The following is a 112,370-nucleotide window of genomic DNA, read 5'->3' as shown; positions in this document are numbered from 1 at the left end:
GCAGCAGCTTGCTCAGCAGGAAGGGGGCTATGGTGGGGATGCAACCCAGGCGGACGGTGCCGTGCATGACCCCCCCCTGCTGCTGGCCGAGCTCCATCAGATCCCGGGCATCGGAGAGCAGGTTGCGCGCCCGCGCCACTATCTCCATGCCGACCGGCGTCATGATGAAGCTCTTGTGGTCACGCTCCACCAGTTGCAGGTTCATCATGTCCTCCAGGGTCTGGATCCCGGTACTCAGGGTGGACTGGCTGACATGACAGGCCTTGGCGGCGCGATTGAAATTCTTGTGCTCGTCCAGAGCGACCAGATACTGCAGCTGTTTCAGGCTGGGCCAACGTTGCATAGGGGAAACCCGATCGATGCTATCTATTTGATTTGATTAATCTACCATCGAGAGACTGCTTTGTCGCCGAGATTAGGCGCCCTCCTGGCAGGGTCCGTGCTTCGCGGGGCAGGAGAGGGGGGATAGGCCCGCCATCCACCTGCCCGTCGCGGCAACTACTGCCATGGGAGCTTATCCCCTTGTGCCAGCCCGTTGAAGGGGGGTTGCCATGGGATGTGACGGGGATCGGCCTTCCCCGGCGTCTTGCGGGGCCGCCCATGGCCGGCCATAAAAAAACGCGCCTGTTGGCGCGTTTTTGCAGGTGCGAGGCAGGCTATTCGTCGAAGATACCGAAGTGATCCTTGGCGAAGTTGACCCGCTGCTCCACGTTCATCTTGACCTGACCCAGCTTCTCTATGGTCTTGAGGTTGGGCACCAGGCCGCGACCGTTGGCGATCTGGATGGCGAGGCCGGGACGGGCGTTGAGCTCCAGCAGCATGGGGCCGCGGAACTTGTCCAGCACCATGTCGGTCCCGATGTAGCCAAGCCCCGACATCTCGTAGCAGGAGGCCGCCAGGGTCAGCAGGGTATCCCAGTGGGGCACCTTGAGATCGTAGAGATCCAGGCCGGTGTCCGGGTGGTGGCGCAGGGGGTTGCCAAACTGCACCGCCCGCAGGGCGCGACCGGTGCGCAGGCATAGACCCACCCCCACGGCGCCCTGGTGCAGGTTCGCCTTGCCGTCCGAGGCCGAGGTGGAGAGGCGCATCATGGCCATCACGGGGAAGCCCTTGAAGATGATCACCCGGGCATCGGGGACCCCTTCGAAGGAGTAGCCGTCGAACACGTCATCGAAGTTGATGAGGCCTTCCACCAGTGCCACGTCGGGCTTGCCGCCCAGGGAATAGAGGCCCGCCAGTATGTTGGAGACATGGCGCTCCAGATCCTGGCCGTTGCAGGCGCTGCCGTTGGGCTTGTAGAAGCTGCCCTCTTCCTGGCGCAGGATCACCAGGATCCCCTTGCCGCCGGAGCCGCGGGCCGGCTTGATGCAGAAGCCCGGCCAATCCTTCACCAGCTCGGTGATGCGGGTCACGTCGTGCTGCTCGCGGATGGTGCCGATGAGTTCGGGCACCGTCACCCCCGCGTCCAGCGCGATGCGCTTGGTCTTGAGCTTGTCATCCACCAGCGGGTAGAGACGACGCGGGTTGTAGCGGCTGATGTAGGAGTGGTTGCGTTTGTTCATGCCGAGGATGCCTGCTTGCGACAGGCTCCACGGGCTGGTGTATTTCTGCCAGAACCACATCTGTTACTTGTCCTTACCCGGGGTGGCACCGGACTTCATCTCGTCCACCAGCGGCTTGAAGCGCTTGAGCTCGCTCAGCTTGTAGCCGGTGTAGTTGCCCATCACCAGCACGGTGGCCATCAGCACCAGTTGCAGGCCGAGGAAGTTGAAGGTGAGGTGACGAATGAGCTCGTTGTCCATGGCCAGGTAGGCGATGACCGCCACCAGCAGGGAGCCGCCACCCTGGCGTACCACCTCTTTCGGACCCTCTTCTTCCCACAGGATGGACATCCGCTCAATGGTCCAGGAGAGGATGATCATCGGGAAGAAGGTGATCTTCATGCCGTCGGTCAGCCCCAGCTTGAAGGCAAAGGCCGAGAAGATGCCGATCATCGAGATCACCATGATGATGATCGCCGATATTCGCGCCACCAGCAGCAGGTTGAGCCTTGAGAGGTAGGAGCGGATCACCAGGCCGGTACCGACGATCAGCAGGAAGCCGATGAGACCGGTGACCAGCGAGGTCTGGATGAAGGCGACCGCGATCAGCACAGGCATGAAGGTGCCCGAGGTCTTGATACCGACGATGACCCGCAGGAAGACCACCATGAGCACGCCGATGGGGATCAGCAGCAGACCCTTGAACAGGGCCTGCTCTTCCAGGGGCAGGCTGTGGATGGAGAAGTTCATCATCTCGGACTTCTCGAACTTCTGCGCCAGGGCCACGTTGACCGGTTGCTCCTGCTCGATCATCGAGAAGGTGACGCGGGAGTTGTGACCGCCGGTGACGTCCAGGAGGGCGCCGGAGTTGTATTCCCACAGCAGCAGGTTGCCCGGTTGTCCCTGTTCGCCGGTTTGCGGGTTGAACAGCTTGTAGTCGGTCGGGCTGTTGAACACCTGCAGGTAGTCCACCAGCTCCTGACGACGGCGACCATCTTCCAGGCTCAGGGCGTGCACCACCCGAGCAGGGACCTCGGCGTTGTTGAGCAGCTCGGCGATCAGGCTGGCTCGGCTCTTGTGGGATTTGAGCAGCTCGGCGTTCTGTTCCTGTTTCTCGATCTCCTTGATGATCTCGCGGGTCAGGGTGTAGCCGTCGGCGGAACGCTCCTGGGCGCGCTCGAGGATCTGCTTCATCGCGGTGGCGTAGGGCTCACTCTCGATCTGCTTCTCGATGGCAGGCGGCAGGGGGTTGGCGGCGGGCTTGGCATGGGCATCCGCCATCATGTCGACCCGGTAGTAGAGCTCCTGGCGGCCGGAGGCGCTGCGAATGGACCACTCGGCGCGGGCATCCCCGTCTTTTTCCACGAACGACAGGCCGTAGCCCGGGCTCGCGGCATTCTCGTTCATCAGGGTGAAGCCGGGCTGGGTGCCCGGAATGGCCAGGGAGGCGATCACCGGCTCGCCGGTGGCCTCGAACTCGAGCTTGGCTTCGATAGACCAGATCTGACGTTTTTCACCGGGCGTGAGGGGCACGTCCAGGGCGACATGGTGATAAAACGTCATTCCCAGGCCGACAATGAACAGCAGGGCGACCAGCAGATAGAACGGCTTACGGGAAACCATGGATTATTTTACATCCTTGAGCTTGGGTTTTGGTTGGATATACTCGCGGGCCACGTCGACCACGGCGATGTCTTTCAAGAATTCACGGCCCAGCAGCACGGGGAAGGTCATGTCGCTGCGATCCTTGAGGGTAAATTCGGCCTTCTCGGTCATGTCGCCGATGCGCACTGTGAGGCGCACCACGGGACGGCGGTCGAGGTCGTCTGCTGAGGCCTGACGTACCCGCACGTGACGCACCAGGGGCGCCTCGATCTGGATCTTGTCGTCCATCTCCTGGTGGCTCAGGAAGAAGCGCACCCAGTTCTTGCCGTTGCGCTCGAAGATGGTGATCTCCTGGGCGCTGATGGAGGAGGTGGTGGCGCCGGTATCGACCCGTGCCTGGAAGGCATCGTTGGCGGCATCGACCCAGATCCACTCCGCTTCACCCACCAGCAGCTTGCCGTCGACCGTGTGGCCCTGGCTCGGAGCCGGGCACTTCTCGGTGGGAATGGCCATGGGTTTGGGGGGCTCGGGTGGCAGGGTAGCCAGCTTGCTGTCGACTTTCTTCACGGACTCTTTCATGTTGGTGACATCGGTGTTGAGCTGAACCAGCAGGTGCTGTTGCTGCACATACTGCTTCTGTTGCTGTTCCATGGATGTTTGCAGGCGTTGCTCGCTCAACGAGATCTCGTTGCGCAGCTCCGCCAGCGTCAGGGTCGGGACAGGGGGCGCTTTTTCCATACTGACACACCCGCCGAGACTGAGCAGGGAGAGCAGGGTCATTCCTTTTAATTTGCTTTTCATGTCATTCATTTAACTGTGCTTCCTGGAATTGGGTCAGTGTAACTTCCACAGCCGCCATCGGCTAGTCTTTGGCCTTTCTGGCGATCAGTACGGCACGCTTGGGTGCCGGGTATCCTTCGACCGTGAGTGCGGGATCGGTGGGATCCAGATAGTCACTCAGGGACTCGTTAATCATCCAGTCGGTACGACGCTGTTCGTCGGTGCTGGTCATATTCTCGTCCACTATCCGCACGTCCCTGAACCCGCAGCGCTCGACCCACAGCTTGAGGGCCGCGCTCGAGGGGATGAACCAGACGTTGCGCATCTTGCCGTAGCGATCGGTGGGCACCAGCACGTCGTTGACACCGCCGTCGATCACCAGCGTCTCCAGCACCAGCTCCCCATCGTCTTTGAGCTGATTGCGCAGCTGTTCGATGTGCTCGATGGGGGACTTGCGATGATAGAGCACCCCCATGGAGAAGACGGTGTCAAAGGCCCGCAGCTCGGGGAGCTCCTGGATGCCGAGCGGCAGCAGATGGGCGCGCTGATCGTTGCCGGCGAAGTGGCGAATGGCCTCGAACTGGCAGAGGAAGAGCGGGCTTGGGTCTATGCCGACCGCAAGCTTGGCCCCTTCCCCCACCATGCGCCAGAGGTGGTAGCCGCTGCCGCAGCCCACGTCCAGCACGTAACGCCCTGCGAGCGGGCTGATATGGGGCAGCACCCGATCCCACTTCCAGTCGGAGCGCCACTCGGTGTCGATGTGGATGCCGTGCACGGTAAAAGGCCCCTTGCGCCAGGGCATGAACTGGCGCAGCAGGCTCTCGGTCTTCTTGCGCTCCCCCTCGTTCATGCTCTCAAGGCTGCCTACCTCGACCCGGTTTTTCAGCTCGACGTTGCCGGGGGCCACCTGCGGCAGCTTGTTGAGGGCCCGGTTCCAGCGCGGCAGATCCCCATGCAGGTTGTCGTGCTGCCAGGCGTGCAGCTGGGCGGGCAGGGTGTGCAGCCAGTGGCTCAGCCGGTTCTTGGCGATCAGTTGATAAAAGTTGGCGAAATCGATCATGGCTGGGCGTCGCTTGATTTGATGGCAATCATGGAGCCGAAGTTGAAGCACTGGAACCAGAGATCCTGATGGGTGAAACCGGCGTCCCGCAGGCGGGCACGGTGGATTTCCAGGCTGTCGGTGCGCATCACGTTCTCCAGCGCCGTGCGCTTCTGGCTGATCTCCAGCTCGCTGTAGCCGTTGGCCCGCTTGAAATCGAGGTGCAAGTCGATGAGCAGCGCGTTGACCTGCTCGTCCTCGAAGCGGAACTTCTCGCTCAGGATGAGGATGCCGCCGGGGCGCAGACCGTCATGGATGCGCGCGATGAGGGCGGCGCGCTTCTCGGGTTCGACGAACTGCAGGGTGAAGTTGAGCACCACCACGGAGGCGTTCTCGATGGCGATGTCGCAGATGTCCGCCTCCACCAGTTCCACCGGCACCTCGGACTTGAAGCCCGAGAGGTGGGCGCGGGCGCGCTCTATCATGGGGTGGGAGAGATCCACCGCCGTGATCTGGCAGCCCGGCTGGTTGACATGGCGGCGCATCGCCTGGGTCGCGGCGCCGAGGGAGCAGCCGAGATCGTACAGGCGGCTCTGGGGCTGGGCGTAGCGGGCGGCCATCATGCCGATGGCGGAGATGATGTTGCTGTAACCCGGCACAGAGCGCTGGATCATGTCGGGGAAGACATCGACGACCTGTTCGTCAAAGCAAAAATCCCCCAATTGGGCGATGGGGGCGGCAAAAATCTGATCGTGCATGCTGGCGCAACCTGACAGCCGGTGCGCGAACCGACTGTGTGTTCAATGGAGTCGTTGGGTGACGCCCGTCCGGGTCGTCACCGGTTTACGAACGGGGTGGCTGGCCTTGTGATCCTTCGGGCCCGCCCTGTTCGCAATGGACCATCATCCTGGTCCTTTATGGGGATGAGCCGTCTGCGGCAGGTGTTGCCATGGACAGCGGTCAGAGCCCTTTCCCGGGAGCCGGACGGTCGCCTGCAACACTGTGCCATGGCGGGCGTCCGGGTCCTTGCTTGGGGCGGTAGTGTAGAGGAAAGGCGGGCGTTTGTCTTGACGCCGAACCCAGTGGGGCCACAAAAAAACGGCTTTTTTTAGCGGTGAAACAGGGGCGGGGAAGGGAGTGGCTAAAAGGGCAGCACGCCCTGGCGCGCGCGATCGTTTTCCCCCGGCCAGGGGGCCATCTCCTGACCGAGCAGCCGACTGACCTGACGGGCCAGTTCGGGGGCCCGGGCGTTGTCGGCGGTATGGATAAAGAGGTAGAGATCCTTCCCCTCTGCCAGCCATTGTTTCCAACGGGGCAACCAGGATGGCAAAAAGGGGTAATTGTCCTCGATTTGAGGAAGGCCGATGAGGCGCACCACTGGGCTGCTTGCGGTGGCGAGCAGGTGCACCGGGAGCCTGGGCTTCTTGCCCTGGGCATCGATCATGGCGGCCGTGGCGGCGGGCACCGAGAAGAGCGGCCGGCTGTCGAGCATGATGCGGTTGATGCCCCTGTCCATCAGCAGGCGGTTCAGGGCCCGCTCCGCCTCCCCCTTGGCGAAGAAGTCAGGGTGGCGCACCTCGAGGGCATAGGTGAAATCCGGCGGCAGGCTCTCGAAGAAGGCGGCGAGGCGCGGCAGGCCGGCGGGGCCGAAGCGGGCGGGCAGTTGCAGCTTTAGCAGCCCCAGTTGCCCGTGCAGGGGCGCCAGCAGGGCGATGAAGGCCGCCACCTGCTTGCCGGCGCTCACCAGATCGCTCTGGTGGCTGATCTCTTTCGGAAACTTGAAGCTGAAACGAAAGTGGGGCGGCACCGCATCGGCCCAGCGGCGCACCGTGTCCGGGGTGGGGGAGGCGTAGAAGGTGGTGTTGCCCTCCACGGTATTGAACACCCGGGCATAGTGGGCGAGGTGCTCGGCGGGCCTGGCGCCCACCCCCAGCAACTGGCCGGGCCAGGCCGGGTGTGACCACTGGGGCAGACCCAAATAGAGGCTCATGTCGGTTCCTGTCTGCGGATTTATGCTGTTTTGCTCCCCTTTTTGCGCCAGGACAACAAAAAACAGGGCAAAGGAGGCTGCGGGCCATTTTACCCAAATGGGGGTTTTCCTCTATAATGCCAGCCCTTTTGTTTGCCAAATCGTTGTGACTCACGGGGTTGTGCGCCTAAGGTGGCGATGATCTAAGTCACAAGGTTGCCAGACAACGACGCTTGCCGATGTTCTCGCCTCGCGCGTCGCCCCCTCGATGGGGCACTCGGCGCGAGCCGGCATTGGCGGCAAGTATCCGGCTCGGGGAGCCGGATGATATGAGACTGATTTCAAACCGGGTAAGAACCAGGATCTGGCCAGCTGTGAGACAGACGGTGCTTGCCAGTCGTGCCCGGCGACCCAAGGTGAACCGTCTCTCTACCATTTCGAAGGAAGAAGTCCATGCGCTCTATCTATTGCGGACAGGTCAATGAGGCCCATGCCGGGCAGACCATTACATTGTGCGGTTGGGTCCACCGTCGTCGCGATCTCGGCGGCCTCATCTTTATCGACATGCGCGACCGGGAAGGGATCGTGCAAGTCTTCTTCGATCCGGACAAGCCGGACGCCTTCGCCCTGGCCTCCGAGCTGCGCGGCGAGTTCTGCATCCAGGTGACCGGCGTGGTGCGTACCCGTCCGGACTCCCAGCGCAACAGCGACATGGCTACCGGTGCCATCGAAGTGTTCGCCCACGAGCTCACCATCATCAACCGTGCCGAGCCGCTGCCCCTTGACTTCAACCAGGTCAACAGCGAAGAGATCAGCCTCAAGTATCGCTACCTGGACCTGCGTCGCCCCGAGATGGCCAGGTACCTGAAGACCCGTGCCAAGGCCAGCGCCTTCGTGCGCCGCTTCATGGACGAGCAGGGCTTCCTCGACATCGAGACCCCCATGCTGACCAAGGCGACCCCGGAAGGGGCCCGTGACTACCTGGTGCCGAGCCGGGTGCACAAGGGCAAGTTCTACGCCCTGCCGCAGTCTCCGCAGCTGTTCAAGCAGCTGCTGATGATGTCCGGCTTCGATCGCTACTACCAGATCGTCAAGTGCTTCCGCGACGAAGACCTGCGTGCCGACCGCCAGCCGGAATTCACCCAGATCGACGTGGAGACCTCCTTCATGACTGCGCCCCAGGTGCGTGAAATCATGGAAGAGATGATCCGCAAGCTGTGGCTGCATATCCTGAACGTGGATCTGGGCGACTTCCCCATCATGACCTTCGACGAGGCCATGCGCCGCTTTGGCTCCGACAAGCCGGACCTGCGCCTGCCCATGGAGCTGGTGGATGTGGCCGACCTCTTGACCGCGGTGGAGTTCGCCGTGTTCGCCGGCCCCGCCAACGACCCCAAAGGCCGCGTGGCAGCCCTGAAAGTGCCGGGCGGCGCCGAGCTGTCCCGCAAGCAGATCGACGAGTACACCAAGTTCGTCGGCATCTATGGCGCCAAGGGCCTGGCCTGGATGAAGGTCAACGAAGCCGCTAACGGCCTCGAAGGCGTGCAGTCTCCGGTGGCCAAGTTCCTCACCGACGAGATAGTGCGCGAGATCCTGGCCCGTACCGGTGCCGCCGACGGCGACATCCTCTTCTTCGGCGCCGACTCCAAGAAGGTGGTGTGCGACGCCATGGGCGCCCTGCGCCTGAAGGTGGGCCGCGATCTGGGTCTGGTGGAGAACGTCTGGAAGCCGCTCTGGGTCATCGACTTCCCCATGTTCGAGGAAGATGGCGAAGGCGGCTTGGCTGCCATGCACCACCCCTTCACCGCCCCGAGCAACCTGGGCCCGGACGAGCTCAAGGCCAACCCCCTGGGTGCCTATGCCAACGCCTACGACATGGTGATCAACGGCTACGAAGTGGGTGGCGGCTCTGTGCGTATCCACAACAGCGAGATGCAGTCCACCGTGTTCGACATCCTGGGGATCACCCCGGACGAGCAGCGCCTGAAGTTCGGCTTCCTGCTGGATGCCCTGAAGTACGGTACCCCGCCCCACGCCGGTCTGGCCTTCGGTCTGGACCGCCTCAGCATGCTGCTGACCGGTACCGACAACATCCGGGACGTGATCGCCTTCCCGAAAACCACGGCAGCGGCCTGCCTGATGACGGATGCTCCCAGCTTCGCCAACCAGGCCCAGCTGACCGAGCTGGCCATCGCCACCGTTGCCAAGGCCGATGCCAAGGCTGACGCCTGAGAAGATTGAAGAACGGGTCGCCATGCGACCCGTATCCCATTGATTTCACATTATAACGGAGAGTTTTTATGGCAGGTCACAGCAAATGGGCCAACATCAAACACCGCAAGGCGGCGCAAGACGCCAAGCGTGGCAAGATCTTCACCAAGCTGATCCGCGAAATCACCACCTCGGCTCGCCTCGGTGACGCGGATCCCGCCAACAACCCGCGCCTGCGCGCGGCGGTAGCGGCTGCCCTGACCGGCAACATGACCCGTGACACCATCAACCGTGCCATCCAGCGCGGCGCCGGTGGTGGCGATGGCGAGCAGCTGGAAACCATCGTCTACGAAGGTTACGGCCCGGCGGGCTCCGCCGTCATGGTGGAGTGCCTGACCGACAACCGCAACCGTACCGTGGCCGAAGTGCGTCACGCCTTCAGCAAGTGCGGCGGCAATCTGGGCACCGACGGCTCAGTGGCCTACCTGTTCAGCAAGAAGGGTCTGCTGACCTTCGTGGGCGTGGACGAAGATGCCCTGATGGACGCGGCCCTGGAAGCGGGTGCCGATGACGTGGTCACCGAAGAGGATGGCTCCATCGAGGTCTACACCACCCCGAACGACTTCGGCACAGTGCTGGACGGCCTGGAAGCCGCCGGCTTCAAGCCCCAGAGCGCCGAAGTGACCATGATAGCTTCCACCGAAGCCGAGCTGGACGCCGACACCGCCCCCAAGCTGATGCGCCTCATCGACATGCTGGAAGATCTGGACGACGTGCAGGAGGTCTACCACAACGGCTCCATCTCCGACGAAGTGGCTGCGCTGCTCTGATCCCCAGATAGAGAAGGTGTGACAGAGGTGCACCACAAGGGGGTCACCTCCCTCCGACCAGACGGCAGCCTAAGGCTGCCGTTTTTTATATCTTTGACTCTTCTCTGGCCCCATTTCCTTCGCTGTGCCTCCCTTAATGCCCGCTTAAGTTTGCCTTCCTACTCTCTCCTTGCATCCGGGCCGCTGTGCCCATCACCGCATTGTCTGCTCGGGAAGAGAGACGGGTGACAGGGATGCCCACAACGGAGCCCCCATGCAGGGTCTCCAGATCACTGGTTTGTTGGAGTATCGTTATGCGCCTCACTCTGGGAGTGATGAAGGTCAACCTGTTGCTGGTGCTGCTGTTTGCACTGGTGTTCAACTGGCCCATTTTCCTGCACTTTTACCGTATTCTCACCGCCCTCGAGCACGTCAAGGCGGGGTTTGCCCTCTCCATCCCCCTGGTGCTGATTGCCGCCCTCAATGCGGTCTTCCTGCCGTTTACCTTCCGCTATCTGCTCAAGCCCTTCTTCACCTTCCTGATCGTCACCGCCTCCCTGGTCAGCTACGCCATGCTCAAATACGGCATCATCTTCGATGTGGGCATGGTGCAGAACATACTCGAGACCAACAGCGGGGAGGCGAGCTCCTACCTCAATGCTTCCGTGGTGCTCTGGTTCCTGCTGACCGCCGTGCTGCCGGTGCTTGCCCTCTTGTGGCTGAAGATCGAATACCCCACTCCCTGGTACAAGGGGCTGGCCCAGCGTCTGGCGGGTATCGCCCTCTCCCTGCTGTTCCTGGCCGGCGTCGCCGCGCTCTATTACCAGGACTACGCCTCGGTCGGGCGCAACAACCACACCATCGTCAAAGAGATAGTCCCCTCCAATTACGTGCGCGGCCTCTATCGCTACGCCCGGGATATTCTCTTCGCCACCCCTGTCCCTTATCAGCCGATAGGCACAGATGCCAGGGTGGTGGCCAAGAGCGACAAGCCGACCCTGATGTTCCTGGTGGTGGGGGAGACGGCCCGCAGCCAGAACTACTCCCTCAACGGCTACCAGAAGCAGACCAACGGCTTCACCATGAAGGAGCCGGATCTGGTCTCCTTCAGGGACGTGCGCTCCTGTGGCACCGCCACCGCGGTCTCGGTGCCCTGTATGTTCTCCAACCTCACGCGCCGTGGTTATGACGAGACCCTGGCCAAGTCCAGGGACGGACTGCTGGACGTGCTGCAGCACGCCGGTGTCTCCGTGCTGTGGAAGGAGAACGACGGCGGCTGCAAGGGGGTGTGCAAGCACGTGCCCACCCTGGAGATCGAGCCCAAGGCCTTCCCCCAATACTGTGAAGGGGATTCCTGCTATGACGAGGTCTTGCTGCAGGGGCTGGATCAACAGATCGCCGGGATGAAGGGCAGGCAGGGCAGCAAGCTGGTGGCCTTCCACCTGATGGGCAGCCATGGCCCGACCTACTATCGCCGCTACCCGGCAGCCGATCGCGTCTTCCTGCCGGACTGCCCGCGCAGCGACATCGAGAACTGCAGCAACGAGGAGCTGGTCAACACCTATGACAACACCATCCGCTACACCGACAAGGTGCTGTCCCAGCTCATCGCCAAGCTCAAGACTCTGGAGAGCCAGTACAATGTGGGGCTGGTCTATCTGTCGGATCACGGGGAATCTCTCGGCGCGCTGGGGCTCTACCTGCACGGCACCCCCTACAAGTTCGCCCCGGACGACCAGACCCGGGTGCCCCTCTTGACCTGGTTCTCTCCCCAGCTGCAGCGGGATCGCGGGCTCAATCAGGATTGCTTGCGCCAGGAGGCGGGCAGCAAGCGCTTCTCCCACGACAACCTGTTCCACTCAATGCTGGGCATCATGGATGTGCAGACCCAGGTCTATGACGGCGCGCTTGATCTGTTCAAGCCGTGTAGGGCGGGGTAGGTCAGGCAAACCGAGCGGGGCAACCTGTTGCCCCGCACCATGCTCGGTATCATGGACGTGCAGACCCGGGTTTATGACGGTGCGCTTGATCTGTTCAAGCCGTGCCGGGCGGGGTGAACCGGCGAAAGCCGACCATAAAAAACGGCAGCCACTGGCTGCCGTTTTTATTGATGCAAGGCGCGGCCTTACTTCTGCTCCATGATGATCTGCAGCAGATCCCCCTCCAGCAGGGAGCGCTTCACCAGGGCGAAACCCCCTATGGTGGGCTGGTTCTGGAAGCGCGCCTTCACGATGGGCAGGCCACGGTGGAAGCTTGGCAGGGACTGGTGCTCGACGCAGCGGCGGATGGCCGGGATCAGGATCTCCTCGGCGGCGGTGATTTCGCCGGCGATCAGCACCTTCTGGGGGTTGAACAGGTTGACCGTGATGGCGATGGCCCGGCCCAGATGTTCCCCCACGTTCTCGATCACGCTGCGAGCCAGTTCGTCCCCCGCCACGGCGGCCTTGCACACCTCCTGGATGGTGATGTGCTTCTCCTGCAGCGAGCTCAGGTGGCCGCGGCTGATGAGCTCCTTCACCTTGTCGACGATGGCCTCGTTGGAGGCGATGGTCTCGAGGCAGCCGAAGTTGCCGCAGTGGCAGCGCTTGCCGAGGGGCTCGACCTGGATGTGACCTATCTCGCCGACGTTGCGGTTATGACCGAGGAACACCTGCCCCTTGGTGATGATGCCGGAGCCGGTGCCCTGGTGCACGCTCACCAGGATGGAGTCCATGCAGTCGCGGGACTCGCCGAAGAAGTGCTCCGCGAGCGCCAGGGAGCGGGTGTCGTTGCCCACGTAGCAGGGTAGGTTGAAATGGTGCTCCAGCAGCTTGGCGAGCCCCAGGTTGCGGATCTGGTAGGTGGGGGTATAGATGACCATGCCGGATTCCGGATTGACCAGACCCGGCATGGTCAGTGCGATGCTGATGAGGTTGCGGCTGCGCTCGGTATTGGCGTCGATGAAGGCGCCAATCTCCCGCAGCAGCATGTCGACCACGGGCTGTTGCTCGATCTCGGTCACCTGGGTGATGTGCTGATCGAGCTCCTTGCCGTCGAGATCATACAGGGAGAGCTGCAGATAGCCGCGGCCAAGCTTGGCGGAGACAAACTGAAAGCGATGCTTGATGGTGGTCAGGGAGATGGCGCGTCGTCCGCCGGTTGACGCCTGGGGCGACGTCTCCCTGATCAGCCCATGCTCGATCAGTTGCCGGGTTATCTTGGTCACGCTGGCCGGGGCCAGCTGACTCAACTCGGCAATTTTGACCCGCGAGATGGGCCCCTGCAGGTCAATGAGTCGATAGACGACGGCACTGTTCACCTGCTTGATAAGATCTACGTTTGCTATTTGTCCGCCAGTCATAGTGTCACTGTGTTGTGTAGTGTCCGTTAACCACGGTCCCGCAGACCGTGAAGGCCTGATCAAAGACGGTGAGGTTGGCAATTTTTCCGACCTGGATACTACCGAGACGTGAGTCCCATCCAATGGCGCGAGCGGGGTAAAGGGTGGCCATTCTCAGTGCTTCATCGAGCGGTAATCCGACCTGTTTGACCAGATTCTCCACCCCTTCAATCATGGTGAGGGCGGAGCCGCCGAGTGTACCATTCTCATCGACGCACTGACCATCGCGGAAATAGACGGTTGCGCCACAAAAATCAAACTGCTCAAAGCCTTCCGGTGCCCCGGCCGCGGCGGTGGCATCGGTGACCAGCACCAGTTTCTCGCCGAGGATCCTGTGTGCCAGGCGCACGTTGGCCCAGTGCACGTGGTGACCGTCGACTATGATGCCGGCATAGACATCCTTGCGATCGTAGATGGCGCCCACCACGCCCGGCTCGCGACCGTTCAGGGTCGGGGTCATGGCGTTGTAGAGGTGGGTGGCAAAGCGCATGCCGTTGTCAAACCCGGCCATGGCCTGGTCATAGCTGGCAGCGGTGTGACCGGCGGAGACCAGGATGCCGGCCTCCACCAGGCGGCGGATGTGCTCCGGCTTGTTGCGCTCCGGCGCCAGGGTGATCTTGGCGATGGCGTCTGCGTTGGCGCAGAAGAAATCGATCATCTCGTCGACGGGCTGACGGATCTGCTCGGCCGGGTGTATGCCCTTGCGCTTGAGGTTGGTGTAGGGCCCCTCCAGATGGACTCCCAGCACCTCGTTCGGACGGGCGGCCATGTAGTCGCGGGTCACCGCCACCGCCAGCTTCATGTCCGCATCCGGACTGGTGATCAGGGTCGGCAGGAAGCTGGTGGTACCTGACTTGAGGTTGGCCGCCTGCATGGTGGCCAGGGTCTCGGTGGTGATATGACCGTTGAACATGACACCGCCGCAGCCATTGAGCTGCACGTCGATGAAGCCGGCGCTGAGGTTGGCGCCCTTGAGATCAATCTGCTCGATGCCGGCGGGCAGCTCGGTCAGGTGGGAGATGGCGACAATCCTGTCGCCTTCGATCAGTACGCCGTGGCCGGTCAGCACGCAGCTGCCGGTATAGAGGGTGCAATTAGTCAGTGCGTACATGACGGCTCCTTACAGACGGTCGATGTTGGCGGCTTCCAGCTGCTGGAAGTAACGGACCGTCTTGACCTTCAGCTCCATGGTGGAGGGCTCGTCGCACACCATCATGCCCTTGGGATGCAGTTGCAGGGTGGAGATGGTCCACATGTGGTTGACGCAGCCTTCCACCGCGGCCTGCAGGGCCAGGGCCTTGGCGTGACCGGTCACCAGGATCATGATCTCTTCGGCATCCATCAGGGTGCCCACGCCCACGGTCAGCGCCAGCTTGGGCACCTGCTCCATGTCGCCACCGAAGAAGCGGGAGTTGGCGATGCGGGTATCCTCGGTCAGGGTCTTGACCCGGGTACGGGAGGCCAGGGAAGAGGCCGGCTCGTTGAAGGCGATGTGACCGTCGTTGCCGACGCCGCCCATGAAGAGGTTGATCCTGCCGTAGGACTTGATCTTCTCCTCGTAGCGCTTGCACTCGGCCACCAGATCCTCGGCGTTGCCGTTGAGGATGTTGATGTTTTCCGGGCGAATGTCCACGTGGTTGAAGAAGTTGTTGTACATGAAGCTGTGGTAGCTCTCCGGGTGCTCCTTGGGCAGCCCCACGTATTCGTCCATGTTGAAGGTCACCACGTGCTGGAAGCTCACCTCGCCGGCCTTGTGCAGCTCGATCAGGCGCTTGTAGGTCGTCAGCGGCGTGCCACCGGTGGGCAGGCCCAGTACGAAGGGGCGGTCGGCGGTCGGTTTGAACGCATTGATGCGGTCAACGATGTAACGGGCAGACCAGAGACCCACCTGGCTGGCAGACTTCAACGGGATCAGGCGCATTTTCTATACCTCAGTACGGTTGCCGCACAGGATTGACGGCAAGGGACCAAACACGGATTCAAGTTGTTTTATAGCGTAAATAAAGATTGCGAACTAAGCCACATCTATCCGCTACCTTTATCTCTGTTGAGTGATAATGATCACGAAAGCTGGTTTATTAATTTGCGCAGCGAAATAAAACACATAGACTGCCAATCAAGCCTTGATGGCTTATGCGTCGAACGTGATAAGCACTTAATTTCTAGAAAAACATCAACTAAGGAGAGGAACCGTGAACATTCTCGGTTATTTGCAAAAGATCGGCCGTGCCCTGATGGTGCCGGTAGCGGTATTGCCTGCCGCAGCGATCCTGATGGGGATTGGCTATTGGATTGACCCGAACGGCTGGGGTGGCGAAAGCGCGCTGGCGGCCTTCCTGATCAAGGCGGGTGCCGCCATCATCGACAAGATGGCCATTCTGTTTGCCGTGGGTGTCGCCTATGGCATGTCCAAGGATAAAGACGGTTCTGCCGCGCTGGCCGGTCTGGTCGGTTACCTGGTGGTCACCACCCTGCTGAGCCCGGGTGCGGTCTCTCAGATCCAGCAAATCCCGCTGGACCAGGTCCCTGCCGCCTTCGGCAAGATTGAGAACCAGTTCATCGGTATCTTGACCGGTGTCATCGCTGCCGAGCTGTACAACCGCTTCAGTGGCGTCGAGCTGCACAAGGCCCTGGCCTTCTTCTCCGGCCGTCGTCTGGTGCCGATCGTGACCTCCGTTGTCATGATCGTGGTCTCCTTCATCCTGATGGCCGTCTGGCCCATCATCTATGGTGGCCTGGTCTCCTTCGGTGAATCCATCGTCAGCATGGGCTCCACCGGTGCCGGCATCTACGCCTTCTTCAACCGTCTGCTGATCCCGGTCGGTCTGCACCACGCCCTGAACTCGGTGTTCTGGTTCGACGTGGCCGGCATCAACGACATCCCGAACTTCCTGGGTGGCCAATCCTCCATCGACGCCGGCAAGGCTGTCGTAGGCGTGACCGGCATGTACCAGGCTGGCTTCTTCCCCATCATGATGTTCGGTCTGCCGGGTGCGGCACTGGCCATCTACCACAGCGCGAAGAAAGAGAACAAAGAGAAAGTTGCCTCCATCATGATCGCAGCCGCCTTTGCCGCCTTCTTCACCGGGGTGACCGAGCCGCTCGAGTTCTCCTTCATGTTCGTGGCGCCGGTACTGTACGTCATCCACGCCCTGCTGACCGGCCTGTCCGTGTTCATCGCCGCCAGCATGCACTGGATCTCAGGCTTCGGCTTCAGCGCCGGTTTCGTCGATATGTTCATCCAATCGCGCAACCCGCTGGCGACCCAGTGGTACATGCTGCTGGTACAAGGCCTGGTGTTCTTCGGTCTCTACTACGCCATCTTCCGTGCCGTGATCGTCAAGTTCAACCTGAAAACCCCGGGTCGTGAAGATGACGAAGCCGTGCCGGTACAGGCCCAGACCACTGACCGCACCGAGCTGGCTCGCCAGTATCTGGAAGTGCTGGGTGGCCAGGACAACCTGGTGACCATAGATGCCTGCATCACCCGTCTGCGTCTGACCCTGAAAGATCGCAGCATCGTCGACGAGCGCAAGCTCAAAGCCCTGGGCGCGGCCGGTGTGGTCAAGCTCGGTGAGCAGAACCTGCAGGTGATTCTGGGCCCCTTGGCCGAGATCATCGCCGGTGAGATGAAAGCCCTGCGTTAATCGAGCGACCCGCTCACCTCAAGTCTAAGTCCATTGTTGACATAACTAAGGGCCCCGCTTAGGGGCCCCATATAAAAAAAGCCAAGAAAATCCAACCTTTACTTCAAACGAGAGCAGCAGTTATGAACTTGAAACATTCTCTGTTAGCCATTGCCATGTCTACCGTTTGTGCCGCCCAGGTACAGGCAGCCGATGCCGCCAAGCAAGCCGTGGTCGATTCCCTCGCCAGCAACCTGGTCGTCAAGTACGAAGTCGTCACCAACGACGGTGCCGGCGCCGGCCTCGATTGCCAGGCACTGGGCTCCGAGTGGGCGAGCTGCGGCGTTGCCAAGCTGCACCTGACCAATACCGGTGCCGACGTCACCTCCAAGGACTGGAGCATCTATGTCTCCTCCATCCGCCGCATCCAGCGGGTGGACAACGACCAGTTCACCATCACCCACCTGACCGGCGACCTCTATCGTTTGACGCCAACCGATAAGTTCCAGGGCTTTGCCAAGGACGCCACGGTCGAAGTGCCCCTGGTGGTGGAGTACTGGGTATTGTTCGAATCTGACATCATGCCGAACTGGTACGTCGCCAGTGAAGGGGCCGAGCCGAAAGTGCTGGCCAGCATGAGCAACATCGATGATGCCACCACCTACGAGAAGCCGATGCCGGCCGATGGCTGGAAGCGCACCAAGGATGACAACAACATCCTGATGAACAGCGAGACCCGTTTTGCCGCCAACCAGACCAGCACCTTGCTGCCTGCCGGCAAGATTGACGACCAGATCCTGCCGACCCCGATGAAGCAGGTGGTCAAGGCCGGTCCCCAGGTCGACTTCTCCACCATCAAGCTCAATGCCCTGGATCTGCCAAGCGATCGCGCCGAGGCCCTGAAGGCTCAACTGACCAAGCTGGGTGTTACCCTCTCCGACACCGGCTACCCAGTGACCATCAAGCTCGGCAGCAAGCTCAAGCAGGCCGAAGGCTATGACATGACCATAGGCGCCAAAGGCACTGTGGTGCAGGGTCATGACATCGACGGGGCCTTCTGGGGCGCCCAGTCCCTGATCTCCCTGTTGGGGGTCAACGACAAGCTGGTGAGCCAGATGAGCGTCGAGGATGCTCCGCGCTTCGAATACCGCGGCATGCAGACCGACGTGGCCCGCCACTTCAGAAGCCCGGAGACCATGAAGAAGCTGGTTGACCAGATGTCTGCCATGAAGCTCAACGTGCTGCACCTTGGCCTGACCAACGATGAAGGCTGGCGCATCGAGATCCCGGGCCTGCCGGAGCTGACCGAGGTCGGCAGCCAGCGTTGCCACGACGAGTCCGAAACCAAGTGCCTGATGCCGCAGCTCGGCTCAGGCCCCACCAGCGACAACCAGGGCTCCGGCTTCTACAGCAAGGCCGACTACATCGACCTGGTGCGCTATGCCAAGGCCCGCGGCGTGACCGTGATCCCCGAGATCAACATGCCGGCCCACGCCCGTGCTGCCGTGGTCTCCATGGAGGCGCGCTACAAGCGTCTGCTGGCGGAAGGGAAGGAAGCGGAAGCGAACCAGTTCCGTCTGACTGACCCGGATGACACCTCCAACGTCACCTCGGTGCAGTTCTACGACAAGATGTCCTTCATCAACCCCTGCCAGCCGGGTGCCGCCACCTTCGTGGCCAAGGTAATGGATGAAGTGGCCCAGATGCACCAGGCCGCCGGTCAGCCCCTGACCGCCTGGCACTACGGTGGTGACGAGGCGAAGAACATCATGCAGGGCGGCGGTTACCAGGACCCGGCCGTCACCAAGAAAGAGGAGCTGGTGGCCTGGAAGGGCAACGTCGACTCCAGCAAGCAGGACAAGCCGTTCGGCAAGTCCCCCATGTGCCAGAAGATGATCGACGATGGCAAGATCAAGGACGTGGCCGAGCTGCCTGTCCACTTCGCCAAGGAAGTGAGCGAGATGGTCAAGGGCCACGGCTTCTCCACCCTGCAGGCGTGGGAAGATGGTCTGAAGTACGCCACGGACGCCAGCGTGTTCGCCACCGAGAAGACCCGGGTCAACTTCTGGGAAACCCTCTACTGGGGTGGCTTCAACGAGGCGATGAAGTGGGCGCACAAGGGCTATGACGTGGTGCTCTCGAACCCGGACTACCTCTACTTCGACTTCCCGAACGAGGTACACCCGGCCGAGCGCGGCTACTACTGGGCGACCCGCTTCAACGACACCCGCAAGGTGTTCGCCTTCGCCCCGGAAAACCTGCCGCAGAACGCCGAGACCTCGGTTGACCGCGACGGCAACGCCTTCGTGGCCAAGGGTGACCAGGATCCGGTCAAGTTCAAGGGGATCTCCGGTCAGCAGTGGAGCGAGACAGTGCGCACCGACGCCCAGTACGAGTACATGGTCTACCCGCGCATCTTCTCCGTGGCCGAGCGCGCCTGGCACAAGGGTGGCTTCGAGCTCGACTACGTGAAGGGTCGCGAGTTCTCCGGTACCACCAAGCACGTCAACAAGGCCACCCTGAACAAGGAGTGGAACCAGTTCGCCAACCTGCTGGGTCAGCGCGTGCTGCCCAAACTCGATCAGGCCGGTGTGGAATACCGCCTCTCGGTACCGGGCGCCAAGGTGGTGAACGGCAAGCTGGAAGCGAACGTGGATCTGCCGGGTCTGCCCATCCAGTACAGCCTGGACGGCACCACCTGGACCGCCTATGACGCCGCCGCCAAGCCGAGCGTGAATGGCAAGGTCTGGCTGCGTACCACCAGCTTCGATGGCAAGCGCGCCAGCCGCGTCACCGAGCTGAACTGATAGCGTATCGTCTCTGACACAGGGCGGGTCGCAAGACCCGCCTTTCCCAAGGGCGATGGCCATCGGGCTTGGGAAAGGTTGACTGTGCGTGTGAACCTTTGTTGTGTGTGTATTGTCTGTTTTTCATCACTTGTGACCCCGCCTCGTGCGGGGCTTTTTTTTGCCCGGCGATCAGGCATGCCGTGAACGGCATATGGTGGGGCTGTGCAGGGAAAGGCGGCTCAGAGCGGATCCTCTGGCCAGTCGATGTCTTGCACGCAGCCGGGATCGTCAAGGGACAGGGTGCGCAGGCGCTCCCGATGGCGCAGCAGTAAGCCTTGCGCGCCCTGCTCCCCCGCCAGGCCCGCCAGCTCGGGGAGCAGATCGGCGGGGAAGCTGACGGGATGGCCCGGCTGCCCCTGATGGAGGGGGCGCACTATCTCCCTGCCAGTCTGGGCTGCTTGCAGCGCCCGCAGGCTGGCGGGGGAGAGGCGGGGCATGTCGGCCAGGGCGATGAGCAGGCTGTGGATGGGGCGCCCGCTCGCCAAGAGGGTGCGCACCCCGTGGGCCAGGCTGTCCCCCAGGCCGCCGTCCCGTGGCACCTGGGTCAACTCGGCGCCGGAGTCCGCCAGCAGGCGGCGCATTGCCTCGTCTCGCTGTCTGAGCACCACCAGCACGCTGTCATGACAGGGGAGCAGGGTGGCCAGGGTGCGCAGGATCAGGGGCGGGGAGCCCGCGAGGCGCTTGTCGCTGCCGTAGCGGCGGGAGAAGCCGGCCGCCAGCAGCAGGGCGACGCGCTCAGGTTGCATCTGTGGCCTCTCTCAATCGGATGCCCTGGCGCACGGCGATCACCTCGGCCAGCACGGCGATGGCGATCTCGATCGGGGTCTTGCTGCCGATGGGCAGCCCGATGGGGGCGTGGATCCGCGCAAGCTGGGCCTGACTCGCCTCGGCAATTCGCTGCAGCCGCTCCAGCCGACGGGCGCTGGTGCGCACCGAGCCCATGGCACCGAGGTAGAAGGCGTCGGATTCGAGCCCCGCCATCAGCCCGGCATCGTCGATCCTGGGGTCGTGGGCCAGTGCCAGCACGGCGCTCTGGGCCGTGGCATGGCGCTCGACGAAGCGCTCGGGATCGCACCACTCCACCGCTATGCCCCCTTGCTCCGGCCCCCAGTGCCAGTCGCTGCGGTACGGCTCGCGGGTATCGCACAACCGCACCTCGAAGCCGGCGGCCTGACCGAGCCTGGCCACCTGCTCGCTCACCTGGCTGATGCCGAGCAGCAGCAGGCACCAGCGCTGTGCATAGCTCAGGCGTACCCGGCCTGGCACCTCTTGCTCGCAGGGATCCGTCGTCTCCCCGGCCAGATAGCGGCGTGTCCCCTGCTCGAGCAGCACCTCCCGCACGAAGGGGCGGCCCCCTTGCAGCCGGGTGAGCCACTCGTCGAGATCCGCGCTGGCCGCATCCCCTTCGAGGCGCTCCACCAGCAGCCGGATGCGGCCACCGCACGGCAGCTCGAACGCACTGCCATCGGGGGCCAGGTGGGCGCCATAGTCCAGCAGGCTCAGGGGGACGTCATGCTCCCCCCTGGCCAGCATGGCGACGAAGGCATCCTCGATGCAGCCCCCCGAGATGGAGCCGCTGCGGTGGAGGCCATCGGTGGCGAACAGGGCCCCTTTGGGGCGGGGGGCCGAGCCGTAGGTCGCCACTATGCTGCACAGCCAGATGCCTTTCCCCTGGGCCAGCCAGGCGAGGCTCTGACGCAGCACCTCCAGCTGAGGGTCACTCATGGTGCGCCTCGACGATCTCCTTCTTGAGCGTACTGATGTCGTCGGCACTCAGGGTAGAGGCTTGATGGGCCCAGGTCTGGCGCAGGAAGTTCACCAGATCCGCCAGTTGCTGGTCGTTGAGCTCCCTGGCGTAGCTGGGCATGGGGGCGAAGCGCTCGGTCTGGCTGTAACTCTGGGCCGGGATCCCGCGCAGCAGCACCGCCAGGGTGTTGGTCGCGGTCGCCTGATCCAGGGTGGCGTTGGCATACATGGAGGGGGTCACGTTCGGCTTGCCCTGACCCTGCTGGCCGTGACAGCCGGCGCAGTAGTCCCGGTAGAGCCCGTAACCCGGGTGCGATGCGTCCAGAGTGACCGGCCTGGGTGCAGGCTCCGGCAACGGGGTGTCACTGCCGAGCAGGTAGCTGGTGACGGCATGCATGTCCTCGTCGGTCAGGTAGGCGAAGCTCTTCTCGACCACGGGATACATGCCGGCGAAGACGCCCCCCTTGACCGAGTAGCCCTTGCGCAGCAACCGGGTCAGGGAGTCATGGGTCCAGCCCTGGCGCCTGAGCTCGGTGGCGGTGATCTCCGGGGCCATCACCCCCTCTATCATGGCCCCTTTCAGGTAGCGTGAGCCGTCCATTGCCATGAACAGATCCCGCGGCGTGTGGCACTCGCCGCAGTGTCCCAGCCCGTCCACCAGGTAGCGGCCACGGTTCCAGTTGCTACTCTTTGCCGGATCCGGCTGGAAGGCGCTGTCCTCATGGGCCACCAGGTTCCAGGCCATCAGGCCGGTGCGCACGTTGAAGGGGAAGCCGACCTCGTTGTCGCGGTTCACGGTGGCGGCCGGCCTGGTCTGCATGAAGTAGGCGTAGAGTGCCTTCATGTCCTCATCCGTGACCAGGTGATAGGAGGTGTAGGGCATGGCGGGATAGAGGCGTCCCTTGGGGGCGTTGCCGTTGTGCATCACCTCGTAGAAATCCTCATAGCTGTAGCTGCCTATCCCCTGACTCTTGTCGGAGCTGATGTTGGTGGAGTAGATGACGCCAAAAGGCGTCTTGAACCCCAGCCCGCCTGCGTATTTCTGACCCCCCTCGGCGGTGTGGCAGGCGGCGCAGTCACCCACCTTGGCGAGGTATGCCCCCTGTGCCACCAGTGGATCCCGGGTGTCGGCCGCGGAGACGGCGCCAGCGCCCAGCAGGAGCGCGAATGTGAGTCTGGAGAGCATCATGTGCGGACTACCCCCTCCGAGATCAGCATGGCCTTGACCCCCTCGTAGTACTTCTTGTAACCGGTGCAGCGGCAGACGTGATCCTTGAGTGCCTCCTCTATGGTGGATTCGAGATCGGCCATGGCCACCGGCGCTTTGCGCAGCCGCTCCAGCAGCACTGTGGTCTCGTTGACAAAACCCGAGGTACACCAGCCGCACTGGAAGGAGAAGTGATCCAGGAAGGTCTTCTGCACCGGGCTCAGGGCGATGATCTTGCCCAGCTTGTTGCGCGTTGCGTGGCCTTCCACGGTACGGATGCGCTGGCCGTTGAAGCGGCCCACCCCGTTGATGCAGGTGCGCACGCTCTCGCTGCTGCCATCCGCCCCGTCGACCACTATGGTGCAGGCATGGCAGACGCCGACGCCGCAGCCGAACTTGGTGCCGGTCAGGTTCACATACTCGTGCAGGAAGTCGATCATCATGGTGTTGTCATCCACGTCGATCGGGCCAATGAGACGGTCGTTGATGGTCATGTTTACGGTGATCATTGGATGGCCTTCTGAATGTCGGTTGCAGTGACGGGAAGATGATAGAAACGGGTGCCGGTCGCCTGATAGATGGCTTCGACCAGGGCGGCGACCACGGGGATCATCACCACTTCGCCTATGCCCTTGGTGGCATCGGTCGGCGAGAGGGGATCGAGCAGGGTGTGGGTCAGATTCCAGACCGGCAGCTGGTTCGCCAGGGGGACCTGGTAGCGGTTCAGGTTCCAGGTGCCGTTGCCCGGCCCGTCCTGCCCGGCGGGCAGGTATTCATACAGGGCGTGACCGACCCCCATGGCGAGGCCGCCCTGGATCTGCCCTTCCACCAGCTCGGGGACGATGACACGGCCGGCATCCAGCCAGCTGTGGGCAGACAGTATGTGCACCTTGCCCGAGCCCTTCTCCAGGGCTATTTCGACCAGGGTGGCGCAGGGGGCGTAGTAGGTCACCATGGCGTTGTTCAGGCTGGTGCTGGGGTAGTGGGCCTGGGTGCGGTCGAGCAGCTGGTAGCCGTTGCCATCCGCCTGCGCCCGTTTCTCGCTGCTGGCGCCCTCGCCGTAGCGCAGTGCCAGCGCATCTATGGGCAGGCGCTGGCTCTGACCCTCTATGGTGAAGTCGCACTCGGCCCAGGCCCAGCGGTTGAAGCAGTGCACCATGGCGCCTGTGATGAGGCCGTTGGCGTGAGCATGGGCCGCCAGCAGGGCGAGCGGCAGCGGCGGCATGCCACGGGTCGTGAGGCCAGCCGGGGTCCAGCTCGCCTCGCTGGCGGGGCCGAGATCCAGGCCTGCCTGGCCGACGAAGTACTGCTTGCGCCAGATGGCGGTCGCCGCCGGCCAGAGCGTCTGCTCGAACAGGATGCGGGCCGCGGTGACGGTGGCATGACTCTGGAAGTAGGAGGAGATGGAGGCCGAGGAGGCCTGCGGAATGGCCAGGGTCCAGCGCGGGTTCTTCTGCATCTCGTCCTGGCGCGCCTGCGAGATGGTGTAGGGGTTGTCGGTCGAGACCAGCTTGAAGCTATCCCAGAGGGCGATTTCGGCGAGCGCTATGGTGTCGGCCGGTTGGCCCAGGTAGCGGCTGACGATCTCGGCCTGAGAAGTCTGGATCCCGGTGCCCATCTCCATGCCGCTGATTTTGAGCAGTATCTCCCCCTTGCTTGTCAGCTCGACGCAGGCGGAGGGGGCCACGGCGCCGGTGCCATAGTCCTTGGTGGTGATGCCAAAGCCCGTGCCGTGCAGGCGATCAGGGTGCTGCGCCTCGTAAGCCTGCTTCCTGGCCTGACGCTGGGCCCAGATCTCGTGCTGTTCGGTCATGGCGAGGATCTCGGGGTAACGGTTGTTGCCCTCGGGAATGGCCCCCTGGGTATTGGGCTGGCCGGGCTTGATCAGGTTGCGGCGCCGCAGCTCCAGCGGATCCATCTTCAGCAGGGCGGCGGCTTCGTTGACCATCATCTCCATGGCCGCCATGGTTTGCAGGGAACCGTATCCCCGCATGGAGCCGCAATCCGGGTTCTCGGAGGGCAGGGCGACCGCGGTGATGTCGTTCTTGGGGAGGTAGTAGACCCCCTGGATGGCGCTGGCCCCCACGCTGGCCACCGAGCCGGTGAAGTTCAGGCGACCGCCGCCGTCCACTGTCATGGCGCTGATCAGGGCGCGGAACTGGCCGCTCTGCTTGTCGAGCACCAGCCTGTTGTGCATGTTGAACGGATGACGCTTGAGGCCACCCTGGAACTGTTCGAAACGATCGTTGGCCAGGCGCACCGGCCCCTCGCCATAAAGGGTCGCGAGCAGGCCATAGAAGGGGAATATGGTGTGATCCTTGGCCCCGAAGCCGCCCCCGATGAAGGGGGAGTGCACCACCAGCTTGTCGACCTTGCCGGCCAGCGGCCCCCTGGCCAGCATCTCGGCGGCCTCGTAGTAGAAGTCGTGAGGGGACTGGGTGCTCAGCACCAGGTGCATGGTGCGCGCCTTGGCGTCGAACCAGCCGTTGAAGTTTTCCGGCTCCATCATCATGGGCTCGATGAACTGGGTCTGGTAGGTGCGATCCAGCACCAGGGCGTCCTCGGCCTCCAGCTCCTTGTGCACCAGAGCGGCCTGATGCATTCCCTGTTCGCCCGCGTTGCCATCGGCGTTGGCCGTCGGCCAGACCGGCTGGTGGTTGACGATGACCGGGAAGAAGAGGCCGTTCTTCAAGGTGCTGTATTGATCCTCCCTGCCGAGCTTGCCCTCGATCCGGATGATGCGCCAGCAGGCCCAGGGATCCCGGGTGGTGGCGACCAGGGGGGTCACATCTCCGTAGCGCACCACCTTGCCGTTGAACTGCAGGATCTGCTTGGCCCGGTTGAAGGTGGCGAAGTCCGGGAAGATCAGCATGGCGGCCGCATGACCCAGATAGTCCGGGGTGGCCCCTTCGCTCACCATCATGTTGACGCCGTAGAAGGCGGGCAGCTCGACGCCGTCGCGCACCAGGTCGGCGGCCGTGATCACCCGGCGGGGCTGGGCATTGGCGGGCAGCATGGAGAGATCCAGTCCCAGATAGACGCGATCCGCCCTGTCGAGCCGGATCAGCAGCGCATGTTGCTGCTGGGACGGCCAGCCAGCCAGATCCTGGGCGCGATAGTCCCGGCTGTAGATCTTCTGGCCGGTGACCTTGGCCAGTCCATCGCTGCGAAACTTGACCTTGCCCCCCTGCTTCCACTGGCCGAGCAAGGCGGGATCGAAGACCTCGTCTTCCATGCCGGACAGGGAGAGGTTGGCGAGGAGGGGGGCGCTGTAGACGGCGATGCCGGCTATGACGCACTGCTTGATGAAATCACGTCTTGATACGGAGTAGGACATGGCTCAGCTACCTGTGTGAGGATGAGGCGAGTGGCTCGGGGGAAAGGGAGGGGACAGGTGTTGTCGACCATCTTCCCTGATGTCGCAGCAAAATGACAAAGTTGTAAATAGGATACTAGGATGATGCAGTTTGGAAAATGTCTGGTTCTTGTTGGTTCCAGCTCTGTTCAGCTTGGCGGTGTGACGGACCGGATGTTGCTAAATTGTTTCAAAACATTGAAGTGTGATCTCGCCGCAATATCAAGCAGCCATGTGGTTGTGCCCGCAGTAAGCCCTTTATGCCAGCCTCGTTCAGCCCATCTCCGTGGGGAAGTGGCTTGCCCGAGAGCCGATCGCGGCGAAATAAAGGAAGCCTGTGGCCGGGAAGCGACCCTGCCCGGAGGCAAATGGCGTCTGGCGTGACGCCAGCCAGGGCGCGGCGGCAAATTCCTGTTGAGCCTCATGGATGAATAGTGGATCATTGTCGGTTTCTAAGCGGGGGCGCGCGGTTGCCCCATGAGCTGAGACATTCGAGGTGAATTCATGAGCGAGGCGAGCAGCCCAACCAACTTTATCCGTCAGATCATCGATGAAGATCTGGCCAGCGGTAAGCACAAGAGCGTGCATACCCGTTTTCCGCCGGAGCCGAACGGTTATCTCCATATCGGCCACGCCAAGTCCATCTGCCTGAACTTCGGCATCGCCCGTGACTATCAGGGCCAGTGCAACCTGCGCTTCGATGACACCAACCCGGCGAAGGAAGACATCGAGTTCGTGGAGTCCATCAAGCAGGACGTACAGTGGCTCGGCTTCCAGTGGAGCGGCGAGATCTGCTACTCCTCCGACTATTTCGACAAGCTGCACGGCTATGCCATCGAGCTCATCGAGAAGGGTCTGGCCTATGTGGACGAGCTCTCCCCCGAGCAGATGCGCGAATACCGCGGCACCCTGACCGCCCCTGGCAAGAACAGCCCGTTCCGCGATCGCAGCGTGGAAGAGAACCTGGCGCTGTTCGCCAAGATGAAGAGCGGCGAGCTGGCCGAAGGCAGCGCCTGCCTGCGCGCCAAGATCGACATGGCATCCCCCTTCATGGTGATGCGCGATCCCGTCATCTATCGCATCAAGTTTGCCCATCACCACCAGACAGGTGACAAGTGGTGCATCTACCCCATGTACGACTTCACCCACTGCATCTCGGACGCCCTGGAGGGGATCACCCACTCCCTGTGCACCCTGGAGTTCCAGGACAACCGTCGCCTCTATGACTGGGTGCTGGACAACATCAGCATCGACTGCCATCCCCGTCAGTACGAGTTCTCCCGTCTGAACCTCGAATACACCGTCATGTCCAAGCGCAAGCTGAACCTGCTGGTGACCGAGGGGCACGTCAGCGGTTGGGACGATCCGCGCATGCTGACCGTCTCCGGGCTGCGTCGCCGTGGTTACACTCCGGCCTCCATCCGCGAGTTCTGCCAGCGCATCGGCGTGACCAAGCAGGACAACATCGTCGAGATGAGCATGCTGGAAGCCTGCATCCGCGACGATCTCAACGAGAACGCTCCCCGTGCCATGGCGGTGCTGCATCCGGTCAAGGTGGTCATCGAGAACCTGGCCGCCGACGAGGTGCTGACCGCACCGGCGCACCCGAACAAGCCGGAGATGGGCAGCCGTGAGCTGACCTTCACCCGCGAGATCTTCATCGACGAGGCGGACTTCAAAGAAGAGGCGAACAAGCAGTTCAAGCGTCTGGTGCTGGGCAAGGAAGTGCGCCTGCGCAACGCCTACGTCATCAAGGCGGAGCGGGTCGAGAAGGATGCGGACGGCAAGGTCACCTGCATCTACTGCTCCTACGATCCCGAGACCCTGGGCAAGGATCCGGCCGATGGCCGCAAGGTGAAGGGGGTGATCCACTGGGTCAGCGCCACTCACTCCCTGCCGGCCGAGATCCGTCTCTACGATCGTCTGTTCAAGATGCCGAACCCGGGTGCCGAGGACGACTTCGAGGCGGCGCTCAACCCGGATTCCCTGGTGATCATCCAGGGTGCCCGGGTCGAGGCCTCCCTCAAGGACGCCAAGCCGGAGTTTGCCTACCAGTTCGAGCGTGAAGGCTACTTCTGCGCCGACAACAAGCTCTCCAGCGCCGAGCATCTGGTGTTCAACCGCACCGTGGCCCTGCGTGACGTCTGGGGCAAGGCCGAGGCCTGATCGCTGCCGTCTGACAGGCAGAGGGCAGGGGAGACCCTGCCACTCTGGTCCGGATTGCGGACACAAAAAAAGCCAGCGTGATGCTGGCTTTTTCATGGCTGCTCGCGGCCGACGGCGTTATTCGTCGTGCTTGCAGTCACCGTTCACGCAGTGACCATAGAGATAGAGGCTGTGATTGGTCAGGCGGATGTTGTGGTGCTTGGCGATGTCGCGCTGACGCTGCTCGATCACCTCGTCGGAGAACTCGATCACCTTGCCACAATCGAGGCAGACCAGGTGGTCGTGATGTTCCTGGGTGGCCAGCTCGAACACCGACTTGCCCCCTTCGAAGTGATGGCGGGTGACGATACCGGCATCATCAAACTGGTTGAGAACGCGATAGACGGTAGCGAGACCAATCTCCTCACCCTGGTCGATCAGCCGTTTGTACAGATCTTCCGCACTGGTGTGCTGGCAGTCCGGCTGTTGCAGGATTTCCAGGATCTTGACGCGGGGCAAGGTGATCTTGAGCCCGGCCTTTTTTAACGCTTGGTTGTTGTCTGCCATATTCTATTTATTCGCATTCTCGAAGGTGTGGTTATTCTGATTGACTGCCGAAGGAATGGCAACCACGAACTCGTATGGCCTGACATTATAGGTCGTAGCCAAGTCAAAAATAAACCCAGTAATTCAAGGGGTTTAGCACATTTCCCCTCTGTGGAAGATTAATCTGGCCAGCTCGGACCGGGCTTGCTCCGCGAGGGAATGTTGATACTATGTCACTTCTCTATAGTCTGGTCGGATGAGATCCATGGATTGGCTTTTTGGCAACGCGGCCTGGGTGCGCCACGCCCTCAACGCCTGGCCCCCGTTCTGGGGTGCGGGCATCAAGATAGAAACATTGAGCCCCGATTTTCGCTTCTGTCGGGTCACCCTCAAGTCTCGCTGGTGGAACAAGAACGCCAACCGGACCCAGTTCGGCGGCAGCATGTTCGCCATGACGGATCCCATCTATCCGCTGATGCTGATGGGCCATTTCAAGAACCGTTATTACGTCTGGGACAAGGCGGGCAGCATCAATTTCATCAAGCCTGGCAAGGGGATGCTGGTGGCGGAGTTCAATCTGACCGACGCCAAGCTGGCATCCATAGTGGCGGCGACCGAGGGGGGCAACAAGCATTTCCCCGAGTTCGAGGTGCTGGTGCAGGACAAGCGGGGCGAGCTGGTGGCCCAGGTCAGGCGTACCCTGTATGTGAAACCCAAGCCGGAACACAGAACCCAGAGCCTGGCTGCGCCAGCCATGAAGGAGTAGAAACAACAAGGGCCCCGGCGGGGCCCTTGTTGTCAGAGGAGGGAGATCACTCCAGCTCGCTCAGGCACATCTCTTCGTGCAACTGCTTGCACCAGCCCTTGACGCGCTCGGCGGTCAGCTCCGGCTGGCGATCCTCATCGATCCCCAGACCGACGAAGTGCTTGTCATCCACCAGTGCCTTGGAGGCCTCGAACTCGTAGCTCGCGGTTGGCCAGTGGCCGATGATGATGGCACCTTTGGCTTCGACGATGTCACGCAGGGTGCCCATGGCGTCGAGGAAATACTCGGAATAGTCTTCCTGATCGCCGCAGCCGAAGATGGCGACCAGCTTGTTGTTGAAGTCGATCTCTTCGAGCTCGGGGAAGAAGTCATCCCAATCGGCCTGGGCTTCGCCGTAGTACCAAGTCGGGATACCGAACATCAGCAGATCGAAGCTGTCGATGTCGGCCTTGCTGCTCTTGGCAATGTCACGGACTTCAATCAGTTGTTTGCCCAGTTCTTTCTGGATCATCTTGGCGACAGCTTCGGTATTACCGGTATCGCTGCCGAAAAACAGACCTACACTAGCCATAGTGTTTAGTTACCCGTATCTGGTTAATGCTTAACGGTTCAGATTGCGATGCCTGCTGCATGCGCAGACTCAATCTGTTGCTTCAGGATAGATTGGATCAGCTCGGCTCGGCTGACGTTCTGTTGTAGCGCAAGTTGGTTCAGGCGCTCCAGCAATTCGGCCTCCACCTTTAACTCGACCCGCTTCAGGCCGTTCTCCCGATCGCGCTTGAGCTGGTTGCGCTTGTTGATCTTGAGTTGGGTCTCACGGGGGAGTGGATTGGTCTTTGGCCTGCCGGGGCGCTTCTCAGTTGCGAACAGATCCAGTGTTGTTCGATCAGTTTGCTGTTTGGCCATACATCACAGATGAAAAGTAGTTAGCCGATCCCAGAGCCTTCCCAGCCCATTTCGATCAGCCCCTTGGCGACAAAACCCGCGCAACCCAGAAACAGAACCAGCCAGACGATAAAGCGGCCGAAACGGGGCACGTTGCCGCGTTTGAGCACGTCGTGAATGGCCAGACCAATCAGCAGGAAGATGGCCACGAAGAACAGCTTCAGGCCCAGACTCTCGATCAGATCGATATGTTCATACAGCATGGATTGCGCACACTCCTTATGACGGGCGCACTATATCACAAAGGATTTGAAACTGTTAACCGCCTGTCGACAGGAAATCCACAACCAGTTTATTGAACAAAACCGGCTTTTCGGCGTGCAGCCAGTGACCGGTTCCGGCGATGACACGGGCCTTGGCGGCCGGGAATTGTGCCATCACTGTCTCGGTATACTGAGGCTGCACATAGTCGGAATCCCCCCCCTTGATGAACAGGGTCGGCCCCTCGAAGCGGGTCTGGTCGTCGGGCCAGCCCATGATGTTGGCGTAGTTGCGCTCAAGGGCCGGCACATTGAAACGCCAGCCCCAGCCCGCCTCGGTTTTGGCGAAGGACTTGAGCAGGAACTGGCGCACGCCGGCGATCTCGATATGTTCGGCCAGGATGGCTTCCGCCTCGCTGCGGCTTTGGGGGGGGCGCGTGAGCGTGGCGTTGAGACCGGCGAACACATTCTGGTGGCGGGCATGGGGATAGGCGACCGGGGCTATGTCGGCCACCACCAGCCGGTCGACCCGGGCAGGGGCCAGCTTGGCGACCTGCATGGCGACCTTGCCCCCCATGGAGTGACCGACCAGGGCCACCTGCTCAAGCCCGAGCCGATCCAGCAGGGCGATCACATCCGCCCCCTGCTGCGGGTAGCTCATCTCATCGGAGTGAAAGGAGGCGCCGTGGTTGCGCAGATCGACGCTGATGACCCTGTATTGCTCGCTCAGGGGGCGGGCCAGCAGGCCGAGGTTGTCCAGGCTGCCGAACAGGCCGTGGATCAGCACGACGACAGGGCCTTGTCCCTGATCCTTGAAATTCAATAATGAGTTTTGTTGCAAAATGACACCTTGTCGGTCGTGGGCTGTTTCGCCAGATTTTTAACACACTGAAAGAAAAGGATTTCATTCCTTGGGGGGCATTTTTTTGTGGTTTTTTTTCCAAAAAAACGGCCCGGGATCGGTTATCAGTGCGGGGGATCACACACTTGGCTCGCCATTATGCCGTATTCTCACCGAGATTCATGCACATCTGCCAGCCCCTCCCTTGGGCTGCCGGGTCTGCCTATGTATAATCGCCGCATCCGAATTTCGACGAGTCCAGCGCATCCCTATGAAAACCATCGAGCTTGATGACGATCTCTACTTCTTTATCGCCAGCCAGACCCGGCACATCGGCGAGAGTGCTTCCGATATCCTGCGCCGTCTGCTGGAACAGCCCGTCAAGGCGGGGACGACAGTGCCGGCCGCGCCTGTGGTCCAGCCTCAGCCCCTGGCCGATGCCATGGGACTGGAAGCCCTGCTCGATTCCGGCGAGCTGCAAAAAGAAGAGAAGTCCATCAACCGCTTCATGCTGGTGCTCAGCACCCTGTACCGGGACAACCCGGAGAGCTTCACTCAGGCGACCGAGATCAAGGGGCGCAAGCGCGTCTATTTTTCCCGGGATCCCGAGGCGCTGCGTGCCAGTGGCAGCACCACCAAGCCCAAGCAGGTGCCGGATACCCCGTTCTGGGTCATCACCAACACCAACACCAGTCGCAAGCAGAACATGGTGGCCCAGCTGATGACCAGCATGGGTTATGACGAGGCTCTGACGGCTCGGGTGTGCGGCACCGTTTAACGCATCATCGACTCAAGGCCTTGCCGGGCAAGGCTTCTGCTCAAGGAAAACGCCATGGCACAGCATCCCCACGCCGGTCAGCCGGCCCGTTTAAGCGATCTGACCAACATTCCCCGTCTGGTCAGCGCCTACTACCTCAACAAGCCGGACATGAGCCGCCCCGAGCAGCGGGTAGCCTTTGGCACCTCCGGCCACCGCGGCAGCGCCCTGCACAACGCCTTCACCGAATCCCATATCCTGGCGGTGACCCAGGCGCTGGTGGAGTATCGCCAGCAGGCTGGCATCCAGGGCCCGCTGTTTGTGGGCATGGACACGCACGCCCTCTCTGAATCCGCCTTCTCCAGCGCGGTAGAAGTGCTGGCGGCCAATGGCGTCGAGACCCGCATTCAGGCAGGCCTCGGCTTCACGCCGACCCCGGTCATCTCCCACGCCATCCTGCGCCACAACGCAGGCAAGCCGGCGGCCCTGGCGGACGGCGTGGTGATCACCCCGTCCCACAACCCGCCGGAAGACGGTGGCTTCAAGTACAACCCCCCCCACGGCGGCCCTGCCGAAGGGGAGATCACCAAGTGGGTGGAAGAGCGCGCCAACGCCATTCTGGAAGCCGGTCTGGCCGGCGTGAAGCGGATGCCGTTCGCCGAGGCCCTGGCCAGTGAGTTCGTGGTCGAGCACGACTATGTCACCCCCTATGTGGACGATCTCGAGAACGTGCTGGACCTGGCCGCCATCAAGCGCGCCGGCATCAAGATCGGTGTGGATCCGCTGGGGGGCTCAGGCGTCGCCTATTGGGACGTGATCGCCAAGCGCTACGATCTGGACATAGAGGTGGTGAACTACAAGGTCGACCCGACCTTCTCCTTCATGACCCTGGACAAGGACGGCAAGATCCGGATGGACTGCTCCAGCCCCTTCGCCATGGCGGGCCTGATTGCCCTGAAAGACAAGTTCGACATCGCCCTTGGCAACGACCCTGACTACGACCGTCACGGCATCGTCACCAAGGCGGGTCTGATGAACCCGAACCACTATCTGGCGGTGGCCATCCAGTATCTGTTCACCCACAGAACCGGCTGGCCCAAGACGGCGGCCGTCGGCAAGACGCTGGTCTCCTCGTCCATGATCGACCGGGTCGCCGGCGAGATCGGCCGCACCCTGAAAGAGGTGCCGGTCGGCTTCAAGTGGTTCGTGGATGGCCTCTACAGCGGCGAGTTTGGCTTCGGCGGCGAGGAGAGCGCGGGCGCCTCCTTCCTGCGCAAGGACGGCAGCGTCTGGACCACCGACAAGGATGGCTTCATCCTGGCGCTGCTGGCCGCCGAGATCCTGGCCGTGACCGGCAAGGATCCTCAGGCGCATTACGACGCCCTGGAGGCCAAGTTCGGTCGCTCCAGCTACCGCCGCATCGACGCTCCCGCCAACAGCGCCCAGAAGGCGGTGCTCTCCAAGCTGGATCCGGCGCTGGTGGAAGCCTCGACCCTGGCCGGCGAGCCCATCCTTGCCAAGCTGACCAAGGCCCCCGGCAATGACGCCGCCATCGGCGGCCTCAAGGTAGTGACCGAGAATGGCTGGTTCGCGGCGCGCCCCTCGGGCACCGAGTCCATCTACAAGATCTACATGGAGAGCTTCAAGGGCGAGGCGCACCTGGACCTGATTCAGCAGGAGGCCCAGCAGATCGTCTCCGCGGCCCTGGCCAAGGCCGGCGTCTGAGGCTGAGGCAAGTTTTTGAAGCGCATAAAAAGGAGCCATATCGGCTCCTTTTTGCTGTGTGCCTGGTGAGGTTCTGGTGCCCGATCAGCCATTCCCCGGCTGGTCGGGGCAAGCCTTGGCAGCCTGCCCGCCCTTGAAGAGAGGCCGGGTCGGCAGTTTCATCAGGAACAGGGAGAGCAGGATCACCGCGATGCCGAGCCACTGGCGGCCGTCCAGGGTCTCTCCCACCAGCAGCACGCCGAAGGAGACCGCCACCATGGGGTTGGTGAGGGCCAGCATGCCCATCACCTCGGGACCATGGCGTTTGAGCCCCCACAGCCAGGCCCAGTAGGCCAGCGCAGTGTTGAGCAGAATAAGCCAGATGAGCCCAGGGGCACTCGCCGGCTGCGGCAGCGGCATGGGGCCCGCCAGCCACCAGGCGAGCGGGATCAGCATCAGGCCCCCGAGCAGCAGTTGCCAGGCGGTCAGCGCCAGCAGATCGCTCACCGGCCAGCGCTGCATCCAGCGGCTGGACTGGCCGATGAGCAGGGTGGCCAGCAGGGCGCACGCCACGCCGACGGGATCCAGGTTGGCGGAGGGGTTGAGCAGCAGGAGCACACCCGCGAGCCCCATCAGTCCCAGCAGCAGCCACTTCAGGCTGGGTCGCTTGCCGTCCTGCCACCAGGCCAGCCCCATCAGAATGAGGGGCAGGGTGGCGCCCAGGGTGCCCGCCACCGCCCCCGGCAGGCGATAGGCCGCCACGAACAGCAGGGCGAAGAAGGCGGTGATGTTGCAAAACGCCAGCAGGAACTGCCGGTTCCAGGTGAGGGGCGGCCGGCGGGGGTGGAGCAGCAACAGCAGTATGCCGGCCGGCAGCGCCCGCCACACGGCCACCCAGTAGGGGGAGTAGTCGGTCAGATAGAGACTGACGACGGCATAGGTACTGCCCCAGAGCAGGGGGGCGAGCAGGGCAATCAGCAGTGGCATGGTTGTCTCGCAATAAAGTATCTTCAAGTAAAGATAAACTAGCCGCGAGTTAGTTTATTATCAAGTATCTTTTCGAAAAGATAATGGAGCCGGAATGGATAGTGATCATGTAGACCTGCTGCTGGCCCAGTGGGCGCGGCAGCGACCGGATCTCGACTGCTCCCCCATGGGGGTGCTGGGGCGGGTGGCGCGCATGGCGGCCATCGCCGGGCGCGAGGTGAGTGAAGAGCTCAAGGGGTGCGGCCTGCTGGGCTCAGACTTCGACATCCTGGCGACCCTGCGCCGGGCCGGCGAGCCGCTGACCCCGACCGCCCTCTACCAGTCCGCCATGCTGAGCTCGGGGGCCATGACGGCCAGGCTCGACAAGCTGGAGCAACGCGGCCTGATAAGACGTGAAGCCTCCCCCGATGACAGGCGAAGCCTCTTGGTCTGCCTGACGGAGCCGGGGCGGGAGCTGGTCGACCAGGCGGTGGAGCGCCACGTGGCGAACGAGCGACGCCTGCTGGCCCCGCTGACGGACGAGGAGCAGGGGCAACTGGCCGCTCTGCTCAAGCGCTGGCTGCTGGAAAACGAATAGCAAAACGGGCCCGATGGGCCCGTTTTCGTAGGGTGGGGCTGGCTCAGTAGCCGCCTCTGGCATCCCTGACCGCCAGACCCAGCTGCCACACCGCCATGGCGTAGTGGGTGCTGTGGTTGTAGCGGGTGATGGCGTAGAAGTTCGGCAGGCCGTACCAGTACTGATAGCCGGTGCCCACGTCCAGGCGCAGCAGACTCGCCTCCTTGTGGTTGCCGAGCGACGCTGTGGGGGCCAGCCCTGCCCCGCGCAGGGTGGCGACCGGGTAGCGGGTCTGGAAGCCGTGCTCATAGCCGGGCAGCTGGCCCTGACCGCGCACCGCCACCGGTTGCCCCTTCTCCCAGCCATGTGCCTTGAAGTAGTTGGCCACGCTGCCGATGGCATCCACCGGATCCCACAGATTGGTGTGGCCATTGCCGTTGAAGTCCACCGCATAGCTGCGGAAGCTCGACGGCATGAACTGGCCATAGCCCATGGCGCCGGCGTAGGAGCCCTTGGGTTCGGTGGGATCCATGCCCTCATCCCGGGTCATCACCAGGAAGGCCTCCAGCTCGCCGGTGAAGAAGGTCGCCCGGCGCGGATAGTCGAACGCCAGGGTCGCCAGGGCATCCAGGATGCGGGTCTTGCCCATCACCCGGCCCCAGCGGGTCTCCACCCCTATGATGCCGACGATGATCTCGGGGGGCACCCCGTAGATCTGCTGCGCCCGATTGAGCTCGCTCTCGTACTCACGCCAGAAGCTGACGCCGTTTTGCACATTGTCCGGGGTGATGAACTTGGCGCGGTAGCGATTCCAGGCGCCGGTCGGCCCTGTGGGGGGCGTGGTGGTGGGCGCCTGGGCGTCCATCAGCCGGATGATCCAGTCGTAGCGCTCGGCCTGGGCCAGCACCCTGTGCAGCTCGGCGCCGTTGAAGCCGTGCTTGTCGACCATGCGCTGCACGAACTGATCCACGTTGCTGCGGTTGGCGAAGTCTCCCTTGCTGACCCCCTGCTGGTAGAAAGGTTTGCTCGGCGGCGTCTGATTGATGAAGGCGCTCTGGGGCTGCGGCTTGACCACGGGCTTGGGGGCCGGTGTGCTGCTGCAGCCATACAGCAGAGGGAACAGGGAGAGGGTGAGGAGAAGGCGACGCATATGGTTCTCGTGAGCCTGAAAAAGAGTGTCGTCATGGTAAAACATTGGCGTCCATGCGCAAGTGCTCAGTGCAGGGCCTGGGGCCCATATTCATCAGCCGCTGAATTCGCCGACAGGCCCCTCTCCTCTCACCGCAGGGTGTGGTAGCCGCTCCAGAGCCGGGTCAGGGTGGTGATGGCGCAGAGCAGGGCAAAGCCATAGGCGAGCGGGGCGAAGGAGGCGGGCCACAGGCACATCAGCACGAACAGGGCTATGGTCTCGCTCCCCTCGGTGAGGCCGCCCAGGTAGTAGAGGGACTTGTGGTGGTAGACCGGATTCTCGATGCCGCGCTTGCCCGCCATGATGGCAAAGGCGAGAAAGCTCGAGCCCGTGCCCATGAAGGCGAACAGCAGGGTGGCGGCGGGCAGGGCGTTGGCGGGGGCACCGAGGGCAAAGCCCAGCACCACGGCGGCATAGAAGATGAAGTCGAGGCTGATGTCGAGGAAGCCGCCGCAGTCGGTGATCCCCGTCTGGCGCGCCACGGCCCCATCCAGGCCGTCCAGCAGCCGGTTGAACAGGATGGCGGCGAGGGCCCAGCCGTGCCAGCCCAGTGCCAGCAGCGGCAAGGCCAGCATGCCGACGGCAAAGCCGGTGAGGCTTATCTGGTTGGCACTGATCCCGGCCCGGCACAGGGGGGCGGCCAGCAGCTGGAGGGGGCGGCGAATGAGGGGGATCAGGTGGCGATCAAACAAGGTCGGTGTCCTCTTTGGTCAAGCAGGGAGTGGTGAGTGTCAGGATAGCCCCGGGGGCATCCTCCTCGTCGTGGGTGACCAGCAGGGCGGGTATGCCGAGCGCCTTGAGCCGCTCGAACACCAGGGTTCTGAAGGCCGCGCGCAGCGGCTTGTCCAGCCGGGAGAAGGGCTCGTCCAGCAGCAGGGCCTCTGGCTCTGCCAGCAGGGCCCGCAGCAGGCTGACGCGCGCCTTCTGACCGCCGGAGAGCTGGCCCGGCAGCTTGTCCGCCTGCCCCTCCAGCCCCACCTCTGCCAGCGCCTCGAGGGCGCGGGCCCGTCTCGCCCCCATCCCCCCGAGATGAGCCGGCATGCCGAACATCAGGTTCTCTGCCACCGTCAGATGGGCAAACAGCAGATCGTCCTGAAACAGCATGCCGATGCGCCGCGCCTGAGGCGCCAGGGGGGTGAGCAGCCGCTCGCCGAGCCCTATCTCCCCCACCAGCCGGATGGGCCCAGGGGGGAGCACCCCCGCGAGGGCCGCCAGCAGGGAGCTCTTGCCGCAGCCACTCGGACCCATCAGGGTCAGCACCTCGCCGGGGGCCACCGTCAGGGGGGGCAGCGTCAGCAGGGGCTGGTCATCCAGGTAGAGGGTGAGCTCGGTGGTATGCAGCATGATCAATGCCTCAGTGCGGGGTTGATACGGCGGGGCAGCCAGAGCACCAGGCCGTAGATGAAGAGTGGCAACAGCAGTTGCAGCAGGCCATAGAGGCCAGCCAGTCGCCGGTTGAGGCCGCTGCCTATGGCCACCGCCTCTGTGGTGATGGTGATCACGCGGCCCGCGCCAAACAGCAGGGTGGGCAGGTATTGGGCCAGGCTCACCGCCGCCCCTACCCCGAAGGCGAACAGCAGCGGCCGCGCCAGCAGCGGCCCCTTCACCTGCCACCAGGCGCGCCAGGGGCTGGCCCCGAGGGAGAGTGCCGCCCGGGTGAGGCGATCGTCGAACTGGCGATAGGGGCCGTGCAGGCAGAGATAGACGTAAGGGAAGACGAACAGCAGCTGGCTCCACAGCACCCAGCCCGGTCCTATGCCGTCGACGCCGCCGAGCCAGTCGATCTGCAGGCGCAGTCCGAACAGCAGGCTGGCCTGGGGCAGCAGCAGCGGCAGGCAGATGAGCCAGAGCGGCCACTGGCTGTGGTGGGGACGTCGGCCCTGCTGGGCCTCCAGGGCGAGCACCGCCAGCAGCAGCGAGAGGCCGGCGCAGAGCAGGGCCAGCCACAGGCTCTGCCACAGCAGGGGCCACAGGGTGGGCAGCAGCTCCAGCCAGTGGCGGCCGCTCCATTCGCTGGGCCAGAGCGCGGGGAAGGACCAGCGCCGGGCCAGGGACCAGAGCAGCAGGGAGGCCAGCACCAGCAGGTTGATGGCGAGCAGGACCCAGACACCTGCCCGGGTGAGGCGCTCGGGCCAGGGCGAGGGGAGGCTGCGCCTGCCGTCCAGCCACTGGGCCTTGCCAAGCGCCCCGTGGCTCCACTCCAGCAGCCGCAGGGCGGCGAGCAGCAAGAGGTTGAGCGCCAGCAGCAGCAGGGCGCCGCTGGCGCTGGCCCCGCGCCACTGGAGGTCCGGGTCCTGATACCAGAGCCAGAGCCGCACCGCCAGTGGGGCAGGGGCATCTGGTCCCAGCAGCAGGGCGAGATCCACCACCCCCAGGCCATAGGCCGCCACCGCATAGAGGGGCAGGCGCAGGGCGGGCCAGAGCGCGGGCAGCAGCAGACGCCACCAGATCTGCGGCCCGCTGAAGCCCATGGTTTGCCCAAGCCACTGCTGGCGGCTGACTCGGGCGGGGTCGAGGGCCGAGAGCGCCATCAGCAGCAGAAAGGGGGTCTCTTTCAGGATGAGCGCCAGAATGAGGCCGAGCCCCCAGGGATCTCTCAGGGTCTGCCAGTCGGGGGGCAAGTCAAAGCCGGTGAGGGCGGGGGAGATCAGGCGCAGCAACCAGCCGGAGGGGGCGAGCAGGAAGGCCACGCCGATGGCGAAGGCGACGTGGGGCAGGGCCAGCAGGGGGGAGAGCAGGCGGCGCAACCCGCGCATCCAGGGTCGCCCCTCGCCCCGGGCGAGCAGCAGGGCGGTGAAGAGCAGGGCCCCCAGGGTGGAGGCCCCCGCCACCCAGAGGCTCAGACCCAGCGAGTGCCAGAGCCCGGGCTGGGCGAGCAGCAGGCTGACATGGCCTTTGGCCAGGCCTTCAAGCAGCAGGAGCAGCAGACCGCCGGCGACAGGCGCGGCCAGCGACAGGGCGCATAGCAGGAGAAAGAGGAGGCGCCAGGGCCGGATGCTCATGGTCTAGTGGCCGTAGCGTTCGGCCCAGGCCGCTTCCAGCCGGGTCTGCCAGCTGGGATGGGGTTCGGCCACCGCCTTGAAGCGCAGGGCCGGCTGACGGTTCCCCGGCAGGGCATCCTGGCGCAGCACGCTGGGGTCGCCCCAGAACGCGGGATCCGCCTTGCGGGCCTGGGCGGTGGGGCTCAGCAGGAAGTTGGCCACCACCTTGGCACCGGCCCGGGCGCTGGCGTTGAAGGGGATGGCGAGGAAGTGGCTGTTGGTCAGGGCTCCCTTGGCCATGGCAACGGCCCTCACCGCAGGGGGCAGGGTGCCGTTTTGCACCGAACTTTGGGCCTCGCCAGGGTTGAAGCTGATGGCCATGGCCAGCTCGCCGTCATCGAGCAACTGTTTGGTCTCGGCGGCGCTGGTGGGGAACAGCTTGCCCTTGCGCCAGAGCACGGGGTGCAGCTGATCGAGCCAGCCCCAGAGCGGGGCCGTGAGGCGGGCAAAGTCGGCGTCGCTCGCCTCCCGATAGAGGGGCTTTGGGTCCGGCGTCAGCTCCAGCAAGATCTGCTTGAGGAAGCTCGAGCCATGAAACTGGGGCGGCTTGGGGTAGGTGAAGCGGCCAGGATTGGCTTTGGCCCAGGCGAGCAGCTCGGCCGCCGAGGTGGGCGCTGTGGTGACTTCCTCCGTGTCGACCATCAGATTGAGCTGGCCTATGCCCCAGGGGGCCTCTAGCCCGGCGACCGGCAGGGTGAAGTCCTCGTGCACCGGCAGCTTGGTGTCCACCAGTGCCATGTTCGGCAGATCCTGGGTGAATGGGGCCCCCAGCAGCCCCTGCTCCTTGAGGGCCTTGAAGTTCTCCCCGTTGACCCAGAGCAGGTCGATGGGGCCGCCCGACGTCTTGCCCGCCTGCTTGCTGGCCAGCAGCTGGCTGACGCTCTGGGCTATGTCATCCACCTTCACCTGCACCAGGGTGACCCCGTACTGGCGCTCAATCTCCTGACCCGCCCACCCCAGGTAGGCGTTGATCTCCGGGCTGCCGCCCCAGGCATTGAAATAGACGCGCTGGCCCTTCGCCTCTGCGAGGGTCTGTTGCCAGGTGGTCTCGGCGGCGTGGAGCTGGGTCGCCAGCAGCAGGGGGGCGGCGAGCAGGGGACGGAGCAGGGCGCGAACTCGGGTCTTGAACATGGTGAGGGTCTCGTGGGCTCAGGCGCCGCGGCGCCAACTGTGATAACGGGCCAGCAGGGCCAGCAGGCGGGTGGGCTGGTGGGCCCGCTTCCACTCGCCAGCCAGATACTTGTTCCCCTCCATCAGGGTGGGATAGGTGTGGATGGTGCCCAGGATCTTGCCAAGCCCCAGGCGGTGGCGCATGGCGAGCACAAACTCGGCGATCCGCTCGCCGGCGTGAGTGCCCACTATGGTGGCGCCAAGGATTTTATCCTTGCCCGGCACCGTCAGCACCTCGATAAAGCCGTGGCGCTCCCCGTCGGCGATGGCGCGATCCAGCTCGGCCAGCTCGAAGCGGGTCACCTCGAAGGGAATGCCTTGGGCCTCTGCCTCCTTGCGGTTGAGGCCGACCCGGGCAATCTCGGGGCTGGTGTAGGTGGCCGCCGGGATCACGCGATAGTCCGCCTTGATGCGCCTGAACTGGCCAAAGAGGGCGTTGACCGCCGCATACCAGGCCTGATGGGCGGCGAAGTGGGTGAACTGATAAGGGCCTGCTACGTCTCCCACCGCCAGTATGCTGGGGTAGTTGGTGGCGAGGAAGCCGTCGACCTTGACTGTGCCACGGGGGGCCAGCTCCACCCCCAGCTCTTCGAGCCCGAAGCCGCTCACGTTGGCGACCCGGCCCAGGGCCAGCAGCAACTGATCCCCTTCCACCAGTTGCGTTTCCTCCCCCCGACGCAGTTGCAGCCGGACAGGCAGAGTGCCCTCGGCCGCGGGCTCGTAGTCGGCGCGCTCCGCCCGCCAGCCGGTGAGCAGCCGCACGCCGTCGCGGCTCATCTGCTCGGCCAGCGCCTCGGCCACCTCCCGCTCTTCCCGGGGCAGCAGTTGATCGGCGAGCTCCACCAGGGTGACGGGAATGCCGAGCAGGGCCAGGCTCTGAGCCAGCTCGCAGCCGATGGGGCCGCCGCCGAGCACCAGCAGGTGGCGGGGCGGTTCGCGCAGCTGCCAGAGGCTGTCCGAGGTGAGGTAGGGCACCTGCTCGAGACCCGGCAGCCTGGGCACCATAGGCCTGGCGCCGGTGGCGATGACGATGTGGCGGCTGCTCAGGCGTCTGCCGTCCACCTCCAGCTCCCAGGGGGAGACGAGGCGGGCCCGGCCCTGGATGCACTCTACCCCCAGCCCCTGATAGCGTTCAACCGAGTCGTGGGGTTCGACCTCCTTGATCACCGTCGCCACCCGTGCCATCACGGCGGCAAAATCGGCCTGTGATTGACCGGGGCTGAAGCCAAGCTCGCCGGCCTTGCGCTGTTCAGCGGCGAAGCGGGCGCTTCGGATCAGCGCCTTGGAGGGAACGCAGCCGGTGTTGAGACAATCCCCCCCCATCTTGTGCTGCTCTATGAGCGCCACCCTGGCCTTGACCGCGGCGGCTATGTAGCTGGTGACGAGGCCTCCGGCACCGGCGCCTATCACCAGCAGGTTGTAGTCGAAGCGAGCCGGTTTGTGATAGGGGGCGTGCAGGCGGCGCAGGGCGAGCCTGCGTTGCAGCCAGCGCATCAGCCAGGGCATCAGGCCGAGCAGGGTCAGGGCCGCCACCAGGCCGGGGGAGAGGATCTTGCCCGTGCTGGTGAGGGTGGCGAGCTCGCTGCCCGCCAGCACATAGACGAAGGTGCCCGGCAGCATGCCGAGCTGGCTGACCCAGTAGTAGGTACTGACTCTGATGGGGGTGAGCCCCATCAGCAGGTTGACCAGGAAGAAGGGGAAGAGGGGGATGAGGCGCAGGCTCAGCAGGTAGAAGGCTCCATCCTTCGCCATGCCTGCCTCAAAGGTGGCCAGCTTGTCGCCGAAGCGGCGGCTCACCCAGTCGCGCAGCAGGAAGCGGGCGCTGAGAAAGGCCAGCGTGGCCCCCAGGGTGCTGGCAAAGGAGACCAGCAGCAGCCCCCAGCCGACGCCGAACAGGGCGCTGCCTCCCAGGGTCAGCAGGGCGGCGCCGGGCAGGGAGAGGGCAGTGGTTGCCACGTAGAGGAGCGTGAACAGCAGGGCCGCCTGGCCGAAGTGCGCCTGCACCCAGGCCGAGGCTTGCTCCTGGTGGGCCTGCAACCGGGGGAGGCTGAAATAGGCATCGAGATCGAAGGCGAAGAAGGCGCCGATCAGGCATCCCATCACCAGCAACAGCAGCAGGCGGCCCCGGCTCATTGGCCGTCCCTGTCGGAGGGCGCCGGGCGCTCGGGCTGCACCGGCAACTGGCAGAAGCCCTGGGGGGCGATGTCGAGGGCGGCATTGAACTTGGCCGACATGTTCTGGAAGGCGATGAGGCCGGTGAGCTCCACCAGGGCATCGTCATCGAACCAGGGCTTGAGCCGCGCGGCCTGCTGGTCACTCACCCCATCCAGCCCCGTCATGGCCTCGGTGTAGTCGAGCACCGCCCGCTCGCGCTCATCGAAGAGGGGGCTTTGGCGCCACTGGGCCAGCGCCTCCACCTTGTCGCTGGAGCCGGCGCGCTTGATGAGGGTCATGGCGTTGATGTCGACGCAGAAGCGGCACCAGTTGAGCTGGGAGACCCGCACCGTCACCAGAGAGCGCAGCACGGGGTCTATGGGGGAGCGCTTGCGGTTGATGACGCCGTAGAGGGTGGCGACGGCGGCAAACAGGCGCGGCGAGCGGCCCCAGCACTTGCCCGGGATCAGCACCTGACCGTAGTTGCGTTGCTGCAGCCAGAAAAAGGGGCGGATAAACCAGGCATATTCCCGATCAGGCTTGACCTCAACGCGCATGTTATTCCTCTTGTTCCATTTTCTGCATCTTGGGTTTGTAGGCCCCCCCCAGCCGCTCGTTGAGCCGGGTCAGGAAGTTCTGGATCCGTGCCCGGTTGACCCCCAGATCGCTGCGCCCCTGACGGGAGGCGGAGCGCATGTCGACCCGGGTCTCTTTCGGCCCGGCGAAGACCCGCAGCGCCACGTCATCCTCAAAGCCGAACCAGCCGGTGGTGACCACGGCATCGAGGCCGTCCGGGCTCGGGCGCACCCGCCAGCCGAGCTCCGTCATCAGCTCGTCCGCTTCGGCGATCACCTCGGCCGGGGAGGCTCGGGTATAGAGAGGACCGGGGTTGCCGGGAAAAACTTGCAAGGGGGGGGCATTGACGGGGAGATCCTCAGCCGTTCTCAGCTGCTCGGCCCACAGCAGACGGGGCGGATGATGGGGATCCGTGCTGACGTCGTTGGTGAGCGGCGAGCGCAGCGCCTGAACGACAAACAGCAGGGGCAGCAGCAGGGGGGCTATGCCCCAGGCATCGGCCCACAGACAGGGGGAGCTGCGGTAGCGCCAGGGCAGGCGCAGCAGGAGCCAGAGGCTGATCAGGGCGCTCGCGAGGCAGAGGACGAAACCGAGCCACCAGGGCCAGAGATGGGCCCGGCTGCCGAGGGCGCCCCCCAGGGGCAGCAACCAGGCCAGCAGGGGCCACCACAAATAGCTGTGCATATGCAGGATCCACTGGTTATGATGGAGCAATGCCCAGAAGGATAAACTTAATTACCTGATAACGTTAGTAAATTATCTTTATCTTGGCGCTTTTTACCGCCCTGGGCGCAGGGCGGCAGGGCGGTGGCCAGGAGTCGGCCGGGCAGGAAGCCGGCCGAGCCCTTGTCAGGGCTGGGGGCGCGGGGAGGGCCCTCAGTTGCGGTAGAGCACCTTGATGAGGTGGAAGCCGAACTTGGTGCGCACCGGCCCCAGCACGGTCAGGAGTTCCCCCTTGAAGACGGCATCGTCAAAGGCCTTGACCATGTCCCCCTTGGAGAACTCCCCCAGATCGCCGCTGCGCTTGGCGGAGGCGCAGGTGGAGAAGCGCTTGGCCATCTGGCCGAAGTCGGCACCCTTGGCGAGTTTTTCCTTGATCTCGAGACACTCTTTCTCGGTCTTGACCAGGATGTGCTGGGCACAGGCTTTTTTCATCGGAACGCTCCTCGGCGAGGGTAAAGGGGGCGCAAGGGTACTCCAATTCGGCGCGCGCGTCAGCCCCGCCGGCGGCACATCAGCCGCGGGGATGGGTCGCCAGACGTGCCCTGGGGCGAGACTGCCAGAGGATCTCCAGCCCCAGCAGGGCGTAGAGGCTCCAGATGGCCAGGGGATTGAGCCAGTCGCCGCCGAGCTGCAGGGTGAGCAGGGCGCCGCCGACCAGCAGCAGGGCTATCCCGGGCAGGCGCCAGTGGACCGGCAGCGGTGCCAGCATGGCCAGCCCCAGCAGCAGGGCGAGACCGAAGGGCAGGTTGAGGGCGGTGAAGGCCAGGGCCTGCTGACCGTTCATGCCGGTCAACAGAGCCAGCAGGGCACTGCAACAGGCCAGGAAGGTGACGAATTCGAGTCGGTCGGCTATGTAGTCAGCCAGTTGTTCGCTACGTAAGTGCATGGGATCTCTCCTGCGATTTGATGACATCAGTGTGGGGCAGGGAAGGTGGCAGTGGCAGCGGGATAAATCGATTGGATTGAACGAAGCTTTAGTGCCACCTATTCAAGTTGTTGATTTAAACTTATTTTCCTGTTCAATAGCAGGATATGGCAATGGGGGCGCCAGACGGTGATGTCAAGCCTGTCAGGGGATCCTGGGTCTCAAGGTCCGGGGTAGTCCGACAGGGGTTGTCGCGTGGCGAGCGCAGCTGTGCCACGGGCGGCGACGGGAAGGCGCTGCCGGCATCGGGCCTGGGTGCCGTTTTTTTGTACGACCCTTGCCGGGAGAGTGCGCACTTTCCCCGCTGACGGGCCGTTTTCCCTCTCAGTTCCCGGTGAAAGCCGGCCCCGGAAGAGGATGCCAGCCCCGGGGGAGAGGGGGATTTCGCGACTGCGCTTATGCTAGGATGAGCCGCGCTCGCCTGGGGTGGGCCCCATTATCATTCTAAATCGAACAGTTTTTTACTTATGTTATTCGGGGAAATTGACGTTTGACAGGATGCCATCCTATTTTGCCTGCCGGGTTCACCTCACCCGGGCGAACCCGTCGCCCCGGGCTCGGCACCTTGCTGCTCGCCCTCTCTCTGTGGCTGCTGGTGACCCCCGCCATGGCGGCCAAGCTGACCTATCAGATCAAGGGCATCAAGGGGGAGCAGAAGGATAACGTCGAGGCCTATCTCAATGCCCTGCCGGTCTACCAGGAGCGCCAGTATCGTCCCGCCCGCGCCAAGATCACCGAGAGCGTGCAGAAAGCCCTGCAGGTCTATGGCTACTACCAGCCGAAGATCACCCTCGCTCGCGACAAGAAATCCCCCGCCAGGGTGGTGATCGAGATAGCGCGGGGGGAGCCAGTGCTCATCTCGCGCCTCGACATTCTGCTGGAAGGGGAGGCGGGCAGCGACGAGGTCTACAGCGAGCTGCTGGACAAGCTGCCCCTGAAGGAGGGGGATCCCCTCAACCACGGCAAGTACGAGTCCATCAAGGCGGATCTCGGCAGCCTGGGGCTGGCGCGGGGCTATTTTGACGCCAAGATCAGCAAGAGCCAGGTGAAAGTCTTCCCGGATCAGGGCAAGGCCGAGATCTATATCCTGTTCCGCTCCGGCCCCCGCTATCACTTCGGCGAGATCAATTACGATGCGACGCCGGAGGCCCTGCGCCTCATCCGGCCGCTCATCAACATCAAGAGTGGCGACCCCTATCTGGCGATCCGGCTGGCCGAGATGTCCCAGGACGTCTCCTCCACCAAGCTGTTCAAGCAGGTGGACATCAAGCCCATGATAAGCCAGGCCGAGGGCAATCGGGTGCCGGTGCAGGTGACCCTCTCGAACCGGGTCGACCACGAGATCGAAACCGGTATCGGCTATGCCACGGACGTGGGGCCGCGCCTGAGTGCCACCTGGGAGAAGCCCTGGGTCAACCGCTACGGCCACAGCCTCTCCAGCACCGCCAAGATCTCGGCCCCGGAGGCGGAGCTCAGTTTCGACTACCAGATCCCGGTCGGCAACCCGCTGCGGGACTACTACTCCCTGCAGGCCGGCTACCAGTACACCGACAACAACGATACCCGATCCGATCTGGCCACCTTCGGTGTGCACCGCTGGAAGCGGCGGCCGGAGAGCTGGGACAGGGACGTCTTCATCCGGCTGGAGAACGAGCGCTACGTGCAGGGCAACGACGAGGGGAACAGTCTGCTGCTGATCCCCGGGGTCTCCTGGTCACGGTTGCGGGTGCGCGGCGGCCTGGTGCCGGAGTGGGGGGATCGTCAGCAACTGACGACGGAATTCTCCAGCCCCTACTGGGGCTCGGACATCAACTTCATGCGGGTGTGGGGGCGCAGCAAGTGGCTGCGCACCCTGGGGGAGGATCACCGTTTCCTGATGCGGGTCGAGCAGGGGGCCATCATAGGGGATGACTTCTCCCTGGTGCCACCCTCCCTGCGTTTCTTCACCGGCGGCGATCAGACCATACGTGGTTACGGCTATGAGACGGTCTCGCCGAAGGACGAGGATGGCAAGCTCACCGGCGGGCGCTACACCAGCGTGGGCAGCCTGGAGTACAACTACCGCTTCAGCGACAAGTGGCTCGGCGCCCTGTTCGTGGATGGCGGCACGGCCACCGTGGACTACAGCGAGGCCTGGAAGATAGGCACCGGGGTCGGGGTGCGCTGGGTGACGCCCATCGGCCAGGTCAGGCTGGATCTGGCGGTGGCCATCTCCGAGGAGGACAAGCCGTTGCGGCTGCATTTCGCGCTGGGGCCCGAATTATGATCCGGTTTGAACCCACTCATCCTCTCTCTTCTCTCTCCTGGCCGCTGCGGCTGCCTCTTTCTCGGGAGTCTGCGCTGTGATCTGGGTAAAGCGTATTTTCTTGTGGCTCATGGGGCTCGTCTTCCTGCTGCTCATCGGCGTCAGCCTGCTGGGCTTCACCCATCAGGGCAACAAGTGGCTGTGGCAGCAGGCCAAAGGGGCGCTGCCCTCCCTCAAGGGGGAGCTGGTGGCGGGCCAACTCGGCTATGGCTGGACCCTGGAAGGGGTCGGCTGGCAGGACGAGCTGGTGGATGTCACCGTCGAGCGGGCCGTGCTGGACTGGGATCTCGGCAAGCTGCTGCAGGGCAAGCTCTGGATCAAGTCCCTGACGGTCACCCACCCTGTGGTGAAGGTCGCCGACGCTGAGCCTGTGCCGGAAGAGCCCACCGAGCCCTTCGTCTGGCGCCCGTTGCCACTGCGCATCCAGGTGGACAGCCTCAAGGTGACGGATCTGGACCTGGCCGTCCCCGGCGTTGGGGTGACCCTGGCCGCCCTCGACATCGGCGCCACCCTGGATCGCAAGGGGCTCATAGTGCGCGGGCCCGTGCTCGATGGCCTGAACGTGACCCTGGCCGAGGCCCCTGCTGCCGACGAGGCGGCCAAGCCGGCCGCCAGCAAGACGGCCAAGGCGCAGGGCGCGACCAAGGCCGAGCCCAAGGAGACCGCAACCGCCAAGGCGAAGCCAGAGGCGGCCGCCCCCATCCAGCTGCCCGAGATCCGCCTGCCATTCCCCATCCAGCTGGAAGGCCTGGCGGCGACCCGGGTGCGCTATCAGCAGGGGGAGCTCGTCGAGGGGCTCGACAAGCTGCTGCTGTCGGCCAAGGCCCAGGATGCGCGCATCGAGGTGCGTGAGCTCTCCTTGCGCCACGCCATGGCGGATCTGGCGCTCAAGGGCCATGTCAGCCTGACCTCGGATTATCCCCTCGCCCTGACCCTGGATGCCAAGGCCCGCAAGGGGCTCAAGCAGTGGGAGCTCGACACCGAGCAGGCGAACCTGACCCTGGATGGCTCCGTGGGCAAGCTTGGGCTGGCGCTCAAGGCCAAGGGACCGATCGCGGCCAACCTCAAGGGGACGCTGGCGACGCTGGATCCCGACTTGCCCTTCGATCTGGCGCTGGACTGGAAGAGCCTCGGCTGGCCGCTGCACAAACCGGCCAAGGATGAGCCGAGCTATCGGCTGGACAAGGGCAGCCTGAGCGCCAAGGGCAAGCTCTCTGGCTATCAGTTTGCACTCGACACCGCCGGCAAGGGCACGGACGTGCCCCCCTTCAAGCTGGCGCTCTCGGGCAAGGGGGATCTGGAGCAGCTGAGCCAGATAAAGCTGCTGCTGGGCGCCCTGAAGGGGGAGCTCAGGCTCGATGGCAAGCTCGCCTGGCGCAAGGGTGTCCAGTGGCAGGGGACCACCGAATTCAAGGGGATCAACCCGGCCGAGCTGGTGCCCGAGATCAAGGGGACGCTGGCGGGCAAGATAGCGAGCCGCTTCGAGCTTGACGAGGCGGGCCACTGGCAGCTGGCCCTGCCGGAGCTCAAGGTGGACGGCAAGCTCAACCAGTATCCGCTGGCGCTCAAGGGCGCCCTCAGCGGCAACGACAAGATGGAGTGGACCATCCCGGCCCTGGCGCTGCAAAGCGGTCCCAACCAGTTGCAGGCCAAGGGGGCGCTCACCGCCCAGGCCTGGAAGCTGGATGCCCAGATAGATGCCCCCAAGCTCGGCGGCATCTACCCCGGCCTTGGGGGCGACCTCAAGGGACAGGTGCGCGTCACCGGCAGCCAGCAGGCGCCGAGGGTGAATGCGGATCTGGTCTCGAGCCGCCTCTCCTATGCCGGAACCGTGCTGAAAGAGACTGTCATCAAGGGCAACGCCCTGGTGGGGGAGAAACCGGCCGGCGAGCTGGCCCTGACGGTGGCGAGCCTGGTGCAGGGGACGACGGCACTCTCCAAGATAGCCCTGAACCTGAGTGGCGATCTCGACCGCCACGGGCTCACCTTGACCATGAAGGGGGATCCGGTGGCTGCGGATCTGAGTCTGAATGGCAGCCTGCGCGGGGATCGCTGGCGCGGCACCCTCTCCGAGCTCAAGGTGAAGACCCCGCTCAAGCGCTGGTCCCTGACCGCCCCCTGGTCCCTGGATCTGGACTTGCCCAGACAACAACTGACCATGGGGGATCTCTGCCTGGGCTCCCAGAAGGCCAGCCTCTGCGTCAAGGGCAGCCAGATCTCGGCCGCCCAGGGCAGCCTGGAGTTTGCCCTGAGCGAGTTCGATCTCAAGCGGCTGCGCCCCTGGTTGCCGGACAACTTCCGCTGGCAGGCGGTGCTGTCGGCGGACGGCCGCGCCAGCTGGCGCGGCAGCCAGCCGACCCTGCACGCCACAGTGCGCACCACGCCGGGTACATTGGTGGCCGACGAGATCAAGACCGAGTACCAGCGCCTCGAGCTCGGGGTCGATTTCGAACGCCAGCAGGCCGCCATCCGGCTCGATTTCGCCTCCAGACAGATAGGCAACATAGACACGGATCTGCTGATAAAGGAGCCAGCGGGCCGTGGCCAGCTGTCGGGTCAGCTCAAGTTTGACGACCTCAAGCTGGCGACCTTTGCCCCCCTCATCCCCGAGGTGCGCTCCCTGCAAGGCTTCATCTCGGCGGATGCCCGCTTCGATGGCACCCTGGCGGCGCCCCTGCTGTACGGTGAGCTGAACCTGCTGGAGGGGGAGGTGCAGACCCACTCCGACATGGTGACCCTCTCCAGGCTGGTGACCCGCCTCAAGATAGACGGCAACCGGGCCGAACTCGACGGCTCCATGCTGGTGGGCAAGGGGCCGCTCGTGCTGGGGGGCTGGCTGAGCTGGGCCAGGCTGCCGGTGACCGGCAGTCTCACCATCAAGGGCAAGGATCTGGAAGCCCAGTACCCGGGCATGGGTCGGGTCAGGGTGACGCCTGACATCGCCATCTCCCTGGGGGAGGAGACCAGGGTCAGCGGTCAGGTGGACATCCCCTGGTCGCGCATCCTGGTCAAGACCTTGCCGGAGAGTGCGGTGGCGGTCTCGGATGACGTGACCGTCATCTATGACGATCTGCCGCCAGTGCCCAAGGCGGAGCCCCTGCCGATGGAGATCAAGCTCGCCATCCGGCTCGGTGACGATGTCCGGCTGGAGGCCATGGGGCTCAAGACCAAGGTGACGGGGGCGCTCGGCATTCGCCAGGATCCTTCCAAGCCCATGTCGGGCAATGGTCAGCTGGAGCTGAAAGATGGACGCTTCAAGGCCTATGGTCAGAACCTCATCATCAAGGAGGGACGGATCCTCTTCTCCGGCCCCATCGATCAGCCCTATCTCAACATAGAGACCTACCGGGATCCCGACACCATAGAGGACAACGTCACCGTCGGGGTCCGGGTGACGGGGCCGGCGGCCAAGCCGAAGATCACCGTCTATTCCGAGCCGCAGATGGCGCAGTCCGAGCAGCTCTCCTACCTGCTGCGCGGCAAGGGGTTGCAGACCAGTGGCGAGGATGGTGGCTTCAACGGCCTGCTGGTGGCGGGGGCGGTGAGCCAGGCGAGTGGGGTGGTCTCCAGCATCGGGGAGTCGCTGGGCATGAGCGATGTGGCACTCGACACCGCAGGGAGCGGTGATGATACCCAGGTGACCCTGTCTGCCTACCTGCTGCCTGGCTTGCAGTTCCAGTACGGCGTCGGGGTGTTCAGCCCCATCGCCGAGTTCAAGTTGCGCTACGAGCTGATGCCCAGACTCTATCTGCAGGCCATGAGCGGGGTGGCCCAGGCGGTAGACATCTTCTATCGCTTCACCCTGTGAAGGGGATGAGCACGAAAACGGGAGGCCTTGGCCTCCCGTTTTTCATGGTGCATTCTGGCAGGGCAGGGATGCCCTGAAAAGCAAAAACCCGGCGCCAGGCCGGGTCTTAAGAAGAATGGTGGAGGGAGAAGGATTCGAACCTTCGAAGGCAGAGCCGTCAGATTTACAGTCTGATCCCTTTGGCCGCTCGGGAACCCCTCCACAGGGCATGACCTGATTGTGGCACTTGAATGGTGGAGGGAGAAGGATTCGAACCTTCGAAGGCAGAGCCGTCAGATTTACAGTCTGATCCCTTTGGCCGCTCGGGAACCCCTCCCCAAGTGCGAGGCGCATACTAACAGATCTGTCGCGCTTGTGAACCCCTTGGCAGGGATTTTTAATGCTTAAAGGATTGGGTTGACGGCCGATAAGCAATGAAACCCTCATTTCCAAGATTTATCCCATGCTGCCCAGTGCGATTCGTGATCGATTGCTCGTCGATGAAGCCCAGTTGGGCCAGCGGCTCAACCAGGATCTCCGTCAGGGAGACAGGGCCGACTTCAGGCTGCACCTGGCGCTGCTGACCGATGCGGTCGAGGAGCAACCCTGGTTTGGGTCCGCCCCGACGGCGGCACCGCCAGCACAGCCATGGCGCACCCGTTTCGGTTTGATGCCCGAGGCCGCCTTGGCGGGCGAGCCGGGGGAATCCGGCGCCTGGGCACTCAACGAGCGCCTGCAGCAGGGGGGCTGCATGGCCGATGTGCGGCTCTGGCTGGCGTTGCGATCTCCCCCGGTGGTCAACCGGACACCGGCGCTGGATCCCGCCGTGTATGACAATCTGTCTGCTCTCGGGCGGGAACGCTGGCAGGGCAAGCTCGCCTCCGAGCCCAGGGGGGAGGATCCCTTGCTGATGCTGCCGTTGCTGGATGATCTGACGCGGGGGGTGGATGCTCGCTTGCGCTGGCTGGCCTGATACCAGAGGCGCAGAGAGAAGATGCAAAAAGGCGGGATGACCCGCCTTCTTGCGCAATGGATGGGATAACCGGGATTAGGCGTCGGCTTCGTCCACCTCGGGAACGTCCTTGCCAGCGACTGCCGCGCGGCGGGCGAGGGGTTTCTCGATATGGCGATTGAGCTGGCGCTCCAGCTTCTGGCCCAGATCCGTGATGGCGGCATACAGATCCTCGTGCTCTGCCTGCGCAAACAACTTGCCGTTGGGAATGCCGGCGGTGGCTTCGACGATATACATCAAACGCTCTTTGGAGATGATCACATGGGGTGTGATAAGAGGCACCTGAAGACGCTCGAGCTTTTCAAAACGGGATTCAATGCGCTCGCGGATGGCTGGGGTAATGTCGATGATTTTACTGGTCATTTCGATTTTCATATTGGCCCCCTTCGGGTCGTCTTGCTTGTGTCTTCACCCTCAGATTACCCATGTGGCCGAATCAAAATGTGATCTGCATCACAAAATATCCCCTTGGTGATCCGGCAATCCCTAAATTGTGAGCTTTTCCCGTTTCATGCCAAAAACCGCTTGAGCTCAGCGAAACGGGCAGGCAGTATGCGCGAATAGGATCGTTTCTGTCCCCCCTTGGCAGCGCCTTGTGTCGACCCGATGTCTGGTTTTCACCGCTCAGTCTCGCATTTTCTCTACCCACATCGTTTATCGCATCGCAAAAGGATTGCCATGCGCCGGTGGAGATATGCGCACAAACGGATATGCTTTTCTGCATGTGTCGGGGTGGATAACGTGGTTGTAGTGTTGGAGTTGTAAATGAAGCAACAAGCCACCCAGATGATGTGGTTTTATGATCGGCAGCATGAGCAGTGGAGTCTGTCCGATCATCTCTCTTGCCAGCCCTGGCAAGGGGAGGGGGCTCATCCCTGGGCCAGCCAGCTGGCGCCAGAAGATGAATCCGGTTTCGCCGATTTTCTCGCAAGACTCCACCATTCGGGCCAGCCCGGCCAGTTTATCGGTCACCTCAGCGATGAGGCAGGCACAGTGCATCACGTGCTCTGGTACGGCCAGTATGTGCCGGCCCAGCAGCTCTGCTGCGGCTGGCTGGCGCCCCTGGAGATGGCTCACAACGCCGCCAGCCGCGCCGAGCCGCCCGCCAGCCTGGCCCCGCCGCTTCCCCTGCTGCAAGCCCCCTTGCTGGCCCAGCTGGCGCAGGCGCTCTCCGCGAGGACTGGCCTCGATTTCTGCCATACCCTGGTCAACGAGCTGGCCCATATCCTGGGGGCCAACGCGGTCTGGCTGACGGAGCGGGTGGGCCTTGACCGGCTCAGGGTGCTGGCGAGCCACGGCATCGACTTCAAGGAGTACGCCCTGGCGGACATGCCCTGCCAGCAGCTCTATCGGGGCGCCGCCAGTGCGACCCCCATCAGCGAGCCCCTGACCGGCTGCACCTGCCTGCCCCCTGGCCAGCACTACTATGCGCAGCCCCTGCTGGATCGCAGTGGCCAGATCCTGGGCCATCTCGCCCTGCTGTTCCCGAACCAGACCCAGACCGCCGATCTGGGATCCGTGCTGACCATCTTCTCGGTGCGTATGGTGGCCGAGCTGGAGCGTCTGCAGAGCGACGCCCTGATGCGACTCTCTGCGGTGGCGTTCGAAACCCATGAAGGCATCATCATCACGGATCCGGACTTCAAGATCCTGCGGGTCAACTACGCCTTCAGCCAGATCACCGGCTTCGACAGCCAGGGGGTGATAGGCCTGCACCTTGGCAACGACCTCTGGTCCGGGCTCGGGGGGCTCGGCTATGAGCTCAACGCCCTGGATCGCTGGCAGGGAGAGACGCTGCGCCTGCACGCCGACGGCCATGTCTACCCCCAGTGGGAAATCGTCACGCCGGTGCAGGATGACAAGGGAGGCATCAGCCACTACGTCATCTTCTTCGAAGACATCTCCGAGCGTAAGGCGGCGGAGCGCCGCATCCAGGATCTCGCCTATTACGACGAGCTGACCGGTTTGCCCAATCGCCGCCAGCTTCACGAGACCTTGGCCCAGGCGTTCAGCGAGGCGAGCCGCGAGCACCTGATCGGCGCCCTGCTGTTCATCGATCTCGATCACTTCAAGACCATCAACGACTCCCTCGGCCATGCCACCGGCGACTGGCTGCTCAAGGAGGTGGCGAATCGCCTCAAGCGGCTGGTGCGGCAGGGGGATTGTCTGGCCCGGCTCGGCGGCGACGAGTTCGTGTTGCTGCTGCCCGGCCTCTCCATCAGCCCGCCCCAGGCGGAGATGCAGGCCGATCTCATCGCCGAGCGGCTCATCGGCGAGATTGCCGCCCCCTACAGTCACGGGGGCCAGGTGCTGCACATCGGGGCCAGCGTCGGCATCACGCTCTTCCCCGGAAGGGAGCAGGAGGCCGGGGATCTGCTCAAGCAGGCCGACACCGCCATGTACCAGGCCAAGTCGGCGGGTCGCAAGACCCGGCGTTTCTTCGATGCCTCCATGCAGTTGCAGGCGGACAGGCGCCTGCTCATTCACAACGAGCTGCGCAGCGCCCTCAACAATCAGGAGCTGACCCTTCACTATCAGCCTCAGCACATGGTCGAAGGGGGGGACATCATAGGGGTGGAGGCGCTGATCCGCTGGCAGCCGCCTGGCCGTGCCCTGGTCTCTCCCGCCGAGTTCATCCCCATCGCCGAGGAGACGGATCTCATCGTCGACATCGGCAATTGGGTGTTGCATGAGGCCTGTACCCAGTATGTCTCCTGGGAGGAGAACGGGATCCACGTGCCCCAGCTGTCGGTTAACGTCAGTGCCAAGCAGTTCCATGCCCACGATTTCGTCGATCGGATCCACGATGTGCTGGCCGCCACCGGCATGGATCCCTCCTGCCTGAACCTGGAGATCACCGAGTCCGTGGTACTCGGTCATGCGGAGGACACCATCAGCAAGATGGCCGAGCTCAAGACCCTTGGCATCAGCTTCGCCATCGACGATTTCGGCGCCGGCTACTCCTCCCTGAGTTACCTCAAGCGGCTGCCCGCCGATGAGCTCAAGATCGACCGCTCCTTCATCCAGGACATCCCCAAGGATGGCGACAACATGGCCATCGTAGAGGCGGTGATCGCCATGGCCCGTCACATGGGATTCAACGTGACGGCCGAGGGGGTGGAGTCCCGCCAGCAGCTGGAGTTCCTGCAGGCGCAGGGCTGCCATTTCTTCCAGGGCTATCTCGCCTCCAAGCCGCTGCCCGTGCCCTATCTGGAGCGCTACATCAGCCGCCTGAGCCGCCATGATCGCGCCGCCCCTGCCGACAAAAATAGTGTGGCGTAGCGCCCATCTTTAACGGGTAGAATGAAGGTATCTCACCACCGCCAGCGGGCGGTGGTTATGCCTCTTCTTAAGGGAGAATGCCTTTCGTGAAAGCCGTGCAGGGAATCATCTTTTCGGCGTTGTGTGTGCCAGGGCTAGTGGCCCCCGTCTTTGCGCAAACCATGGAGCAGTCCCTCTATCGCGAGGGTTATGACGCCGTGCGTGCCAATGATCAGGAGCGCTTCCAGCAGATCCGCGCCCGCCTCAACCACTATCCGCTGCTGCCCTATCTGGATTACTACCAGCTGGCGTTCCGGCCCGGGGCGGCAGACTACGACGACGTGACCCGCTTCATCCGCCAGCACGGGGATACCCCCCAGTCCAACCGTCTGGAGCGCGCTTACCTCACCTACCTGGCCCAGAGCCAGCAGTGGTCCCAGTTCCTGCGCTTCTACCCGGCCAAGCCGAACTCTACCGATCTGCTCTGCATGCACTACCAGGCCCGCTATTACACCGGCCACAAGAGCGAGGCCCTGCAGGAAGCGGGCAAGCTCTGGCTGAGCGGCCAGTCCAGACCCGATGCCTGCGATCCCCTGTTCCAGCTCTGGCAGCAGGCGGGCCTGCGCACCCAGGAGAAGATCTGGCAGCGGATGAACCTGGCCTTCGAGGCGCAGAACCCCAATCTCATCCGCCACCTCGGCGCCCAGCTGGGGGGCAGTCTGAAACCCTATGGGGATCAGATGATAGCCCTGTTTGATCAACCGGCCAGGGCGATGAACCCGGCCTCCTTCTCGACGGCGCCGCAGTCGAGGCAGCTGCTCTCCCTCGGGCTGGCCCGCTATGCCAACGAGCAACCCGAGCCCGCCCTGCGCCAGCTGGGGGAGATGAAGCGCCGCTTCGGCCTGAACCAGGCCGAGGTTGCCCGGGTGGAGCGCGCCGCCGCCCGCCGCCTGCTGCTCGATCGCTCCCTCGCCCAGCGCAGCTGGCTGGATGCGACCCTGGTGCGGATGAAGGATGCCGAGCTGGTGGAGCTGCGGGCACGGCTCGCCATCTGGGAGCAGGATTGGCGCGGCCTCGAAGGCTGGGTCAAGCGGATGCCCATGGCACTGCAGAAGGAGGATCGCTGGCGCTACTGGCTGGCACGCTCACTGGAGGTGCAGGGGCGGCAGAAACCGGCGCGGGAGCTCTATCTCGAGACCGCCAATCTGCGCGGCTTCTATGGCTTCATGGCGGCGCAGCGCACCGGTGTGCCCTATCGCATCAAGAACCAGAGCGTGGGGCACAAGGTGCCGGACTGGCGCACCGCCAGCAGCCGCTGGCCTTTCCTGGTGCGGGTGCGCGAACTGCTGGCGATGAACGAGATCACGGCGGCACGCTCTGAGTGGATCCATAACATGGATCGCAACCCCGTGGCCCAGCGCCTGGAGTTCGGTCATATCGCCCTCAACCAGGGCTGGCACGAGCTGGCGATCCTCTCCAGCATCCGGGCCGAGGCCTGGGATGCGATCGACTTGCGCTTCCCCTTGCCCCTCAAGCGCACCTTCTCCCAGATGGCGCAGGAGCGCACCATGAACACCAGCCTGCTCTACGCCATCTCCCGTCAGGAGAGCGCCCTCTATCCGCTGGCGCAGTCGCCGGTCGGGGCGCGTGGCCTGATGCAGCTGATGCCGGCCACCGCGAGGGAGACCGCCAGCAAGCTGGGGGTGCCCTATCGCAACGAGCAGCAGCTGTTCGATCCCGCCATGAACATCCGCCTCGGCAGCGCCTACCTCAAGCGGCTGCTGGACGTCTATGACGGCAACCGGATCCTGGCGGCGGCGGCCTACAATGCGGGCCCCGGCAGGGTCAAGCGCTGGCGGGATCAGAGCACCAACAAGCCGATGGATGTCTGGGTTGAGAGCATCCCCTATAAAGAGACGCGCAACTACGTCCAGAACGTGCTCTCCTTCGATCTCATCTACCAGCACAAGCTGCAGCAGCCCCTGCGTTTCATGTCGGAACGCGAGCTCAATCACGCCTATTGAGAACCGAGGCAGTCGCGTCAGCGACTGCCTCCCATTCTTGCCTCAGAATGGTTATTATCCCTTAAGCTTTGTTACAAAAGGAAACCTGTCAGGTGATCGGGCGCCGCGTCTTGGTCTGACTGGTTCGATATAATGCCCGATCAACACAGACAGGCTTCCCCAACAAAGGAATTGAGAGTGGCAACGATCAAAGACGTATCTCAGCTGGCGAATGTGTCCATTTCGACGGTGTCGCGAGTCATCAACAACACGGCGCAGGTTGCACCCGAGAAGCGCGAGGCCGTGCTCGCGGCCATGAAGGAGCTGAGTTTTCGTCCAAACAGCTTCGCCCAGGCCCTGGTAAGCAAGCGTTCCAACTGCATCGGTGTCCTGGTTGGGGATCTCTGTGGTGGCCCCTTCTTCGCCCAGATGATGCGTGGCATCGAGAGCATGGTCGACAAGGCGAACAAGTTCACCATAGTGGTCTCCGGCAACCACGACGCGGCCCGGGAGCGTCACGCCATCCAGGCGCTGCTGCAACGCCAGTGCGACGCCCTGATCCTGCACAGCAAGGCGCTGCCGGACGAAGAGCTGAGCGAGCTGGCGTCGGGGTCCACCCCCATCGTCTTCATCAATCGTCAGGTGCCGGGCTGCGAGGAGCGCTGCGTCTGGCTCGACAACCAGGCGGGCATCACCACGGCCTGTCAGCACCTGCTGGACGCGGGGCACAGCCGGATCGCCTTCATCACCTCGGATGACGAGGAGTTCGTCGATGGCCAGCAGCGGATGGCCGGCTATCGTGTCGCCCTGCAACGGGCCGGCATCGAGCTGGATCCTGCCCTCATCGGTCGCGCCTTCGCCGACGAGAAGGGGGGCTATGTGGCCATGAGCGAGCTGCTGGAGCGCGGCGTTCCCTTCACGGCCGTGCTGGGCTTCAACGATGCCATGGTGGCGGGGGCCATCTCCTGCCTGCTGGAGCGGGGCTACAAGATACCGCAGCAGGTCTCGGTGGTCGGCTTCGACGACATACCCTATGCCCGTTACATCTATCCCAAGCTCACCACGGTGCGCTACCCCATCGAGGAGATGGGAGAGCGGGCCGCCGAGCTGGCCTTGCGCCTGCTGGATCACAAGCCGGTAGAGGGTCTAGCGCTCAAGTTTGAAGCGGAACTGGTGCGTCGGGAGTCCGTGGCCTGAGCCATGAAGTTGGCCCCAAGCGGGCCAGCTTTTTCATCAAACGGTGAAAGCGCTTTCAGAAATCCTTTTCAACTGTGATCCGCTTCAAAGCTTTTTGACCGCGCTGCCACTAGGATAGGCCCACGAATTAGGAGCGTGCGCTCCCGATTTTCCCGCTGTGGGAGGTAACCGGTTCATCCGGCTATTTCCTTCGTTACTTTCGACGGTCATCATGGATGGCCGTTTTTTTTTGTCAGGATTTTGCCAATGACGACCGAACACGAGTATCAGACGGGAATAGTGGGAGCAGGCTGGCTGGGGTTGCCCCTGGCCAGGGCGTTGCAGGCGCAGGGTCAGTCCGTCGCCGTGACGGTCAGTTCCCTCGAGAAGGCGACCCGGTTGCGTGACGGGGGCATCGCGGCCTGGCCGCTGCTGCTGGCCCCGGACATGGCGGGCCCGCTGCCGTTTCGCTGCCGCGATCTGGTGATCTGCGTCCCCCCCAGCAAGACCCAAGACTACCCGGCGTCGGTGGCTCGGCTGTGCCAGCTGGCCAGGGCGGCCGGCGCTGGCAAGGTGCTCTTTATCAGCGCGACCTCGGTGTGGGCGCCAGGGCAGGGGGAGGATGAGACCCCGAGTCCGGCCAGCGCCAGGGGAGAGCGGATGCGGGCGGCAGAACTGGCTGTCCAGGAGGGAGGCTTTGCCTGCGCCATGGTGCTGCGCCCGGCCGGCCTCTACGGTCCGGACAGACACCCCGGGCGCTTCCTCGCGGGCAAGACGCTGGCGGGGGGAGGGCAGGCGGTGAACCTGGTGCATCTGGACGATGTGGTGGCGGCCTGCCAGCTGATGCTGGCGGCGGGGCAGGAGGGGGACGCCTATAACCTGAGCGCCCCGGTCCACCCGCGCCGGGAGCAGCTCTATCCCTTCGCGAGCCGTCTGCTCGGGCTGGCGCCCCCGCAGTTCATCGAGCCGGCGGGGGACTTTTCTCCCATCGAGGGAGATCGCATCTGCCAGCGACTGGGTTTTGTCTACCGCTGGCCGGATCCGGCCCACTGGTTTGCCGCCCAGGCGTCCTTGCAAGGCTGAGTCAGGATGGGTTTCAACCTGGTCTTCTTTGCATGTGGTTGGGCACGGGAGCCCCGCGTGGCGCGGGTCCGCTCGGCAATTGAGGTTTGCCAAGGGCGGGATCGCCCCCTATCATGCCGCCATCCATATAGAGAGAGCGGTAATGATGGAAGAGACAAAGCGTCATCCCGATGGGGAGCTGTTGCTGAGAACCCTGGCGATGCCAGCCGATACCAACCCCAATGGCGATATCTTCGGGGGGTGGATCATGTCCCAGATGGATATAGGTGGGGGCATCATGGCCAAGGAGCTGGCAAAAGGACGCATCTGTACCGTCTCGGTGGAGGGCATGACCTTCCACAGTCCGGTCAAGGTGGGCGACGTGGTGTGTTGCTATGGTCGCTGCCTGAAGGTCGGGCGCAGCTCCATGCGCCTCAAGCTGGAGGTCTGGGTCAAGCCGGTGCTGCGGGAGAATGAGGCCCAGCGTTACTGCGTGACGGAAGGGGTCTTTACCTACGTGGCCATCGACGATCAGGGCAAATCCCGTCCCGTTCCGGTCTGAACCTGCTCAGATGAGCCGGGCGTTGATGATGGATATTTCCTGCTCAAGCCCGGTTTTTTGCCGTATCATGCGTTCCAGCATCTCTTCCGAGCCGACGCACTGATCCGTGTCGAACAGGCAGAGATCGCACTGGGGATCCCGTCTGATCTGATAGACGGTGGAAAGCTCCACTTGATGACAGGTTCCTTGTTGATCATAAAATGTCACGCGGTACTGGTGCTGTCTCGCCATTGCGGGATCCCTCATGGATGAGTCGGGCCGGACACGAATAATGAGACTAGTCGGCGTCCATGACCTCTGTGAGGATCATGGCGCCTTGCAGAGGCAGGTGATTGTTAGCCAATGAAAAATAGTTATCGGATTCTGGGGACTTCCCTGCTGACGCTGGGACTGGTTGGCTGTTTCGAGGTGCCGGATCAGGATCACCTGGTCACGGCGGCGGGCATAGTGCCCGGCGTTGATTGCCAGAAGCCCCCCCTGGTGGCGCTGGCCTCCACCGCCTTGCCCCGCGAGTTTGGCATCACCGTCTGGAATCTCTACAAGGGGCAGCGCAAGAACTGGCGCGAAGGGCTGGATGAATATGCCAAGTCCCAGGATCTGGTGCTGTTGCAGGAGTCGGCGACCCGGCCCGAGATGCTGCAATGGCTGCGTGCCGGCGACTTCCAGTGGCAGCAGTTGCAGGCGTTCACCCAGGGCGGCGTCTCCTTCGGTGTCATGACGGTGGCCAAGACGCCGCAGGCCTTCGTCTGTGGCGTGCGCTCCCCCGAGCCGTTGCTGCGCATCCCCAAGTCCGGTCTGGTGAGCCTCTACCCCTTGCAGGGGGATCCTGACGGCGTGCTGGTGGTCAACCTGCATGCGGTCAACTTCGAGCTGGGGATGGCCACCTTCCGCGAACAGCTCAACGATCTGACCGCCTTGATCCATCGCCATCAGGGCCCTGTCATCCTGGGGGGAGACTTCAACACCTGGAGCGACAAGCGCGAGTTCTGGCTGAACAAGCTGGTCGGCGAGCTCGGCCTGCAGGAGGCCATCCCCGTGCCCGACTTGCGCCGTACCGCCTTCGGCCGTCCGCTGGATCACCTCTACTACCGCAACCTGGACCTGGTGGAGGTGAGCTCGCCGGCCACCGATGCCTCGGATCACAATCCCATCATGGCGCGGTTCGCGGCCCAGGCCATCACTCCCTGAGTCTGACTCCCAACAAGGGGGATTGGCTTCGGCTGGTTTATGCAGACAAAAAAATACCCCGCACTCGCGGGGTATTTTTTTATTCGGTGAGAAGCGATCAGCTGTTGTTCTTCACGAACAGGGTCAGCTCCTGCCCCGGCTTGAGGTAGTCGCTCTTGCCGAGCTGGTTCCAGCGCATCACGTCGTTGACGGCGACCTGGAAGCGGGCGGCGATGGAGGAGAGGGAATCCCCGCGACGCACCTGATAGACCATGGATTTGTTGCTGCCCTTGCCCTGCTTGGGCCAGACCACCAGCTTCATGCCCGGTTTCAGGGCTGACTTGGCGCTCAGACCGTTCCACTTGGCCAGATCGGCGTGGGTCACCCCGTGGGCCTGGCTGATGCTCCACAGATTGTCACCCGAACGCACCTGATACTGGATCTTGCTGCCACTGCGGCTTGCCAGTTGCTGGGGCTTGCTGCGGGTGACCTGGCTAGCGGTGCCGCCGTTGGGGATCACCAGGCTCTGGCCACGGCGCAGATTGTTGCCGCGCAGATTGTTGGCCAGCTTGAGCTGCTGCACGCTCACCCCGTGGTTCTGGGCGATGCGGGAGAGGGTATCGCCGCTGGTGACCTGGTAGGAGCGCACGCCACGGGTACGTTCACGCTGGGGCAGATCGGCCAGAGCCAGCTCCAGGGTGTCGGCGTACTCGATGGGTACCAACAGGTTGTAGGGGCCTCGCGGCGAGGTCATGCCACGCTTGAGTGCCGGATTGAGGGCCTTGAGCTGGGAAGCAGAGACGCCTGCCAGCTGGGCCGCCACGTTCAGATCGATCTGGCCACCTGTGTTGATGGTCCGCAGCTGCGGCTTGTTGGCCAGCACCGGCAGGGTGACATTGTATTTGTCCGCATTGCGGATCATGTCGGCCATGGCCAGGATCTTGGGCACATACATCCGGGTCTCGCGGGGCAGGTCCAGCGACCAGTAATCGGTCGGCCGACCGGCCTTCTGATTGCGGATTATGGCGTTGCGTACCCGGCCTTCGCCGGCATTGTAAGCGGCCAGCGTCTGCAGCCAGTCGCCGTCGAAGAAACGGTTCAGGTACTCCAGGTAGTCCAGTGCGGCATTGGTGGACGCCAATACATCGCGGCGGCCGTCATACCAATTGTCGTGGCGCAGGCCGAAGTTCTTGCCGGTCGCAGGAACGAACTGCCAAAGACCCACCGCATTGCTGCGGGAGCGGGCATTGGGATCGAACATGCTCTCGATCATGGGGATGGTAATAAGCTCCATTGGCAGCTCACGCCGTTCGATTTCCTCTACCATCAGATACAGGTAGGGCTCAGCCCGGCTGGCAATGGTCGCCATATGCTTATCATTACGCAGTAACCAATCACGTTGCTGGCGGACACGAGCATTTTCGTGCGAGTCCAGCTGCATATCATCGCTGATACGCACCCACAGGTTATCCGTGTCATCCAGCTCTTCAATCTGTTCATCGCCGAACAGGAAGCGTGCCGAATGTTTTTTGTATGTTTTCTTGCTGACTTGGGGGGATTTGATCGGCTCGATTGCCGTTACCGCCCGGTCATCCTGATGGCTCAGGTTTTGACAGCCGCTGAGAAACAGCGCCGCCAATAAGGCCGTTCGTAGCTTCATCTCGCTCAGGTCATCTCTTGAAAAACAGCTCGCATCATAAGGGGCAATGGCCCCCTGATCAAGGTTTGTTCAAAAAACGTCCTTCCAGCCCCTCAGCACGGTGAAGGTATCCTCTGGATTTTCCAAGCATTTAAGGGCGTATTTCTCAGCAGAAAATTTCACTGAGTCCTCATTGCAGCGCAGAAAAACATTGAAATGCCGCTCATCCCCCAGGCGTGAGGGGAGACTCGGCAGGCCCTGCTGACGCAGCTTGCTGATCACCCCGATCCGGCGTTGGATCGCCAGGTTGTCCGGCTCGACCGCATGGGCGAAACGCAGGTTGGAGAGGGTGTATTCATGGGCGCAATAGAGGAGGGTGTCATCGGGCAGGGCCGCGAGCCGCTGCAGGGATCCATACATCTGGGCTGGGCTGCCTTCGAACAGGCGGCCGCAGCCGGCACTGAAGAGGGTGTCGCCACAAAACAGCATGCCATGGCCGTGATAGGCGATGTGGCCCAGGGTATGGCCGGGGATGTGGAGGACATCCAGGCTCAGGCCGTGCCAGTTGATCTGATCCCCGTCATCGAGCCACTGGCCGTGGTGATCCGGCATGGGGTCATGCTTGGGGCCATAGAGGCGGGCATGGGGGAAATGGTGGAGCAGATCCGTGACGCCGCCCACATGGTCGCGATGATGGTGGGTCAGCAGGATGGCATCGAGCTCAAGCCCGAGGGTCTCGAGCCGCTCCAGCACGGGGGCCGCCTCGCCCGGATCCACGACCAGGCAGTGATTTTCGTGTCGGATCAACCAGATGTAATTGTCGCTGAAGGCGGGAACTGTGATGACGGTATACATGGGTCGGCTTCTCTTTGTGTTCTCTTTGTGGAAGGGATCTTATATAACAAGATGGCATTCGCACCCCGGATTGGTCCCATTATGCAGCTGGCACGTACCGAACAACAGATCGCGATCCCGACCAGCTGGTCGGCACTGCCCATGGGGGACTGGGTGGCGGCCGAGCTCCAGGAGCGGCTCGACAACTGGTGCCCTCATCTGTTTGGCTACCATCTGCTGAAAATTGGCGCCCTGAGCGCCGAGCTCTCCTGCGGCAGCTCCACCATTCGCCACCAGCTAGGTGTTGCCCCCGGCGGGCGCTTGCTGGATATCAAGGGGGATCCCCTTGCCTTGCCGATCCGCACCGCCAGCGTGGATGCCTGCCTGCTCGCCCACTGCCTCGACTTTTCACCGGATCCCCACCAGGTGCTGCGCGAGGCTGAGCGGGTGCTGACCGATGACGGCTGGCTCATCGTCAGCGGCTACAACCCCACCAGCCTGGTCGGCCTGGGTCATTACCTGCCCTTCATGCGACAACACCTGCCCTGGTCGGCCCGCATGTTCACCCCTGCCCGGGTGACCGACTGGTTGCAACTGCTGGGGTGCGAGGTGATGTTTGACGAGCGCTTCGGTTTCTCCTTCATGGGGAAGCAGAGCCGGATCGGCTGGTGGCGGGAGAGCCTGGGGCGGGATTACTGCAGGGCCTTTGCCTCTGTCTATGTGATAGCCGCCCGCAAGCGGCGTTTCCCCGTCACCCCGGTGCGCCGTCGCTGGCGCCTGCCGGAGTCGATGGCGGCGCCTGGCATGGCGCGCCAGGGCTGGTGACGAGGATGCCACGGCAGACCGCTGGCTGTTCCCTTCATTGATAGAGACGCTTCGGCATCTCAGGGCTGGTAACCCGTGTCTTCGGCGAGCTGCTTGCCGCTGGCGGCATCCCGGGCCAGCACGTCACAGCGTTCGTTCTCCGGGTGACCGGAGTGGCCCTTGACCCAGAGCCATTCGATCTGGTGGCGCGCCACTTCCGCGTCCAGCGCCTGCCAGAGATCGACGTTCTTGACCGGTTGGCGGTTGGATGTCATCCAGCCTTTCTTCTTCCAGCCGATGATCCACTGGGTGATGCCCTGGCGCACATACTGGCTGTCTGTGGTCAGGCGAACCTGGCAGGGTTCGTTCAGGGTGCGCAGCCCCATGATGGCGGCCATCAGCTCCATCCGGTTGTTGGTGGTCAGCCGATAGCCCCCTGCCAACTCCTTGCGGTGCTGGCCATAGACCATGACGGCGCCATAGCCGCCGGGGCCCGGATTGCCGAGGCAGGAACCATCCGTATACAAATCAATCTTTTTTAGCATGTGTCTTGGGGTAAACTAGCGAATAAAACCGAAGTTTGACATGGATTCGATCATGAGCACACCCCAACTGAATCGCCAGATCATTCTGGATACTGAAACCACAGGCATGAACACGGCAGGCGGCCCCGTCTACCTCGGGCACCGCATCGTCGAGATCGGCTGTGTGGAGGTGATCAACCGCAAACTGACCGGCAACCATTTCCATGTCTACATCAAGCCGGATCGGCTGGTGGACCCCGAGGCCATCGCCGTGCACGGCATCACCGATGCCTTCCTGGCGGACAAGCCCTCCTTCAGCCAGATAGCCGACGACTTCATCGCCTTCATCCGCGGTGCCGAGCTCATCGCCCACAACGCGCCCTTTGACGTGAGCTTCATGGACTATGAGTTCAGCAAGCTCGGCCTCGACTTCAAGACGGCGGACATCTGCGGCATCACGGATACCCTGGCGATGGCGCGGGACCTTTTCCCCGGCAAGCGCAACAACCTGGATGTGCTGTGCGATCGCTACGGCATCGACAACTCCCACCGTACCCTGCACGGGGCCTTGCTCGATGCGGAGATCCTGGCGGACGTCTACCTGCTGATGACGGGTGGCCAGACCAAGCTCAATCTGGCCAGCGAGAGCAACGAGAATGACAGCAACCAGGACACCGGGATCCGCCGGCTGGAGAGCAACCGCGCGCCCCTCAAGGTGGTGCGCGCCAGCGACGAGGTGGTCGCCGCCCATGAGGCCAGGCTGGATCTGGTACAGAAGAAAGGGGGAGCCTGCCTGTGGCGGTAATGAGTTCGCTCTGGGGTGGCGTGCTGCTGCTGACCTCCCTCTCCGGCATGGCCAACGAGGTGTTTGCCCCCTCCGACATTCCGCTGCTCGACAACCGCTTTCGCATCGATTACGGGGTCAAGGAGATCACCTTCATCATCAAGCGCAAGCCGGGCACGCCGTCGGTGATCCTGGTGCGGCCGGATGGCAGCAAGCTCTATGTGGGCAAGGTCACGCCGCCGGATGTGGGCTGGCTGACGCAGCAGGATCAGGATCTCATCACGGTGCGCAACCCCATGCCGGGCCCCTGGCAGGCCATCGGCGAGGTGGACCCTGACAACAGGGTGCGCCTGCTCACCGATATCCGGCTCGAGAGCGAGCCGTTGCCGACCCGCCTCTATCAGGGGGAGCGGGTCAAGCTGCAATCCAGGCTGCTGATCGACGGGGCGGCGCCGGGGGCGGACTACTACCTCTCCGATCTCGGCATGACGGTGAAGCTGCAGCAGTTCAACGATGCGGCCCAGAGCGGGGAGCCCATCGTCGAGGAGACCCTCGGGCACTATCTGGATGATGGCAAGGGGCTCGACGAGGTGCCCGGGGATGGCGTGCTGACCGCCGAGGCGGTGCTGGACGTACCGGCAGGCAAGTATCGCGCCCTCTACAGTACCGGCAACCAGGTGTTCTCTCGTGCCGAGTCCCAGCAGGTGCTGCTCTTCCCCTGGCCGCTGAGCTACACCCTGGATGCCCCTTCCGGCGATACCGGGGCCAGGCTCTCCTTGCTCATCGATGCCGACGAGCTGGATCCGGCCTCAGTGGTGATCCAGGGCAAGGCCATCGACAGCGCAGGGGTCAGCATGGCCTTCAATGCGGTGGCAACCGAGCCCCGCCTTGGCGTCGATCTCTCCGCCCTCAAGGCGGCAGGCCAGTACAGGGTGGAAGCGACCCTGTTTGGCACCACCCGGCTCGGCCGCGAGGTGCAACTGCAACTGCCGGTCAAGTCGTTCACCATCATGCCGCCACCGGCGCCCACTCCTTCAGCGGCGTCTCCCACCTCGGCGGCGGTACTGGCCCAGGCCAGGTTTGAGGAGCGGGAGAGCCCGGTCTGGTTGCCCTGGGCCCTGGGAGGTGGCGGCCTGTTGCTGCTCCTGCTGGGGGCGGGTGGCTTCATCCTGCTGCAAAAGCGCCGCACCCTGCACAAGGCGATGGCGGCCCAGAAGGCACAAAGCGAGGCCGCGACCCCGGCGGCGGAGCCCAAGCTGGATCTCAATCTGCCGGAGCAGTAGCACGCGCTCAATGCAAAGCAAAGAAGCCGCCCCTGTGGGCGGCTTCTGCATGATGGCGAGGTGGCAGCTCGCAGGACCCCCGTCTCAGTGGGCGCCGATATAGACGTCCTTGTACTGTTCTCGGATCTCGAGGAACCTCTCGAGGTTGGTCAGCATCAGGTCCACCAGCAGGGGATCGAAGTGCTCTCCCTTCTCTGCCCTGATCAGCGCCAGCACCTCATCAAGTGGCCAGGCCTGCTTGTAGCAGCGATCCGACCCCAGGGCATCGAACACGTCCGCCAGCGCGACTATGCGCCCCTCCAGCGGGATGGCCTCTCCCTTTAGCCCGCGGGGGTAGCCGCTGCCGTTCCACTTCTCGTGATGGTTCCCGGCTATGGTGGCCCCTATCTGGAACAGCGCGAGATCGCTGCCGGAGAGCATGTCCTGTCCCAGCTGGGCGTGGGTCTTCATGATCTCCCACTCATCCGGGGTGAGTTTGCCCGGTTTGTGCAGGATGGCATCCGGGATCCCCACCTTGCCGATGTCGTGCAGGGGAGAGGCGCGCTTGATGAGCTCGCACCTGTCTTCGTTCATGCCCAGCAGCTGGCAGAACAGCTCGGTGTAGAGCGCCACCCGCTTGACGTGCAGGCCGGACTCCTTGGAGCGGCTCTCCACCAGCTCGCCGATGCGGTAGATGATCTCGCGCTGGTTGTCGCCGATGACCTCGTTGAGCCGGATGTTCTCCAGCGCCACTATGATGTTCTCGGTGAACAGGCTCAGCAGGCCGGTATCCATCTGGCTGAGGGGACGGGTGGTCTCGATGTGGAACAGCAGGTGATGACGGGGGTTCTGGCAGTAGAGCACCAGCTGGTTGCCGTCGTAGACGTTGGCGCCCTTGTCCATGGCGCAGCGCAGTATGGCCGGCGCTTCACTGAGGCGCAGGGCCGGGCCGTCGCTGAGCAGGGGCTCCAGCACCTGATCCCGCACCTCGTAGGCCAGATGCTTCACATCATAGATCTGGGACTCTTCCAGGTTGAGCAGGGCGCTGAGCTGGGTCTGGGCCCCTTCGACGAACTGCCGCAGTGCCCGCTGCTCGAAGATCCCCTTGGAGGCCTCGATGACCTTCTCCAGCCCCTGGCGATTGCTCTCCAGGGTGCGAATGTCCCGGTAGGATCGCAGGCTGGCGCGCAGCAGGGTGCGCAGCTTCTGGGAGGTGAGTTCCGTCTTGTCCTTGTAGTCGTTGATGTCGTAGTTGGTGACGACGTCATCTTCCGGCGCCTGACCGGGTTGGCCGGTGCGCAGCACTATGCGCACCATCTTGTTTTGCAGCTCGTCGCGCACGAACTTGACCACCTCCAGACCGGCGTGATCCGCTTCCATGACCACATCGAGCAGCAGCAGGGCGACATCCGGGGTGGTGGCGAGCAGGGACTTGGCCTCGGCGGCCGAATAGGCGTGCAGAAAATCGATGGGCTTGCCGTCGAACTCAAACTTGCTCAGGGTAATCTTGGTGATGCGATGCACCTCGGGCTCATCGTCCACTATCATCACCTTCCAGCCGGCGGGTCGCGGTGCTGTCTGGGGCAGCTCTTCATCGTCAATAATCAGGATTTGATCATCCATTACGCAATCCTGTTTGTGATCCTGTGCTTACCTTAACCGCTTCATTCAAGATAGGAAACGGATTGATATCCAAAATATGATCCAGCCGATCGCTCTTTCTGCCTCCGGGGTTGCCGGGCAGATGCCAGCATGAAAAACGCCTCCATTAAGGAGGCGTTTTGGCATTCATGGCATCAGGCTGCCCTGTGATAGGCCGACGCTTCAAACAGCGCCTTGTTGGCCACCAGATCGATGGGGTCGAAGTCATCGACGTTGATGGTGCGCAGGCGGCTCTCTTCGGCACGACGCAGCAGGTCGGCCTCGGTCTGGTTGATGACCCCCAGGGCCAGGCCGGCGTCCGCCACCTTGTCCAGCTGGGTGAAGGGACGCTTGCGACCCTCTGCCTTGCACACCTTGTCAAACAGCGGCTCGGCGGTCAGCACGTCATCGAGGGCCTGTTCCAGCAACCCGAAGGGGTTGCCCTCCTCGCGGGTGAGGTACTGCCCTTCGGCCAGACGGTCGCGGGTGGCACTCGGGGTCTGCAGCAGACGGGCCACCTGGCTGTCCAGCTTGTCGGAGGGACGCTTCATGTCGCGACCCAGCGGCAACACGATGACGCGCAGGGCCAGGCCAATCCAGCGATTCGGGAAGTTGCGCAGCAACTCGTCGATGGCTTCCTGGGCCTTGAACATGGCGTCTTGCAGCGCCCAGTGCAGCAGCGGCAGGTCGGCCTGCTGGCGCCCCTCGTCCTGATAGCGCTTGAGGGCGCTGGAGGCGAGATAGAGCTGGCTCAGCACGTCGCCGAGGCGGGCGGAGACCCGCTCCTTGCGCTTGAGCTCGCCACCCAGGGTGCCCATGGCCATGTCGGACAGGAAGGCCAGGTTGGCACTGAGGCGGGAGAGCTGCTGGTAGTAGCCCTTGGTCTGATCCTTGTAAGGAGCAGCAGCGAAGCGGGCGCCGGTCAGACCCAGCCAGAAGCTGCGCACCAGGTTGCTGATGGCAAAGCCCACGTGGCTGAACACCGCCTTGTCGAATTCCTTCAGCGCCTGCTCCTTGTCCGGGTGGCTGGCCGCCAGCATCTCCGGCAGCACGTAGGGGTGGCAGCGGATGGCACCCTGACCGTAGATGATCATGCTGCGGGTCAGGATGTTGGCACCCTCAACGGTCACCGCGATGGGAGCACCCTGATAGCCGCGGGCCAGGTAGTTGTTCGGGCCCATGCAGATGGCCTTGCCGCCGTGGATGTCCATGGCATCTATGATGCACTTCTGGGCACGGTCGGTGAGGTGGTACTTGACGATGGCGGAGATGACGGACGGCTTCTCGCCGAGATCGATGCCGGTCACCGTCAGCTTGGCGGCGGCGCCCATGATGTAGGCGTTGCCCCCCAGGCGTGCCAGCGGCTCTTCGATGCCTTCCATCTTGCCGATGGGCAGCTTGAACTGGCGACGGATGCGGCTGTAGGCGCCGGTGGCCAGGGCCAGCATCTTGACGCCCCCTGTGCTGTTGGAGGGCAGGGTGATGCCGCGACCGACGGAGAGGCACTCCACCAGCATGCGCCAGCCCTGACCGGCCATGGCCGGGCCGCCGATGATGAAGTCCAGCGGCACGAACACATCGTTGCCCCTGGTCGGCCCGTTCTGGAACGGCACGTTGAGGGGGAAGTGACGGCGGCCTATCTCGACCCCCTTGATGTCGGTGGGGATCAGGGCACAGGTGATGCCAAGCTCCTCTTCCTCACCCAGCAGGTGATCCGGGTCGCGCAGCTTGAAGGCCAGCCCCAGCACGGTGGCGATGGGGGCGAGCGTGATGTAGCGCTTGTTCCAGGTCAGGCGCATGCCGAGCACCTCTTCCCCTTCCCATTCGCCCTTGCAGACGACGCCGAAGTCGGGAATGGAGCCCGCATCCGAGCCCGCTTCCGGGCTGGTCAGGGCGAAGCAGGGGATCTCCTTGCCGACGGCCAGGCGCGGCAGGTAGTGGTCTTTCTGCTCTTCGGTGCCGTAGTGTTGCAGCAGCTCGCCCGGGCCCAGGGAGTTGGGCACGCCGACGGTGGAGGCGAGCACGGCGCTGGCGCCGCACAGTTTTTGCAGCACGCAGGACTGGGCGTAGGCGGAGAACTCCAGGCCACCGTACTTCTTCTTGATGATCATGGCGAAGAACTTGTGGTCCTTCAGGTACTGCCACACCTCGGGGGAGAGATCGGCCCGCTCGTGGGTCACTTCCCAGTCGTTGACCATGCGGCACACGTCTTCAACCGGGCCGTCCATGAAGGCCTGCTCTTCGGCGGAGAGAGTGCTGACCGGGATGGCGTGCAGTTTCTTCCAGTTCGGGTTGCCGGCAAAGAGATCCGCTTCCCACCAGGTGGTGCCCGCCTCTATGGCTTCCTTCTCGGTGCGGGACATCTCCGGCATGATGGATTTGTAGATCTTGAACAGGGGTTTGGTCAGCTGGTTGCGACGAAACTCCACCAGGTTGAGCGGGATGGCGATCACCGCGAACAGCACCCACACCAGCAGGGGCACATGGCCATAGAGGGCGCCGGCGACCAGGGCGGCGGCCGTGGCAAGCGTGGAGGTGAACAGTGACGCCCGGCGGTAAGCCATGGCGCCGATCACCAGGATCACCCCGAACAGAGTGAGGGTCGTCGTCATTTTTCGCTCCTTGCATGAGTTGCCGAAGTTGGGAAACGTGGGTTAACTGATCCAGAGGTCTGACCTGTTGGACATGGCCCCTGTTGTAATTCATGTGCACAAAATTATCAAGATGTTTACAAGCTCGTTACCTTGACACCGTGATCGGCCTAACGTGGCGGGGCCGCATCTTGGCGGGCGGGGGGCGACGATTGGATTGGCTTGTGCGACAATGCGAAACCCTATGTTGGACGATACAAAGAGACATCAGACGCCATGTACCAAGAACTTATCCGCAATGAATTGACCGAAGCTGCCGGCGTGCTCCAGGCCTTTCTGGCCGATGAGCAAAATCTGAAGAACATAGAGGCGGCCGCCAAACTGCTGGCTGACTCTTTCAAGGAAGAGGGCAAGGTGCTCTCCTGCGGCAACGGCGGCTCCCACTGCGACGCCATGCACTTTGCCGAGGAGCTGACCGGCCGCTATCGCGAGAACCGCCCTGGCTATGCCGGCATCGCCATTTCCGATCCCAGCCACCTCTCCTGCGTCTCCAACGACTTCGGCTATGACTATGTCTTCTCCCGTTACGTGGAAGCAGTCGGCCGTCGTGGCGACGTGCTGCTCGGCATCTCCACCAGCGGCAATTCCGGCAATATCCTCAAAGCCATCGAGGCTGCCCGCGCCAAAGGCATGAAAGTGATCGCCCTGACCGGCAAGGACGGTGGCAAGATGGCGGGCCTGGCCGATGTCGAGATCCGGGTGCCGCACTTCGGCTATGCCGACCGCATCCAGGAAGTGCACATCAAGGTCATTCACATCCTGATCCAGCTGGTCGAAAAAGAGATGGCCAAGTAATCAGAGCAGGCGGGTGAGGCAGCCGGGGGGGCAGATGACCGATCCTGGCGCCTCGCATCCAGCTTGAGTTCGCTGATTGACGCAGAGATGATCAATTAATTCAGGGAGTGGACTGGACATGTGCGAACTGCTCGGCATGAGCGCCAATGTGCCGACCGACATCTGCTTCAGCTTTACCGGGCTGATGCTGCGGGGCGGCAAGACGGGCCCCCACAAGGATGGCTGGGGGATCACCTTCTACGAGGGGCGGGGTTTTCGCACCTTCAAGGATCCCGAACCCAGTGCCCAGTCACCCATCGCCAAGCTGGTGCAGGCGCTGCCCATCAAGAGCCGCGCCGTGGTCAGTCATATCCGGCAGGCCAACCGGGGGTGCGTGTCGCTGGAGAACACCCACCCCTTCACCCGCGAGCTGTGGGGACGCTACTGGACCTTTGCCCACAACGGCCAGCTGACCGGCTACAAGGGGTTGCGGACCGGGCGCCACCGTCCTGTGGGGGACACCGACAGCGAGCACGCCTTCTGCTGGCTGCTCGACAGGCTGGAGCAGAAATACCCCAAGCGCCCGGCGAACTTCCCCGCCATGTTCCGCTATCTCGCGACCCTGTGCGACGAGCTGCGCGAACTCGGGGTGTTCAACATGTTGCTGTCGGACGGGGAGTTCGTGATGACCTATTGCAGCAACAACCTCTACTGGCTGACCCGCAGGGCCCCCTTTGGCGAAGCTCGTCTGCTGGATGAAGACGTGGCCATCGACTTCCAGAGCGAGACCACCCCGAATGACGTGGTGACGCTGATAGCCACCCGCCCGCTCACCGGCAATGAGAGCTGGGTGAAGATGGCGCCCGGGGAGTTCTGCCTGTTCAGGCTGGGTGAGCTGGAATATGGCAATGCAGCCAGGCTGCTGACCCGCCAATAAAAAAATACCAGGGTAGAATCCTACCCTGGTTCTTCGCAGCAGCCATACAGGCAAAAAGGGATGAGAGAGGTGTTGCTGAGCCGCATCATTCTCATGGCCTGCATTGTTATGTCATTGTTAATTTTGTGACAACATTTATCTCTTTCCTGCCTGGGGCTGCGTGTTGATAACTTGAGCTGGCTCACATTCTGATGGAGGCAAGCAGCTTCAACCGACTCTCGTCGCAGCGCGGGTGACAGCCGGTGTGCGGGTCGGCTATATTGTGGTCTGTTTGAATACCATCATAGGGAAGAGAAGATGGAGTGGCTGGATCAGAAAGTGCTGCGACAACTGGCGGATGACATAGGTCATGACATGATGCCGGTCGTCATTTCTGTGTTCGTCGAAGAGGTGGGCGGGCAGCTCGCCCAGCTCAGGCCGCTCTTTGATCAGCGGGACTGGACCGCCCTGGCCCGCCTAGCCCACAGCATGAAGTCCTCCTGTGGCAGTTACGGTGCCGAGCCCAGCTATCAGCAGGTGATGGCGCTGGAGCTTGCCTGTCGCCGGGAGGATGTGGAGGAGGCCGCTCGCCTGCTCGAACAGCTCGAGCACTCCCTGCCGCAGGTCTTCTCCCACCTGGCCCAGTATCACTAGGTCGCATTGGCGGATTAGCCCGCCTTGTCACGCTCTGCGTACCAGCTCAGTATCACCGCATCCAGCGCCTGTCGAAGCTTGAGGCGATCGTGGCGATGGGGCAGGGCCGCCTCACCCAGACTGGCCTGAACCAGGCAATGCTGCAGCTCGGGAGCCCCATGGCCTTCGGGGGCCAGGATGGCATCGATTCGGCCCTGACCGATCCGCTCTTCCAGCCAGCGATGCTGGTGGGACAGCGTCAGCTTGCCAGCCGGCCCGTTTTCGGCCACCAGATTGCTGATGAAGACGACGATGGCGCCGCTGCCGCGGATCGCCTCGGCGACCTCGCTCAGCAACAGGGGCGGCATGATGGAGGTGAGGAAGCTGCCTGGCCCCAGAATGATCATGTCGGCCTGGCTCAGGGCGTCGATCGCCTCGCGGGTGGCGGGTACGACCGGGTTCAGGCTCAGGGCCCGTGGCGGTGTGGTGAGCTGATCGATGGAGACTTCCCCCAGGATCTGATCGCCACAGACGGTGTGGGCACACAGATCCGTGGGGTGCTCGGACATGGGCAGCAGGCTGGGCGCTATGTGCAACATGTCGCTGATGAGCCGGATGGCATCCAGGGGACGGACACAGAGGTTGTCGAGGGCCAGCAGCATCAGGTTGCCGAGGTTGTGACCCGCCAGCTCGCCGCGACCCGTGAAGCGGTATTCGAACAGCTGGCTGCCGATGCTGGGCTCGGTCACCAGCTGATTGAGGCAGTTGCGCAGATCTCCCCAGGCGATGCACTCCTGGCTCTTGCGCAGGCGCCCGGTGGAGCCGCCGTCATCCGTCGTGGTGACGATGCCGGTCAGCCGAGTGCCTAAAAACGAGAGGGAAGAGAGCACCCGACCCATGCCGTGACCACCGCCGATGGCGACGACCCGGTCAAAGTCATTGATATTTTTCTGCCACATGCAGTCATCCTGTGGGAGGCCAGTGCGCATCAGTTTAGTCCGCCTGGCCAGGTAATTGTTTGATAAAGGTATGATTTTTGCTTGATGACCCGGCATCACATACCACTAGGAGATGGTGTTGAACTTCCTGACGGCTCACTCTCTTGCCGAGACGACCCCGCTGGCCGCCCAACAGATAGCTGAACGGTTGCTCGCTCAATCACCTCATTCCCCGTCGTTGTTGCTGGTCTATTTTACCCAAGCACACGATGCCGCGGTACTGCGCCGTGCGCTCAAGGCCCGTTTTCCCCAAACCCGGCTCATCGGGTGCAGCTCCTGTGGCGGTATCCTGACCCAGGCTGGCCATCATGGCCGGCTGGGCTGGAGTCTGGCAGTGGCGGCCCTCTATGACGACAAGGGAGCCTACGGCGTGGCCGGTCAGGCAGGGGACGAGCTGGATGTGCGCCAGTTGCTGCGCCGCGCCATCGCCGATGGCGGGCGTCCCGGCGAGTTGCCGCAACTCATCCTGCTGCACACCAGCCCCGGGCAGGAAGAGGCTGTGCTGGCGGGCATAGATGCCGAGTTCGGGGCGACGGTTCCCGTCGTCGGCGGGTCGGCGGCGGACGACGGTGTCACCGGCGAGTGGCAGCTGTGCTGGGATGAGGGGGAGGGGCGCCAGGGCTGCGTGGTGGCTGTGCTCTATCCCGATTGCCAGCTGGCCTTCCAGTTCCACTCGGGTTATGTGCCCACCGAGCGCCATGGCACCATTACCGCGCTGGAGGGCCGCGAGGTGCTGACCATAGACAATGAACCTGCGGCCCGGGTCTATGCCCGCTGGACAGAGCGCAAGCGCCCCTGGGCTGTGGGCCCCATTCTGCGGGAGACGACCCTCTCCCCGCTGGCCCGCCAGGTCGGAACCCTGGATGAGATGCCTTATTACAAACTCTCCCACCCCGAGGCGGTGACGGAGCGGGAAGGGTTGCGCCTCTTTACCGAAACCCGGTTGGGGGAGCGCCTGCAACTCATGTACAGCAGTCAGGGGGGCCTGCTTCAGCGCAGCCTGAATGCGGTACGCATCGAACCCGAATATGGCATGGCGGGGAACCTGCAGCCCATCGGCGCCCTGGTGGTGTTCTGCGCGGGCTGCCGTCTGGCGCTGGGGGACGCGCTCAGCGATGTCGTCGGCCATTTCAGCCAACGGCTGGGGGAGATCCCCTTTATCACGCCATTTACCTTCGGCGAGCAGGGGCGATTGCCCCACGGTGAGCTGGCGCATGGCAACCTCATGGTATCGAGCGTAATCTTCCTCGAGAGCTGACAAGGTGCTGGACACAAGATGATAGGCAATAGCGAACTCGAAACCCTGGGCGACAAGCTGCAAACCACGCTGGTGGAGCTGATGCGTTGCCGGGAGCGGGAGGCCAGATACCGTCAGGAGTCACAGGCCCTGCTGTGCGGGGTGGCGACGCTGGCACAGGCCAAGAGCCTGGAGCAGGTGCTGGACAGCCTCATTCTGGCGCTCAAGCCCTTCATCGGCTTCGAACAGGCTGATGTGGTTGCCTGGGATGGGGGGCGGGGCAGCACCCATCTGAGCACCCAACCCGGGGAGGTCGGTCGCACCTGGCCGCTGACGCCGCTCTTCTCCCGCGCCATCGCAGGTGACACCCTGGTCATCTATGATCCGGCCCAGTTGCCCGAGCTGGCCTCCCTGGCGGGGGCGGCGGGCTGGGCCAGCGTCATGATGACGGGGTTGCAGGCGCCGGGCTTCTCCGGGGTGCTCATCTGCCGGCACAGTGCCGCGGGCACCTTCGATCTCCAGAGCAAGGCGGCGATGCAGCGTTGTCGCCCGCTCATCTCCCAGGCGCTGGTCAACATCGCCTATCGGGCGCGCCTGCAGGAGCAGGTCGACCTCAAGACCCTGGCGCTGCAAGCGAGCGAGCAACGCTTTCGCAGCTTTGCCGCCATGGCGTCCGACTGGTTCTGGGAGACGGATCCCGAGCACAGGCTGAGCTATGTCTCTGCCCCCGGCTACCAGGGGGAGGCGCTGGTTCGCCAGGCGGGGCGCAGCCTATATGACTTTGCCCACGACAAGGAGGATCCCGCCTGGTGCAAGTATCAGCACCAGATAGCGCGCCATCTGCCGGTGCGGGCGATGCGCGCCCAGGTGACGCTGGCGAGCGGCCCCTGCTGGATGGAGATCAATGCCGAGCCTTGCCATGACGCCAGCGGCACCTTCATCGGCTATCGGGGCACGGCGCGGGAGATAGGCAGCCAGATCCGCCGCGAGCAGGAGCTGGCGCGGGCGAGGGATGAGGCCGAGAGTGCCAACCGCGCCAAGTCCCAGTTCCTGGCCATGATGACCCACGAGATCCGCTCACCCATGAATGCGGTGCTGGGGATGCTGGATCTGCTGCAACATGGCCGGCTCGAGACCCCGCAACAGACCCTGCTCAGTCACGCCACCCACTCTGCCCATCTGCTGCAGACCATCATCGACGATGTGCTCGACTTCTCGAAGATTGAATCCCATACCCTGGCCCTGCACTGCGAGCCCTTCCAGCCCGCCGAGCTGTGCCGGGCCCTGGTGGAGCCGCTGCAGGCGCAGGCCTGCGCCAAGGGCATAGCGCTGCATTGGCAGCTGGATGAGCAAGTGCCGTCTCATCTGCAGGGGGACGCGGTCCGCCTGTCCCAGGTGATCGGCAACCTGCTCGGCAATGCGGTGAAATTTACCGCCGCCGGTAGCGTGCGGCTCGCGCTGGAATGGCAGGATGAACGGCTGAGGGTGTCGGTCAGCGACACCGGGATCGGTATATCCCCCGAGGATCAGGCGCTGCTGTTCGAGCCGTTCTATCAGGTCGACAGCTCGGCCACCCGTCGCTTCTCCGGATCCGGGCTTGGGCTCGCCATCTGCCGGCGGCTGGTGCAACTCATGGGGGGGGAGATCCGCCTGCAGAGCACCCCCGGGCAGGGCAGCTGCTTCTGGTTCGAGTTGCCCGGGATGGCCTCACCCTGCATCGCGTCGACCAGCCCCGCCATCGAGGGGCTCACCATGCTGGATCTGGATGTGCTGGTGGTGGAGGACAGCCCGGTCAATCAGCTGGTGGTGTCACTCATGCTGCAAAAGCTGGTGTGCCGGGTGAGGCTTGCAAGCAATGGCCTGGAGGCGCTGGCCCAGGTCGGCGAGCGGCGACCGGATCTCATCCTGATGGATATGCGGATGCCGCAGATGGATGGGCTGGAGGCCACCCGCCGTTTGCGTGCCATGGGGTGCGAGGTTCCCATAGTGGCGCTGACGGCCAATGCCATGACGGAGGACAGGGCGCGTTGTCTGGCCCAGGGGATGAACGATTTTCTGGCCAAGCCCATCAGCCTGGCCCGGCTGCGCAGCTGTTTGCTGCGCCATTGCCGGCTCCCGTAGCCCGATTTTGGGTAAAAAAAATGGTCAACCTGGTGGTTGACCAATTCTTCAGCAAATACTGAAGAGAGCACGGGATAAATCGGGTTGTACGGTCTTATATGAAAAAGTCGTGCCAACTTTTCATGACCTGTTATATGCGGCTGGTAGCGGAGTTATCTGTTGTTATCGCTACCGGCGATTGCAAATTGCGAATTCCGCCTTTTCATTGTAAGAATTTCCGGTCAGGATATTCGCGTTTTGCAAACCACTTCTTGACTCACTCTCTGACTCACTGTGCGATCAGTCGGCGCAGGAACTGGCGCGCCGCTTCACTGTTTTGTTTGGCAATCAACATCTGTTTCTCATAGATCGGCATGGGCAGGATTTCGAGCCAGCGCTGACAGAGCCAGGCCGCGTCGTCGAACTGCTTGTCCGGGTAGAGCTCATCCAGTTCCGGATATTGTTCAAATACCTCCTGCAATCTGCTGACCAGCTGCTTGTCGCTGAAGTCCGAGTGGGCGCTCGGCCAGTTGGGCAGGGTTTCCACCTGAGCGTGGCGCAATCCGGATTCATCCGTTTCCAGCTCATGAATGCAGAATCGTTCCAGACCGAGCACGGTGACCCCGAGCAGGCCATCGTTGAGGGTATAGAAATCAGTCACCTTGACGCGAGTGCCGACCGGCAGTATGCGTCCGCAGGTGCCCGTGCTGGTGGTCTCTTCCATCACGATGCCAAAGCCGCGATCTTCGATGAAGGACTCCTTGAGCATCTGCAGGTGGCGAGGCTCAAACAGACGCAAGGGGAGTTTCCCGCCCGGCAGTATGTGTGAGGGCAAGGGGAACAGTGCCAGGTGTTGAAGTTTCATGTTCCATCCTCCGATAAGTTGCATCTGGATATGACAATGCAGTGACTGTGCCAGAGCTCGGGGAAAAGCAGGAAAATGATGCTGATAATTTAAATATCCGTTAGTAATCAATCTATTAAAATTTGATTCAAGGGCAGGGAGAGGATAGATCAGGAAGGGATTCAGGTGGCTTTGCAGGGGCTCGTACATGCCCCATCTGCAGAATGGGGCTGCGTTCGCATAATGCAAATGATTCCCCTGCAAAATGGGTATCTGCCGACCATCTTAAGCGGCAGTCTCTCTCGGGCGTGATGGCTGAGGGGGCTAGGCGACGGATTCGGTAGGCTGACTGAGCCCTTCCAGCATCAGGGCGGCTACCTCGTCGTACATCTGTGACCAGGCATCGGAGAGCGCTGGCGTGAAGTGCTCCCCCAGTCGCCGTGCCAGCACCAGGGTCAATGCCTGTTTCAACAGGGCGAACTGGTGTGACTGCACCTTGAATTTCTGATGCCGCCTGCCGAGATCCCGGATGATGAAGCTCAAGGCATCCAGCTGCTCCAGGCTGGTGATCACGGTGTTCAGGGTATCCGATACCTTGGCGACCGGCATGCCCGCAGGATCGGGAAAGAGGTCGATCAATTCAGGCGAGAGCCGGAACAGCTCCGCATATACCTCCTGGACATAGGTGTTGTTCAGGGCGGTGACCCTGCCCCAGGCCCTCTGTACCAGCTCGATCTGTTCGGATGTCATGCCCTGTGCCCTCCATGTGCCGTCTCCTGAACATAATAATTCATTTGCTCAATAAGATGCGAGGTCTGTGATGCCTTGTGAGGCGAGGGAGGCAGCCAGCAAAAGGCCCCGGGATGACGGGGCCCTGGCTGACATGGGAAGGGGCAGGCAACGGGAGCCTAGTTGCGCTGCTCCAGGTACATGACGGCGGCTTCCACCCGGCTCTGGGCCTCGAGCTTTTTCAGCAGGCTCTTGACGTGCACCTTGACGGTGCCTTCCGAGATGTGGAGCACGGAGGCGACCTGCTTGTTGGAGAGACCCTTGGCAATCTCGCGCATGATCTGCATCTCGCGGCGGGTCAAGCTTTCCAGCTTCTGCTGCAGGTGATCCAGCTCGTAGATGTTCTCGAGGTAGGGGCGCAGCGGCTCGCTCAGGATCTGCTTGCCGGTCATGACATCGGCCAGCTGGCCCAGCAGCATGTCGGGCTCGGTGTCCTTGAGCAGGTAACCATCGGCGCCGGCCTTGAGCAGGGCGACCACGTCCTGGCGGGCATCGGAGACGGTCAGGATCACCACCCGGGAGGTGACCTCTTCGGCGCGCAGGGCCTTGAGGGTATCGAGGCCGGACAAGCCCTTCATGTTGAGGTCGAGCAGGATCAGATCCGGCTCCGACTCCTTGGCCATGGCCACGGCGTCAGTGCCGTTAGAAGCCTCGCCTATCACTTCGATGTTATCTTCCAGCTCCAGCAGTTGCACAATGCCTTTGCGCATCAGGGGATGGTCATCTACGACCAGAACACTATATTTCATCTCGTCCATCAGGCGTCTCTTGTTAGGCTGGTGGGAAAGGTCAGGTGTACACGGGTGCCCCCGGAGGGCGGCTCGCTGATGGTCAACTGACCGTGCAACTTGCTGGCACGCTCGTTCATGATGCTGAGACCGTAGTGATTCACCGCCGAGCTTGCGCCCCCTATTCCGACACCATCATCTGCAATCTGAACCTGGATGTTACCATCAGCCAGGGTCTCACAGCTAACGTCAATGCGCTGGGCGCAGGCATGTTTGATGGCATTGAGCACTGCCTCACGGATCAGTTGCAGGATGTGAATGTGCTGCCCCGCCTCGAGATCCGTATCGGTCAGTCCGTATTGGAGCCTGATCTCGGCCCGGGTCTGGGGCTTGAGCTGCTCCAGCATGACGCCGATGGCTTCGCCGAGGTTGGCGTCGCCGATGCTGAGGCGGAAGGTGCCGAGCAGCTCGCGCAACTGGGTGTAGGCATTGCTGAGCCCTTCGTCTATCTGCTCCATGGCGGCCTTGGCCTTGCCATTATCCCCCTTGGCGACGGAGCGCTTGAGCAGGGTGGACTGGATCTTGAGGTAGGAGAGCGCCTGCGCCAGCGAGTCGTGCAGCTCGCGGGCGATGACGGCCCGCTCCTCCATCAAGAGCAGACGCTGGTGTTGCAGCAGGGTCTGATCCTTGTGCAACACCTGGGCCAGCAACATGGAGAAGTTCTTCATCAGCCGCTCGTCGATGGGGTGCGCGCTTATCATGTCGAGCCGGCCGTACTCCTCCTCATCCATCTGCAGATAGAAGCTCACCACGGCCTCCAGATCGCCCGGCCAGCCGGTGCGTCCGGTGATGTAGACCGGCATGGCGTTGTGCTCGAAGCGGGTCAGGCGGATATGGTCGATGTGCTGATGGGCGGCGGCCCGCTCCAGCAATTTCTGCAGGGTGCGCCGGCTCAGTGGCGCCGCGTGCAGCTTCTGGGCGGTGGAATAGAGGAAGGAGAGGGTGTCGTTCGCCTGCTGCAGCTTGGCGGTTTTCTCTTCCACCTTGCTCTCCAGCTCCCGATAGAGCTTGCCGAGCTCGTCCGCCATGGTGGCGAAAGCCCCCGACAGTTCCCCCAACTCGTTTTCGCAGTGGGGGGGCAGGGTCAGGTCGAACTCCTGGCGCTGGATCTGGCGGGCGCAATGGACCAGCTGATTGAGGGGGGCGACCACCTGCTGGCGGGTGAAACGCACCGTGAACCAGGCGATGGTGATGATGGAGAGCAAGCCCAGCCCCTCCGCCAGGGCCAGCATGCGCACCTTGAACTCCACGTGATACTGCATCTGGTTGACGAAGTCATCGATGGCGGCGACGAACTGCTCGGTGTTGTCGGTGTAGCGGCTGGGGGTGGCGTTCTCGATGTGCTCGCGCATCATCTGCCATTGCAGCAGCACCTCGCCATAGGTGCGGCGCAGGGAGGCGGGGGTGATCCAGCGCTGGGTCTCCTGCAACTCGGAGGCGTGCAGAGTTTGCTCGAACTGGTCGAGCCGGCCGAGGACGGCCTGATCCTTCTCGATCTCGTAGGCCATGCGATAGGCCTGCATCCGCAATGATCCCGACAGGTTGATCGCCTTGGCGTCGGGTACCGAGTAGAAGAGAGTGACCATGGCCACCACGGCGATCAGGCTGGCCATGAACAGGATCAGCACCATGGAGCGGCCGATGGCGCTGCTGACCGAGTGTACTTTGAACCACTTTCCCATGCCGATTGGCTTCCTTCAGATCAGACAAAGACCCCACAAAGTAGCATGGGAGTGTACTCCAACATGTGCTAGCATCGAAAAACTAGATGAACTCCGAGCGTTTTTGCCTAAGTCATTGAGATAGGGGGAAAACGCCGTCAGCCGTCGTTCGAGCTGAAAGGGTCAGGAAAGAAATGCCCTGGCCTCCCGTATTTGGAAAGGTGTTTATGTTGCCACTTGAAGATGGTTTTTCCCGTCGTTTTTACTATTTGCGCCTGTCGATTACCGATGTGTGCAATTTCCGTTGTACCTACTGTTTGCCGGACGGTTATCGCCCCCCGGATGGAAACAGGGAGGGGCGCAAGTCGTTTCTCTCCCTGGAGGAGATCCGCCGCATCGTCTCGGGCTTCGCCGCCATGGGGACCCGCAAGGTGCGCCTGACCGGGGGGGAGCCCTCCCTGCGCCGTGACTTCACCGCCATCATAGAGACGGTGGCCAATACCCCCGGTATCGAGAAGGTGGCCATGACCACCAATGGCTACCGCTTGAAGGAGCGTGCCCAGGAGTGGTTCGATGCCGGGCTCAATGCCCTCAATGTCAGTGTCGACAGCCTGGATCCACGCCAGTTTCACCAGATCACCGGCGAGAACAAGCTGGCGGAGGTGATGGAGGGAATAGAAGCGGCACTGGCCGCCGGCTTCAAGTCAGTGAAGATCAATGCGGTGCTGCTCAAGGGGCTCAACGACCAGCAACTGGATCAGTTTCTGGCCTGGATCAGGCACAAGCCCATCGAGCTGCGCTTCATCGAGCTGATGCAGACCGGGGAGATGGACAACCTGTTTCGTGACCACCACACCAGCGGCGAGCTCATCAAGGCGCAACTGCTTGGCAATGGCTGGATCCAGCAATTGCGCGCGGTGGACGACGGCCCTGCTCAGGTGTTCATGCACCCCGAATCACAGGGGGGCGTCGGGCTCATCATGCCCTACAGCAAGGACTTCTGCGCCGGTTGCAATCGGCTGAGGGTCTCCTCCGTGGGCAAGCTGCACCTCTGTCTGTTCGGTGACAACGGGGTGGAGCTGCGGGATCTGCTCAGTGACGACAGTCAGCAGGAGGCCCTGCAACAGCGGATCCGCCAGGCGCTCACCGGCAAGGCTGCCACCCATCGTCTGCACGAGGGCAATGCCGGCATGACCCCCCATCTCGCCTCCATCGGCGGCTGAGTGGCGGCCGTCAGAGCAAAATAGCCATCGATTAATAAGCAATCCTCACATAGGGGTAATTTACCTTGCCCCTCTGCTGCCTTATTGCGCCAAGGGTTTGATCCAGCGCAATAATCCCCCCTGTTTATCTCCCTGGTGGTATATCACTGGACTTGTGAGAGTCGCAATATACACCCACGCTTATAATTGGTATTGAAAATGCCAGTCACTGGTTCCGCGCTCGAATTCTGTCCTGTGAAGAGGAATTGATATGCCTGATGGGGTCAATCTGTCCCGCCGCAGTCTGTTTCGAGGACGACTGAGCGCGCCCAGACCCGAGGTGCAACTGCCCTGGTCCGTCTCCTGGGCCGACTTCGTGGCCGATTGCACCCGGTGTGGCGACTGCCTGACGGCCTGCCCGGAGCAGATCCTGATCAAGGGGGACGGCGGCTTCCCGACGGTGGATTTCCAGCGTGGCGAGTGCACCTTCTGTGGCGAATGCGTCAGCGCCTGCCAGGCACCTGTGTTCAGGCCGACGACCCAGACGCCCTGGGACTATGTGGCTCACATCGAGGCCGGTTGCCTGGCCAGTGCCCAGGTCTTCTGCCAGCGCTGTCAGGACAGCTGCGAGCAGCAGGCCATCCGTTTTTCTCCTCAGCTGGGGCGAGTACCCACCCCCAGCATCCATACCGAGTCGTGCAATGGCTGTGGTGCCTGCGTGGCGGATTGTCCGGTCGGCAGTATCAGGGTGGGCGCCCCCCATGAGGGATCGGCCACATGAAGCAAGGGATGAGCAAGTTGGAAAACAACCATATGACCCGAGAAGAGTTCCATGTATCCAGCCTGGTGGTACTGACCCAGCCCCCCTTGCGCCACCGGCTCGTAGAGCAGATTGCGGCCCTGGACGGGGCCGAGATCCATGCCGTCAGCGACGAAGGCAAGCTGGTGGTGACCCTGGAAGGGCCCAGCCAGCGCCCCATCATGGATGCCATCGATGCGATCAATGCCATGCCGGGCGTACTCTCCGCCGCCCTGATCTACCACCAGTTTGATGAAGTCGAAGCCGAGGGCAGGGAATAGCGCCACTAGGCTGGGCCGCGCGGTTCGCGATGCCCGATGTATAGCAATAAAGCGCCATGACGCTGAGCCAGCGCGGCTCGTGACAATGGCTGTCATTGATGTGATTAAGCAATGCGAGGATATGTCATGAAGCTGAGTCGACGCGACTTTATGAAGGCCAATGCGGTGGCGGCAGCCGCTGCCGTGGCCGGAGTCAGTGCCCCCACCCTGGCGGCGAACCTTATTACCAGCACCGACAAGACTGCCATCACCTGGGACAAGGCGCCCTGCCGCTTCTGCGGCACCGGCTGCTCCGTGCTGGTGGGCTCCCAGGCCGGCCGCGTCGTGGCGACCCAGGGCGATCCCGATGCACCGGTCAACCGTGGCCTCAACTGCATCAAGGGCTACTTCCTCTCCAAGATCATGTATGGCGAGGATCGCCTGACCCAGCCCATGCTGCGCATGACCAATGGCAAGTTCGACAAGAATGGCGACTTCGCCCCCATCAGCTGGGATCAGGCGTTCGACATCATGGCCGAGAAGTTCAAGGCCACCCTTAAAGAGAAGGGACCGACTGCGGTGGGCATGTTCGGCTCCGGCCAGTGGACCGTCTGGGAAGGCTATGCCGCCGCCAAGCTGATGAAGGCGGGCCTGCGCACCAATAACCTGGACCCCAACGCCCGTCACTGCATGGCCTCCGCCGTGGTCGGTTTCATGCGCACCTTCGGCATGGATGAGCCCATGGGCTGCTATGACGACATCGAGCAGGCCGACGCCTTCGTGCTCTGGGGCTCCAACATGGCCGAGATGCACCCCATCCTCTGGTCGCGGATGTCCGATCGCCGCCTCTCCAACCCGGATGTGCAGGTGCACGTGCTCTCCACCTTCGAGCACCGCAGCTTCGAGCTGGCGGACAACGGCATGGTGTTCACGCCCCAGACCGACTTGGCGATCCTCAACTACATCGCCAACTACATCATCCAGAACGACAAGGTGAACTGGGACTTCGTCAACAAGCACACCCAGTTCCGCAAGGGGGTCACCGACATCGGCTACGGCCTGCGCCCGACTCACCCGACGCAGCAGAAAGCCAAGAACCCGGACAGCGGCGACTCCACCCCCATGAGCTTTGACGACTTCGCGAAGTTCGTGGCGGATTACGACGTCGACTCCGTGGCCAAGCTCTCCGGCGTCTCCAAAGAGAAGCTGGAAAAACTGGCCCAGATCTATGCGGATCCGGACAAGAAGGTGGTCTCCTACTGGACCATGGGCTTCAACCAGCACACCCGTGGCGTCTGGGCGAACAACCTCTGCTACAACATCCACCTGCTGACCGGCAAGATCTCCACCCCGGGCTCGGGTCCCTTCTCCCTGACCGGCCAGCCCTCCGCCTGCGGCACGGCGCGGGAAGTGGGCACCTTCGCCCACCGCCTGCCCGCCGACATGGTGGTCACCGACCCCAAGCACCGCGCCATCGCCGAGAAGATCTGGAAGCTGCCGGAAGGCACCATTCCCGAGCAGGTGGGTTATCACGCCGTGCTGCAAAACCGCATGCTCAAGGACGGCAAGCTCAACGCCTACTGGGTGATGTGCAACAACAACATGCAGGCCGGTCCCAATATGAACGAGGAGGGGCTGCCCGGTTATCGCAACCCGGCCAACTTCATCGTGGTCTCCGACCCTTACCCGACCGTCACGGCGCAGGCGGCTGACCTCATCCTGCCCACCGCCATGTGGGTGGAGAAAGAGGGGGCCTATGGCAACGCCGAGCGCCGCACCCAGTTCTGGCACCAGCAGGTGAAGGCGCCGGAAGGGGCCAAGTCCGACCTGTGGCAGCTGATGGAGTTTTCCAAGCGCTTCACCGTGGAAGAGGTGTGGCCGGCGGAGCTGATTGCCAAGATGCCGGAAGTGAAGGGCAAGACCCTGTTCGAGGTGCTCTACGCCAACGGTCAGGTGAACCAGTTCCCGAAAGAGCAGAGCAAGGGGGCGCTCAACGACGAGGCGGAGCACTTCGGCTTCTACGTGCAGAAGGGGTTGTTCGAGGAGTACGCCTCCTTCGGTCGCGGTCACGGCCACGATCTGGCGCCCTTCGATCAGTACCACGAGGCGCGCGGCCTGCGCTGGCCCGTGGTGGACGGCAAGGAGACCCTGTGGCGCTATCGCGAAGGGTTCGACCCTTACGTGAAGGCGGGGGAGGGGGTGAAATTCTACGGCAAGCCGGACGGCAAGGCGGTGATCTTCGCGCTGCCCTATGAGCCCGCCGCCGAGGCTCCGGATAAAGAGTACGACATGTGGCTCTCCACCGGCCGCGTGCTGGAGCACTGGCACACCGGCACCATGACCCGCCGGGTGCCCGAGCTCTATCGCGCCTTCCCGGATGCGGTGCTCTTCATGCACCCGGAAGATGCCAAGGCCCGCGGCGTGCGCCGTGGTGAAGAGGTGATCGTCGCCTCCCGCCGTGGCGAGGTGAAGACCCGGGTCGAGACCCGCGGCCGCAACCGTCCGCCCAAAGGCCTGGTGTTCATGCCCTTCTTCGATGCGAGCCAGCTGGTCAACAAGTTGACCCTGGACGCCACGGATCCCCTCTCCAAAGAGACGGATTACAAGAAGTGCGCCGTCAAGGTCATGAAGGCGTAAGGCGGGGCCGGGGGGATGAGTCGCAGCCGTCGCCAGTTCCTGGCCGACCTTGCCAAGGGGGCCTGCTCCGTGGGCCTGCTTGGGGCAGGGCTTGGCACTGTGGCCCGCCAGCAGGCGCAGGCGGTGCCCGCCCAGGCACTGCGGCCGCCGGCGGCACTGGGGGAGGCTGACTTCCTCGGTGCCTGCGTGCGCTGCGGGCTCTGCGTTGAAGCCTGCCCCTACGACACCCTCAAGCTTGCCCGGCTGCTGGATCCCGTGACCACGGGCACCCCCTATTTCGAGGCCCGCGTCGTCCCCTGCGAGATGTGTGACGACATCCCCTGCGTGGCGGCCTGCCCGAGCGGGGCGCTGGACCAGGGGATGACGAACATCGATCAGGCGCGCATGGGGGTGGCGGTGCTCATCGATCACGAGACCTGCCTCAACTACCTGGGGCTGCGCTGCGATGTCTGCTATCGGGTCTGCCCGCTGATAGACAAGGCGATCACCCTAGAACTGCAACGCAATCCGCGCACCGGCAAGCACGCCATGTTCCTGCCCACGGTACACCGCGATCTGTGCACCGGCTGCGGCAAGTGCGAGCACGCCTGCGTGCTGGAGACGGCGGCCATCAAGGTGGTGCCCCGCGGGCTTGCCAAGGGTGAGCTCGGTCATCACTACCGGCTTGGCTGGGAAGAGAAGGCCAAGGCGGGCAAGTCCCTCATCGGTGAGCGACTCACCCTGCCCACCCGCAAACCGGAGGGGTTATGAGTCGTTATCCGGGGGCCGAGGCCAGCGCCAGGCTGGGGTGGTGGCGCGCCCACCGCTTCCTGCTGCTGCGCCGTTTGAGCCAGTTCGGCGTGCTGGGGCTCTTCCTGCTGGGGCCGCTCGCGGGGGGCTGGATCCTCAAGGGCAACCTCTCCAGCTCCCTGCTGCTGGAGACGGTGCCCCTCTCGGATCCGCTCACCCTGCTGCAGTCGGTGGCGGCGGGCCATTGGCCCATCACCACCCTGTGGCTGGGGGCGGCAGTGGTGCTGGCCGGTTACTGGCTGGTCGGGGGGCGGGTGTTCTGCTCCTGGGTCTGCCCGGTCAACCTGGTCACGGACGCCGCCGCCTGGCTGAGGGCCCGGCTCGGGCTCAAGGGCAACGGCCAGTTCAACCGCAACACCCGCTACTGGCTGCTGGCCATGGTGCTGGTGGCCCCCGCCATCACCGGCGTGCTGGTGTGGGAGCTGGTCAATCCGGTCTCCTTGGCCATGCGCGGCCTGCTGTTTGGCATGGGGGCGGGCTGGGGTCTGCTGGTGGCCCTGTTCCTGTTCGATCTGTTCGTGGTGGAGCGGGGCTGGTGTGGTCATCTCTGTCCGGTGGGGGCCTTCTATGCCCTGGTCAACCGGGTCGGGTTTATCAAGATTTCTGCCAAGGGGCGTGAGCGGTGCAGCAACTGCATGGATTGTTATGCGGTCTGCCCGGAGCGTCCCATCCTGCGCGGCCCGGTTCATGGGGCCAGGCGCGGTCACGGGCCCTTGATTGTGGCTCAGGAGTGTACCAACTGCGGCCGTTGCATCGATGTCTGCGCGGAGCAAGTTTTCGAAATCACTACAGGTTTTGCCGTCAAGGCAGAGAAAACGTCGGAGAACAAATAATGAAAAAGCTGATTGGAGCAATGCTGGCCTGCCTGATGGCGGGCTCCTTGATGGCAGCCACCCCCGAGATCACCAACAGCACGGGGGGGATCAAGTCGGAGCGGGGGAGCACGGATCTGGTGACCGAGGCGGATGCCGCCCCGCTCAAGAACTACCGCAAGGATGGGGATCCCTATGATCGCCAGTACATGCATCAGCCGCCGCTGATCCCCCACGATACCCGCAACTACGAGGTGGACAACAAGGTCAACAAGTGCCTGGCCTGCCACAGCTTCAAGAACGCCAGCAAGATGAAGGCGCCCAAGATAAGCCCGACGCACTTCGAGACCCGCGACGGCATGACCCTTGGCGAAGTGTCCCCCCGTCGCTACTTCTGCCTGCAGTGCCACGTGCCGCAAGCGGATGCCAAGCCGCTGGTGGAAAATACGTTTAAACCAGTAGAAGCGCTGAACTGAGGGACCCCCAGATGAAATTACCCGGCTTTATCCAGCGTCTGTGGACCACCTTCAAGTCCCCCTCGAAGGCAGCCCTCTGGGTGCTGCTGCTGATGGGCTTCTTCGGCGGTGTCATCTTCTGGGGCGGCTTCAACACCGCCATGGAGGCCTCCAACACCGAGAAGTTCTGCACCGGCTGCCACGAGATGAAGGACAACGTCTTCGTGGAGTACCGCGACACCATCCACTATGCGAACCGCTCAGGGGTGCGCGCCAGCTGCCCCGATTGCCACGTGCCCCACGAATGGACCTACAAGATCATTCGCAAGGTGCAGGCCTCCAAGGAGCTGTGGGGCATGCTGACCGGCAAGGTGGATACCCGCGAGAAGTTTGAATCCCACCGCCGGGAGATGGCGGAGCGGGAGTGGCAGCGGATGAAGGAGACGGATTCCCGCGAGTGCCGCAACTGCCACAACTTCGAGTACATGGATTTCTCCCTGCAGGGGCGGCGGGCGGCCCAGATGCACTCCACCAACCTGGCAAGCGGTCAGAATACCTGCATCGATTGCCACAAAGGGATAGCGCATCAGCTGCCTGACATGAAGGGCGTGGAAGGTTTCTAAGGCGCCGGGCCATCGAAGCGGATAGCGCCGCTTCGATGGCCTTTGATTTTTATGGGCCTTTTAACCCCTGCGCCAGACATCTTTTGATAGAATCCCTTCCCGGCAACGGGGCGCCCCTGTCGGCGCGCATTCACCGACCGGCATGGCCGGGCGACGCGTACCCCTCTTCTTCCTCTCGTGGTCAATGAATGATTGACAGGATTTGTCCTATGGCATCCAGAAACATGGCACCCAAAAACAGCGAATTCATCCCTCTCAAGATCGCCGTGCTGACGGTCTCCGACAGCCGCACCGCCGCCGACGACAGCTCGGGGGATTATCTGGTATCGGCTCTGACCCAGGCGGGGCACCAACTCGCGGATCGGGCCCTGTGCGCCGACAACCTGTTCCGGATCCGGGCCCAGGTGAGCCAGTGGATCGTCGACGAGGCGGTCCAGGTGGTGCTGATCAACGGCGGCACCGGCTTCAATGAACAGAACCGGGTGCCGGAAGCGGTGGGAGTGCTGTTCGAGCGCACCGTACAGGGCTTTGGCGAGATGTTCCGCCAGCTCTCCTTCGCCGAGATAAAGGGCTCGGCCATGCAGAGCCGCGCCCTGGCGGGGCTCGCCAATCGCACCCTGATCTGCTGCCTGCCGGGTTCCACCGGCGCCTGCCAGCTCGGCTGGGAGCAGCTCATCCGGGATCAGCTGGACGCCCGTACCAGGCCGTGCAACTTCGTGTCCCATCTGTGATCTCGGGAGTTTCCCTCGATCATCCATCTTGTTTTTCGATAGGGGAATAGATGAACCTGACCCATCTCAACCAGAGCGGCGAAGCCCACATGGTGGATGTCACCGACAAGCAGGTCACCCAGCGGGAGGCCCGCGCCGAGGCCTTCGTGACCATGGCCCCCGCGACCCTGGCCCTGATCCTCGGCGGTCAGCACCACAAGGGGGACGTGTTCGCCACCGCCCGCATCGCGGGCATCATGGCGGCCAAGAAGACCGCCGATCTCATTCCCCTCTGCCACCCTCTGGCCCTGACCCGGGTGGAGGTAGAGATTGAGGCCCAGCCCGAGCACAATAGGGTCCATATCCGCACCCTCTGCAAGCTGTCCGGCAAGACAGGGGTGGAGATGGAGGCGCTCACCGCGGCGTCCGTGGCGGCGCTGACCATCTACGACATGTGCAAGGCGGTGCAAAAGGACATGGTGATCGAGCAAGTCAGGCTGGTGGAGAAGAAGGGCGGCAAGTCCGGCCACTTCCAGCTGGGCTCCCAGGCAGGAGAGAAGGCATGATCAAGGTACTGTTTTTTGCGCAAGTAAGGGAGCTGGTGGGCTGCGACGAGCTCTGCCTGCCCAGCGACTATCCCACGGCCGAAGCGCTTCGTGGGGCCTTGTGCGAGCGCGGCGACAAGTGGGCCCTGGCGCTCGAATCGGGCAAGCTGCTGGTGGCGGTCAACCAGACCCTGGTGCCGCTCGATACGCCGCTCAATGATGGCGATGAAGTCGCCTTCTTCCCACCGGTGACCGGAGGCTGAGAATGAGCGAGATAACGACCGTGGATCGCATCCTGGTGCAACGGGCCGACTTCTCCCTGGGGGAGGAGTATGAGCGCCTCGCCGCCCGCCATGACAGCGGCGCCATCGTCACCTTCGTCGGCAAGGTGCGTGACTTCAATCAGGGGGATGCGGTGAATGGGCTCTCCCTCGAGCACTACCCCGGCATGACCGAGAAGGCGCTGACGGACATAGTCACAGAGGCCCGTGGCCGCTGGCCGCTGCAGGAGTGCACCCTCATTCACCGCATCGGCGATCTGCTGCTCGGGGATCAGATCGTGCTGGTGGCGGTGAGCAGCGCCCACAGGGACGCCGCGTTCGAGGCCTGCCACTTCATCATGGATTTTTTGAAGACCCGGGCACCGTTCTGGAAAAAAGAGCTGACCGCAGAGGGGGTTCAACGCTGGGTCGAGGCCAAGGCGAGCGATGACGCCGCCGCCGCCCGCTGGCGGCAAGCGCCCTAGCCAGCCCGGTTCGATGACAGGGGAGTGCCCGCTGGCGCTCGCCACCACTTGCTTCGGGTTTGCCGGAGCCTCAAGGAGACAGGGAATGAAGAAACAGTTGTCCGTGGTGTTGCTCGGCCTCGTGGCCGGCGCCTTGCACAGCGGGGCCGCTCGGGCCGATGAAGTCAGGGTGGCCGTGGCCGCCAACTTCAAGGGCACCATAGAGCGCATCGGCAAGGAGTTCACCGCCAAGACAGGCCACAGCGTCGTCATCAGCTCGGCGGCCACCGGGGTGCTCTACACCCAGATCACCCACGGCGCCCCCTTCGATCTCTTCCTCTCCGCCGACGTGGCCACCCCTGAAAAACTGGAGGCGGAGGGCAAGGGGAGCGGTCGCTTCACCTACGCCATCGGTCAGCTCGGCCTCTGGCAGAAGGGGGGGCCTGCCCCCGACGAGGCCACCTTGCGCAACTGGCAGGGGGAGCTGGCCATCGCCAACCCGAAGACCGCCCCCTATGGCGCCGCGGCCATGGCGACCCTGGCCCACCTCAAGCTCGATCCCAAGCAATACAGGGTGCTGACCGGTACCAACATCAGCCAGACCTGGCAGTTCGTGGACACCGGCAATGCGAAGCTGGGCTTCGTCGCCTGGGCCAACCTGGTGGAAGCGGGCAAGACCGGCGAAGCCTGGGCGGTACCGGCCAGCTTCTACCCCCCCATAGAGCAGCAGGGGCTGATCTTGAAGAAAGGGGAAGCAGTCGATGCCCTGGTCGCCTGGCTTAAGGGCCCCGGTCAGGAGCAGATCAAGGCCGCGGGCTATGCCCTGCCCCGATAAGGGGATGGTTCAGATGCGATACCCTGAGTGGTCGGCCTTCGGGTCGGCCACTCTTTGCAATGAGGATGGATACCATGCCGTTGGGGGCATTTATCAACCGGGAGGTCGGCAATGAGTGAAGGGGATCTGCTGGCGGTCTGGCTGACCCTGAAGTTGGCGGCCAGCACCACCGCCATCCTGTTGCTGCTGTCGCCGCCGCTCGCCTGGTGGCTGTCGCGCAGCCAGCACCGGCTGCGGCCGCTGGTGGAGGCCCTGGTGGCGCTGCCCCTGGTGCTGCCGCCGACCGTGCTCGGCTTCTATCTGCTGCTCGCCTTCTCGCCGGAGTACGGCCTCGGCGCCTGGTGGCGGGAGACCTTCGGGACCCCGCTCGCCTTCAGCTTCCTCGGCCTGCTGTTTGCTTCCATCCTCTATTCGCTCCCCTTCGTGGTGCAGCCGCTCACCTCCGCCTTCGTCAACATGGGCAACAAGGAGCTGGAGGCCGCCGCCACCCTGGGGCTGGGGCCTCTTGAGCGCTTCTTTCAGATCATCTTGCCGATGACGCTGCCGAGCTTCGTGATGGCGGCGGCCCTCGGCTTTGCCCACACCCTGGGGGAGTTTGGCGTGGTGCTGATGATAGGGGGCAACATCCCCGGCGAGACCCAGGTGCTCTCCATCGCCCTCTTTGATCACGTGGAAGCCATGGATTATCGGCACGCCCACTACCTGGCGGGTGGCCTGATGGGCTTCTCCCTGGTGATGCTGGTGCTGGTCTACGGTGTGCTGCAGCGCCGGCAGCGGAGGTTGTTCGGATGAGCCTGCACCTCAAGGCCAGCCGTGCGTTCGGCGCCTTCACCCTGGCGTGCGATCTGGCACTGCCCCTTGGCGGCATTCTCGGCCTCTTTGGCCCCTCCGGCTGTGGCAAGAGCACCTTGCTTCGCATCATCGCCGGGCTGGACCGTGCCCCCTCGGACGTCCTGCGCTGGCAGGGACGGGAGCTGGCGGCCCTGCTGCCGGAGGCGCGCCGCATCGGGCTGGTGTTCCAGGACTCCCGGCTCTTTCCCCATATGACGGTGCTCGGCAACCTGCAGCTGGCGGCGGGCAAGGGGCGAGGGCGCTGGCAGCCCGAGGCGCTGGCGATGCGGCTCGGCTTTGCGGATCTGCTGGGGCAGCCCGCCCACGGCCTCTCCGGCGGCCAGCGCCAGCGGGTGGCCCTGGGGCGGGCCCTGCTGGCGGAGCCGGATCTGCTGCTGCTCGATGAGCCCTTCTCGGCGCTGGACAGCCGCAGCCGCATCCATCAGGCCCATGTGCTCAAGGGGTTGCAGCGCGAAAGCGGCATCCCCATGATCTTCGTCAGCCACGCCATGGAGGAGGTGAGCCTGCTCTGCGATCAGCTGGTGCTGCTGGCAGATGGCAGGCTGGAGGCGCAAGGCCGGCCGAGCGAGATCTTCGCCCGCACCGACCTCTCCCTCGCCAGTCGCGACGATGCCGGTGTCATGCTGACGGCAACCCTGGCCCACTACGACGACGCTGAGCAGATGGCGACCCTGCAACTCGGGGATCAGAGTCTGATGGTCACCATGGAGCATGCCCCCGACGAGACAGGGGAGCTGCAGATCAAGGTGGCGGGGCGGGATCTGGTGATCGCCACCGCCCCCATAGCGCACTCCAGCCTCTCCAACTGCCTCGAGACCCGACTGCTGGAGGCGCGGGAGGTGAGGCCGGGGCAAACCCTGTTGCAGTTGGCGCTGGGGCAGCAGATACTGCTGGCCCGGATCACCAGCCGCTCCGCTAAGCGGCTGGCGCTGGTGCCGGGGCAGCGCCTCTACGCCTACATCAAGGCGGTGAGCCTGGTGGGAGAGGGCTGAGGGGCGTGTCGCCACAGCATGGGCAGCAAGGCCGTCAATGGCCGCTATCGAGTCGAGAGGGAGAGCACGGGTGCGTCGCAACCAGGTAATGAAATCCCATGGATTGGCCTTGCGCAGCGCGGGGGAGGGCCCCTTGCTGCTCCTGCTGCACGGCCTTGGCTCCTCCAGCCTCGACTGGCAGGCCCAGATCGAGCACTTCTCCCAGCACTACCGGGTGGTGGCGCTGGATCTGCGCGGCCACGGCCAGAGCATGCAGGAGGGGCCCTTCGATGTGCCCACTCTGGCGGCGGACGTGGCCCGCTGGCTCGAGGAGCAGCCGGAACCCGCCTGGGTGGTGGGGCTGTCGCTCGGGGCCATGGTGGCGCTGGAGCTGGCGCTGCGACTGCCCCACAAGGTGCGGGGGCTGGTGCTGGTCAACGGTTTCAGCGAGTTTCTGCTGGAGACGCCAAGGGAGCAGGAGCGCCATGCCATGCGCCTCAAGTGGCTGCGCTGGTTTGGCATGCGGCCGCTCGCCTGGTGGTTGGGGCGTGAACTCTTCCCCGGCCCCGAGCTCGCCCAGGTGCGCCACACCTTCCGGCTGCGCTTCGTGCGCAGCAACAAGAAAAAGACCTACAAGGCGCTGCTGGAGGCGCTGCCCGGCTGGTCGGTGCGCGCCCGGCTCGGCAGCCTCTGGCAGCCGGTGGCCATCATCTCCACCAGTCACGACTACCTGCCGCTGGCCAAACGGGTGGAGCAGTTCGCCTCCCTGCCCAACGCCAGCATCCATACCCCAGAGGGCCATCACGCCTGGCCCGCGGAAGATCCCGCCGGGTTCAATCATTTGCTTCACCGGATTTTAGAAACCCATTAGACTTGTCGCCCTTTAGCCTTAATTCCCCGTGTATGTATTGGTCCGATCGCCTTGCCAATGGCACAAGGCAAGGCAATCGGACCCGTCTGCCCTATTGAACAGGTATTTCCTCATGTCTGAAGTAATGAAAATGGCCATCGATGATGGCTCCACCAACGTCAAGGTGAGCTGGATCGAGAACAAGGTGCTCAAGACCATCATCTCTCCCAACTCCTTTCGCAAGGATTGGAAGAGCGCCGCCTTGCGCAAGGACAAGAAGATCTACAACTACGAAATAGGCAACACCAAATACACCTATGACGCCACCTCGGACAAGTCCCTGGCCACCACCCATGTGGAGTACCAGTACGACGATCTCAACCTGCTCTCCGTGCACCATGCCCTGCTGCAGACCGGCGTGACCCCTTGCGATGTGGCCATCACAGTGACCCTGCCCATCACCGAGTTCTACAGCCCGGACGATTGCCAGCGCAACGAAGAGAAGATAGAGAAGAAGCGGCGCAACCTGATGCGGGCCATCAGCCTCAACAAGGGTGAGCTGTTCAACATCGTCAGCGTGGAGGTGATGCCGGAGAGCCTGCCTGCGGCACTCTCCCGCCTGATTGGCTCGGGCTGCAATGAGTTCACCAAGACGCTGGTGATCGACTGCGGTGGCACCACCCTGGACATGGGGATCATCGTCGGCGAGTTTGACGACGTCTCCGATGTGTATGGCAACAACGAGATCGGTGTCTCCATGGTGACAGACGCCACTCGCAAGGCGCTGGCGGCGGCGGACAGCGATTCGAGCTATCTGGTGGCCAACGAGTTCATCAAGCGTCGCCACGACATGAGCTTCGTGCGGGACGTGGTCAACGACGAGAGCCAGATCCCCAAGATCCTCGAGAAGATGCAGAACAAGATCGACGAGCTGGGCTCTCAGGTGGCCCACGAGGCGAAGAAGTTCGCCAAGAACCCGAACCGGGTCTATCTGGTCGGCGGCGGCGCATCGCTGATCTTTGAGGCCATCAAGGCCGCCTACCCGACCCTGGGTGAGCGGGTCGAGCTGCTGGACGATGCCCAGTCCGCCCTGGCCCGGGAGATCTGCCTCTACACCACGGAAGAGGAAGAGGTGTACCGTGAGGCGCCGGTGATGGCCGAGGTTGGCGATGAGTAGCCAACTCAAGCGCATGACCTTCTCCATCTTCATGGATCCGGGTGCGCTGGAGTCTGATCGCTATGCCGCCGGGGTCTTGCAGAGCTGGTACCAGCGGGCGCGCAAGATCCAGGACGATGTGGAGGAGTTCGACTTCTCCAAGAGTCGTTTTCACAAGGACATCTACCTCTCCGGCATGTTCATGTATGTGCTGGCCCCCAGTCTGTGCAAGGCGGTGGCCAATGCCTTCGGCCCCGAGCAGGTGAATTTCGAGACCTTGCGCCATGTCTTTGCCAGCTGTGGCTTCGCACTGGGGGAGGGGACGGCCCCTGCCGTGAGCGACACCATGATCGACGAGATAGTGGCCAGGCTGGCCCCCCGCCTTGGTCAGGACAACAGTGCCCGCATGGTGGAGGAGATAGTGCAACGCCTGGGCCAGCCCCAGGCCATGCCCTCTTCGGATCATCTGGTGGACGAGATAGTGAGCCGGCTCGGCGAGCAGCAGCCCACCGAGCTGTGGGATGAGCTGAGGCAGGGGCTGCCTGCCCCGCTCGATCACGATCTGCTGGCAGAAACCATAGCGGGCAAGCTGCCCGTGGCGGCGGCCGAGCAGGATCTGGCGCCCCTTGCCAGCAGCATCCAGCTGCTCTCGCGCCAGCTGGAGGAGCAATCCCGGCTCATTCGCGAGCAACACCTGCTGATCCAGCGACTGGCCAGCGCCCCGGCTCGCCAGGGGGCGGCAGGCGCCGAGGCTGAGCCCCTGGTGGAGGATCTCTCGAGCCAGATCGCGAACATGAAGAAGGTCAAGGCCAAGGGGATCTTCTAGGGCGCGAGTCTAGGTCTCTGCGCCCCCATGCAAAAATGCCGAACCCCTGGGTTCGGCATTTTTGTGGGCGCGGTTTGCCGCTCAGGGCTGGGAGCAGACCGGGCAGTCCGGGCGCTTGGGGAGCTTCAGCTCGCGAAAGCTGCCACCCAGGCCGTCGATCATCAGCAGGCGGCCGCTGTGGCTTTTGCCCATGCCCGCCAGCAGCTTGATGGCCTCCAGCGCCTGCAGGCTGCCCACCAGACCGACCACCGGGGCCAGCACCCCGGCCTCGACACAGGTCAGGGACTGCTCGCCAAAGAGGGCGCTCAGGCAGGCGTAGCAGGGCTCGTCCTCCTGCCAGGTGAAGCTGCAGAGCTGCCCCTCCAGCCGGATGGCGGCGCCGGACACCAGGGGCACTCTGTGCCGGCGGGCGCGCTGGTTGAGCAGGTTGCGGATGGCGACGTTGTCGGTGCAGTCGAGCACCAGCTGGTGCTCTGGCAGCAGGGCATCGAGCAGCGCCTCGTCGGCGAGGAGGGCGTGGGTTTCCACCTCTAGCCAGGGGTTGAGGGCCCGCAGCGTCTTGGCGGCGGAGTCCACCTTGTGCATGCCGATGCGCTCGTCGCTGTGCAGCACCTGGCGCTGCAGATTGGAGAGCTCCACCCGATCGAAATCCACCAGGGTGAGGTGGCCGACCCCGGCCACCGCCAGATACTGGCTGGCGGCGCAGCCCAGACCCCCGGCACCTATCACCAGCACCCGGGCCTGCTTGAGCGCCTCCTGCCCCTCGAAGTCGAAAGACTTGAGCACTATCTGGCGGTTGTAGCGAAGCAGCTCCGCATCGCTCAGGATCTCGCTCACAGCAGCAGCCCCGAGAAGGGCTCGACGGTCACCGTCTCACCGGCGGCCACCTTGCCCCGCTCCTGCTCGAGCACTATGTAGCAGTTGGCCCGGGACAGGGAGCTGAACACCCCGGAGTCCTGGGAGCCGGTGCTGCGCACCTCCAGGCCGTGAGGCCCCTGGCTCAGGATGCCGCGCTGGAAGTCCAGGCGTCCCGGCGCCTTCTTGAGGGGCTCGGCCGCCATGGCCTGCAGCGGCAGGGGGCGTGCGAAGTGGTGGCCGGCCAGCCTGGCCAGCGCAGGTTGCACCAGCTGATCGAAGGTGACCATGGCGGAGACGGGGTTGCCCGGCAGACCGAAGAACCAGGCGTTTGGCAGGCGGCCGAAGGCAAAGGGCTTGCCCGGCTTGATGGCGAGCTTCCAGAAGCCGATTTCGCCAAGCTCCTCCAGCAACTGCTTGGTGAAGTCCGCTTCCCCCACAGAGACACCCCCCGTGGTGATCAGGGCATCGGCCTCGCGGTCAGCTTGCTGGAAGGCGGCGCGCAGGGCGGCCGGATCGTCGGGGATGATGCCAAGATCCAGGCACTCTATGCCCATGCGGGTCAGCATGGCCTTGACCCCGTAACGGTTGGAGTCATAGATGTCGCCGTGGGCGAGGGGCGTGCCCAGGGGCTTGAGCTCGTCCCCCGTGCTGAAGATGGCCACCTTGAGGGGACGGCGCACCGTCACCGTGGCGATGCCCAAGGAGGCCAGCAGCGGCAGCTCCCGGGGACTGAGACGCAGGCCGCTGGCCAGCACTTGCGATCCTTGCGCCAGATCCTCGCCCCGGCGGCGGATGTTCTGGCCAGGGAAGGGAGTCGTCAGAAAAGTGATCCCGTTGTCGCCTGCCTGCGTTTCTTCCTGCATCACGACCGCCTCCGTGCCCGCCGGCACAGGGGCGCCTGTCATGATGCGGATGCAGTGACCGGCCGGCCATTCGCCCTCATAGGGCTGGCCGGCGAAGGCCTTGCCCGCGACGAGGAGCGGGGCGCCGGCGGCGAGATCCGCAAGGCGCACGGCATAGCCGTCCATGGCGGCATTGTCGAAGGGGGGCACCGACAGGGGGGAGCTTATCTCCTCGGCCAGTATCCGATCCAGCGCCTGGGGCAGCGGCAACTGCTCCGTCTCGCAGCGGCAGCCGAGTTGTTCCAGCATCCCTTGCAGGGCCTTGTCCAAGGGGAGGAGTGCACCGGTATCGAATCCCATCATCATGACCTCTCTGGTGTATAGGGGGCGGATTATCCCAAAAATCCGTCCGTATGGGCAGGCGGATCGCGCAGGAACGCGGGGGAAAGCCGATTTTTGCCGGGATGAGAGGGAGGTCAACCCCTTGAATTACCTCCTTGTGGGTGGCGTGAGAGGCGCGCTTGCATGTGGAGTGCCAGACCTGTGCCCGGCGCCCCGAACGGGAGGGGGAGAGGGTAAAACAGGGCGGTTTGGCATAAAGTCAGGTGCCGGGCTTGAGTTAGTTTGAATTATGACAATAATCGCCCTGTAACATTGCGCCACGGCACCACGTCGATGGCCAGCACAGTCCCTGAGCGTGGGAGAGAAACAAGATGACGAGCTTTAGCCAGGAAGCCCTGTTGGTCAGGGCAGCACTCGAGGCCGAGGGCCTGGAGACACCACTGGTGGCCAATGGGTTGAACGGCCAGCAGAAGAAGGAAAACATCGAAGGCCATATGCGCGCCATCATGGAGACGCTGGGGCTGGATCTGGCCGATGACAGTCTGGCCGAGACGCCGCACCGCATCGCCAAGATGTACGTGAACGAGATCTTCTCCGGCCTCGACTATGCCACCTTCCCCAAGGTGACGGTGATCGAGAACAAGATGAAGGTGGACGAGATGATCATGGTGCGGGACATCAGCCTCACCAGCACCTGTGAGCACCACTTCGTCACCATAGACGGGCTGGCCCACGTGGCCTACATCCCCCGTGGCAAGGTGATCGGGCTGTCGAAGATCAACCGCATAGTGCAGTTCTTCGCCCGTCGTCCCCAGGTGCAGGAGCGGCTCACCCAGCAGATCCTGCTGGCGCTGCAGACCCTGCTCGGCACCAGGGACGTGGCCATCAGCATCAAGGCGACCCACTTCTGCGTGAAGGCGCGCGGCGTGATGGATTCGACCTCCTATACCACCACCACCTCCCTCGGCGGTGTGTTCAAGACCCAGCCAGACACCCGTGCCGAGTTTCTCGGTGGTCTGAAAGGCTAGTCACCCGGGGGCATGTCCCACGACATGCCCCGACATCTTCCCTCCCGCCTGCCGCTCCGGTTTATTTTCTGAAAAAATCCTAAAGTGATGCCCGCGCGGGCCGATACAGCTCTCCGTGCCGCGGGATGGCCTGTTTGGCACCCGATTGGCCCCCTCGTTCGTGCCGATACGGATGAGGTTTGAATGACTGCTATGGATGGCAGCTAGCGTGCTCGCGCCTCGAAGGGCCGGCGCCGACGAATGCCACTTGATGACCCATATGCAGGACATGCCATGAACACCATGACGATAGGCAAGAAACTCTCCGCCGGCTTTGCCGTACTCGGCCTGATGATGGCCTTTATCGGCGGCTTTTCACTGTTTGAATTCAGCACCATGAACCGGGCCGCCATCGGATTCACCGACAGCATACTGCCCGCCGTGGTGCGCACCAGCACCCTGGGCGAGACCATCAATGCGGTGCGCCGCTACGAGCTGGATGTCTTTCTGGTGGCGGACGATCCCCAGCAGCAGGCCCATTACCGCAATGAGAGCGAGAAGAGCCTGAGGGAGGCCGGGGAGCAGATAGCGGCCCACGATGCCACCATCTGGGCAGAGGATCTGGAGGAGCGCCGCACCTTCGACATCGTCAAGGCGGACTGGGAGAAATACCTCGGCCTGCACCAGCGCATCCGGCAGATGCAGGACGCCGGTCAGATGACCGAGGCCCAGCACCTCTTCATGGGGGAGGGGATCACCCTCTACACCAACCTGGCCAAGTCGGTTGGCGACCTGGTGCGCATCAACCATGGCTATGCCGATGCCTCCCGCAAGGTAGTGGTGGGAGCGTATGACTCCGCCAAGCTGAGCGTCACCCTGGCCCTGCTGATCGGTCTGGTGCTGGTGGTCTGCCTCTCCGTGGTGCTGACCCGCCAGATCCGCGACCCGCTCATCATGCTGGCCCGCCAGGCCCAGCGCATCGCGGGCGGCGATCTCGGCAAGGGGGAGCTGCAGGAGTGGATCCGCGGCAGTCGCTTCAACCGCGACGAGCTGGGTCAGCTCGGCTCGGCCATCGACCGCATGCAGGGGTCGCTGGCGGACCTGGTGAGCGAGATAGCTGGCTCGGTGAGCCAGCTCAGCAGCGCGGTGGAGGAGGTGAGCGCCATCTCCGAGCAGTCCGCCAGGGGCATGGCCAGCCAGCAGAGCGAGGTGTCCCAGGTGGCCACCGCCATGAACGAGATGCAGTCCACCGTCAATGAGGTGGCCCGCAACACCACGGATGCCATGAGCGCGGCCAAGGATGCCTCTCGCACCTCGACCCAGGGCAACCAGGTGGTGCGCAGCGCCATCGGCAGCATAGAGCAGGTCTCCCGGCAGATTGAGCAGGCGGGCACTGTGGTGTCGCAGCTGGAAGCGGACAGCGCCAGCATCAGCATGGTGCTGGATGTCATTCGCGGCATCGCCGAGCAGACCAACCTGCTGGCACTCAACGCCGCCATAGAGGCGGCCCGGGCCGGCGAGCAGGGGCGTGGTTTCGCGGTCGTCGCGGACGAAGTACGCTCCCTGGCCCAGCGTACCCAGGCCTCCACCGCCGAGATCAGCAAGATGATAGAGCTGTTGCAGGAGCGCACCGCCGAAGCGGGCAACGCCATGCAGCTGAGCCGCCAGCAGATGCAGGAGAGCGTCGGGCTGGCACGGGAAGCGGGGGAGAGCATCGACAGCATCAATGGCGCCGTCACCCAGATCAGCGACATGAACACCCTGATCGCCACCGCCACCGAAGAGCAGAACGCGGTGACCGAGGAGCTCAACCGCAGCATAGTGAACATCCACAATGCCGCCGACGAGAACGCCCAGGGGGCCCAGCAGACCGCCCAGGCCTGTGTCGAGCTGAGCAAGCTGGCCAACAACCTGCACCATATGACCCAGCGCTTCACCCTCTAAATCTTGCTGCCACCCGGCAGAGAGCAGAAGGCCCCGTCCATTGGCGGGGCCTTGTCGTTTCTGGCAGGTTTGTTGATCGTAGGGTCGATTAGCGCAGCGTAATCGGCCGGCGCCAGACTGTTTATCCGATCATTTAGCTCAACCCGACTATCTCGCCGTCGTCGTCGATGTCGATATGACGCTCAGGGAAGGCAGGCTGCCAGGGTTCTTAGCTCAGGCCTACTATGTTGCCGTCGTCATCGATGTCGATATGGCGATAGGCTGGCAGGCTGCCAAGGCCAGGCATTGTCATGATGGGGCCCGCCAGGGCATAGACGAAACCGGCGCCGGCGCACAGGCGCACCTCCTCGATGGGCACCTCGAAGTCCGTCGGTACTCCCTTGATGGCCGGATCATGGCTGATGGAGAGCGGCGTCTTGGCCACGCAGATGGGCAGCTTATCCCAGCCCTCGGCCGAGAGCCGGGCCAGCTGCTGGCGCGCCTTCTCCGAGAGCCGCACCCCGCGCCCGCCGTAGCCGCACTCCACCAGGGTGGCCAGCTTGGCCGCGAGGCTCATCTCGTTTGGGTAGAGCAGCTTGACCTGGCTCGGCTGCTCGCAGGCGGCGACCACGGCCCGGGCCAGCTCGCTGGCGCCCTTGCCCCCGTCGGTGAAGGCGTGGGAGATGGCGGCGTCACAGGCGCCGGCGGCCAGCGCCTCGCGGGCCAGCAGATCCAGCTCGGCCTGGCTATCGGTGGGGAAACGGTTGACCGCCACCACCACGGGCACACCATAACGGCGGGCGTTCTGGATATGCCAAGCGAGGTTGGCGCACCCCTCTTTCAGGGTGGGCAGGTCTTCCCCCTGCAGGCTCGCCGGCAGCGGCTGGCCCGGGCGAATGTCCAGCAGGCCGCTGTTGGCCTTGAGACCGCGCACCGTGGCCACCAGCACCACGCAGGCGGGAGTGATGCCGGACTGGCGGCTCTTGATGTTGAAAAATTTCTCCAGCCCCATGTCGGAGCCAAAGCCCGCCTCGGTCACCACATAGTCGGTGAGGCCCAGGGCGATGCGATCGGCGATGACGGAGGAGTTGCCGTGGGCGATGTTGGCGAAGGGGCCGGCGTGGACCAGTACCGGGGTCTGCTCCGTGGTCTGCATCAGGGTCGGCTGCAGGGCGTCTTTGAGCAGCACCGTCATGGCCCCTGCCACTTCCAGCTGCTCGGCGGTGATGGGGTTGCCGTGAATATCGCGAGCCAGCTGAATGCGGCCGATGCGGGCGCGCAAGTCTTTCAGATCGCTGGCCAGCGCCAGAATGGCCATCAGCTCGGAGGCGGCTGTGATGACGAAACGGTCGGCACGCTCCACCCCGTCGGCGGCGCCCCCCTGGCCTAGGGTGAGGTGGCGAAGCGCCCGGTCATTCATGTCCAGGGTGCGCGGCCAGAGGATGTTGGTCGGGTCAATCTCGAGGCGCGGCAAACCGGTTCTGGCGCTGAACTGGTCGCCGAGTTTCTGCTCGTGGAACAGGCGGGCATCCAGGGCCGCCGCCGCCAGGTTGTGGGCGGCGCTGAGGGCGTGAAAGTCCCCGGTGAGGTGCAGGTTCATCTCCTCCATGGGCACCACCTGGGCATGTCCGCCCCCGGCGGCGCCTCCCTTGACCCCGAACACGGGCCCCAGACTCGGCTGGCGTATGGTGGCTATGCTGGGCTGGCCTATGTGGTTGAGGCCCATGGAGAGCCCCAGGGTGGTGACCGTCTTGCCCTCGCCGAGGGGGGTGGGGGTGATGGCGCTCACCAGCACCAGCTTGCCTCTCTGTTTGGGCTGGGACTTGAGCAGGTCGAGACTGAGTTTGCCCTTGTGGTGGCCCTGGGGGCTGAGCTGGTGGGGCGGGATGGCGAGGCGTTCGGCCAGCGCCTGGATGGTGAGACGGGGGGACTGGCGGGAGATCTCGATATCGCTTAGCATCAGCACCTCGTTGGCATGTCAGGTCAAAGATGCGGCGAAGTCTAGAGGAATCAATAAGGTTATCCAATGAGTAATACTATTTTATCCGGTAGTCGTGAGCCCCATCAAAGCCCCATACTGCTGGACCTCAATGCCCTCTACCACCCTCCCAAGCAGCCGCTCACCGCCCTTGGCATCGTCAGCGCCTTGGTCCCGCTGTTCGGCTACGGCTGGCAGGCGATGACCCAGGATCCCGAGACTCACTTTCGCCAGGAGCTCGGCAAGCGCATCAACAAGCGCAAGACGGACGAGGCCAACCTCACGCTGATCCTGCAACTGGCGGCCATGCTCGATTGCCACTGCCTGCACATCACCCTGCCCTATGAGCTGGGGGAGGAGCAGCTCGCCACCCTGGCGCGGCGTCTGCCGCGCTGGCGGCTGACCCAGCACAGTCTGCTGCTGGTGGCCGAGCTGCCGATCGTCCCCACCCCCTGATCACCCTCCGGTCCGGGCTCAGGTCTCCCTGTCCCAGTAGTGGGGAGCCAGGTAGCGCTCCTGCACGAACTCGATGAAGCAGCGCACCTTGGCCGAGACGAAACGGCGGTGCGGATAGAGGGCATAGAGTCCCACCTGTCCCTTCTCCCATTCCGGCAGCAGGGGCACCAAGGCGCCTGAGCGCAGCGCATCCCCGACGATGAAGGTGGGCTGCAAGATGATGCCCTGGTGATCGCAGGCGGCCCGGGTCAGGGCCACCCCGTTGTTGGCGCGAAGGGGCCCCTGGGGGCGCACGCTTTGCTGCTCCCCATCCCGCTTGAAGACCCAGTCCGGCTGGGTCAGGGTGTAGATGAGGCAGTCGTGCTGCTTGAGATCCTCCGGGGTCTTTGGGGTGCCCCTGCGGGCCAGGTATTCCGGACTGGCGCACACCACCAGCTTCATGGTGGCGAGCGGCTTGGCCACCAGGGAGGAGTCCGGCAGGTTGCCGATCCGCAGCGCCAGATCGAATCCCTCCTCCACCAGGGCCACCCGCCGGTCGCTGTACTCTATCTCCAGCTTGAGCTCGGGAAACCGCGTCCGAAACAGCGGCAGGGCGGGGGAGAGGTGCAGGTAGCCAAAGTCCATGGGCACCGAGAGCTTGAGGGTGCCCTGGGGTTGCTGGTTGTTGTGGGTGAGCTGGCTGTGGGTCTCTTCCAGCTCCGCCAGCAGGGCCAGGGAGCGCTGGTAGTAGAACTGGCCCGCCTCTGTGGGGTTGACCTGGCGGGTCGTGCGTGACAGCAGCCGGGTCGACAATGACTCCTCGAGCTGCTGCATCAGCTTGGAGGTCATGGCGACCGAGATGCCGAGCTGATGGGCGGCTTTGGTAAAGCTCTGGCACTCCACCACCTTGATGAAGGTGCGCATGGCGGCTATCTGATCCATATTCCACTCTCGGTTGATAATTATTTTAATAAATCGATGATTATCCATTCCTGCTCGGAGGTTAGCATGTCGGGTATCGATGTGAACCCCCTAATGAAGGAACGATCGGAATGAAAATGACCAAGGCCCTGCTGGCTTCCTGCCTGTTTATGGCGGCTCCCCTGATGGCGGCCGACTACGATGTCGATGCGGCTCACACCACAGTCCAGTTTAAGGTGGGCCACCTCGGCTTCTCCGAGCTGGTCGGCCGGTTCAACACCTTCAGCGGCACCTTCAGCATGGATGATGCCAATCCGACCGCCGCCAAGGCGAGCTTCGAAATCGACGCCGCCAGCGTGGACTCCAACCACGAGGCCCGCGACAAGCACCTGCGCAGCCCCGACTTCCTGGACGTCAAGCAGTACCCCAAGATGACCTTCGTCAGCTCCGGCTATGAAGGCACCAAGGACAAGGGCGTGCTCAAGGGCACCCTGACCCTGCACGGCGTCACCAAGGACGTGGCCTTCGACATGGTCCACATCGGCGAAGGCAAGGATCCCTGGGGCGGCTACCGCAGCGGCTTCAACGCCACCACCACCATCAAGCGCAGCGACTTTGGCGTGAACTACATGCTGCCGGGCATTCCGGACGAGATGAGCATCAACCTGTTCGTCGAAGGCGTGCGTAAGTAATGGGCGCAGCACTCTTGCTACAGACCCTGGCGGCTCCTTTGGGGGCCGCTTTGCTGTCATGGCGCTGGCCAAGGCTGGGCACCCTGTGGGGGGCGCTCGCGCTCTGGCTGGTGGGTTGCCTGCTGGGGGGGGCCTATGGTCTGCCGGTCAAGGCGTGGCAGTGGCTGCCGCTGGCCCTGCTGGTGCCCGCCATCGCGGCTCAGGTTGAGGACAAGCGCGCCACCCTGGCGCTGTTCGCCGGGCTAGCTGCCCTGGTGTGGTGGCAGGGGCTGGCCTCGGTCCTCGCCATCGAGCCGCGCATCTGGCTGGCCCTGTTGCCCGCCATCGCCTGGTTCGGCTGGACGGGCTGGCGCGGTGACAGCGAGGAGGGGCTGGGCTTTGCCCTGGGCTTCATCTGGCTGGCGCTGGTCATCGGCATCGATGGCAGCCTGCTGATCGCCCAGCTGGCGGGGGCCCTGGCCGCCTTCGCCGGTTTCCGTGCCCTGCTCGGTGCCTTTGCGGGCATCAAGGTGACCCCGGCCGCCCTGGGGCTGGCGCTCGCCTTCGTGCAGATGCTGGCCTGGCAATATGTGGAAGTCCCGCTGCTGGTGCTGCTGCCGGTCTGGTTGCTGCCGCTGCTGGAGTGGGCCCTGCGCAAGCGCCCGGGGTTGTCTCGTTGGGGTCTGCTGATACTGGTGGGGGCAATTGGTGCTGGTTTGAGTCTGTGGTGGGTCTGGCCAGAGGCATCACTTTATTAATTTCTGCATGAAAAACAGGCTATTACCTTATAAATTGATGGGTTAGTCAAAGTCTGCATAGATAAAGATTGAGCCCCATGGCGCTTTCAGATAAAAAGGATTTTCAATTATCTGGACACACACAGAACCCGGCTATGCCGGGTTCTGTTTGCCTGCTTTCTCGCGGCACGCTAAGGAGGCCACAGTTGCGCAGTCAGGGATCTGAGCATCTGTTTTTTCGCCATTTCACCGAGCAGGGACGCCTCGGGGATCTCTGCATTCTGCTTGTGACCCACCTGCTTCCCGACCGGCCCCACTTCATCCAGGTGCTCGATCGGGTGGGGCGGGTCGGCGCCATCCTGCCCAAACCCAAGTCCGTTCACGGACCGACCCTGGCCTGGGCCCAGCAGCACTACCCAGTGCTGCCCCTCAATCGCCACTGGACCTCGGATCCCGAGGGCGTCATTGCCCAGATAGCCCCCCTGGTGGAACCCCACGAGCGGCTCATCATCCTGGACATAGGCGGCTACTTCGCAAAGACCCAGGCGGTGCTCTTCGAACACTTCGGCGAGCGCTTTCTCGGGGTGGTGGAGATGACCGAGAACGGCCATCAGCGCTATGAACAGGAGGCGCTGGCCGCCCCCGTCATCTCGGTGGCGCGCAGCCCCCTCAAGCAGGCGGAAGACATCCAGATCGGCCTGAGCGTGGTCTACTCCGCCGAGTCCCTGGCGCGCACCCTGAGGCGTACCTTCAACGTCTGCCAGGCCGCCCTGTTTGGCTATGGCAAGGTGGGGCGCAGCATCGCCCGCGAGCTGCGCTGCCGCAACCTGCATCTGGAGCTGGTGGAGACGGATGCCCTGCGCCAGGTGGAGGCGCTCTCCCACGGCTTCAAGCTGGTGAACAAGGCTGAGGCCCTCGGCCGCGCCGAGCTGGTGATCTGCTGCACCGGCAACGGGGCCCTGGACATCGCCGACCTGCAGGCGCTGCGCCCCGGCGCCATGGTGGCCTCTGTTACCTCGGCGGACGACGAGTTCGCCTTCTGCCTCTCCCAGCTGCCCTGGCCGAGCGAGGAGGTGTGCCCCCATGTGCTGGCGCTCACGCGCCCGGATGGCAGCACCATCTTCCTGCTCAATCGCGGCGAGGCGGTGAACTTCGTCCACGGCGCCGTCATCGGCGAGTACGTCTATCTGGTGCTGGCGGAGATCATCGAAGGGGTGCACCAGCTGGCCGGGCAGAGGCCGGCCGCCGCCCTGCTCGAGCTGCCCCAGGCCACCATGCAGCGCATAGCCCGCCACTGGTTAACCGATTTTCATGGAGTCATCGCATGACAGAAATACAGACCTCCGTCAGCAAGCCGCGCATCGAGATCCGCTACTGCACCCTCTGCCGCTGGATGCTGCGCGCCGCCTGGCTGGCCCAGGAGCTGCTCTCCACCTTCGACAGCGATCTCGGGGAGGTGGCGCTGGTGCCCGCCAGCAAGGGGGAGTTTCGCATCCTGGTCAACGGGATCCAGGTGTGGGACAGGGTGGCTGACGAGGGCTTCCCCGAGGCGAAAGAGATCAAGCAGCGGGTGCGGGACCTCATCGCCCCGGAGCGCGATCTCGGCCATGCCGATCGCAAGCCCGCAGCCGAATAAGGCAACCACACAGAGCAAAAGGGAGGCGACAGCCTCCCTTTTTGTTTGCCATGGCGGCTAACCTGCGGCCTCTGCCCGGGCGGGGTGGCCGATATAGCGGGCCCGCTTGTGGGGCTTGATGCGGCTCACGTCCACCCACACCAGGCCGTCGATGCAGTGGTTGAAGTCGGGGTCTATGCCAAAGTCCATGAACTGCACGCCCCCCGGCTCGCACAGCTCGGAGTATTGCTTGTAGAGGGTGGGGATGGCGCAGCCCAGGTGGTCGAGGCGGGCCTTGAGCGCCTTGAGATCGCTGCCGTAATCGCGCCCCTCGAACAGGGGCGCCGTCTCGGGATAGGGGCGGCGCGAGGGGGCCAGGGCCAGCTCGGGGGCGAAGTGCTGGCGGTAGAAGGCCACCAGCAGATCCTTGGCCGCCGGCGGCAGGCTGCCGGAGAGGGTCACGGGCCCGAACAGATACCGATACTGGGGGTAGCGGGCCAGGTAGGCCCCTATGCCGAACCAGAGGTAATCGAGCCCCCGCTTGCCCCAGTAGGCGGGCTGGATGAAGCTGCGGCCAAGCTCGATGGCAAGTTCCAGCCGGGGCAGCAGCCTCTCTTCAAACCCGAACAGGGTGTGGCTGTAGAGGCCGCTCACCCCCTTGCGCGCCAGCAGCTCGGCCACGGGGGCGAAGCGGTAGGCGCCGATGATGTCGAGGCGGGCCGGATCCCAGAGGATGAGGTGGTGGTAGTCATCGTCGAAGGCATCGAGATCCCGCCGCCTGCCCGAGCCTTCCCCCACGGCGCGAAACGCGATCTCCCTAAGGCGCCCCAGCTCGCGCAGGATCACAGAGTGGCCCTGCTCGTGGCGGCGATAGAGCAGGATGCGCTGGCCATCCGGGGTCTGCCCGAGCAGCTCGCAGCCGTCCATGGCCTGCTTGAGCTGGCGGCGCTCCTCCGGCAGGGCGATGGGGGCCTCGGTCGCCAGGGGACCCTTCTTCCCCTTGCCGAGGCGATAGAGATGACGGCGCACCAGGGCGGCGGCGGTCTTGGGGGCGAGCTCTCCGAGACTCTGGGGCGGGATGCGCTCCCCCAGGGTGAGGGAGATGCGTCGCCCCTGCTGGCGAAATAGCTGGCGCACCAGCAGCAGGGCGGAGGCGGGTTTGTGGAGCCAGGAGGCGAGATAGAAGGGGAGGCCGTTGCGCCCGTCCAGATGGATGGGCACCAGCGGCGTGCGGGTGCGCCTGGCCAGCTTGATGAAGCCCCCCTGCCAGGGACCGTCCTTCACCCCCTTGGGGCCGAGGCGCGACACCTCGCCGGCGGGGAAGATGATGAGGGCTCCCTCCTGGGCCAGGTGTTCCCCCATGGCCAGGATGGCGCGTCTGTCGGTCTTGCCCCCCAGGTTGTCCACCGGCAGCAGCAGGGGACGCAGGGGGGCAATCTGTGCCAGCAGCCGGTTGGCCACTATCTTGACGTCGGGGCGGATGCGGCCGAGCAGGCGCAGCAGGGCCAGCCCGTCCAGGGATCCTATGGGGTGGTTCGCGACTATCATGACCCGGCCGCTGGCGGGGATGTTCTCGAGCTCGGCCTCGCTCACCCTGTAGTCAAAATCGAGGGCGCCGAGGGCCTGCTCGACGAAGTCGAGGCCGCGCAGGTGAGGATGGCGCTCGGCAAACTCGGCGAAGGCCTCCTCGTTGAGCAGCCAGCTCAGCCCCTGCCGGAGCAGGGGACGGATCAGGGGTTGGGTGGCGAGGCGGGGCAGATGCTGCCCCAGCAGGGTATCGACGTTGAACATGGGCAAGGCTCCGCGGAACGTTGCCTCAGGGTGCCTCCCCCCGGTTTCCCCTTTGTGGCAGCGCCGTGACGGTTTGATGACTTGGGGCAGAGGGCCCCGCTCATACCACCGTTATTGCTCCCGCCAGGCCCCGCCTATACCGCCGCTATTGCTCCCACCTGGCTCCCTCAGGAGCGCATCACTGCTCCCGCCAGGCCGAGGTGAGCCGCACCAGAGCCACCAGGGTGGCGACCGCCTTCTCCATGGATTGCAGCGGGATGAACTCGTGCTTGCCGTGGAAGTTGTGGCCACCCGTGAAGAGGTTGGGGCAGGGCAGACCCATGAAGGAGAGGCGGGCGCCGTCGGTACCGCCGCGGATGGGCTTGATCCTGGGGACCACGTCGGCGGCCTCCATGGCGGCCCTGGCCAGCTCGACGATGTGCATGTGCGGCGCTATCTGGCTGCGCATGTTGCGGTAGCTGTCCTCTATCTCAAGGGTGATGCGCGCCTTGGGGTTGTCCAGCTGCAGGGAGGCGACCCGCTCCTTGAGCTGGGCCTTGCGGGCGGCGAAGCAGTCGTCGTCGAAGTCGCGGATGAGGTAGTGCAGGGTGCTCTCCTCCACCGTGCCCTCCATCCGGGCCAGGTGGAAGAAGCCTTCGTATCCTGCCGTGCACTCCGGGGTCTGCTCGGGGGGCATCTCGGCGTGGAAGCGGGCGGCCAGGGTCTGGCTGTTGATCATGCTGCCCTTGGCGGTGCCGGGGTGCACGTTGTTGCCGACAAAACGCACTGTGGCGCTGGCGGCGTTGAAGTTTTCATACTCCAGCTCGCCGAGTTCACCGCCATCCACGGTATAGGCCCACTTGGCCAGGAATCTCTCCAGGGGGAACAGATCGGCGCCGCGGCCTATCTCCTCGTCCGGGGTGAAGCCTATCCAGAGATCCCCGCGGGGGATCTCGGGGTGGGCCAGCAGGTACTGGGCGGCGGTGAGGATCTCGGCGATGCCCGCCTTGTCGTCGGCCCCCAGCAGGGTGGTGCCGTCCGTGGTGATGAGATCCTGCCCCAGGTAGTTTTTCAGGCAGCGGTACTGGCGGATGGCCAGCACCTCGTCCCCCTTGCCCAGACAGATGTCGCCCCCCTGATAATTCTCGATGAGCTGGGGCACCACCTGTTCTGCCTCGTAATCGGCGGTGTCCATGTGGGCGATGAGCCCGATGGCGGGTGCCTGTGGCTGGTTGCCCGGCAGGCAGGCGGTGAGGTAGCCGTGCTCATCCAGGGTGACCTGGGTCAGCCCAAGCTGGGTCATCTCCTCGCAGAGGGCGCGGGCGAAGACGATCTGGCCCTCGCTGCTGGGACAGGCAGGATTGGTCGCATCGGAGCGGGTATGAAAAGTCAGGTAACGCAGAAAACGCTCAAGCAGGGTATCCATTGGCAGGCCTCAAACCACAAAAGAGGCACCATTGTGAACAAGACGGCCGGGCTGATTATTGCGTCAGCGCAGTTTTTGATGGATTTGTCGGGCCCGGATCCCCGGGGGATGCTGGGAAAGGCGCTCAACCCGAGGGCTTGGTGAATAAAAATTCCGAATTTAAAACTCATCATGCATATGAGAAAGGGCTGAATTTTCCCCCGGCCCAGCAGTGGCAAGGGGTCGGGAAAAATGGCCGGTTCCC

Annotated in this window: 102 protein-coding genes, 2 tRNA genes and 1 riboswitch (1 of these 105 only partly in view); of the genes, 53 read left to right on the top strand and 51 right to left on the bottom strand. The window is 63.5% G+C overall.

Translation table 11 applies throughout. The features are described 5' to 3' along the window. The 7 genes from AC1IN8_RS04500 to AC1IN8_RS04470 form a co-directional block, all read right to left on the bottom strand. Positions 1–343, bottom strand: the 5' end (the start) of a protein-coding gene (locus tag AC1IN8_RS04500; RefSeq protein WP_202046339.1) for a hydrogen peroxide-inducible genes activator. It extends 572 nt beyond the left edge of the window; 343 of the gene's 915 nt are visible here — the first part of the coding sequence; it begins with the start codon at positions 341–343; its stop codon lies beyond the left edge, outside the window. A gap of 313 nt (positions 344–656) precedes the next feature. Beyond that, entirely contained in the window at positions 657–1,622 is a 966-nt protein-coding gene (locus tag AC1IN8_RS04495) for an alpha-L-glutamate ligase-like protein (protein ID WP_025326340.1), read from the bottom strand. A gap of 3 nt (positions 1,623–1,625) precedes the next feature. Beyond that, positions 1,626–3,164: an inactive transglutaminase family protein gene (locus AC1IN8_RS04490; RefSeq protein WP_202046338.1), complete on the bottom strand. Its 1,539-nt coding sequence runs from the start codon at positions 3,162–3,164 to the stop codon at positions 1,626–1,628. A 3-nt stretch (positions 3,165–3,167) separates the two neighbouring features. Continuing rightward, on the bottom strand, positions 3,168–3,956 hold the full coding sequence (locus AC1IN8_RS04485) for an ATP-dependent zinc protease family protein (RefSeq protein ID WP_041204232.1): 789 nt from the start codon (positions 3,954–3,956) through the stop codon (positions 3,168–3,170). A gap of 52 nt (positions 3,957–4,008) precedes the next feature. After that, positions 4,009–4,986, bottom strand: coding sequence for a tRNA 5-methoxyuridine(34)/uridine 5-oxyacetic acid(34) synthase CmoB (gene cmoB / locus AC1IN8_RS04480; RefSeq protein WP_427230544.1), 978 nt, complete (start codon positions 4,984–4,986; stop codon positions 4,009–4,011). Beyond that, positions 4,983–5,723: a carboxy-S-adenosyl-L-methionine synthase CmoA gene (cmoA, locus tag AC1IN8_RS04475; protein ID WP_205641370.1), complete on the bottom strand. Its 741-nt coding sequence runs from the start codon at positions 5,721–5,723 to the stop codon at positions 4,983–4,985. Before cmoA ends, cmoB begins: the two co-directional genes overlap by 4 nt. A 383-nt stretch (positions 5,724–6,106) precedes the next feature. Continuing rightward, positions 6,107–6,955 (bottom strand): DUF72 domain-containing protein, encoded by an 849-nt coding sequence (locus AC1IN8_RS04470; RefSeq protein WP_479758186.1) that lies wholly within the window; start codon positions 6,953–6,955, stop codon positions 6,107–6,109. Positions 6,956–7,387: 432 nt separating this feature from the next. Here AC1IN8_RS04470 and aspS point away from each other — a divergent pair, with 432 nt between their 5' ends. The 3 genes from aspS (at position 7,388) to AC1IN8_RS04455 (ending at position 11,894) form a co-directional block, all read left to right on the top strand. After that, entirely contained in the window at positions 7,388–9,166 is a 1,779-nt protein-coding gene (gene aspS, locus AC1IN8_RS04465) for an aspartate--tRNA ligase (RefSeq protein ID WP_247626865.1), read from the top strand. Positions 9,167–9,234: 68 nt separating this feature from the next. Further along, complete coding sequence (locus AC1IN8_RS04460; protein ID WP_005325689.1) at positions 9,235–9,975, top strand: YebC/PmpR family DNA-binding transcriptional regulator; 741 nt, start codon at positions 9,235–9,237, stop codon at positions 9,973–9,975. Positions 9,976–10,268: 293 nt separating this feature from the next. Further along, complete coding sequence (locus tag AC1IN8_RS04455; RefSeq protein ID WP_479758185.1) at positions 10,269–11,894, top strand: phosphoethanolamine transferase; 1,626 nt, start codon at positions 10,269–10,271, stop codon at positions 11,892–11,894. 185 nt (positions 11,895–12,079) lie between these two features. Here AC1IN8_RS04455 and nagC read toward each other — a convergent pair whose 3' ends face one another. The 3 genes from nagC to nagB are packed head-to-tail and all read right to left on the bottom strand — an operon-like array spanning position 12,080 to position 15,254. Further along, the gene (nagC, locus tag AC1IN8_RS04450) at positions 12,080–13,294 is read right to left on the bottom strand and encodes a DNA-binding transcriptional regulator NagC (protein WP_162519201.1); all 1,215 of its coding nucleotides are present in this window, start codon (positions 13,292–13,294) and stop codon (positions 12,080–12,082) included. Between the two features lie 4 nt (positions 13,295–13,298). Further along, entirely contained in the window at positions 13,299–14,444 is a 1,146-nt protein-coding gene (nagA, locus tag AC1IN8_RS04445; RefSeq protein ID WP_479758184.1) for an N-acetylglucosamine-6-phosphate deacetylase, read from the bottom strand. A gap of 9 nt (positions 14,445–14,453) precedes the next feature. Next, positions 14,454–15,254 carry a glucosamine-6-phosphate deaminase gene (nagB, locus tag AC1IN8_RS04440; RefSeq protein ID WP_139436464.1) on the bottom strand — a complete coding sequence of 267 codons (801 nt, stop codon included), beginning with the start codon at positions 15,252–15,254 and terminating at the stop codon, positions 14,454–14,456. Positions 15,255–15,525: 271 nt separating this feature from the next. On the opposite strand from nagB, the gene nagE reads away from it, so the two are divergent. Together nagE and AC1IN8_RS04430 are read left to right on the top strand one after the other, a co-directional pair. Next, entirely contained in the window at positions 15,526–16,980 is a 1,455-nt protein-coding gene (nagE, locus tag AC1IN8_RS04435) for an N-acetylglucosamine-specific PTS transporter subunit IIBC (RefSeq protein WP_005325683.1), read from the top strand. Between the two features lie 122 nt (positions 16,981–17,102). Next, positions 17,103–19,766, top strand: a complete 2,664-nt coding sequence (locus tag AC1IN8_RS04430; RefSeq protein WP_479758183.1) for a beta-N-acetylhexosaminidase — start codon at positions 17,103–17,105, stop codon at positions 19,764–19,766. A 221-nt stretch (positions 19,767–19,987) separates the two neighbouring features. Here the strand turns inward: AC1IN8_RS04430 and AC1IN8_RS04425 are convergent, their stop codons facing one another. Genes AC1IN8_RS04425 through AC1IN8_RS04405 form a run of 5 tightly spaced genes read right to left on the bottom strand, consistent with a single transcriptional unit; the run spans position 19,988 to position 26,098 of the window. Then, entirely contained in the window at positions 19,988–20,554 is a 567-nt protein-coding gene (locus tag AC1IN8_RS04425) for a nucleotidyltransferase family protein (protein WP_479758182.1), read from the bottom strand. After that, positions 20,544–21,533 carry an XdhC family protein gene (locus AC1IN8_RS04420; protein ID WP_479758181.1) on the bottom strand — a complete coding sequence of 330 codons (990 nt, stop codon included), beginning with the start codon at positions 21,531–21,533 and terminating at the stop codon, positions 20,544–20,546. The genes AC1IN8_RS04425 and AC1IN8_RS04420 overlap by 11 nt, the downstream gene beginning before the upstream one ends. After that, complete coding sequence (locus AC1IN8_RS04415) at positions 21,526–22,743, bottom strand: c-type cytochrome (RefSeq protein WP_479758180.1); 1,218 nt, start codon at positions 22,741–22,743, stop codon at positions 21,526–21,528. Before AC1IN8_RS04415 ends, AC1IN8_RS04420 begins: the two co-directional genes overlap by 8 nt. Beyond that, on the bottom strand, positions 22,740–23,270 hold the full coding sequence (locus AC1IN8_RS04410; RefSeq protein WP_139436452.1) for a (2Fe-2S)-binding protein: 531 nt from the start codon (positions 23,268–23,270) through the stop codon (positions 22,740–22,742). The genes AC1IN8_RS04415 and AC1IN8_RS04410 overlap by 4 nt, the downstream gene beginning before the upstream one ends. Continuing rightward, positions 23,267–26,098: a xanthine dehydrogenase family protein molybdopterin-binding subunit gene (locus AC1IN8_RS04405; RefSeq protein ID WP_479758179.1), complete on the bottom strand. Its 2,832-nt coding sequence runs from the start codon at positions 26,096–26,098 to the stop codon at positions 23,267–23,269. The genes AC1IN8_RS04410 and AC1IN8_RS04405 overlap by 4 nt, the downstream gene beginning before the upstream one ends. 522 nt (positions 26,099–26,620) lie before the next feature. Here AC1IN8_RS04405 and glnS point away from each other — a divergent pair. Further along, positions 26,621–28,282: a glutamine--tRNA ligase gene (gene glnS / locus AC1IN8_RS04400; RefSeq protein ID WP_247626858.1), complete on the top strand. Its 1,662-nt coding sequence runs from the start codon at positions 26,621–26,623 to the stop codon at positions 28,280–28,282. Positions 28,283–28,399: 117 nt separating this feature from the next. On the opposite strand, the gene fur is transcribed toward glnS, so the two are convergent. Continuing rightward, positions 28,400–28,828, bottom strand: a complete 429-nt coding sequence (fur, locus tag AC1IN8_RS04395; RefSeq protein ID WP_005325677.1) for a ferric iron uptake transcriptional regulator — start codon at positions 28,826–28,828, stop codon at positions 28,400–28,402. A gap of 244 nt (positions 28,829–29,072) precedes the next feature. Between fur and AC1IN8_RS04390 the strand changes: the two genes are divergently transcribed. Next, positions 29,073–29,573 carry a DUF4442 domain-containing protein gene (locus AC1IN8_RS04390; RefSeq protein ID WP_479758178.1) on the top strand — a complete coding sequence of 167 codons (501 nt, stop codon included), beginning with the start codon at positions 29,073–29,075 and terminating at the stop codon, positions 29,571–29,573. 46 nt (positions 29,574–29,619) lie between these two features. On the opposite strand, the gene fldA is transcribed toward AC1IN8_RS04390, so the two are convergent. Genes fldA through AC1IN8_RS04370 form a run of 4 tightly spaced genes read right to left on the bottom strand, consistent with a single transcriptional unit; the run spans position 29,620 to position 31,541 of the window. Continuing rightward, positions 29,620–30,144, bottom strand: coding sequence for a flavodoxin FldA (gene fldA, locus AC1IN8_RS04385; RefSeq protein ID WP_005325673.1), 525 nt, complete (start codon positions 30,142–30,144; stop codon positions 29,620–29,622). 38 nt (positions 30,145–30,182) lie between these two features. After that, on the bottom strand, positions 30,183–30,479 hold the full coding sequence (gene ybfE, locus AC1IN8_RS04380; RefSeq protein WP_005325670.1) for a LexA regulated protein: 297 nt from the start codon (positions 30,477–30,479) through the stop codon (positions 30,183–30,185). A gap of 20 nt (positions 30,480–30,499) precedes the next feature. After that, a complete protein-coding gene (locus AC1IN8_RS04375) occupies positions 30,500–30,721 on the bottom strand; it encodes a DUF2788 domain-containing protein (protein WP_106887376.1) in 222 nt (73 codons plus the stop codon). A gap of 55 nt (positions 30,722–30,776) precedes the next feature. Next, on the bottom strand, positions 30,777–31,541 hold the full coding sequence (locus tag AC1IN8_RS04370; protein WP_139436479.1) for an alpha/beta fold hydrolase: 765 nt from the start codon (positions 31,539–31,541) through the stop codon (positions 30,777–30,779). Between the two features lie 289 nt (positions 31,542–31,830). Between AC1IN8_RS04370 and seqA the strand changes: the two genes are divergently transcribed. Beyond that, entirely contained in the window at positions 31,831–32,337 is a 507-nt protein-coding gene (gene seqA / locus AC1IN8_RS04365; protein WP_202046322.1) for a replication initiation negative regulator SeqA, read from the top strand. Positions 32,338–32,391: 54 nt separating this feature from the next. Beyond that, positions 32,392–34,041, top strand: coding sequence for a phosphoglucomutase (alpha-D-glucose-1,6-bisphosphate-dependent) (gene pgm, locus AC1IN8_RS04360; protein WP_479758177.1), 1,650 nt, complete (start codon positions 32,392–32,394; stop codon positions 34,039–34,041). An 84-nt stretch (positions 34,042–34,125) separates the two neighbouring features. Here pgm and AC1IN8_RS04355 read toward each other — a convergent pair whose 3' ends face one another. Next, positions 34,126–35,007, bottom strand: a complete 882-nt coding sequence (locus AC1IN8_RS04355; protein WP_268421446.1) for a DMT family transporter — start codon at positions 35,005–35,007, stop codon at positions 34,126–34,128. 94 nt (positions 35,008–35,101) lie between these two features. Here AC1IN8_RS04355 and AC1IN8_RS04350 point away from each other — a divergent pair, with 94 nt between their 5' ends. Then, positions 35,102–35,584: a MarR family winged helix-turn-helix transcriptional regulator gene (locus tag AC1IN8_RS04350; protein WP_319917737.1), complete on the top strand. Its 483-nt coding sequence runs from the start codon at positions 35,102–35,104 to the stop codon at positions 35,582–35,584. A gap of 43 nt (positions 35,585–35,627) precedes the next feature. Here AC1IN8_RS04350 and mltB read toward each other — a convergent pair whose 3' ends face one another. From mltB to AC1IN8_RS04300, 10 genes are all read right to left on the bottom strand, one after another. Beyond that, positions 35,628–36,713: a lytic murein transglycosylase B gene (mltB, locus tag AC1IN8_RS04345; protein WP_139436436.1), complete on the bottom strand. Its 1,086-nt coding sequence runs from the start codon at positions 36,711–36,713 to the stop codon at positions 35,628–35,630. 128 nt (positions 36,714–36,841) lie between these two features. Then, positions 36,842–37,444: a CDP-alcohol phosphatidyltransferase family protein gene (locus AC1IN8_RS04340; RefSeq protein WP_479758176.1), complete on the bottom strand. Its 603-nt coding sequence runs from the start codon at positions 37,442–37,444 to the stop codon at positions 36,842–36,844. Then, positions 37,437–38,096 carry an ATP-binding cassette domain-containing protein gene (locus AC1IN8_RS04335; protein ID WP_479758175.1) on the bottom strand — a complete coding sequence of 220 codons (660 nt, stop codon included), beginning with the start codon at positions 38,094–38,096 and terminating at the stop codon, positions 37,437–37,439. Before AC1IN8_RS04335 ends, AC1IN8_RS04340 begins: the two co-directional genes overlap by 8 nt. Before the next feature lie 2 nt (positions 38,097–38,098). After that, a complete protein-coding gene (locus tag AC1IN8_RS04330) occupies positions 38,099–39,754 on the bottom strand; it encodes an ABC transporter permease (protein ID WP_479758174.1) in 1,656 nt (551 codons plus the stop codon). Between the two features lie 3 nt (positions 39,755–39,757). Then, positions 39,758–40,924 carry an ABC transporter substrate-binding protein gene (locus AC1IN8_RS04325; protein WP_479758173.1) on the bottom strand — a complete coding sequence of 389 codons (1,167 nt, stop codon included), beginning with the start codon at positions 40,922–40,924 and terminating at the stop codon, positions 39,758–39,760. An 18-nt stretch (positions 40,925–40,942) separates the two neighbouring features. Continuing rightward, positions 40,943–43,096, bottom strand: coding sequence for an FAD-dependent oxidoreductase (locus AC1IN8_RS04320; protein WP_479758172.1), 2,154 nt, complete (start codon positions 43,094–43,096; stop codon positions 40,943–40,945). Then, positions 43,093–43,674: a carboxymuconolactone decarboxylase family protein gene (locus AC1IN8_RS04315; RefSeq protein WP_139436425.1), complete on the bottom strand. Its 582-nt coding sequence runs from the start codon at positions 43,672–43,674 to the stop codon at positions 43,093–43,095. The genes AC1IN8_RS04320 and AC1IN8_RS04315 overlap by 4 nt, the downstream gene beginning before the upstream one ends. A gap of 1 nt (position 43,675) precedes the next feature. Further along, complete coding sequence (locus AC1IN8_RS04310) at positions 43,676–44,377, bottom strand: DUF1499 domain-containing protein (RefSeq protein WP_479758171.1); 702 nt, start codon at positions 44,375–44,377, stop codon at positions 43,676–43,678. 192 nt (positions 44,378–44,569) lie between these two features. Beyond that, positions 44,570–44,848, bottom strand: a complete 279-nt coding sequence (locus tag AC1IN8_RS04305) for a peptidylprolyl isomerase (protein ID WP_042650241.1) — start codon at positions 44,846–44,848, stop codon at positions 44,570–44,572. Positions 44,849–44,927: 79 nt separating this feature from the next. Beyond that, positions 44,928–45,302, bottom strand: a complete 375-nt coding sequence (locus tag AC1IN8_RS04300; protein WP_139436421.1) for a hypothetical protein — start codon at positions 45,300–45,302, stop codon at positions 44,928–44,930. A 529-nt stretch (positions 45,303–45,831) separates the two neighbouring features. Between AC1IN8_RS04300 and tamA the strand changes: the two genes are divergently transcribed. Both tamA and tamB read left to right on the top strand, forming a co-directional pair. After that, positions 45,832–47,607, top strand: coding sequence for an autotransporter assembly complex protein TamA (gene tamA / locus AC1IN8_RS04295; protein ID WP_139436419.1), 1,776 nt, complete (start codon positions 45,832–45,834; stop codon positions 47,605–47,607). A 76-nt stretch (positions 47,608–47,683) separates the two neighbouring features. Further along, the gene (tamB, locus tag AC1IN8_RS04290; RefSeq protein WP_479758169.1) at positions 47,684–51,454 is read left to right on the top strand and encodes an autotransporter assembly complex protein TamB; all 3,771 of its coding nucleotides are present in this window, start codon (positions 47,684–47,686) and stop codon (positions 51,452–51,454) included. 116 nt (positions 51,455–51,570) lie between these two features. Here the strand turns inward: tamB and AC1IN8_RS04285 are convergent. Next, positions 51,571–51,655, bottom strand: a tRNA-Tyr gene (locus tag AC1IN8_RS04285). 30 nt (positions 51,656–51,685) lie between these two features. Next, positions 51,686–51,770, bottom strand: a tRNA-Tyr gene (locus AC1IN8_RS04280). A gap of 126 nt (positions 51,771–51,896) precedes the next feature. Here AC1IN8_RS04280 and AC1IN8_RS04275 point away from each other — a divergent pair. Next, on the top strand, positions 51,897–52,406 hold the full coding sequence (locus AC1IN8_RS04275; protein ID WP_479758168.1) for a VC2046/SO_2500 family protein: 510 nt from the start codon (positions 51,897–51,899) through the stop codon (positions 52,404–52,406). Between the two features lie 75 nt (positions 52,407–52,481). Here AC1IN8_RS04275 and hpf read toward each other — a convergent pair whose 3' ends face one another. Further along, entirely contained in the window at positions 52,482–52,820 is a 339-nt protein-coding gene (hpf, locus tag AC1IN8_RS04270; RefSeq protein ID WP_025326380.1) for a ribosome hibernation-promoting factor, HPF/YfiA family, read from the bottom strand. A 390-nt stretch (positions 52,821–53,210) separates the two neighbouring features. Between hpf and AC1IN8_RS04265 the strand changes: the two genes are divergently transcribed. From AC1IN8_RS04265 to yciA, 5 genes are all read left to right on the top strand, one after another. Further along, positions 53,211–55,727, top strand: a complete 2,517-nt coding sequence (locus tag AC1IN8_RS04265) for a putative bifunctional diguanylate cyclase/phosphodiesterase (protein ID WP_479758166.1) — start codon at positions 53,211–53,213, stop codon at positions 55,725–55,727. 86 nt (positions 55,728–55,813) lie between these two features. Next, positions 55,814–57,730 (top strand): transglycosylase SLT domain-containing protein, encoded by a 1,917-nt coding sequence (locus AC1IN8_RS04260; protein ID WP_479758165.1) that lies wholly within the window; start codon positions 55,814–55,816, stop codon positions 57,728–57,730. 177 nt (positions 57,731–57,907) lie between these two features. Continuing rightward, entirely contained in the window at positions 57,908–58,906 is a 999-nt protein-coding gene (locus AC1IN8_RS04255) for a LacI family DNA-binding transcriptional regulator (protein ID WP_041206143.1), read from the top strand. A gap of 246 nt (positions 58,907–59,152) precedes the next feature. Then, positions 59,153–59,968, top strand: coding sequence for an NAD-dependent epimerase/dehydratase family protein (locus AC1IN8_RS04250; RefSeq protein ID WP_479758163.1), 816 nt, complete (start codon positions 59,153–59,155; stop codon positions 59,966–59,968). A 142-nt stretch (positions 59,969–60,110) separates the two neighbouring features. Further along, positions 60,111–60,509, top strand: a complete 399-nt coding sequence (gene yciA / locus AC1IN8_RS04245) for an acyl-CoA thioester hydrolase YciA (protein WP_005325590.1) — start codon at positions 60,111–60,113, stop codon at positions 60,507–60,509. Positions 60,510–60,515: 6 nt separating this feature from the next. Here yciA and AC1IN8_RS04240 read toward each other — a convergent pair whose 3' ends face one another. Next, positions 60,516–60,740, bottom strand: a complete 225-nt coding sequence (locus tag AC1IN8_RS04240) for a hypothetical protein (protein ID WP_025326386.1) — start codon at positions 60,738–60,740, stop codon at positions 60,516–60,518. Between the two features lie 111 nt (positions 60,741–60,851). On the opposite strand from AC1IN8_RS04240, the gene AC1IN8_RS04235 reads away from it, so the two are divergent. Continuing rightward, positions 60,852–61,697 carry an endonuclease/exonuclease/phosphatase family protein gene (locus AC1IN8_RS04235; RefSeq protein ID WP_139439273.1) on the top strand — a complete coding sequence of 282 codons (846 nt, stop codon included), beginning with the start codon at positions 60,852–60,854 and terminating at the stop codon, positions 61,695–61,697. Positions 61,698–61,794: 97 nt separating this feature from the next. Here the strand turns inward: AC1IN8_RS04235 and AC1IN8_RS04230 are convergent, their stop codons facing one another. Next, on the bottom strand, positions 61,795–63,045 hold the full coding sequence (locus AC1IN8_RS04230) for a LysM peptidoglycan-binding domain-containing protein (RefSeq protein ID WP_247626844.1): 1,251 nt from the start codon (positions 63,043–63,045) through the stop codon (positions 61,795–61,797). A gap of 54 nt (positions 63,046–63,099) precedes the next feature. On the opposite strand from AC1IN8_RS04230, the gene AC1IN8_RS04225 reads away from it, so the two are divergent. Continuing rightward, the gene (locus tag AC1IN8_RS04225) at positions 63,100–63,318 is read left to right on the top strand and encodes a hypothetical protein (protein WP_241672827.1); all 219 of its coding nucleotides are present in this window, start codon (positions 63,100–63,102) and stop codon (positions 63,316–63,318) included. A gap of 87 nt (positions 63,319–63,405) precedes the next feature. Here the strand turns inward: AC1IN8_RS04225 and gloB are convergent, their stop codons facing one another. Beyond that, the gene (gloB, locus tag AC1IN8_RS04220; RefSeq protein WP_247626843.1) at positions 63,406–64,170 is read right to left on the bottom strand and encodes a hydroxyacylglutathione hydrolase; all 765 of its coding nucleotides are present in this window, start codon (positions 64,168–64,170) and stop codon (positions 63,406–63,408) included. Between the two features lie 81 nt (positions 64,171–64,251). Here gloB and AC1IN8_RS04215 point away from each other — a divergent pair, with 81 nt between their 5' ends. Next, the gene (locus tag AC1IN8_RS04215) at positions 64,252–64,974 is read left to right on the top strand and encodes a class I SAM-dependent methyltransferase (RefSeq protein WP_162519303.1); all 723 of its coding nucleotides are present in this window, start codon (positions 64,252–64,254) and stop codon (positions 64,972–64,974) included. A 59-nt stretch (positions 64,975–65,033) separates the two neighbouring features. On the opposite strand, the gene rnhA is transcribed toward AC1IN8_RS04215, so the two are convergent. Further along, positions 65,034–65,498 carry a ribonuclease HI gene (gene rnhA, locus AC1IN8_RS04210; RefSeq protein WP_479758162.1) on the bottom strand — a complete coding sequence of 155 codons (465 nt, stop codon included), beginning with the start codon at positions 65,496–65,498 and terminating at the stop codon, positions 65,034–65,036. Positions 65,499–65,550: 52 nt separating this feature from the next. Between rnhA and dnaQ the strand changes: the two genes are divergently transcribed. After that, entirely contained in the window at positions 65,551–66,282 is a 732-nt protein-coding gene (gene dnaQ / locus AC1IN8_RS04205; RefSeq protein ID WP_479758161.1) for a DNA polymerase III subunit epsilon, read from the top strand. Then, complete coding sequence (locus AC1IN8_RS04200; protein ID WP_479758160.1) at positions 66,282–67,544, top strand: TIGR03503 family protein; 1,263 nt, start codon at positions 66,282–66,284, stop codon at positions 67,542–67,544. The genes dnaQ and AC1IN8_RS04200 overlap by 1 nt, the downstream gene beginning before the upstream one ends. Before the next feature lie 84 nt (positions 67,545–67,628). Here the strand turns inward: AC1IN8_RS04200 and AC1IN8_RS04195 are convergent, their stop codons facing one another. After that, a complete protein-coding gene (locus tag AC1IN8_RS04195) occupies positions 67,629–69,146 on the bottom strand; it encodes an HD domain-containing phosphohydrolase (RefSeq protein WP_479758159.1) in 1,518 nt (505 codons plus the stop codon). 173 nt (positions 69,147–69,319) lie between these two features. After that, positions 69,320–71,776, bottom strand: a complete 2,457-nt coding sequence (fadE, locus tag AC1IN8_RS04190) for an acyl-CoA dehydrogenase FadE (protein WP_479758158.1) — start codon at positions 71,774–71,776, stop codon at positions 69,320–69,322. Between the two features lie 255 nt (positions 71,777–72,031). Between fadE and lpcA the strand changes: the two genes are divergently transcribed. The 3 genes from lpcA (at position 72,032) to AC1IN8_RS04175 (ending at position 74,159) form a co-directional block, all read left to right on the top strand. Continuing rightward, entirely contained in the window at positions 72,032–72,610 is a 579-nt protein-coding gene (gene lpcA, locus AC1IN8_RS04185) for a D-sedoheptulose 7-phosphate isomerase (RefSeq protein ID WP_005325554.1), read from the top strand. A 118-nt stretch (positions 72,611–72,728) separates the two neighbouring features. Further along, entirely contained in the window at positions 72,729–73,526 is a 798-nt protein-coding gene (locus tag AC1IN8_RS04180; RefSeq protein ID WP_139439280.1) for a class II glutamine amidotransferase, read from the top strand. Between the two features lie 297 nt (positions 73,527–73,823). Beyond that, on the top strand, positions 73,824–74,159 hold the full coding sequence (locus AC1IN8_RS04175) for an Hpt domain-containing protein (RefSeq protein WP_043132862.1): 336 nt from the start codon (positions 73,824–73,826) through the stop codon (positions 74,157–74,159). A gap of 14 nt (positions 74,160–74,173) precedes the next feature. Here the strand turns inward: AC1IN8_RS04175 and AC1IN8_RS04170 are convergent, their stop codons facing one another. Then, positions 74,174–75,097, bottom strand: coding sequence for a gluconeogenesis factor YvcK family protein (locus AC1IN8_RS04170; RefSeq protein WP_139439281.1), 924 nt, complete (start codon positions 75,095–75,097; stop codon positions 74,174–74,176). Between the two features lie 112 nt (positions 75,098–75,209). On the opposite strand from AC1IN8_RS04170, the gene AC1IN8_RS04165 reads away from it, so the two are divergent. Continuing rightward, positions 75,210–76,394 carry an FIST signal transduction protein gene (locus tag AC1IN8_RS04165; protein ID WP_479758157.1) on the top strand — a complete coding sequence of 395 codons (1,185 nt, stop codon included), beginning with the start codon at positions 75,210–75,212 and terminating at the stop codon, positions 76,392–76,394. A gap of 18 nt (positions 76,395–76,412) precedes the next feature. After that, entirely contained in the window at positions 76,413–78,494 is a 2,082-nt protein-coding gene (locus tag AC1IN8_RS04160; RefSeq protein WP_479758156.1) for an ATP-binding protein, read from the top strand. A gap of 268 nt (positions 78,495–78,762) precedes the next feature. Here AC1IN8_RS04160 and AC1IN8_RS04155 read toward each other — a convergent pair whose 3' ends face one another. From AC1IN8_RS04155 to narQ, 4 genes are all read right to left on the bottom strand, one after another. Continuing rightward, on the bottom strand, positions 78,763–79,338 hold the full coding sequence (locus AC1IN8_RS04155; protein WP_139439283.1) for an LON peptidase substrate-binding domain-containing protein: 576 nt from the start codon (positions 79,336–79,338) through the stop codon (positions 78,763–78,765). Between the two features lie 303 nt (positions 79,339–79,641). Beyond that, positions 79,642–80,067 (bottom strand): globin domain-containing protein, encoded by a 426-nt coding sequence (locus tag AC1IN8_RS04150; RefSeq protein ID WP_265435703.1) that lies wholly within the window; start codon positions 80,065–80,067, stop codon positions 79,642–79,644. A 158-nt stretch (positions 80,068–80,225) separates the two neighbouring features. Beyond that, positions 80,226–80,864, bottom strand: coding sequence for a two-component system response regulator NarL (gene narL, locus AC1IN8_RS04145; RefSeq protein ID WP_005325544.1), 639 nt, complete (start codon positions 80,862–80,864; stop codon positions 80,226–80,228). Continuing rightward, positions 80,864–82,576 (bottom strand): nitrate/nitrite two-component system sensor histidine kinase NarQ, encoded by a 1,713-nt coding sequence (gene narQ, locus AC1IN8_RS04140; protein WP_139439285.1) that lies wholly within the window; start codon positions 82,574–82,576, stop codon positions 80,864–80,866. Before narQ ends, narL begins: the two co-directional genes overlap by 1 nt. A gap of 79 nt (positions 82,577–82,655) precedes the next feature. Further along, a riboswitch (molybdenum cofactor riboswitch) is annotated at positions 82,656–82,795 on the top strand. On the opposite strand from narQ, the gene moaA reads away from it, so the two are divergent. The 18 genes from moaA to AC1IN8_RS04050 all read left to right on the top strand — a co-directional run bounded on the left by moaA (position 82,783) and on the right by AC1IN8_RS04050 (position 97,601). Next, positions 82,783–83,778, top strand: a complete 996-nt coding sequence (gene moaA, locus AC1IN8_RS04135) for a GTP 3',8-cyclase MoaA (RefSeq protein WP_429108098.1) — start codon at positions 82,783–82,785, stop codon at positions 83,776–83,778. It overlaps the preceding riboswitch by 13 nt. A 250-nt stretch (positions 83,779–84,028) precedes the next feature. Further along, positions 84,029–84,538, top strand: coding sequence for a ferredoxin-type protein NapF (gene napF, locus AC1IN8_RS04130; protein ID WP_139439287.1), 510 nt, complete (start codon positions 84,029–84,031; stop codon positions 84,536–84,538). Between the two features lie 8 nt (positions 84,539–84,546). Next, on the top strand, positions 84,547–84,837 hold the full coding sequence (locus AC1IN8_RS04125) for a chaperone NapD (protein ID WP_479758155.1): 291 nt from the start codon (positions 84,547–84,549) through the stop codon (positions 84,835–84,837). Between the two features lie 126 nt (positions 84,838–84,963). Then, complete coding sequence (napA, locus tag AC1IN8_RS04120; RefSeq protein WP_247626832.1) at positions 84,964–87,453, top strand: nitrate reductase catalytic subunit NapA; 2,490 nt, start codon at positions 84,964–84,966, stop codon at positions 87,451–87,453. A 15-nt stretch (positions 87,454–87,468) separates the two neighbouring features. Beyond that, the gene (gene napG, locus AC1IN8_RS04115) at positions 87,469–88,203 is read left to right on the top strand and encodes a ferredoxin-type protein NapG (protein WP_479758154.1); all 735 of its coding nucleotides are present in this window, start codon (positions 87,469–87,471) and stop codon (positions 88,201–88,203) included. Further along, complete coding sequence (napH, locus tag AC1IN8_RS04110) at positions 88,200–89,075, top strand: quinol dehydrogenase ferredoxin subunit NapH (protein ID WP_479758153.1); 876 nt, start codon at positions 88,200–88,202, stop codon at positions 89,073–89,075. The genes napG and napH overlap by 4 nt, the downstream gene beginning before the upstream one ends. Further along, complete coding sequence (locus tag AC1IN8_RS04105) at positions 89,075–89,530, top strand: nitrate reductase cytochrome c-type subunit (RefSeq protein ID WP_319917761.1); 456 nt, start codon at positions 89,075–89,077, stop codon at positions 89,528–89,530. The genes napH and AC1IN8_RS04105 overlap by 1 nt, the downstream gene beginning before the upstream one ends. A gap of 11 nt (positions 89,531–89,541) precedes the next feature. Continuing rightward, entirely contained in the window at positions 89,542–90,132 is a 591-nt protein-coding gene (locus tag AC1IN8_RS04100; protein WP_139439292.1) for a cytochrome c3 family protein, read from the top strand. A 224-nt stretch (positions 90,133–90,356) separates the two neighbouring features. Beyond that, positions 90,357–90,863, top strand: a complete 507-nt coding sequence (gene moaB, locus AC1IN8_RS04095) for a molybdenum cofactor biosynthesis protein B (RefSeq protein WP_106887335.1) — start codon at positions 90,357–90,359, stop codon at positions 90,861–90,863. A gap of 50 nt (positions 90,864–90,913) precedes the next feature. Next, entirely contained in the window at positions 90,914–91,408 is a 495-nt protein-coding gene (gene moaC, locus AC1IN8_RS04090) for a cyclic pyranopterin monophosphate synthase MoaC (protein WP_454009707.1), read from the top strand. Beyond that, on the top strand, positions 91,405–91,650 hold the full coding sequence (gene moaD / locus AC1IN8_RS04085; protein ID WP_265435695.1) for a molybdopterin synthase sulfur carrier subunit: 246 nt from the start codon (positions 91,405–91,407) through the stop codon (positions 91,648–91,650). Before moaC ends, moaD begins: the two co-directional genes overlap by 4 nt. 2 nt (positions 91,651–91,652) lie before the next feature. Next, positions 91,653–92,132 (top strand): molybdopterin synthase catalytic subunit MoaE, encoded by a 480-nt coding sequence (moaE, locus tag AC1IN8_RS04080; RefSeq protein WP_479758152.1) that lies wholly within the window; start codon positions 91,653–91,655, stop codon positions 92,130–92,132. 85 nt (positions 92,133–92,217) lie between these two features. Then, complete coding sequence (modA, locus tag AC1IN8_RS04075) at positions 92,218–92,946, top strand: molybdate ABC transporter substrate-binding protein (protein ID WP_454009704.1); 729 nt, start codon at positions 92,218–92,220, stop codon at positions 92,944–92,946. A gap of 111 nt (positions 92,947–93,057) precedes the next feature. After that, positions 93,058–93,738 (top strand): molybdate ABC transporter permease subunit, encoded by a 681-nt coding sequence (modB, locus tag AC1IN8_RS04070; RefSeq protein ID WP_139439297.1) that lies wholly within the window; start codon positions 93,058–93,060, stop codon positions 93,736–93,738. Then, complete coding sequence (gene modC / locus AC1IN8_RS04065; protein ID WP_479758151.1) at positions 93,735–94,790, top strand: molybdenum ABC transporter ATP-binding protein; 1,056 nt, start codon at positions 93,735–93,737, stop codon at positions 94,788–94,790. The genes modB and modC overlap by 4 nt, the downstream gene beginning before the upstream one ends. Before the next feature lie 70 nt (positions 94,791–94,860). Further along, positions 94,861–95,640 carry an alpha/beta fold hydrolase gene (locus AC1IN8_RS04060; protein ID WP_247626825.1) on the top strand — a complete coding sequence of 260 codons (780 nt, stop codon included), beginning with the start codon at positions 94,861–94,863 and terminating at the stop codon, positions 95,638–95,640. Between the two features lie 112 nt (positions 95,641–95,752). After that, positions 95,753–96,796 carry a plasmid segregation protein ParM domain-containing protein gene (parM, locus tag AC1IN8_RS04055; RefSeq protein ID WP_241672828.1) on the top strand — a complete coding sequence of 348 codons (1,044 nt, stop codon included), beginning with the start codon at positions 95,753–95,755 and terminating at the stop codon, positions 96,794–96,796. Continuing rightward, the gene (locus AC1IN8_RS04050; RefSeq protein WP_479758150.1) at positions 96,789–97,601 is read left to right on the top strand and encodes a hypothetical protein; all 813 of its coding nucleotides are present in this window, start codon (positions 96,789–96,791) and stop codon (positions 97,599–97,601) included. Before parM ends, AC1IN8_RS04050 begins: the two co-directional genes overlap by 8 nt. 81 nt (positions 97,602–97,682) lie before the next feature. Here the strand turns inward: AC1IN8_RS04050 and moeB are convergent, their stop codons facing one another. Continuing rightward, positions 97,683–98,438, bottom strand: coding sequence for a molybdopterin-synthase adenylyltransferase MoeB (gene moeB, locus AC1IN8_RS04045; protein WP_479758149.1), 756 nt, complete (start codon positions 98,436–98,438; stop codon positions 97,683–97,685). Further along, positions 98,435–99,661: a molybdopterin molybdotransferase MoeA gene (gene moeA / locus AC1IN8_RS04040; RefSeq protein ID WP_479758460.1), complete on the bottom strand. Its 1,227-nt coding sequence runs from the start codon at positions 99,659–99,661 to the stop codon at positions 98,435–98,437. Before moeA ends, moeB begins: the two co-directional genes overlap by 4 nt. Positions 99,662–100,014: 353 nt before the next feature. Here moeA and folE point away from each other — a divergent pair, with 353 nt between their 5' ends. Together folE and AC1IN8_RS04030 are read left to right on the top strand one after the other, a co-directional pair. Then, the gene (gene folE / locus AC1IN8_RS04035; protein ID WP_106887327.1) at positions 100,015–100,671 is read left to right on the top strand and encodes a GTP cyclohydrolase I FolE; all 657 of its coding nucleotides are present in this window, start codon (positions 100,015–100,017) and stop codon (positions 100,669–100,671) included. A 273-nt stretch (positions 100,672–100,944) separates the two neighbouring features. Further along, complete coding sequence (locus AC1IN8_RS04030; protein WP_479758148.1) at positions 100,945–102,594, top strand: methyl-accepting chemotaxis protein; 1,650 nt, start codon at positions 100,945–100,947, stop codon at positions 102,592–102,594. Positions 102,595–102,802: 208 nt separating this feature from the next. Here the strand turns inward: AC1IN8_RS04030 and AC1IN8_RS04025 are convergent, their stop codons facing one another. After that, complete coding sequence (locus tag AC1IN8_RS04025; protein ID WP_479758147.1) at positions 102,803–104,533, bottom strand: formate--tetrahydrofolate ligase; 1,731 nt, start codon at positions 104,531–104,533, stop codon at positions 102,803–102,805. Between the two features lie 66 nt (positions 104,534–104,599). Here AC1IN8_RS04025 and AC1IN8_RS04020 point away from each other — a divergent pair, with 66 nt between their 5' ends. Beyond that, on the top strand, positions 104,600–105,007 hold the full coding sequence (locus AC1IN8_RS04020) for a hypothetical protein (RefSeq protein ID WP_319917770.1): 408 nt from the start codon (positions 104,600–104,602) through the stop codon (positions 105,005–105,007). An 18-nt stretch (positions 105,008–105,025) separates the two neighbouring features. On the opposite strand, the gene AC1IN8_RS04015 is transcribed toward AC1IN8_RS04020, so the two are convergent. Next, positions 105,026–105,928: a LysR family transcriptional regulator gene (locus AC1IN8_RS04015; RefSeq protein ID WP_307765001.1), complete on the bottom strand. Its 903-nt coding sequence runs from the start codon at positions 105,926–105,928 to the stop codon at positions 105,026–105,028. Between the two features lie 110 nt (positions 105,929–106,038). Here AC1IN8_RS04015 and AC1IN8_RS04010 point away from each other — a divergent pair, with 110 nt between their 5' ends. The 4 genes from AC1IN8_RS04010 (at position 106,039) to AC1IN8_RS03995 (ending at position 108,951) form a co-directional block, all read left to right on the top strand. After that, positions 106,039–106,599, top strand: a complete 561-nt coding sequence (locus AC1IN8_RS04010; RefSeq protein ID WP_479758146.1) for a YceI family protein — start codon at positions 106,039–106,041, stop codon at positions 106,597–106,599. Continuing rightward, positions 106,599–107,336: a hypothetical protein gene (locus AC1IN8_RS04005; protein ID WP_479758145.1), complete on the top strand. Its 738-nt coding sequence runs from the start codon at positions 106,599–106,601 to the stop codon at positions 107,334–107,336. Before AC1IN8_RS04010 ends, AC1IN8_RS04005 begins: the two co-directional genes overlap by 1 nt. Before the next feature lie 185 nt (positions 107,337–107,521). Continuing rightward, a complete protein-coding gene (locus AC1IN8_RS04000) occupies positions 107,522–108,643 on the top strand; it encodes an adenosylhomocysteinase (RefSeq protein WP_202046280.1) in 1,122 nt (373 codons plus the stop codon). Further along, entirely contained in the window at positions 108,640–108,951 is a 312-nt protein-coding gene (locus AC1IN8_RS03995; RefSeq protein WP_479758144.1) for an Rdx family protein, read from the top strand. Before AC1IN8_RS04000 ends, AC1IN8_RS03995 begins: the two co-directional genes overlap by 4 nt. Positions 108,952–109,008: 57 nt before the next feature. On the opposite strand, the gene olsF is transcribed toward AC1IN8_RS03995, so the two are convergent. Both olsF and pepT read right to left on the bottom strand, forming a co-directional pair. After that, positions 109,009–110,721 (bottom strand): bifunctional ornithine lipid synthase OlsF, encoded by a 1,713-nt coding sequence (gene olsF, locus AC1IN8_RS03990; protein ID WP_479758143.1) that lies wholly within the window; start codon positions 110,719–110,721, stop codon positions 109,009–109,011. 178 nt (positions 110,722–110,899) lie between these two features. Further along, positions 110,900–112,126, bottom strand: coding sequence for a peptidase T (gene pepT / locus AC1IN8_RS03985; RefSeq protein WP_479758142.1), 1,227 nt, complete (start codon positions 112,124–112,126; stop codon positions 110,900–110,902). Positions 112,127–112,370 lie beyond the last annotated feature (244 nt).

This window comes from Aeromonas sp. 130281, assembly GCF_056642115.1.
The sequence above is the reverse complement of the archived record's forward strand: the minus strand, read 5'-3'. Positions and strand labels throughout refer to the sequence as shown.

What these genes read in the sequence shown, in the direction of transcription:
- AC1IN8_RS04430 (WP_479758183.1), top strand. Translation starts at nt 17,103, where the DNA reads ATGAACTTGAAACATTCTCTGTTAGCCATTGCCATGTCTACCGTTTGT.
- AC1IN8_RS04390 (WP_479758178.1), top strand. Translation starts at nt 29,073, where the DNA reads ATGGATTGGCTTTTTGGCAACGCGGCCTGGGTGCGCCACGCCCTCAAC.
- AC1IN8_RS04005 (WP_479758145.1), top strand. Translation starts at nt 106,599, where the DNA reads ATGGGCGCAGCACTCTTGCTACAGACCCTGGCGGCTCCTTTGGGGGCC.
- yciA (WP_005325590.1), top strand. Translation starts at nt 60,111, where the DNA reads ATGATGGAAGAGACAAAGCGTCATCCCGATGGGGAGCTGTTGCTGAGA.
- ybfE (WP_005325670.1), bottom strand. Translation starts at nt 30,479, where the DNA reads ATGGCCAAACAGCAAACTGATCGAACAACACTGGATCTGTTCGCAACT.
- napA (WP_247626832.1), top strand. Translation starts at nt 84,964, where the DNA reads ATGAAGCTGAGTCGACGCGACTTTATGAAGGCCAATGCGGTGGCGGCA.
- seqA (WP_202046322.1), top strand. Translation starts at nt 31,831, where the DNA reads ATGAAAACCATCGAGCTTGATGACGATCTCTACTTCTTTATCGCCAGC.
- narQ (WP_139439285.1), bottom strand. Translation starts at nt 82,576, where the DNA reads ATGGGAAAGTGGTTCAAAGTACACTCGGTCAGCAGCGCCATCGGCCGC.
- gloB (WP_247626843.1), bottom strand. Translation starts at nt 64,170, where the DNA reads ATGTATACCGTCATCACAGTTCCCGCCTTCAGCGACAATTACATCTGG.
- aspS (WP_247626865.1), top strand. Translation starts at nt 7,388, where the DNA reads ATGCGCTCTATCTATTGCGGACAGGTCAATGAGGCCCATGCCGGGCAG.
- fadE (WP_479758158.1), bottom strand. Translation starts at nt 71,776, where the DNA reads ATGACGACGACCCTCACTCTGTTCGGGGTGATCCTGGTGATCGGCGCC.
- AC1IN8_RS04025 (WP_479758147.1), bottom strand. Translation starts at nt 104,533, where the DNA reads ATGCTAAGCGATATCGAGATCTCCCGCCAGTCCCCCCGTCTCACCATC.
- folE (WP_106887327.1), top strand. Translation starts at nt 100,015, where the DNA reads ATGACGAGCTTTAGCCAGGAAGCCCTGTTGGTCAGGGCAGCACTCGAG.
- AC1IN8_RS04240 (WP_025326386.1), bottom strand. Translation starts at nt 60,740, where the DNA reads ATGGCGAGACAGCACCAGTACCGCGTGACATTTTATGATCAACAAGGA.
- parM (WP_241672828.1), top strand. Translation starts at nt 95,753, where the DNA reads ATGTCTGAAGTAATGAAAATGGCCATCGATGATGGCTCCACCAACGTC.
- moaD (WP_265435695.1), top strand. Translation starts at nt 91,405, where the DNA reads ATGATCAAGGTACTGTTTTTTGCGCAAGTAAGGGAGCTGGTGGGCTGC.
- AC1IN8_RS04320 (WP_479758172.1), bottom strand. Translation starts at nt 43,096, where the DNA reads ATGAGCCGGGGCCGCCTGCTGCTGTTGCTGGTGATGGGATGCCTGATC.
- AC1IN8_RS04275 (WP_479758168.1), top strand. Translation starts at nt 51,897, where the DNA reads ATGCTGCCCAGTGCGATTCGTGATCGATTGCTCGTCGATGAAGCCCAG.
- nagB (WP_139436464.1), bottom strand. Translation starts at nt 15,254, where the DNA reads ATGCGCCTGATCCCGTTGAAGTCTGCCAGCCAGGTGGGTCTCTGGTCT.
- moaA (WP_429108098.1), top strand. Translation starts at nt 82,783, where the DNA reads ATGTTGCCACTTGAAGATGGTTTTTCCCGTCGTTTTTACTATTTGCGC.
- cmoA (WP_205641370.1), bottom strand. Translation starts at nt 5,723, where the DNA reads ATGCACGATCAGATTTTTGCCGCCCCCATCGCCCAATTGGGGGATTTT.
- AC1IN8_RS04180 (WP_139439280.1), top strand. Translation starts at nt 72,729, where the DNA reads ATGTGCGAACTGCTCGGCATGAGCGCCAATGTGCCGACCGACATCTGC.
- AC1IN8_RS04230 (WP_247626844.1), bottom strand. Translation starts at nt 63,045, where the DNA reads ATGGCGACCATTGCCAGCCGGGCTGAGCCCTACCTGTATCTGATGGTA.
- glnS (WP_247626858.1), top strand. Translation starts at nt 26,621, where the DNA reads ATGAGCGAGGCGAGCAGCCCAACCAACTTTATCCGTCAGATCATCGAT.
- AC1IN8_RS04305 (WP_042650241.1), bottom strand. Translation starts at nt 44,848, where the DNA reads ATGAAAAAAGCCTGTGCCCAGCACATCCTGGTCAAGACCGAGAAAGAG.
- modC (WP_479758151.1), top strand. Translation starts at nt 93,735, where the DNA reads ATGAGCCTGCACCTCAAGGCCAGCCGTGCGTTCGGCGCCTTCACCCTG.
- AC1IN8_RS04415 (WP_479758180.1), bottom strand. Translation starts at nt 22,743, where the DNA reads ATGATGCTCTCCAGACTCACATTCGCGCTCCTGCTGGGCGCTGGCGCC.
- AC1IN8_RS04170 (WP_139439281.1), bottom strand. Translation starts at nt 75,097, where the DNA reads ATGTGGCAGAAAAATATCAATGACTTTGACCGGGTCGTCGCCATCGGC.
- AC1IN8_RS04195 (WP_479758159.1), bottom strand. Translation starts at nt 69,146, where the DNA reads ATGGATGATCAAATCCTGATTATTGACGATGAAGAGCTGCCCCAGACA.
- fur (WP_005325677.1), bottom strand. Translation starts at nt 28,828, where the DNA reads ATGGCAGACAACAACCAAGCGTTAAAAAAGGCCGGGCTCAAGATCACC.
- AC1IN8_RS04300 (WP_139436421.1), bottom strand. Translation starts at nt 45,302, where the DNA reads ATGCACTTACGTAGCGAACAACTGGCTGACTACATAGCCGACCGACTC.
- lpcA (WP_005325554.1), top strand. Translation starts at nt 72,032, where the DNA reads ATGTACCAAGAACTTATCCGCAATGAATTGACCGAAGCTGCCGGCGTG.
- AC1IN8_RS04050 (WP_479758150.1), top strand. Translation starts at nt 96,789, where the DNA reads ATGAGTAGCCAACTCAAGCGCATGACCTTCTCCATCTTCATGGATCCG.
- moaB (WP_106887335.1), top strand. Translation starts at nt 90,357, where the DNA reads ATGGCACCCAAAAACAGCGAATTCATCCCTCTCAAGATCGCCGTGCTG.
- AC1IN8_RS04155 (WP_139439283.1), bottom strand. Translation starts at nt 79,338, where the DNA reads ATGAAACTTCAACACCTGGCACTGTTCCCCTTGCCCTCACACATACTG.
- AC1IN8_RS04310 (WP_479758171.1), bottom strand. Translation starts at nt 44,377, where the DNA reads ATGCACAGCTATTTGTGGTGGCCCCTGCTGGCCTGGTTGCTGCCCCTG.
- AC1IN8_RS03995 (WP_479758144.1), top strand. Translation starts at nt 108,640, where the DNA reads ATGACAGAAATACAGACCTCCGTCAGCAAGCCGCGCATCGAGATCCGC.
- AC1IN8_RS04030 (WP_479758148.1), top strand. Translation starts at nt 100,945, where the DNA reads ATGAACACCATGACGATAGGCAAGAAACTCTCCGCCGGCTTTGCCGTA.
- AC1IN8_RS04425 (WP_479758182.1), bottom strand. Translation starts at nt 20,554, where the DNA reads ATGCAACCTGAGCGCGTCGCCCTGCTGCTGGCGGCCGGCTTCTCCCGC.
- AC1IN8_RS04355 (WP_268421446.1), bottom strand. Translation starts at nt 35,007, where the DNA reads ATGCCACTGCTGATTGCCCTGCTCGCCCCCCTGCTCTGGGGCAGTACC.
- pepT (WP_479758142.1), bottom strand. Translation starts at nt 112,126, where the DNA reads ATGGATACCCTGCTTGAGCGTTTTCTGCGTTACCTGACTTTTCATACC.
- fldA (WP_005325673.1), bottom strand. Translation starts at nt 30,144, where the DNA reads ATGGCTAGTGTAGGTCTGTTTTTCGGCAGCGATACCGGTAATACCGAA.
- AC1IN8_RS04315 (WP_139436425.1), bottom strand. Translation starts at nt 43,674, where the DNA reads ATGCGCGTTGAGGTCAAGCCTGATCGGGAATATGCCTGGTTTATCCGC.
- nagC (WP_162519201.1), bottom strand. Translation starts at nt 13,294, where the DNA reads ATGACTGGCGGACAAATAGCAAACGTAGATCTTATCAAGCAGGTGAAC.
- AC1IN8_RS04410 (WP_139436452.1), bottom strand. Translation starts at nt 23,270, where the DNA reads ATGATCACCGTAAACATGACCATCAACGACCGTCTCATTGGCCCGATC.
- nagA (WP_479758184.1), bottom strand. Translation starts at nt 14,444, where the DNA reads ATGTACGCACTGACTAATTGCACCCTCTATACCGGCAGCTGCGTGCTG.
- napG (WP_479758154.1), top strand. Translation starts at nt 87,469, where the DNA reads ATGAGTCGCAGCCGTCGCCAGTTCCTGGCCGACCTTGCCAAGGGGGCC.
- AC1IN8_RS04150 (WP_265435703.1), bottom strand. Translation starts at nt 80,067, where the DNA reads ATGACATCCGAACAGATCGAGCTGGTACAGAGGGCCTGGGGCAGGGTC.
- AC1IN8_RS04175 (WP_043132862.1), top strand. Translation starts at nt 73,824, where the DNA reads ATGGAGTGGCTGGATCAGAAAGTGCTGCGACAACTGGCGGATGACATA.
- narL (WP_005325544.1), bottom strand. Translation starts at nt 80,864, where the DNA reads ATGGACGAGATGAAATATAGTGTTCTGGTCGTAGATGACCATCCCCTG.
- AC1IN8_RS04455 (WP_479758185.1), top strand. Translation starts at nt 10,269, where the DNA reads ATGCGCCTCACTCTGGGAGTGATGAAGGTCAACCTGTTGCTGGTGCTG.
- AC1IN8_RS04200 (WP_479758160.1), top strand. Translation starts at nt 66,282, where the DNA reads ATGAGTTCGCTCTGGGGTGGCGTGCTGCTGCTGACCTCCCTCTCCGGC.
- AC1IN8_RS04325 (WP_479758173.1), bottom strand. Translation starts at nt 40,924, where the DNA reads ATGTTCAAGACCCGAGTTCGCGCCCTGCTCCGTCCCCTGCTCGCCGCC.
- AC1IN8_RS04235 (WP_139439273.1), top strand. Translation starts at nt 60,852, where the DNA reads ATGAAAAATAGTTATCGGATTCTGGGGACTTCCCTGCTGACGCTGGGA.
- AC1IN8_RS04105 (WP_319917761.1), top strand. Translation starts at nt 89,075, where the DNA reads ATGAAAAAGCTGATTGGAGCAATGCTGGCCTGCCTGATGGCGGGCTCC.
- AC1IN8_RS04020 (WP_319917770.1), top strand. Translation starts at nt 104,600, where the DNA reads ATGAGTAATACTATTTTATCCGGTAGTCGTGAGCCCCATCAAAGCCCC.
- AC1IN8_RS04420 (WP_479758181.1), bottom strand. Translation starts at nt 21,533, where the DNA reads ATGAGTGACCCTCAGCTGGAGGTGCTGCGTCAGAGCCTCGCCTGGCTG.
- AC1IN8_RS04215 (WP_162519303.1), top strand. Translation starts at nt 64,252, where the DNA reads ATGCAGCTGGCACGTACCGAACAACAGATCGCGATCCCGACCAGCTGG.
- mltB (WP_139436436.1), bottom strand. Translation starts at nt 36,713, where the DNA reads ATGCGTCGCCTTCTCCTCACCCTCTCCCTGTTCCCTCTGCTGTATGGC.
- AC1IN8_RS04010 (WP_479758146.1), top strand. Translation starts at nt 106,039, where the DNA reads ATGAAAATGACCAAGGCCCTGCTGGCTTCCTGCCTGTTTATGGCGGCT.
- AC1IN8_RS04165 (WP_479758157.1), top strand. Translation starts at nt 75,210, where the DNA reads ATGGTGTTGAACTTCCTGACGGCTCACTCTCTTGCCGAGACGACCCCG.
- hpf (WP_025326380.1), bottom strand. Translation starts at nt 52,820, where the DNA reads ATGAAAATCGAAATGACCAGTAAAATCATCGACATTACCCCAGCCATC.
- AC1IN8_RS04250 (WP_479758163.1), top strand. Translation starts at nt 59,153, where the DNA reads ATGACGACCGAACACGAGTATCAGACGGGAATAGTGGGAGCAGGCTGG.
- AC1IN8_RS04490 (WP_202046338.1), bottom strand. Translation starts at nt 3,164, where the DNA reads ATGGTTTCCCGTAAGCCGTTCTATCTGCTGGTCGCCCTGCTGTTCATT.
- moaE (WP_479758152.1), top strand. Translation starts at nt 91,653, where the DNA reads ATGAGCGAGATAACGACCGTGGATCGCATCCTGGTGCAACGGGCCGAC.
- modB (WP_139439297.1), top strand. Translation starts at nt 93,058, where the DNA reads ATGAGTGAAGGGGATCTGCTGGCGGTCTGGCTGACCCTGAAGTTGGCG.
- AC1IN8_RS04160 (WP_479758156.1), top strand. Translation starts at nt 76,413, where the DNA reads ATGATAGGCAATAGCGAACTCGAAACCCTGGGCGACAAGCTGCAAACC.
- rnhA (WP_479758162.1), bottom strand. Translation starts at nt 65,498, where the DNA reads ATGCTAAAAAAGATTGATTTGTATACGGATGGTTCCTGCCTCGGCAAT.
- napH (WP_479758153.1), top strand. Translation starts at nt 88,200, where the DNA reads ATGAGTCGTTATCCGGGGGCCGAGGCCAGCGCCAGGCTGGGGTGGTGG.
- AC1IN8_RS04015 (WP_307765001.1), bottom strand. Translation starts at nt 105,928, where the DNA reads ATGGATCAGATAGCCGCCATGCGCACCTTCATCAAGGTGGTGGAGTGC.
- AC1IN8_RS04350 (WP_319917737.1), top strand. Translation starts at nt 35,102, where the DNA reads ATGGATAGTGATCATGTAGACCTGCTGCTGGCCCAGTGGGCGCGGCAG.
- napF (WP_139439287.1), top strand. Translation starts at nt 84,029, where the DNA reads ATGCCTGATGGGGTCAATCTGTCCCGCCGCAGTCTGTTTCGAGGACGA.
- AC1IN8_RS04335 (WP_479758175.1), bottom strand. Translation starts at nt 38,096, where the DNA reads ATGCTGCATACCACCGAGCTCACCCTCTACCTGGATGACCAGCCCCTG.
- AC1IN8_RS04265 (WP_479758166.1), top strand. Translation starts at nt 53,211, where the DNA reads ATGAAGCAACAAGCCACCCAGATGATGTGGTTTTATGATCGGCAGCAT.
- AC1IN8_RS04405 (WP_479758179.1), bottom strand. Translation starts at nt 26,098, where the DNA reads ATGTCCTACTCCGTATCAAGACGTGATTTCATCAAGCAGTGCGTCATA.
- dnaQ (WP_479758161.1), top strand. Translation starts at nt 65,551, where the DNA reads ATGAGCACACCCCAACTGAATCGCCAGATCATTCTGGATACTGAAACC.
- olsF (WP_479758143.1), bottom strand. Translation starts at nt 110,721, where the DNA reads ATGTTCAACGTCGATACCCTGCTGGGGCAGCATCTGCCCCGCCTCGCC.
- AC1IN8_RS04100 (WP_139439292.1), top strand. Translation starts at nt 89,542, where the DNA reads ATGAAATTACCCGGCTTTATCCAGCGTCTGTGGACCACCTTCAAGTCC.
- AC1IN8_RS04125 (WP_479758155.1), top strand. Translation starts at nt 84,547, where the DNA reads ATGAGCAAGTTGGAAAACAACCATATGACCCGAGAAGAGTTCCATGTA.
- moeA (WP_479758460.1), bottom strand. Translation starts at nt 99,661, where the DNA reads ATGGGATTCGATACCGGTGCACTCCTCCCCTTGGACAAGGCCCTGCAA.
- cmoB (WP_427230544.1), bottom strand. Translation starts at nt 4,986, where the DNA reads ATGATCGATTTCGCCAACTTTTATCAACTGATCGCCAAGAACCGGCTG.
- modA (WP_454009704.1), top strand. Translation starts at nt 92,218, where the DNA reads ATGAAGAAACAGTTGTCCGTGGTGTTGCTCGGCCTCGTGGCCGGCGCC.
- moaC (WP_454009707.1), top strand. Translation starts at nt 90,914, where the DNA reads ATGAACCTGACCCATCTCAACCAGAGCGGCGAAGCCCACATGGTGGAT.
- AC1IN8_RS04470 (WP_479758186.1), bottom strand. Translation starts at nt 6,955, where the DNA reads ATGAGCCTCTATTTGGGTCTGCCCCAGTGGTCACACCCGGCCTGGCCC.
- AC1IN8_RS04330 (WP_479758174.1), bottom strand. Translation starts at nt 39,754, where the DNA reads ATGAGCATCCGGCCCTGGCGCCTCCTCTTTCTCCTGCTATGCGCCCTG.
- AC1IN8_RS04460 (WP_005325689.1), top strand. Translation starts at nt 9,235, where the DNA reads ATGGCAGGTCACAGCAAATGGGCCAACATCAAACACCGCAAGGCGGCG.
- AC1IN8_RS04495 (WP_025326340.1), bottom strand. Translation starts at nt 1,622, where the DNA reads ATGTGGTTCTGGCAGAAATACACCAGCCCGTGGAGCCTGTCGCAAGCA.
- pgm (WP_479758177.1), top strand. Translation starts at nt 32,392, where the DNA reads ATGGCACAGCATCCCCACGCCGGTCAGCCGGCCCGTTTAAGCGATCTG.
- AC1IN8_RS04485 (WP_041204232.1), bottom strand. Translation starts at nt 3,956, where the DNA reads ATGAATGACATGAAAAGCAAATTAAAAGGAATGACCCTGCTCTCCCTG.
- AC1IN8_RS04375 (WP_106887376.1), bottom strand. Translation starts at nt 30,721, where the DNA reads ATGCTGTATGAACATATCGATCTGATCGAGAGTCTGGGCCTGAAGCTG.